Here is a 102898-nt window from a genome sequence, read left to right as displayed (position 1 = left end):
TGCCGCGCGAGGTCTTGCCGTCGATGGCCACCAGCGCTGGCGCGTCCGGATGCATCGCCGTCGCCCAGGACTGGAAGCAGTTCGCAAACAGCCCCGGATCGATCCGGTTCATCAGCAACCGCAGCCAACGCGAACCCGGAACCCCGTGATGATAGGGCAGGAAACGGCGCAGGAAGGCCACATTGTCCTCGCCCCAATCGGCGATGTCCTCGAAGTCATCGCCCGCCGCGATGGTGCCGCAAACCACCAGCAGCAGAACCTCAGACAGAGGATGCGCCACCCGCCACCCCTCCCGGTCATCCTCGATCAGGGCGAAATGGTCCAGCAACAGCCGCAGACGCGGCTTCTCGGCAGTCTCAGGCATGGCGGTGCTCTCCGAATCAACGTCACCAACAGAATCAGAACCGTCGCAATCCCGAAACCGCCGTTAACCCGAGTTCAATGCCGTGCGGCAGCGTGTCGTCAGTTTGATTTCTCTCGAATTAGCCTGGAGAATAAGGAACGGAACTGCGCACCCATCTCGGGCGACAGGCGGAATGAGCGCCCGCCCCTGCCATCTTCGGTCCGATATACGATATCATGTCCCCGTTCGCCGGATCGATGGTCGGTATGATCAGATCAAGGCGCTCGGCGCGCTCCAGATAGACGGCGACATTGTCTTTCATAGGTCGCACCAGCACGTCCTTCATGACGCGCCTCCCACAATCGCCTTGATGTCGGCGACGAGGCTTTTGAGGATGGTGACCTCCAGATCCTCGGCGTCCGTGTAATCGCGCTCGCGAACCCGCGCACCCTGACGGCCAAACCTTCCAGGCTTTTTGCCTGGGTCTGCATGACACGATCGCGGGCCCGGACGAACGCCGCGGCCTTTTTGGCCTCCTTCTTTTCTGCCTTCTCACGGCGGGACCTGAGACGATCGAGCTCTTCCTCGATCTGTGCCGTCCGGGCCGTGGCCTCGTTCCATCGATCGCTCGCGGCGTTCAACTCCGCCTCGAGCCGCAAGAGCTTTGCGTCGGGCTTGCGCTTGGTCTTGCCCATTACGCGGTCACCTTCTTGCCTATGAAAGCTTCAAACGAGGATTCCGATAGCCTCATCCATTTCCGGCGGTCATTCTCATGGACCTGGATGACCGAAAATCGCGTTCGCCGCAAACCTTCGTGTCGAGCAGCTTCACGCTGTAGCGGTCGGCGTGAATACTGATCGCCGCCGGCATAAACGCCATCGCCCTCGTATCGACCGGTTGCCCATTGTCCAAGGACACCGAGGGCGAGAGGACGTTCGGGCTTGTCGAGACACTCGATGTCTTGAGCGAAGCGAACGAGCGGGTTTATCTCGATCGCCGCTTTCTTCATTTCCGCCAGATGGAAATCGAACCGTTCGCGGGCCGTCATTTCCTGCGAAGCTTTGGCGGCCGGCGGCGCCAAGGTGACTGCCGCGGCGGCGGTTGATGCTGCCGCAAGACCAAGCATGAGGCGGCGGCGGTTGAGAGAAAGAAATTCTCTGAATGGCCCCCGAGTGGTTCGTCCCCATTTTGGCGGTTTCGATTGTTGACCCCCGCCCCCTCTATCCAGCCGGAACCAATGCGACCGGGGGCGGTTAACTCTCGAAGGGACTGCAACTGAAGCGGAACAATGTTTGACTTTTTGGACATGGAACTGGCTACGGCCAGGCAGCGCGTTAACCGCGCGGAGCTTGCCCTGAAGCGCGCGGAGCAAATGCTGGACGAGGACTGTGGAGTCGGGATCAATCTCCAGCTCTGCAACAGGATACGGTCCGCGCAACGGCGCGTGAGCGACGCCAGAGAGCGCCTGGTGAAGATCGATCCCGCCAGCAATGAAGGACTTCGCACGGGTTGAACCACATCTGGGCCGTGAAAGCCTTCCGATCCGATCCGATGCGAGCTCGGCGAGCGATGGCTTTGCGATCGGCGTCCGCTCATGGCCGCGCGCGGCTTTGCGACCGCGTAAGGTCGGACATCGGAACGAAAGGCAGATTCGCGAATTCTACTGCTGGATAATTTGCTGGATAATTGGAATCTGGATAATTGGAATCGTCGGCCATGAGGCTCGCGACCCTCCATCTTGAAAGCTTGTCTGGACTACTTGCTACCGCCATTCGCCTTGACGCTGCTGCAGAATTCCGGATGGCTGTTGGCGCGTTGGCAGCCTTCGCCTCGTCGTTGCAGGCCGCCATCATCGCGGTCTGGTCTTCAGGCGACAGCGCCTTCCAGGCCTTTACGAACTGGTCGTTGCTGACCATCGTCTTCATGCTGGAGTCGGTGTAGAAGGGCTGCATTTTGGCCGGATCGTCGAGTGCCGACGTGCCGGTGTTCCCCGCGCCGTTACTGTCGAAGCAAGGCCTCTCCATATTTCGCCCACAACTGCTCGCAATCTCTGGCCCGAAGGCTCGGCGTCCCCGATTTCCCGTACATGACCATCGCGGCTCGGACGTCGTAGCCCAGGATCGAAGCATTAGCGACAAACTGGATGGCTTCACCTAACCGGCGGGAGCCGATCGTAGCATCGGATTCGGTGGTGGTATCGAACACACCAAGGATCTGCGCGTCCTTATTCCTGGCCGCCAAAGCAGCGGCCATAGCGTCTTCGTTCACATCTCTTGCTCCCCAGACTCGATTCGCTCCTCCCAGAAGTCCTGCAGCGAAGCGTGGCGTAGGACTTCCTCGCCTCTTAGGTGCTTCACGCGGATGCCCGGCTTGACCCACTGTGTCGCCGGCCGTTTCTTCATGTCCTTCGGCGCCGGGCCGGCATGTTCCTGGACACGTTTCCAGAGTCGTTCCCGCATCTCGCGATTGACGCTGACAAAGGCACTGCCAACGTACTTGCGGGTGCCCGGCTCTGCCATCAGAGCGAACGCGGGTTTGCCTCTTTCGCGTTCAACACCCAGAAGCTCGAATTCGCTTTCGGTGAAGGTTTTTGACTTCAGCCAGTTGGTGGTCGGGCCGCTGCGATACTTGCTGTCCCGACGCTTCGACACCATGCCTTCTAGGCCGGCGTTGTCGAGCAGGTAATAGATCGCATCGGCCTGGCCGAGAAGCGTCTCGCTGAATTGGATCCGGCTATCTGGCCTGATCAGCCCTGCCAGGATTTCCCGCCGGTCTTCCAAAGCCATGTCGCGCAAGTCATGGCCGTTGAGGTGCAGCAAGTCGAAGGCGATGAAATAGAGGTCATGCTGTCGTCGAGTAATTGCTTTGCGCAGCGCGGCAAAATCCGACAGGCCAGCCTCGTTGAGAACGACGACCTCACCGTCAATAATGGCGTTGTGTACGTTCAGGCCTTTGGCGGCTTCAGCCAGGTCGCGGTACTTGGCCGTCCAGTCCAGCCCGCGGCGGGTGAAGATGCGAACATCGGCGCCGTCGATGATGATCTGCGATCGGTAGCCATCGAACTTGGCCTCATGAATCCAGTCGCTACCTTGGGGCGGTTTGGCGACCAAGGTAGGCATCATCGGAGGAATAAACTCTAGCCGGCCGGTGCCAGCACCCACTCGCCTACGCACGGATTCGAGTCTAGGCCCGGCCCGTCCGGCGGCTAGGGGAACGGAACATGATCATTTTAGTAAATTAGCTACGACTCATGTACAAAACAGCGTAGCCGGCGATCGCCCTCCAAACGCGCCCCGCCGGTCAGGCCCAGCAGCCGCCCCCCAACCCTGACTGCTGGGCCGCCCAAAAGCGCGCGTCCACTACGCAACAAAACGCGTCGACTGGCGTTCCGTTCGTCATGACAAAGCTATCTCAACTCGGGCCTCCGATCACCGGCCGCCGACATAGCGGCGAGCATTTTATCGAGCAGGGACATTTTCATACTTGCCCAACGTGCGGACAGCCCGTCGATAGGCGCGATCTGCGGCAGGTCATCTGGCATGAGCAGCCGGGCCACGAGCCGCTCGAAATGGATGCCTAACACAAAAAGCCCGCCGACGGATGCCAGCGGGCTGCATGTCGGGGAGCCTTCCGCTCTTGGTACCCGAGCAACACCTGGTTGAAGAACGCCATCCGCGCGGTGCAGATCAGCACTTCGCAAGGACGTTAGCAGCGACGGCATCCCTAGGTTGAGTTAACTTGCAGCAACGCGGGAGACGGGCTGGCGCGGGTGGCGACTGGAGCGCCTTCGCGCCAGGCGGACGGTCTTGGGGACCACAGGCCTTCGGGGGATCGATCCTAAGCGGGTTGAACAAGCCGAAGCCGACATGACGGAGGCCCCCATGTCCCGGACCCGTTCGTTGCGCGCCGCGCTTTTTCAGCTTCACCGCATTCATCGCCATCGCCTTGCTTGCCGCGCCGCTGGCGCTGATGGCTCTCACGCTCCAGACGACGCCCATCATCTACACGACTCTAAGCCTGCATATGGCGATGTCCGTCGTCATGGCCGAAGAGAGGCTGGCATGACGACGCGACGTTGGACCCGGCGATCGCGCCCGATCTATTATTTCGACATCATCCACGACTATCCCTCGATCGGCGGGGTCGTCGAATTCTCGCAAATCCTGTTCGAGCAACTGAAACGCCGGTATGGCGCGTGGCTGGTCTCCGCCCGTGCCGCTTCGGCGCGGCTCGGTCTCGCCGACACGGATATGCCCTATCTCGAACGCGAGCGGCGCGTCGCGACAATGCTCGCCGCCGCTGATCCGGATGCGACATTCTTCTTTCCCAATTTTCATTCGCCGATCGCGCGCCGGACTTTCGGGCCACGCCCGAGGATCGTCAACGTCGTCCACGACGTCCAGTTCGCGTTCCTGCCCGAGCTGTTCGATCGAGCGCACGTCGCCTGGCTGCATCAAGCGTTTGCTCAAACCCGAGAGAATGCCGACGAGATCGTCTTTGTCAGCCAAACGAGCAGGGATCAATTCATCGCGTGTTTCGGTCAGCCGAGGCGCTGTCAGGGCATCTACAATCCGATTCGGGCCGTAGCGGCGGGAAGCGAGCGCAACACCGCCGCACCTTTTCTGTTGACAGCCGCCCACAGCGACCATCATCCACATAAGAATGTCGACAGACTCCTGCGCCTGTTCGCAGCCTTGGCCGCACGCTCGGAGGATTTGCAGCTCTATGCCACCGGCCATGGGCGTGAGACGTTCCAACGGGCCCTGGAGCCGTTTCCCGAAAATGTGCGCCAGCGGGTCCACCATCTCGGGCATGTGCCGCGCGCCGAGCTCGATCGACTTTATGGCGGCGCCCAGGCCTATGTGTCGCTCTCGCGCTTCGAAGGCTTCAACATGTCAGCCGCCGAAGCCGCGAGCCATAGCACGCCTCTGATATTGTCCGATCTGTCGGTGCATCGCGAGTTGTTTGGGCCGCAGGCGTGCTTCGTCGATCCGCTGGCGTCGTCAGTCGACGAGGTCTTGTGCTTCCTCAACAGGATGGAGGGCAGGCATGCGGGCGCCTGGCGGTACCGGGCGTGCTGCTCGCCGGAGCATGTTGGCGCGGCCTATGCACGGGTCATCGAATCGCAGGCTCGCGAGAAGGCGCAGCCGGCCGAAAAGGGTCATCGCTGTCAGCTCGCGTTCTCGGCTGCCTCACAGGCGTCGCGAAAGATCTCACCGGTTCTTCGAAGCGCACTGTTTGTGGGCACCATGCTCTCCGGCTCGACGACGGGACTTGCGCTGGCGATTGTGATGGCCGCGTCGACGGCGATGGCGGCGGATGGCGGTCCTGGCGGCCCCGAAGGCCAGGGAGGCGGCAACGGCGGCGACGGCGGCGCCAGCACATGGGAGGGGACCGCAAGCGCCAGCGGCGGCGAGGGCAGCGGCGTCGGAGCCGGCGGCGGGGCCGGCGGCGCCGGCGGCGCTCACGGCTACACGGGCGATGGCGTAAGCCTGCCGGAAGTCGATATCTCTGGTTCTGCAGGCGGGCCGGGCGGAGCCGGCGACGATGGCGACGGTGGTGGTGGTGGCGGGGGCGGCGGTTACGGGGTCGTGATTCACCCTGTTGGACCAGGACTATCGATAGATCAGAACATTTCTGGCGGGGATGGTGGTGCTGGGGGTGACGGCAGCGGCGGCGGCGGCGGCGGCGGCGGCGGGCTTTATTTCGGTGGAAGCACAGGCAATAGCTTGAACCTTTCGGGCATGGTTCAGGGCGGCAATGGCGGCAATGGCGGCAATGGCGACGTTGTTGGCAGTGGCGGCACTGGCGGCGACGGCGCCGAAGGCGTTTGGCTCAACGGCGGCGCACTCACTGTTAATGGGTCCATCCGCGGAGGAAACGGCGGAGCGGGCGGAGCCGGCGGCCTAGGCGGCGGCGGCGGCGGCGACGGCGGCGCCGGTGTACGCGCCGACAATGGCGGTGTCATCACTCTGTCCCCGAGTGGGAGCATTGAAGGCGGCATCGACATCTTCTTCGCCGCCGATGGCGCCGGCATCGTCGGCGCCGATCTCACCGTCATCTCGGCGGGTCAGATTGTTGGAGGCCTGTCGGGCGACGGCCTCACCCGCGCCAATGCCATCGACTTCACGGGAGGGACTAACCGTCTGGAGCTTCAGAATGGGTATGGTTTCGTCGGCAATGTGGCCGCGAACGGCACTCTCGACACCCTCACGCTTGGCGGCGCTCAGAATGCGAGTTTCGACGTTAGCGGCATAGGCGCGCAATACACAGGTTTCGAGGCGTTCGAAAAGGTCGGCGCAAGCACCTGGACCCTGGCAGGAACGACAACCGCCGCCACTCCATGGACCATTTCAGAGGGCACGCTGTCGATTTTCTCTGACGCTCAGCTGGGCGATCCATCCGGCGTGCTCAGCTTCAAGGGCGGCACGCTGCAGACCACGGGCAGCTTCACCACGGCGCGGGGTGTCACGCTCTACGCCGCCGGCGGGACCTTCCAGACCGACCTCAACCTCGGGCTCGCCGGCGCCATCGACGGGTCGGGGGGCCTCACCAAAATCGGCGCCGGTATGCTGATCCTGACCGGCGCCAACACCTTTACCGGCGGCACCGCCATTGCCGAAGGCGCGCTCCAGCTTGGCGATGGCGGTGCGACTGGCTCGATTGTCGGCAATGTCGTGAACAATGCCGTGCTGGCGGTCAATCGTTCGACCGACCTCACTCTCGATGGCGTGATCTCGGGCGCCGGAGAGTTCAGGCAGATCGGAACCGGCACGACGACCCTGACGGGCGTCAACACCTATACAGGCGGCACGACGGTTGAGGCCGGCACGCTCCAGCTCGGCGATGGCGGCGCGACCGGCTCGATCATCGGCAATGTCGTGAACAATGGCGTGCTGGCGGTCAACCGTTCGACCGACCTCACTCTCGATGGCGTGATCTCGGGCGCCGGCGCATTCCAGCAGATCGGAACCGGCACGACGACCCTGACCGGCGCCAACACCTATACCGGAACAACAAGCGTCAACGCCGGCACGCTCAGGGTCGAAGGTTCGCTCGGTTCATCCGCGACGACGGTGGCCAGCGGCGCGACGCTTGGCGGTTCTGGTTCGATTGCCGGCCCTGTCACCGTTGCCGACGGCGGAACACTCGCGCCGGGCTCGAGCCCCGGCACGCTGACCGTCGGCTCGCTTTCGCTCTCTGCCGGCTCGATGCTAGACTATGAGCTCGGCCAGGCGGGCGTGGTCGGCGGCGGCGTCAACGACCTGACCGAGGTGACCGGCAATCTTGTGCTCGATGGCACGTTGAACGTCACCGACATCGGCGGCTTTGGGCCTGGCGTGTACAGGCTGATCAACTATGGCGGGGCGCTGACAGACAACGTGCTCGAACTCGGCGGGCTGCCGGCGGGCGTTGATGCCTCCGACCTGTTTGTGCAGACCCGCATCACCGGCCAGGTGAATCTGATCAATAGCGTCGGCGCCGTTCTGAGCTTCTGGGATGGCGGCAATACCGCGCTGCACGACAACGGAGTCAATGACGGCGGCAATGGTGTGTGGGATGCGGCCAATCGCAACTGGACAGAAGCCGACGGCATGCCGAACGGCCACTGGAACCAGGACTTTGCCATCTTCGGCGGCACGACGGGCACCGTGACGGTCGACAATGCGGCCGGCGCGGTCCTGTTCACCGGCATGCAGTTCATGACCGACGGCTATGTCGTGGATGGTGATGCGCTGACCACCAACACGGCTGAGACCATCATCCGCGTCGATCCCAACATGTCGGCGACGATCGCGGCGTCCATCAACGGAACTGGCGGCCTGGTCAAGACCGATGCCGGCACGCTGGTGCTGAGCGGCACCAACGGCTACACCGGCGGCACGACAGTTTCGCAGGGGAGTCTTGTGGCAGCTGTCACTGGTGCGCTCGGCACCGGCCCGGTGACGGTCGACGAGGAAAGCGGCGGCAATGGGGCCTTCCTTGAGTTTACAGGCTCGGCGAACGCCGGAACGCTCGCCATCGGCCTTACCGACCAGTTCAGTGTGCTGTATTTTCGCCAGAATGCGTCCGCCGGCGCGGCCACGATCGACGATAGCGGCCAAATCATCTTCTTTGACACGACCTCGGCGGGAACCGCGACCATCGACATCAATGCCAATCGTGTGGCCTTTAACGAGAATTCGACTGCAGCCGACGCCGCGATCACCGTCAATGGCGGCGGTATGCTTGGTTTCTCCGACAATGCCACGGCCGGCAATGCCACCATCACAAATTCAAGCCGCTATGTTGTTTTCGCTGGAAACAGCACGGCCGACGGCGCAACGATCGTCAACAATGATGTGGTCTTCGTTTCCGGTCTCACAGCAGACGGCATCGGCATCGGTTCGCTCTCGGGTGCGGGCACCGTCTATCTCGGTTCCAAGAGCCTGACACTCGGCGGGCTCGGGAGAAACGACACGATCAGCGGTGTCTTGCTGGACGGCGACCCCTCCGACGGCACAGGAGGCTCGCTTATCAAGACCGGCGCCGGCACGCTGACCCTGACCGGCGCCAATGGCTACACCGGCGGCACAAACGTCTTGGAGGGGACGCTCGACATCGGCGGCGGCGGCACCGCCGGTTCGATCGCCGGCAATGTCGATGTCGCGGCTGGCGGCACCCTTGCCTTCAACCGCAGCAATGATTTCTCCTTTGCCGGAACCATTGGCGGAGACGGCGCGGTCGAGAAGCTGGGTGCTGGCGCGACGACGCTGACAGGCAATTCCAGTGCTTTTACCGGAACGACAAGCGTCAATGCCGGAACACTTGTGGTGGACGGTTCGCTTGGCGACGTGATCGACGTACTGTCGGGTGCGCGCCTGGAAGGCTCCGGCACGGTCGGCACGACGACGATTGCTTCAGGCGGCACCATCGCGCCCGGCCACTCGCCCGGCACCTTGACGGTTGCCGGCGACATCGCCTTTGCCGCCGGCTCGACCTATGAGGTCGACATCACGCCGGCGCTCGACGGCGACCTGATCGCAGCCAGCGGCACGGCAACGATCGACGGCGGCACGGTCGATGTGGTGAAGGCGGCCGGCACCTATGTGCCCGGCAGCCGCTGGACGATCATCGGCGCCGGTGGCGGCGTGACCGGCACGTTCGCCGCACTGACCCAGAACATGCCGTTCGTCGATCTGGCACTGGCCTACGATCCGAGCCATGTCTATCTCGACGTGGCGCGCAACGATGTCTCCTTCTGCGATGTGGCCCAGACCTCAAACCAGTGCGCGACCGGCGATGCGATTGAAAGCAGCGGCGAAGGCAATGTCGCCTATGATGCCGTCGCGGCCGTTACCGACGAGGACAGCGCCCGCGCCGCACTCGATGCGCTGTCGGGCGAGATCCATGCCAGCCTCAAAGGCACGATGCTGGAGGACAGCCGCTTCGTGCGCGAGGCGGCCCTCGACCGCACGCGGGCAGCCTTCTCAGGTGTGGCTGTGCCGTCGCTGCCGGTGATGGGCTACGGCCCCGAGGGCCTGAGGCCCCAGCAGCAAGAGGCGCTGGCGCGGGAAGGCAAGAGCGCCGAGGTCTTCGCACCAGCCCCGGCCGATACCGACCGCTTCGCCGTGTGGGCGCGCGGCTTCGGCTCGTGGGGGCAATGGGACAGCGACGGCAATGCCGTCGACTTCGAGCGCTCGATCGGCGGCCTCTTCATCGGCGCCGACGCGCTCGTCGCGGAGACCTGGCGGCTTGGCCTTCTCACCGGCTACAGCCGCTCGAGCTTCGATGCCGACGACCGTACCTCCTCGGGTTCAAGCGACAATTATCATCTCGGGCTCTATGGCGGCACTGAGTGGGGCAATCTCGGCCTGCGCCTCGGCGCCGCCCATACCTGGCACGACATCGAGACAGGCCGGTCCATCGCCTTTCCCGGCTTTGCCGACAGCGCGCAAGCCTCCTACGACGCGCGCACGGCGCAGGCCTTCGGCGAGCTTGGCTACCGCATCGCCAGCGGTAACTTCGCCTTAGAGCCGTTCGCCAATCTCGCCTATGTCAACGTCCACACCGACGGCTTCACCGAAGAGGGCGGCGCGGCGGCGCTGACCAGTGCGAGCTCGGACACCGATGCCACCTTCACCACGCTGGGCCTGCGTGCGGCGACCGATTTCCGGCTCGGCGGGGTAACGGCGACGGCACGCGGCATGGTCGGCTGGCGGCATGCCTTCGGCGACACCATCCCGACCTCGACGTACGCCTTTGCCGGCAGCGACGCCTTCACCATCGCCGGAACGCCGATCGCCGAGGACGCTCTGGTCCTCGAGGCCGGGTTCGATGTCGGCCTTTCGGAAAAGACTTCGCTCGGCGTCTCCTATTCCGGCCAGGTCGCCAGCAAGGCCAGCGATCACGGCTTTAGGGCGGAGTTCACGGTGAAGTTCTGATGTCTCGTAGCGAGGATTGCTGCAGAGCAAGGGCCGCTGTCCGCCGTCAGGCAGTCATTCAACTCAATTTTCGCATGGACCGCATCGGGTCGGACTTTAGCCTTCACCGTGCCGGCGAGCGGCGCTTCATTGAGAAGCGCCGCTATTGAGCACTACAACTCCACCTGCTCGGAGATGGCCAAGGCGTCGTCAACTTCGATCCCGAGGTACTGCACGGTGCTCTCCAGCTTCTTGTGGCCGAGCAGAATTTGGACGGCGCGCAGATTGCCCGTCTTTTTGTAGATGTGCGCTGCTTTCGTCCTCCTCATCGAGTGCGTGCCGTAACGTTTGGGATCAAGCCCGATGCTCGACACCCACCGCTCGACGATCCTGCCATATTGCCGCGTCGACAGATGCGGCTTTGCATGCACGCGACTTGGAAACAGGTAGTCCCCTTCGCCCAGTCTACGACCTGCAATCCAGGCAGCGATAGCCTCTCGTGTCTGGTCGGTCAGTTCGAACTGCACCGGTCGGCCGGTCTTCTTCTGAATGATGATCGCCCGGTCGCGAACCCTTCCAGAAATGGAAACATCCCCGACCGAGATCGCGACCAGGTCGCAAGCGCGCAATTTGCTGTCGATCGCGAGATTGAACAGCGCGAGGTCGCGCTTTGCGCCCCATACCTGGAGGCGGGTTCGGACGGCCCAGACCTCTTTCGGCTTCAATGGCGGTTTTTGACCGATAATGCGGCTCTTGTTCCAGATGAGCATGGCCTTTCTCCCGAAAGCCACCCTCCACAGCCGCAGCGCTCAACATTCAAGCCGCCCGATTGTACCTCGTCTTAGAAATGACCTTTCGGGTGGGAGATTGCCGTTCGGCGTGGCTCTGCCGAACGGCCTGTTCGCGGACATTCCGGTCGCTCAGCTTCAGTCGACGGCCAAAGGAGGCTTTTCCCGACGGCGGAATGACAATGCGCGCGGCCATACGGCCGCGCGCTTCAGTTGTCGGGGGTCCGACCGATCAGATCGCCTGACCACCCGAAACCTCGATCCGCTGTGCCGTAACCCAACGGTTATCCTCGCCCAGAAGGCTTGCCACCATCGGCCCGATGTCGTCTGGCAGCCCCACGCGGCCAAGCGCGGTCATCCCTGCGAACTGCGCGTTGACTTCGGCATTGTCGCGCACCAGCCCGCCCCCGAAATCGGTCTCGATCGCTCCGGGCGCGACCGTGTTCACTGTGATCCCGCGTGCACCCAGCTCTTTCGCCATATAGACGGTCAAGATTTCGACCGCCCCCTTGGCGGCCGCATAGGCCGAGAAGCCCGGATAGGACACGCGGGTCAGGCCCGAAGAAAAGTTCACGATCCGCCCGCCATCTGCGATGAGCGGCAGAAGCGCCTGCACAAGGAAGAAGACGCCCTTCACATGGACGTCGAACAGACCGTCGAACTGCGCCTCGGCGGTATCGCCGATCATGGCGAATTCGCCGTGGCCGGCATTGTTGATCAGGTAATCGAAGCTGTCGCGGCCCCAGTTCTCTTTCAGCGCCGCGCGCAGGGTTTCGGCAAAGGCCGCGAAGCTGGCGACCTCGCCGAGATCGAGCTGCAGGGCAACCGCCTTACGGCCCAGGGCTTCGATCTCGGCCACAACCTCGCGAGCCTGAGATGCGTTGCCGCGATAGGTGACGATCACGTCGCGGCCATGCTGCGCGATGCTGACAGCGGTGTTGCGGCCTAGGCCGCGGTTGGCGCCGGTGACAAGTGCGATCTTAGTCATGCGGGAAGTCCTTTCATCCGAAGCGATGGGGACAACATGCGGCAAGAGCGTCTCCAGTTGTTGCCGATTCCTCGCGTAGTCTTGCCTGTTCATGCAAATCTGGATCGGCCTTGCCGCACAGGAGTTGCCAGAATGTCCGGATTTCTTGCCTGATCCTTCTTCAGTTCTTGCCTGAAACGCCACCACCCTTCATCTTGCCCACATGAGCCGAACGCTTCTCGACCTTGTGCGCAGCTTTGCTGACACTCATGCCGACCGTTTCGGGGCGGCGTCGACGCCTATTCCCGGCCTGACCGCGATCCGCGCCACGCAGCCCGGCGAATTACAGGTGGCTGTCAATCGGCCGCTGGTGGCCATGCTGTTACAAGGTGCCAAGCGGGTCACGATAGGGGCCGAGACATTGGAATTCGGTCCGGGCGAGTCGCTGCTGATCTCGGCCGATGTGCCCACGGTCAGCCAGATCACGCAGGCAAGCCTCGGCGCGCCCTACTATTCGCTGGTGCTGGAACTCGATCCCGTCCTTATGCGGGAACTCGCGGTCGAGATGGCGGCGGTCCCGGGCGATCCGCGCGAGCCTGTCCGAGTGGAGCCGACCGACGCAGATGTCGCCGATGTGGCCCTGCGCCTGATGCGGCTTCTGGACCGTCCCTCTGCCCTCCCGGTCCTGCAAGGGCCGTTGCTGCGCGAGATTCATTTCTGGCTTCTGGCGGGACGGCACGGATCGGCCCTCCGCAGCCTAGGCGGGGCCGATGGCCATGCACAACGCATCGCCTGTGCGGTCGCTATGATCCGCGAAAGCTATGCACGGCCGATCCGCATCGAGGAACTGGCCGAGGCCGCGGGGATGAGCACCTCGTCCTTCCACCAGCATTTCCGCCAGACCACCACGCTGTCTCCCTTGCAATTCCAGAAGCAGTTGCGCCTGATCGAGGCTCGGCGCCAGATGCTGGCCGATGGCACGAGCGTGAGTTCGGCGGCTTATGCGGTGGGCTATGAGAGCGTGCCTCAGTTCACCCGCGAATATGGCCGTCTGTTCGGCAAACCACCGGCCCGCGACATACGGCAGGCACAGATGGATGCGTAGTCTGACTCTGCTTCAGAAGAAAGCGAGCGTCCGCTGTGGTGACAATCGAGCCGTTCATGACGGCTGTTGCAGATGACCGCAGAGGGTCGATACCGGCATTCCCGCTCGGGTACCAAACGTCAGATTTTCACCACTAGCAACCTTCAGTCGTCGTCTTCATCTGACCCGGAGCTGCCGACTTTGCATCGGTGTCCTGCTGGCCAGGAGCCGCCTGTTTGGCGCTGCCTGTCTGTTGGCCCGGTGCGCAGTCCTTTGCTGAATTAGGGTTGGTGGCGTTCGTGGTGGTCGAGTCGGTCCCCTGAGTGCTGGGCACCGTCGTTGTGGTCGAAGACGATCCGCTCGTGCTGGTGTTGGCCGATGATTGGGCAAAGGCAAGGCCGGTTGACAGGGCCATCATAACCGATGCGATTAGAAGTCTTTTCATCATCATCTCCTGTTTCAGGAAGCTGCGACGTCCCTTCGTTTTTATAACCCGTGACTTCACCGGCTGTTCCGCGATTAGGGAAAAAGCTCGCCGGCCTAAGCCAGCGGGAAGGATCTGGAGTAGCCAGAGTGTGGTCTGGCAGATTGCAAACGGTCCAATCCGGCTTTTGTTTCGGGATTTTCTAAACTGACCTTGGAGCCCCGCCAGCGCGCGTTTCCGCCGGCCGCTGCATGCTCCTTCGGGCCTCGCTAGCGAAAGAAATCGACCGGTCCTACGCCTACTCGGAATGGGTATTCCAACTCGGAATTGCGCGGAACCGTACAAAGCTGATTTCAAGCAACCAATTCGGTTTGCCAAGCATTAATTTGGGAAAGCATCGGGGAGCAAGACCATGCTGCACTTTAACATGCCTCGGGAATTTGAGGTCGGTGACGAGGTCGCGCTGACAAGTACGATCATCACGATTCTCCCGAGCGGACGCGCCAGAGTGAGCATTCCATCGTATGACCATCCTTATGCGATTGTTCCGCCACCCAAAGCCCGCGCCGGAGACCAGGTTGTTCTTGTTGGAGACGTCACCCGCATCGATCGTGAAGCCAACAAACTGACAGTGCGGATCGACTGCGGCGGCGTGATTACGGTCGACAAGTCGGCGATCACTAGGCTGAGAAAGCACCGCCGGGACGAGCGCGAAGGCGCTCGGTAGCCCTACCGGTGTCGTGATCCAGCAGAGCGATGATATCGTTTCGCTTCAGGGAGGCAGTAAACGCACCGGGAGCAATCTTTTCCCTAAAACTCCCTCCAATGGTCGCAATGTCGTGGAAGCGCACGCAGTAACCGCTGATGACACTTTGCCATCAGGCAAGGTGATTTTGCGGGTGTATGTTGTGCTCTTTGAGCGCGCGGCGTTTACCTTCTCAACCATGATATCCAATCTCCCGCGCTGCGCGCCATGATATCCAATCTCCCGCGCTGCGCGCAGCCAACGCTCCAAGTGTCCGTCGTGTCTGTCGCCGCAGAAGGTTGGTTGCATGGGGGTGAGAGCCGTCCACTCGACGTCCTCGGCGCTGAACTGGTCAAGCAGCGAGTCATATTCGGCGCGCGCCATCTTGAGCGCTTCGATAGCCTTAGCCATCGCCTGGACGAGCCGCGTGTATTCGGGCTTTACAGCCTCTCTGACCTTTGTCGAGGCGGCGCCTTTCGCGGCATTAAGGCGCGCGGAGAGCACTGCCAACGCTGCAGCGATGTCTGCGGTTTCGGTGGTTATTTCCCTGACGCGGCGGCGTGGCGCGTTGTCATGCGATCAGGCAGCAGCCTCGAAATTTTCGACGTTGTCATTGTCTGCCGTCGGCACCTTCGCCTTCGCTTCCGCGGCTGCAGCCCAAACGTGCTGTTTGGCGCCGCGATCGGCATAGTGATTCGAATAGCCAAGCGCCATGCCGATGTCCTTCCAATGAAAGCCGGCCAGGATCATCTCAAGCACGTTGGCTGACGCCTCGGAGAGGTCGGGGCGCTCCGGTTCTTGCGGAAGGCATGCCGGCCGCCTAACGCCTGCTTTGCCGCCAGAGACGCGGCCAGCATCATAGTCTTCACCGCCGCCCCGTTTCGCAGACGCGTCATAGAACGGAGCACGCTCTTTGCCAGACTGGTCGACGTAGGAAACCATCAATCCGCCTGCAGGCGAGCGTTTGGCCTTGCCGTGGTAATTGAAGCGCATATCGCCAAGACCCAGAACGTCGTCTCCTATCTTCCTCACAGGCGTCGACGGACCAGTATGGCGATATTCGATCACTCGAGGGGCGCCTGCCGCAGCTTTGTTGGTGATAACACGCACGCGCAGTAGGTCGCCAAACATCATTTCTATAGTCGGCCGAACCTTGTGCAGACGCTCACCTCGCAACCTGATTTTTTCACCGTCTTCCGCCACCTCAAAGCCGTCTTCCTCGCCGTAAATCTCCCGCGTGGGAGCACGTCCCCCTGCGCGGATAGCAAGCGCAGCGCCCGGTTCAACTTCAGCGATTGCTTTCAACACAGGCAAATTTCCACGCCATCGTGGATCCACATTGTCGTTGGCGGAAGCAGGGCGTGGACGGCAAGCATCCATCCGGCGCTGCTCTTCTTGCTTCTTGGCACCCAGCCTGGCGCGCAGCGCGGCGCGCTGCTCTGTTGTGTTGATTATAGGCGGCTTGCCAGTGCTCTCGTGCCGCAACAAGCGTGGACTGCTGATGAATGATAGATTGGTCATTGTGGGTGGTCATCCGCTTGAGAGAAGCCGGCCAGGCCGGGCAGTCCGTTCCGCAATGCGCGGGGCGGTAGAAAAATCAACAACTAAAAATATCCGCATGACAGGGTACGGCGGGACGGGAGGCTCCAAAGATCGAAGGCGCCCGGTCACTCTTCCTTCAAGTCTTCAGCTTCGTCCTTCAGCCGCTGCCAGTCGGCACCGTGCTTGCGAAGCAGAGCCCGCGCCTGTTTGGGCGTCACGTCGGTCACCTCCGCCAAGTGCTCAACCTCAAGCTCTGCACCCTTCTTAACTCGGCTCGTGTCGCTCGTCTTCTTGACTACCATGTTGCGTCTCCTTGGCCCGCGGTCAGTGGCAACGAGTGTTGAACGTTGAGGTTCCGCCCCTGTGGAACAAACCGCCGCGCGTCGGATTACTGAGCCGGAGGAGACCACTATGCTTAGACTGTTGCTCGTTGCAGGCGCCCTCTACGCGGCATTCCAAATTGGTAGAGAATACGGCCGCGCCGAGGCGGAGGCTATGCAGCAGCCTCCTGTCGATGACGAGCGGCCTCCAACGGCAAGAAACGAGGCAGAATTCGGCGAGCCGACATAGGCGTTTGCTCGTTGTCATTCGCCTGTCGCAGGTCGGGGCGCAACTGGTAGAGTTCTTTCCAGGTGATGCGGCGTATCTGCACCGACTCGGCGCCTACGGCCATGGTTCGGGATATCATGCTGCCTCCTACATGCGCTGGACGTTCTCAGCGACGTCGACGGTCAGCACGCCGTCCTCGCCTTCAATCAGGATGATGAATTTCCCATAGCCTGTGCAGCTGTCAGGCGTCATCACGCCAATCACCTGGCACGGCATCCAATGCTCGCCGCCGCCCATTTGTTTGATTGGGTACACGGCTTCGAAAGGTTGGATTGACAGAGTTTGGGACTGCATTTGATTGCATTCATTGTTTTCTCTCCTCTGGTTTCTTTGTTTTAGAGTGACGAAGTTTGCACGGGTTCGAACCCGTGTGCGAACCTTCGCACTCGCAGGGGGTATAAGGGGGTGTGCGAAGCACATAGTTCGAAGGAGTTCGAAGGAGTTCGAAGGTAGTTCAAAGCCTAGTTCGAAGGCGCCTCCCCGGGCGCGGTAGGCCAAGAAAAAGCCGGCGACGCACCTGAGAATAACCGTCGTCGCCGGCTTGAAATGAACAGGCAGGTGGCTTCAAGTCCGGGAACTCAAACCTGCGGGTTCAGCAACCTCGTCAATATGATCCCAATCATCCAGGCTGACTAGCCGAATCTCGGCTGCACGGGTCCGCCGCCTTCGGTGGTGAACGAAAAAGCCGGCAGACATCGATCGAGGGGATCGACGCCACCGGCTCAAAACTGACCTAAGCAAGCGGGCGGGGGTGCTTGGGGGTATTGCCTGCTCAAGTCACCATCGGACTATGGGCGCAATCGGGCCCCCTGGCCAGATAAATCTTGGCTGCACTACACTCAGGTACGCCAAATTCTTCAATAAAAAATGGTACGTTATGCCATGCCTGCTTTGTTCACGCTCGCAGTTGGATGCAGAATAATGAAGAACATAGCGGCAACTTGCGGCCATTTTCCGTACAAAATCCGTACAAGGAATCTCCGTTCGTTTTTGGCTAACCCTCGGTATATTTGACAGACCCGGGCGGAATATAGGAATATTACAGCATATTGTACTTCGCGGACCCACAGTGCTATGAATGAGCACTAGCCGGGAACCGAAGGCAATTTTTGGTGCCCCGCTCGGGGGTGGCAGCTCTGGTGCGCTTTGTTTATCTCGATGAGGCTGGGACTTCGGCAAAGGAACCGGTGACCGTCGTGGCCGGGATAATCGTTCACGCTGACACCCAGTGGCGTCCTGCCGAAGCTGACGTGAATCGTATCGTGAAAGATATGGTCCCCGAACGTTACAAAGAGAATTTCGTTTTCCACGCCACTGAGATTTGGGGAAGCCGTAAGTTTCGCGATGGCTGGGACCGAAATGACCGCACCGCTTTTTTAAAGGAGATGATGTCAGTTCCTCATCGACCCGAGCACCCGCCACGTTGCGGCGAAGACTAATTGCGGCAGATACAACCGGAAATCTCGACAGACTTCATCGAGCGCCTTGTTCAAATCCAATGGATGCAGGTGCGAGACGTTCCATTTTTCACCGCCAGCGGTCGCCGTGGCCGCTTCGACGGCGGATGCAACAAGGGGAACGTCGGCAGAAAACAGTTGCGGCGACGCACAGCTGCGTAGCCGCTTGAGAAGACGGGTTCGACTCAAGGCCTCAAGGCCCATGCTAAACTGTGCTCCCGGACCGAGCAATGTCCCGACCCGAAGGATACTTCGGCCGACGGTCGGTTGCTGGAATATTCGTTTTGTGATATTCGTATATTCCGAAAGGAATATATCTATGCCGCTCTATGTCCGTGATGATGATGTCGATGCGCTTGCCGTCGAGCTGCAGAAGCTCACCAAGGCTCGCAGCAAGACGGAAGCCGTGCGCTTGGCGCTCGAGCACGAGATCGCGCGCCATCGCGCCAGCGTGCCGCTCCGTGAGCGTATTGCCAAGCTGCAGGAGCGAGCAGCTGCGATCGGCCTTCCGAATCCAAACTTCGACATGAAAAAATTTACTGATGAAATGTGGGGCGACGACTGATGTTCATTGACGCTTCGGTCATCGTCGCCATCCTCAACAAGGAGCCCGGCTGGGAAGAGCTGGAGAAGCAGCTTTCAGCCGCGGCCAAGCCCGTCTATCTCTGTCCCCTTGTCCGCGTCGAGGCTGTACTGGGTCTCGCGCGAGCGGCCGCCGAATCCATCAGGAAGAACACCAAGGCCACGCCAGCCATGCTCGCGCATGCCCGTGGTCTGGTAGACGATTTCGCGACTGAGATTGCCGCCAAAGACATCATGATATCCGTTGACATCGGCAACGGCGCGATCGACGCCAGCATGAAATACGGCAAGGCTGTCGGGCACCAAGCCGACCTCAATTTCGGCGATTGCTTTGCCTATGCATGCGCGAAGGCCCAGCGTCTACCACTTCTTTACAAGGGCAACGATTTTTCACTGACGGATCTGGCTTGAGCCGCCGCCTTCTCTTGATGGAATCGCGTTGAAAGTCCGCCAAACAACGCGGTGGCTTGTGAAAACTGCGGTGGCGAACCGTCCGGGCAATACTCGGGCCGCAGGTTCAGGCAACACGCTGCTGCCTCATATACGTCGGCGCCTACAGATAAGCGGTCGTGTGGGCGCATTTTACGCATTCTGGGGCACCGGACGTTAGGTTGAGGGCTCCAAATTCAAATCAAGAAGGAGACGCAGCGCTTCGTCGTTGGAAATGTCTGCTGGCCAACCATAGGCCGCAGCAACCGAGGCATCGAGCGCGCGGTGTGCCTCACTCAGCTACTCCGGCTGCTCGTTGTAGAGTGCCGTCAGGGTTCGGCGAGCGAGCACGGGAGCGGCCACCTCGTATACGGCAACGTCCTGTTCGACCGCCTCCACGGCGCCACCATCGAGCGCTGCCCGGCCAATCCGGACATGAATGGCGAAATGGAAAAGGTCGCGCAGCAACGAATAGCCGAACGGTGGGCTCAGGAACGCCATCTGCATGTTGACCATGAAAATGACGCCATACCACAGCGGCACGTCTTCAGGAGCCACGCCGGCTAAACCGAACGTGCCGCCGAATTCGAGTGACTTAAGGATGGGCAGAAATATCGGTACGGTGAGGAGGAGAATGCCCACCCAGTCAAGAAACATGCCCAGGACGAACAGGATGATCGTCATCAGAACAAGAACGCCGTAAGGCGCCAAGCCTGTTCCGAGTATGGATTCGGCGACGAAGCTTCTCAGCCCGAACGCTTCAGGCTCGATCCGCTCCAAAAAATGCGGGACTAAACATCTAGCGGTCGGATCGAGTTCTTCCGATCAGTTCCATCCAGTCGGCGATAAAGGTCTTGCGCTGAATCTCGTCCTGCGCGGCGAGCAAGGCAGGGCCGATCCGGATGGGCCGGCCGATGCCGGATTCCACGAGGGCGGCAGGGCCATCGACGCCAGCGGGCAATGCCGCATCTTCCGCGAAGAAGAAGGACTTCTCTTGCGCCACGCGGCGGCCGCGTACTGACAACAGGTAGTTCAGGAACGTCTTGCCGAGATCGGGATGCGGTGCCCGTGACGGAATCAACGCGCCGCGCGACAGGATCAGCGTGTAGTCCCTTGGCAGGACGATGCCGAGAGCGGTGTTGGCGCGCGCGGCTGCATAGGCGTAGGAGCCAAGCACATTATAAGCGAGGCTGATCCTGCCGGCGACGAGTTCGCCGAGCACCTCGTTGTTGCAGCATCGTATGACGGTCTCTGTGCGGCTGAGCGTTTCAAGCAGCCGTCCGTTGGCGGTCGGCGCCTGGCGCGAGTCGTTGAAGGCGAGAAGATAGCCGACACCTGAGGCCGCGATGTCATAGGTGCCGACGCGGCCCCGGTATTTCTCGGGATTGCGCCTGAGGAGATCCGAAAGCGCATCGTGGCTGACTGGAACGTCTTCAGGCGGCACGGTGCGGCGATCATAGACGAAGACGACAGGTTCGAATGTGAAGCCAAAGACCTCGTCGCGCCAGTTCGCCCATGCCGGCACGCCTTTGGTTTCGGAAGAGCTGTGCGGCTGCGCGCAACCGTCATTGGCGAGCCTGACGAGTTGATCGACCGACGAAGACAGAAGGATATCGGCGCCTTCGGCCTCTCCGGCGCAGACCTTTGTCGCCTGCCGGAACAGGTCGTTTGTAACCATGTCGGTGAATTCGATGGCGATGTTGGGATAGATATTCTGGAAATCGTCGATCAGAGGACGCATGGCCGCAAGATCAGTCGCCGCGTGGACGACGAGATGGCCGGCATCCGGACCTTTCGCGGGGAATATCTCACGGTCGCCCTCAAGTGCCTTTGCCTGCATGGGCATCAACAGTGCAAGCACGGTGAGTGCGACGCTGCTAATCCAGCGCATCAACTGCCCCCGTTCGCCAAAGGTAATTCGATGGAGACGCAAAACAATTCGGTTGCGGTGCGCTCGCGGAACCGCAATTGCCCGCCGAGCTTGACCGCGACTTCGGATGCGATGGCGAAGCCGAGCCCTGAAGCTCCTTCGGCGTCCGAACGGGACGAATAGAAGCGGCTGGTGACCTGCGCCCAGTCGGCTGCCTGGATTCCGGGGCCGTCGTCGAGAACATCGACGACACCGAAATTGCCCCTTTGCCGAACATGCACCTCCAGGTGCGCGGCCACTCCGTGGCGCAGCGCATTGTCGATCACGTTGGCGATCGCTTCGCGGAGACTGAGCATGTCGCCGAGAACCGTCAGCTCTTCGTCCGCGGGCTCGAAGGACACTACGATATCCGGGTCGACGGTGATCGGAACGGCATTGCGCAAAGCCTTGCGGGCAACATCGTTGAGAGCAACCGGCTCCAGATGGATAGAGTCGAAGCGATGGATCACCATGGCATGATTGAGCAGCTGGTTGGTGAGGCGCGCGAGTTCGGTCGTGCGGCTCTGGACGCGTTGCAGATGCCGGCGATCGTCGGGCGCCAGCTTCTCCTCGTCGATCAGGCTCACCTGGGCGGAAAGGGCGGTCAGCGGCGTTCGGATCTGGTGAGCGCTGTCGGCAATGTAGCGCTGCAGTAGCTTCACCCGCTCGTCGAGCCGGGTAATAAAATGATTGATCGACGTCACGAAGGGAGAGAGTTCATCGGGCACGGATACCGTCAGCGGGGTGAGATCCTGCGGGTCGCGTCGCCTGAGCGCAGCGCCGAGATCGCCAACAGGCTGTAGTGAGTAACGAACGGCAAGTGCAGTGCCAATGACCGCTACTAGGCTCATGATGGCGACCAGGATGACGGCTCGCGTCGTCAGCTCCGAGGCGAGGGCTTGCCTGGCTTCAGTCGTCTGCGCCACCACGACATACGCCCATCCGGTGCCCTGCGGCATGCTCATGGCACGAGACACGGCCACATTGCGCACCGCAACTCCCAGATAGGACCCGTTGGTGAAGATCGGACCGATCCGGCTGGCGGCGAGGTCGATTTTAGGCGCGAGATCCGGATAACCAGTGAGCGTCGTCCCGGAGGGATCGACGACGCGATAGAAGATACGGTCGCGCTGGGCCAGTCCAAGCAGTTCGAACGCCGACGGGGGCAGCACGAAGTGCAGGCTGCCGTCGGCTACGACAAGGCCCTCGCTCATCTGGAACGCCGCGCCGAGCTGTAGCCGGTCGTAAGCCTCGTTGGCGGCCGTGCGGGCGTAGAACCAGGCAGCCGTGATCAGGGCGGCCGCGCCCAGCGCTAGCACGACGCCCACGCGCCGCATGAGCCGCGCGAACAGCGAAGTGCTATGCGGCATCATCGGAGACAAGCTGATAGCCGGTGCCGCGCAATGTCACGATGCGCGCGCGGGCGCCGTCGAGTTTCTTTCGCAGCCGGCCGACATAGAGCTCGATGGCATTGACACCGGCCGCGTCGTCGAAGCCGAAGAGCTGATCGAGCAGCTCTTCCTTGCTGAAGACCCTGCCGGGCCGGGAAGCGAGGATCTCCAGCAATGCGATCTCGCGGCGCTTCAACTGCACCTCGCGCCTGCCCACCATCACGTTGCGATTGGCGCGATCGAGCCTGATATCGCCGCAGACGATAAAATTGGTCGGGTCGCCCCCACTGCTGCGCCGCAGCAGCACACGCGCACGTGCTTCAAGTTCTCGGAAATCGAACGGTTTGACGAGATAGTCATCAGCACCGAGATCGAGCGCACCCACGCGGTCGTCGATTTCCGACCGCGCGGTCAGCATCAGGACAGGGATGCCGATGCGCGCCTGACGGAGTTTCTTCAAGATGGAGAAGCCGTCGAGGCCCGGAAGCATAACGTCGAGTATGACGAGATCATACGCGGTGTGCGCCAGGATTTCCGATGCCGCGGTCCCGTCCGTTTCCCAGTCCACCGTATGGCCAGTCTGCTGAAAGCGACGACAGATCGCCTCACCCACGTCATCAGTATCTTCGACCAAAAGAATGCGCACGCATGATGATTGCATGCACCCGGATGCCGGACAAGATGCGGCAATGTCCATCCTTTCCGCGATCCATACCGGCAAAGCGATCCTCGCCGCTGATCGGAGGCAGAAGGTTCTGGCGTGACAGGATGGTGACAGGAATCGCGGCTACTGTGACTGCGCCGGTCCCGGTCGAGGGAGCAAGGGTCCGGTCCGGGGAGGAAGCCGTGTTCATACGGTCCCTGCGCGATGCCGAGGCATCCGCAACGCCGTTGCGCTGGCATTCCACGAAACCGGACGCTCCGGATTCGACGGGAGGACCCATGTCAAAAATTCTCATGAACACCTTGTTTGGCGCGGCCGTGGTCATGTTCGCCTTCGTGGCGTCGGCCGGCGCGGAACCGGCGAAGCCCGAATGCCTTGCCGGCGCAAAGCCGGGCGGCGGCTTTGACCTGACCTGTCGGCTCGCCGCCGACGCGTTGCTCAAGACCAAGCAGATCTCCGCGCCCATGGCCGTCACCTACATGGAAGGCGGCGTCGGCGCGGTGGCATACAACCATGTTGCCAGCAAGCGCTCCAAGGATGCAAACCTCATTACCGCGGCGTCCTCCGGCTCCGCCCTGCTTCTGGCACAGGGCAAGTTCGGCCACTACGACGAGGGTGCTGTCCGCTGGCTCGGCGCTATCGGTGCCGACTACGGCGTCCTAGTGGTTGCCGCCGATTCCCCGTACAAGACGCTCGGCGAACTGGTTGAGGCCTATAAGGCCAATCCCGCTGATTTCGCGATCGCAGGCGGCGGCGCTGTCGGATCGCAGGACTGGATGAAAGGGTCGCTGCTGGCCAAGGCGGCGGGTCAGGACCCGAAGCAGATGCGCTATGTCGCGCTTGAAGGCGGTGGCGCCGTCCTGACCGCGCTCGAAGGCGGTCACGTCAAGGTGGGTTCGGGCGATGCCGCCGAAATGGTCAAGCATCATCTCGCCGGCAAGATCCGTATCCTTGCCGTCATGGCGCCGGCACGACTTCCCGGCGATCTCGCCGACGTTCCGACGGCCCGCGAGCAGGGCTTCAACATCGATTGGCCGGTCTGGCGCGGCTTCTATGTCGGCAAGGAGGTCTCCGACGCCGACTACGACTGGTGGGTTCAGGCGTTCAAGAAGGCCATGGACACCCCGGAATTCGCCAGGGAGCGCGAAGCGCGCGGTCTGTTCGAGTTCAAGTTGTTCGGGAAGGATTTCGACGAACGCGTCAGAGCGGACGTCGCGCAGTTCAAGATCCTCGCCAAGGAAGCCGGGATGTAAGCCCGACTCCTACAAGCCCGTTCACGAAACCAGAAGACGACGCCCTCCCGCATTCGGCCGGCTGGCCGATCGCGGGGCGGTGGCGACGCATGACGCACTTTTGGAGGAATCGATGTCCGACCATGCTGAACTTTCGGCGAGGGCGGTGCGGATGATCGGCCGCGGCGCGGCCATCTGCCTGCTCGTCTTGGCGATCGCCTACGGCATCGGCGGCGGCGAGATCGAGTATTCCTTCTCTTCCGATCCGTTGGGACCGAAGGTTTTCCCGGTCGCCCTGGCGGTCGTGCTTGGCCTGCTGAGCGTCTGGTACTTCTTCTCGTGTGGTTCGGCCGAGGGCTTCCCGGCGGGGCGGCTGCTTCTTCGGGTGCTCGGAATCCCGCTGGTGATGATCGTCGCGGTGGCCATGTTCGAGCCGGCCGGCTTCATGGCGTCGATCTTCGTTCTCACTTTCGGCACGGCTCTGCTGTTTGGCGCCCCATGGCTCAAGGCTCTCGCCGGCGCCATCGGCCACGCCGTGCTCTGGTGGTTCGTCTTTTCCTACCTCCTGGAAGTCTATCTGCCGGCAGGAAGCGTTTTCGGCGGCTAGACCGAGCTCCGACGCAAGGCGAATAGTGAAATCGGAAAGGTCCTATCCATGAACCTCGATTATCTGTGGCAGGGTTTTGCCGTTGCGCTTACGGGCCAGAACCTGCTTGTGGGTTTTGTCGGCTGCTTCATCGGCACGCTCGTCGGCGCCCTGCCGGCCATCGGCCCCATCAACGGCATCGCGCTGCTGTTGCCGATCGCCTATACGATGGGCCTGCCGGCGGAGAGCACCATGATCCTGCTCGCCGCGATCTATTGTGGCGCCGAGTATGGCGGCCGCATTTCGTCGATCCTTCTCAACGTGCCCGGCGATGCCGGCGCCGTGATGACCGCGATGGACGGCTATCCCATGGCCAAGCAGGGGAGGGCCGGCGAAGCGCTCGCGCTTTCCGGCCTTTCCTCGTTCGTCGGCGGCATGCTGGGTTCTCTCGGCTTGGCGCTGTTCGCGCCGCTGCTTTCCAGACTTGCGGTGGGCTTCGGGCCAGCGGAGTATTTCGTGCTGATGATCTTCGCCTTCGCCACACTGGGTTCCATGGTCGGCAGCCAGCCGGTGAAGACCCTGATCGGCTGCGCGCTCGGCCTCATGCTTGCAACGATCGGCCTCGACGCCACATCTGGCGCCTATCGCTTCACCTTCGACCAACCGGAACTGAGCGACGGCATCGAGTTCGTCGTGCTCGTCATCGGGCTGTTCTCGATCTCGGAGGCGCTGATTATCTTGGAGAACCAGGGGCGCGGCATGACCGTGATCCGCGAACTCGGCCGGATGACCGCGCGCATGAGCGATATCGTAAGATGCACCGGCGCCACTATTCGCAGCTCGGTGATCGGTTTCGTGGTGGGCGTGCTCCCCGGCACCGGCGCGTCGGTTTCGAGCGCGATCTCCTATACGACGGAAAAGCGCCTTTCCGACACGGAAGGGACCTTTGGCAAGGGAGACGTGCGGGGCCTTGCGGCGCCGGAAGCCGCCAACAACGCGACCGCCTGCGGTGCCTTCGTGCCGATGCTGACGCTCGGGGTCCCGGGTTCTGGCACCACCGCGGTGATGCTGGGTGCGCTGATGCTCTACAACATCCAACCCGGCCCGATGCTGTTAACAGAGCATCCTGAGATCGTCGGCGGACTCGTCGCCTCGCTCTTCGTGGGCAATGTCATACTTTTGGCCTTGAACCTGCCGCTGGTTCAGATATTCGCCCGAGTGTTGACGGTGCCGAACTGGCTCCTGGTGCCAGGCATCCTGGTGCTGTCAGTCGTCGGCGTTTACTCCAGCCACTCTTCGGTCTTCGCGGTCTTCCTGATGATGGGGATCGGCATGGCGGGATGGCTGCTGCGCAAGGCCGGGTTCGACATGGCACCGATCATCCTGGGTTTCGTGCTGGGGCGCGTCATGGAGGTCAACCTGCGCAATGCGCTTGCCATCAGCGGCGGCGAAATTTCCATCCTGTTCAGCAGCACCATCTGCATCGTGTTGTGGATTATGGCCGCGGCCGTCACCATTCTGCCGGCCTACCTCTCGAGACGCGCGAGAGTGCGGACGCTCCAGCCGACGTGAACGCACGACCAGCGGCTCCGCCACCGTCGACCTTGAAACAGCTGACCTCCTAGCTAACGGCCGACCCTCCAGGCCGTAACGGCTGGCAGTCGACCTCGCCCATCGCGCTGACGATGGCCTTTCGCTTGCCCCGACGAGCAGCTGACGGCGTCGTCCTGCTCGCCGGCGAGGTGGTTGCGGTCCATCCGGTGTTCGGCCTTGATATGGCCGATCACGGGCTCGATCGCGGAGCGGCGGCGCATCTGGCGCTTGATGGCTGGGGTGACGCGGCCGGCGGTGAAGACCCTGAACTTGTGGCTGTCGGGTGCATGTGGCCCGATATCCGGCGTCGGCGAGAATGCGGCCGATCTCATTGCCGATGGTCTCTTCCATGTCCGGGATCACGGTGGCCAGCGGAAGGCAAAAAACGTGACCCATTCAAGCGAAAAGCTATCAAATTCGATTGAACCGCGGCGTCGGATGACGAAAGCCGCAAGTGTGGTCAATTGCCTCCATACATGACCTTCGGCAGCCAGACGACGATTGAGGGGAACACGATGCACAGTCCCACTCCGATCGCCTGCAGGCACAAGAAGGGGACCGCGGATCGGAAGATCGTCGCCATCGAGATCTCCGGCGGCGCAACACTCTTCAGATAAAACAGCGAATAGCCGAACGGTGGGCTCAGGAACGCCATCTGCATGTTGACCATGAAAATGACGCCATACCACAGCGGCACGTCTTCAGGAGCCACACCGGCCAACCCGAACGCACCGCCGAACTGAAGCGATTTAAGGATGGGCAGAAATATCGGTACGGTGAGGAGGAGAATGCCCACCCAGTCAAGAAACATGCCCAGGACGAACAGGATGATCATCATCAGAACAAGAACGCCATAAGGCGCCAAGCCTGTTCCGAGTATGGATTCGGAAACGAAGTTCTGCCCACCCTTTAGGATGAAGAAGCCGACGAACATGGTGGCGCCGAAGAATATCCACATGACCATCGCCGTGGCCTTGAGCGTCGCGACACTGGCTTCCCGGATCGTGTCCCAGGTCAGGCGCCGATGTGCGGCGCAGACGATGAAAGCACCGAACGTACCGATGCCGGCGGCCTCGACCGGCGTGGCAATGCCCATGAAGATGACCCCGAGTACCAGCAGGATCAGCAGTATCGGCATGAACGTGCGGCGCAAAAGCTTGAGTTTTTGGGCGAATGCGATGCGCTCGTTCGGCGGCAACGCCGGGCCGAGCCTGGGGTTGATGTAACAGCGCGCCGTCACGTACGCGACGTACATCCCGGACAGCAGCAGCCCGGGAAACACCGACCCGATCAAAAGCTCGCCCAGCGACTGCTGCGCCACGACGGCATAGACGATCGCCATGACGGAAGGGGGTATGAGAATGCCAAGGGTCCCGCCTGCAAGGAGCGAGCCGCAGGCGAGCTTGGCGTCATAGTTGCGGCGCAGCATGGCGGGCAGCGCGATCATGCCCATCGTCACTTCCGTCGCCCCGACCACGCCGACCATCGCGGCCAGCAGCGTGCAGGAGATCACCGTGGCCGAAGCGAGACCGCCTTTCAGTCCGCCCAGCCATTTGTAGACGACGTCGAACAACTCCTCGATGATGCCGGCCTTCTCGAGAATCGCGGCCATGAAGATGAAAAGCGGCACCGCCGAGAGCTGATAATCCGTCATGAACGGGAAGACCCGAGACGGCAGCATGTTCAGCATGGCCGAATTGCCGAACAGAAAGAGGAAAAGCACGGCAAGGCTGCCGGTGCAAAAGGCCATCGGCAATCCGAGCAGCAAAAGGACGCCCAGCCCCCCGAACATCAATATGCTGAGCCACAGGATCGGAAGCTCGAGACCCATCGCTCAGCCAATCCTTCCGAATGCAGTGGCGATGTCTCGCATCAGCCGGGACAGACCCTGAAGCAACAGGAGCGCCGCCCCGATGGGGATCGCGAGCTTTACCGGCCAGTATTGAATGCCCCATTCGGTGAACGAGCGTTCGCCAACCGCCATGGCATCACTCGCAAATCGCCACCCTGTGACCAGCATGGTGCCGGTGAACAGGAAGAAGAAGGCCGAGGTGATGATGTCGCAGATAGCCCGACCGCGTTCGGAGAGGTGGCTGTAGACGATGTCGACCCTGACATGGGTTTCGTCGCGATAGGCATAGGCTCCTGCCAGCATGTACTGGATGCCGAACATAAGAAACATGCTCTCATGCACCCAGTTCGTCGGCGAATTGAAGACGTAACGGGCCACGACCTCGTAATAATAGGCGATGACCGCGAGGACTGACCAGTAGGCGACCAACTCGCCCGTCACTCTTACCAGCCGATCAACGGGCCGAAAAACAGCGAGCGGAGCTTTGACCGGCGTGGCGGGGACGTCAGTCACCAGCGGATGGTTGTCGGTTGGGGCCGGTTGAACCTCACGTTCGCGTGCGCGGCGAACCAGGCCCGGGATCAGAAAGACGTCACCCGCGAGAACGAGGCCGAGGAGAATTCCGGCAATTCGGGCAAGGGTGTTCGAGCGGGCGAGTCCAGCAATGGCAGCAGCGTCATTGCCGTGAGCCGTCACCGCATCCGCCTCGGCCTTCGCAAGGCGACCGGCGGCACCGCTCTTGCCGGATGTGACATCCGCCCTGGTTTGCCTCAGGACCCTTTCGGCATGCTCCGCTTGGGATCGAGCCAGCGACAATGCTTCGCGCCCATCCCGCACCTGAGCACTGGTCCAGAGAACAGCGGCGAAGAATGGGATGAACAAGAACCCCCAGCGGCTCTTCAGGTAGAAACGGTGCATGCCGAGAAAACCGGCAGTGACCAAGAAGAAATAGGCGAGGAACAGGTTGGCTTGGCCGGCATCGCGTCGAGCCCGCTCGCGGTAGACGAGCACGACCGCAACAAGTGGAAACAGCACCAGGCTCGACCAGTAGAGCCAGTGCGGCAGCACAAATGTGAGTGAGGGCATCGGCGACTGCCTCTTGAAGGAGAGTGCGCCCGCCCGGAAGGACGGGCGCGGAGGGCCTCAGAGGTTGATCGACAACCCCTGATACATGTCCGGCGTTACGTAGCCGACCGTCGGATTCTCCATCACCTCGAGCTGCAGTTTGAAGATGCGCGCAGCGTCCTTGTCCTTGTTTGCCCACTCGAACCAGATCGGCACAGCGATCTCCTGGAACTTCTGAAGATCTTCCGCCCCAAGCCGGTTGATTTCAATGCCCGCGTCGGTGAATTTGTGCCAAGCCTCCATATCGGCCTTCTGGATCGCGCCGAAATGGGTGTTGGAATAGACTTGGATCTCGTCTTCCACGAACTTCTTGAGGTTGTCCGGGAGTTGGTTCCAGACATTCATGTTGACGGCAAAGTCCATCAGATCGACGGGCTGGTATACGGACATCAGACCGGCTGGACCCATGGAAATGTACTTGGTCACCTGCTGGAAACCGAGCGCCCAGTTTACCGCTGGGCCCGTATAATCGGCCGCATCGATAGTGCCTTTCTCCAGCGCGGAGAACACCTCGCCGCCTGGCAGCAGCGTCGTCTTGGCGCCGGCTTTCGCGAATGTCTCGGCGATCATGCCGCCCGGCACGCGCAGCTTCAGATCCCTGAAATCCTCGATCGAGCGGATCGGTGTCTTTGAGTGGATGATGTTCGGGCCGTGATGAATGCGGTTGACGTAGTAGAGACCTTGTTTCGCATAAAGGTCGCGCGCGGCCTGCAGACCACCTTTTGAATAGAAAAAGATGTCCCATTCGTGCGGATAACGCAGCCCCATCGTATAAGAGGACAGGAACGCTGCAGCGGGAAGCTTGCCGGCCCAGTAAAGTGAAAACGAGTTCATCGCTTCCAGAACGCCATTCTTCACCCCGTCGAGGAGTTCGAAGTCACCAACGATGTCCTTCGCCTTGAACGGCTGAAATTCGAGTTGTCCTCCGGTCTTTTCCTTGATGGTGCCACACCAGTTCTGGAAAGTTTCAAGTCCGACACCCGCCGGCCACGAGGTTTGAATTTTCCAGGTGATTGTGTCAGCGGCTCCGGCCCTTCGAACCCAGGGAGCGGTAACCGACGTCGCCGTTAGCCCAGCGACAAATCCACTCGTCTTCAGAAATCTTCGCCTTGATTGGGAACGCGATTCTCCGTCCATTGTCTTCCTCCCTGTTCGGCAAGCGGACAAATAATAGGCTCCGCCGGCCTCAAAACCGTAAAATCAATGACACAAGGGATGCCCCTTTGTTGTGGGACCAGATCTGCCCCTTGTCCGCAATCGTTTTTCGCCGAATTGCCAACGCCACAAACGAGCGAAAGGAAATGGCGCAGCTTGCAAATAACATAGCGCGGCACGGTCATTTTCAACCACTGCGCGCCCTACCCACAGTATGCTCGTACGGTTTCAATAAATCCATCCTTTTGAGTGGGTTATCGTTGGGTCGACGCAGCGTTTCTCCTGCTGATCCGACGCTCGGTGCGGCTCGCGCTCCGCTGGAGGCGGTCGAAGAAGCCAGCGGCCTGAAGGCCTGCAAGGAAATGGTGGCGATGATTACGGCCAGGCGGTGGTCGCGCGTCGGCGCCTGCGCCTGCAATCCGTGGCTGGTGCAGAGGATGCCGGCGACCTTCCGGCCGCCGAGATCGCGGGTAAACGCGATCGTATTGTTGAGGATTTCTATGCCGCGCGCAGCAATCGTCTTGTCGGCGCTCGAAATGTCGCCATCGGCCGGCAGTCCGATGCTGATCGCCACGCCGAGATCGAGGTCGGCGATGCGCTTGGCCAGCCTGCCGATGTCGACATTAGCAGGGTCGAGATAAGAGAATTCGATCAGGTCGAAACCGGCCTCTTTGGTGTTGGCCAGCGTCCGTTCGAGGTCACCTTGCGCCGAGCTCGACGACCAGACGAAAGAATGAATTCCAATGCGCGACATGGTCGTCTCCGTCTGCTGCGGAGCATCGGACCCGAAAGTGGACCGTTTTTGGCACAGTCCGATGCTTGGACAAAGAGTGCGGCCGGGTCTCCCGGCCGCACTGCCCGGGGAGGGATTTAGCGGACCGCGGTCCAGCCCTTGTAGTCCTTCAGGTTCTCGGCCGTGATCAGCTTGGGATCGAGCAACACGACCGGCTCGGCCGGCTTCTTGCCGGCGAGCACCTCAGCCGCCATCTGCAGGGACTGGCCAGCCATCACATAGGGATCTTGCGAGGCGGAGGCCTTGATCATCGACGCGCCGGACGCGAATTCCTTCTCGATATCGGGGGCGCCGTCGACCGCGGTGAAGATGAATTCCGAGCGGTTAAGCTGCTTGGCCGCAAGCTGGGCGCCGATCGCCGTCGGATCGTTGATGGCGAACACCGCATCGATCTTGTCGAAACGGGTCAGCAGCGACTGGAATATCTTCAGGCCGCCGTCACGTGAGCCCTCGGCATTCTGGTCGTCGGAGAGAATCTTGATGTCGGGATGCTGTGCGAGCACGTTCTTGCAGCCCTTCACCCGCTCCAGGATCGACGACGATGCCGGGCCGTTCAAGATGACGTAGTCGCCCTTGCCGCCGGTATGGTCGACCAGGTATTGGCAGGCCTCTTCCCCGGCCTTGACGTTGTTGGTCATCACGGTGACGTCGGCTCCCGGTGCCGAAACGTCGAAGGCGGCAACCACGATCCCCGCTGCTTGCGCCTTCTTCACCGCCGGCGCGATCGCCTTGGCATCGACGGCATTGAGCATGATCACATCGACGCCGGCGGCGATGAACGAATCGACCTGAGAGACCTGCTTGTTGAGGTCGTAGTCGGCCGACACCGATGTCACCTCGACATTCGGGTTGATCTTCTTGGCGGCGTCCTCGATGCCCTTGATGGTGGCGACGAAGAATGGATTGCCGAGCAGGCCGACCGAGATTCCGACCTTGGTCAGATCCTTGGCCGAAGCCGGCGCGATGGCGGCGGCCGCGAGTGCGACGCCGCAGAGCAGTTTAGCGATGGTCTTCATTGCTTTCCTCCGATTGCCCCGCGCCGCTCACGGTGCGTTACACATGAAACCGGGTTGTTGACGCCGGCGACTAAGGTCAATCACGTTCTTGCTCCTGTCTGGAGCCTGTAGCGGTCGAGGGCGACCGCCACGATGATGACCAATCCCTTGATGATGTACTGCCAGATGTCCGAAACACCGGCGAGGATGAGCCCGTTGGACAGCACCGCTATGATCAGGCCGCCAATCAGCGTGCCCCAGATCGAGCCGACGCCGCCGACGAAGCTGGTGCCGCCGAGAATGACCGCGGCAATGGCGTCGAGCTCGTAGGACTGCCCGAGCTGCAGCCCATTGGCGGCGTAGAGCCGAGCCGCCGACATGGCGCCGCCAAGGCCGGCCAGCAGGCCGGAAACGCCATAGACGAAGAGCAGCACCAGCGGCACCTTGATGCCGGTGAGCCGCGCGGCCTCGGCGTTGCCGCCGACGGCGTAGATCCAGGTACCGAGCACGGTGCGCTTGAGCACCAGCCAGGACAGCACTACAACCGACAAGGCGATGATGGCCAGCCAGGGGATGCCGAAAAGCGAACCGTTGCCGATGAAGTCGAACGGCAGGTCCGAGTTGAACACAGTCGTGTCCTGGCCGAGCAGGCGGGCGACGCCGCGCACGGCCGTAAGCGAACCCAGCGTGACAATGAAGGGCGGCAGCTTGATGTAAGCGACGAGCAGCCCATTAATGATGAGGCCGAAACCGAGACCGACAAGAATGGCCGCTGGCACGCCGAGCATTCCCCACTCCGGCACCAGCGACACGATCACCGCCACCATCGCCGAGGCGGCAAGGATCGAGCCGACGGACAGGTCGATGCCGCCGGTCAGGATGACGAAGGTCATGCCAGCCGCCAGCACGATGTTGATCGACGACTGCTGCGTGACGATCAAAAGGTTGGTCTGGGTGAGAAAGCGCGGATTGATGAACTGGAAGCCGGCCGCCAGCAGGACCAGGACCGGCAGCATGCCGAGGGCGGCGAAGGCGGTGCGCAGCCGCCGGCTCCTGACGACTGCCTGGTCACCTCCGCTGGTTATCCCGGTCGCCCTGTCGGTCATGGCTGAGCCGCTCCCGTTGCAAATTCCATGATCTTCTCCTGACTGAGCGGCGCGCCCTCGGACGCCGTCACCTCGCCGGCGATGGTGCCATCGCGCATCACCAGCACGCGGTCGGCGACGCCGATCACCTCCGGCAGTTCGCTGGAGATCATCAGGATGGCGATACCCTTGTTGGCGAGGTTATCGATCAGCCGGTAGATTTCCGACTTCGCTCCGACGTCGACGCCGCGGGTCGGTTCGTCGAGGATAAGGACCTTCGGCTCGGTTTCGAGCAGGCGCGCGAGCAGCACCTTCTGCTGGTTGCCGCCCGATAGCGAGCCGGCGTTGGCCTGTACCGATCTGGTGCGAATTGCCAGGTCGGAAACGGCCTTGGCGGCGCGCCTTTCGGCCGTCGCGAAGTCGCGCAAGCCCCCGGCCTTCGCGTCCTTTGCGAGCACGCCGAAGTTGACATTGTCGGCAATCGACATGTCGAGAAACAGGCCGAGCTCTTTGCGGTCCTCGGTGAGATAGGCGATGCCGGCATCAAGCGCCTCGCGCGGCGAGCCGATGGATATCGGCTTGCCGTCGAGTTCCAGTGTGCCGGCGGTGCGTTTGTCGGCGCCGAAGATCAGCCGTGCCAGCTCGGTGCGGCCCGAACCGACCAGGCCTGCCAGCGCCAACACTTCGCCCTTGTGCAAATCGAAGGAGCAGTCCTTCAGGAGATTGCCGTCCGACATGCCGCGCACCGACAGCGCAACTGCGCGCTTGCTGTCCGGTGGGCGGTGATCCTTCTTGTAGAAGGCAGACAAGTCACGGCCGACCATCATCGAGACGAGGCGCGAGGCGTTGAGGTCGGCGCGATCGAGCGTACCGACATAGCCGCTGTCGCGCAGCACGCTAACGCGGTCTGCGAGCTGGTAGACCTCTTCCATGCGGTGGCTGATGTAGATGATGGCGATGCCTTGCGACTTCAGCGTCGCGATGACCTCGAACAACCTGTCGGTCTCGCGCGAGGTCAGCGAGGTGGTCGGCTCGTCCATAACGATGATGCGCGCGCTGGTCGAAAGCGCGCGTGCGATCTCGACCAATTGGCGTTCGCCGAGCGAAAGGCTGGAGACCAGCGCACGTGCCGAGAAGGAGACGCTGAGCCGCGCGATGATTTCCTTGGCGCGCCGGTTGCACTGATCACGGTCGACGACGCCGAACCGCCTCGGCTCATTGCCGAGGAAGATATTTTGCGCGACCGTCAGGTTAGGCGCCAGCGACAGTTCCTGATAGATGACGGCAATGCCGTGGGCGCGTGCCTTGATCGGGTCGCCGGTGGCGGCCGCTATGCCGTCGATCAGGATCTCGCCTCCGGCATCTGGCCGATAGGCGCCGGACAGCACCTTCATCAGCGTCGACTTGCCGGCGCCGTTTTCGCCCATCAGCGCGTGCAGTTCACCGGCGTGGACGGTCAGCGACACATCCTGCAAGGCGCGGATTGCACCGAACGTCTTCGAGATGTGCCGCATTTCCAGTACCGGCTGGCGCGCCATGTCCGTCTGGACAGCGGCAGTCATCGCGAACCTCCTGCTGCTGCAATGATGCCGCGGTCGGCGGCGAGGCCGCGCCAGTCGTCACGGTAGGAGGAAAGCCCGGTGAAGTTCGAGGCACGCACAGGTTCCGGCGCCTCGGCGGCAAACGCGCGTCCGACGCTCTCGAAGGCAAGAGCCGCCGCTCCCGTTGCGCTGCCCTCCAGCGTGGCGCCCTGCATGAAGGCTTGGCCGGGGCGCAGCTGCGCCAGCAGACTGGCGAGCAGGCCGCCACTGTTCAGCCCGCCATCAAGGATTACGGTGTCGTTCGATTGGATCAGGTCGAGACACAGATCGATCATCAGCGCGACATAGAGCAGCGCCACGGCCGCGCGCTCCTCCGCATTGGGTGCGCGCCCGACCAATTCGCCGGGATGGCCAGGCATCGGCCCGCCCGGCGCGAAGCTCGGCAGCGCCATGATGCCGGCGCCGATCACCCGCTGCACAGAGGAGCGGGCGATTGCGCCTTGCCAACCGGCGCTGATCGTCGCGAATTCGCGCCCGCCCATGAAGCGGATGGTCGGCACCGGGCCACCGTCGACATCGACATTGACCAGCATGTCGCGGTCGGGGTCGAGTGCCTCGAGCGGGCACTCCGGATTGAGTACGACGACCCAGGTGCCGGTCGAGACGACGGTGACCGGCCCGAGCCCCTGCCGGCGATAGGCATGCAAGGCGGCATTGCTGTCGTGGACGCCGTTGTGGATGGTGATCGGGAGCGTCGCCTTGCCGAAGCGCCGCTCGCCAATGACGGCGCCGGCGCGCTCGAACGCAGGCATCTGGCCGCGCCAGCCCTCGGCGTCGACCAGCGAACTGAAATCACGTCTGCGCGGCGCCCACAGGTGCGAATGGCAGCCGAGATAGGACATTTCCGACACCGCCCGGCCGCCGAAGCGCCAGCTCCAGTATTGCGGATAGCCAAGAATTGATTTCGCTGCAGCGAACGCACCCGGCTCCACCGCCTTCAGCCACAGCATATGACGACCGTAGTTGAAGCCGAGCGGCAGCCTCGGCGAAAAGGTCTCGGCAAAGTCCGGAATGCGGCGATCGATCTGCGCGGCAATCTCGGCTGGCGGCTCCTGCTCGTAGTCGAGTATCGGATGCGTCAGCGCCGCATCGTCCACCAAGGCAAAGGTGCAGCCATGGCCCGACACCATCAGCCCTTCCACGCCATGGATGTCGACCGCATCGCTTAACGTGCGAACTGCCCAATCGTGAAGCGCCGCCTCGTCGAGCACGCTGAAGCCGTCCTTCCGCACCCAGTTCGGCTGAGTCCGGCGCTCCTCGAGGATCCGCCCGTCCTGACCGAAGACGAACAGCTTCGAATTGGTCTTGCCGAAGTCGAGGACGGCAACCTTCACTGAATGGCTCCCGAGGATGAAGCTATCCGCACCATGACGCCGGCGTCTTCCAGCATCTGCGCGTCGGCATCGGACAGGCCGTCATCGGTCACCAGAGTGCCGATACGCGACAGGGGCAGTGCCACATTGCGCGCGTGGATCGACAGTTTGCGGCTGTCGGCCAGCACCACGATCTGGTCGGCGCAGAGACTGAGATCGGCAATCGAGCGGACCAGCAACGGGTGCGACTCCAGCACGCCTTCCTGGCTAAGGCCTTGCGCGCCAAGAAAGAATTTCGACGCGTAGAAGGGGACGGCCTGGGTGAGCGAATGGATGATGCCCGGTTCACGATGCAGCTCGCCGCCGGCAACGGTCAGGCTGCAGTGGCCGTGATCGCTCAGATAGGCCGCGAGCGGCATTGAGTTGGTATAGAGCCGGATGTTGCGGTCGGCGAGTTTGACCCCGAGGTGAAAGCAGGTCGAACCGCCATGGATGATCACCGCGTCGCCGTCGCGCACCATGGTCGCCGCGAGAGCGGCGATCTGCCGCTTCGCCTCGACAGCGAGGTCACGGTTTTCGTCATAGGGCCTGGCATAGGCGACGCCAGCCTGTGAAGCGCCATCGAGCGCGGAGATGCCGCCATAGACCTTCCGTGCTTCGCCGGCCTCGTCGATCTTGTCGATATCGCGCCGCACCGTCGCAGCCGACACGCCAAGCCGCTCCTGCAGCTCCCGCACCGAGGCGAAGGGGCGATCCCGCAATAGCTCGACGATTTGACGCTGACGGCCGGAGTCGCTCAATCGTTTTCCCTCCCGGAAGCCGTCTTTGCCACGGCATTTGGTGCAACTTACTCAGTGACGGCCGGATTGCAAGCGAGATTTGATGATACTAGATCACTATTGACGTAGATCACTCGCATCTGCGATATAAACGCCGACATTCGACCCGGTGACGGGACATCCAAAGCCGAGAGAGGGAGGGTGCCATGGCGACCGATGCGGATACGCAGGAACTGGCTGCCTTGCGCTCGCTTTCGGCCGACATCGGGCGCAACCCACATCTGACGCAGGCTGCAGGCGGCAACACCTCGCTGAAGGCCGCCGACACGCTCTGGATCAAGGCCTCCGGCACCTGGCTGAAGGACGCCCTTGCCGAGGACATCATGGTGCCGGTGGCCATACCCCCGCTGCTTAGGGCCGTCGAACGGCGCGACCCAGCCGCCGATCAGCCGCAGGCCTTCGCCATCGAAGCCCTCAACAGCCGTGGGCTGCGCCCGTCGATCGAGACCACGGTTCATGCACTGATGCCGCAGCGCGTCGTTCTGCATGTCCACTGCGTCGACACCATCTCGCTCGCAGTACAGGCCGATTGCGAGGCTCAGGTCGCCAAGCGCCTCGATGGCCTCGAATGGGCCTATGTTCCCTATCGGCGGCCGGGCCTGCCGCTTGCGCAGGGCATTGCGGAGCGTCTTCGCCCCGGGGTCGACGTCCTGATCCTTGCCAATCACGGCCTGGTCGTTGCAGCCGAGACTGTCGCCGAAGCCGAGCTGCTTTTGCGCCGCGTAACACAGCTTCTGGCGCGACCGGCGCGCAAGGTGACCGGGCCGGATTTTGTGGCACTGACGGCCCTCGCCGGCGACACTTGTTACAGGTTGCCGGCGGACGTCGAAGCGCATGCGGTCGCAATCGATCCGGAAAGCTGCCGCATCGCGTCCGGGGGCAGCCTCTATCCCGATCACGTCATCTTTCTCGGCAAGGGTTCGCTCGTGGCGCGACCGGGTGAGGACGTCAAGCGCGTCGTCGAGCGGTGCGGCACGCGCCCCGTGGCGATCTTGTTTCCCGGGCTCGGCGTGTTGATGCGCGGCGACGCCAGCGCCGGCGCCGACGCCATGCAGCGCTGCCTCGCCGACGTGACGGCTCGGATAGACGTCGCGGCGAGGCTGAACTATCTCACCGCCGCCGAGAACGACGAATTGATCAACTGGGACGCCGAGCAATATCGCCAGAAACTCAATGCCGCCGGCAACTGACATGCCGCTTGCCATAGGCATCGACATCGGCACATCAGGCGCGCGCACTGTCGCCATGCGTGCGGACTTTTCCATTGCCGCGCGTTCTGCCGTTTCCCTCGACAGATTTGGCAACAACGCCCGAGACCCCGCAACATGGTGGTCGGCGGTCGGCGCGGCGCTGACCGAACTGCTTTCAGGCATCGACCGCGCGGCAGTGCGGTCGATCGCCGTTGACGGCACTTCGGGCACGCTACTGTCCGTCAACGCCGCTGGGCGGCCGCTGGCCGAACCGCTGATGTACAACGACAAGGTCGCCGACGACACCATTCTGGCAGCGATCGCCAACAAGGCGCCGGCGGTGAGCGCCGCGCATGGGCCAACGTCGGGCCTCGCCAAGGCGCTGTGGTTCCAACGCCTGCCCGGCGTCGCCTCAGTGCTGCACCAGGCCGACTGGATCGCAGGAAACTTCTCCGGCCGCTTTGATATCAGCGACGAGAACAACGCCCTGAAGACCGGTTACGACGTCAAGGCCCGCTGCTGGCCGGACTGGATCGCGGCGACCGGCATGCGCATGGAAGTCCTGCCTCGTGTTGTCAGGCCGGGCGATGTGGTCGGCACGATCACCAAAGCTGCCGCGGGTCTGTTCGGCCTGGCACACGATGTCGTCATTGTCGCTGGCACGACCGATGGCTGCGCGTCGTTCCTGGCGACAGGTGCTACGGCAGCCGGCGACGGTGTCACCGCGCTAGGGTCTTCGCTGACCATCAAGATCCTGTCCGACCGGCCGATCTCGGCACCGCAGTTCGGCATCTACAGCCACCGGCTAGGGGATGATTATCTGGCGGGCGGCGCATCGAATTCCGGGGGCAAGGTGCTGGCGCAGCATTTCCCTCTTGCGCGCATCATCGAGCTCAGCGCCTTGATCGACCCTGCGACAGAAACCGGCCTGGACTATTATCCCCTTCCTGCGGCTGGCGAACGCTTCCCGATCGCCGATCCTGCACTACCGCCGCGTCTTACACCACGGCCGACGGATGACGCCGACTTTCTGAAAGCGATGTTCGAGGGAATTGCTGCGATCGAAGCGCTCGGCTATCGCCGGCTCGCTGAACTCGGTGCACCTCGGCTGACATCGGTCAGAAGTGTCGGTGGCGGCGCTGCAAATCCCGCCTGGAGCGCGATCCGGCAACACAAACTGGGTGTCGATTTCCTGCCAGTGCTTTCAGACGAGGCCGCCGCCGGCACGGCGCGGCTGGCGCTGATGGGTGCAAGCGCTGCGGGGCTTTTATGATCGCGAAACCATTTGAGCACCTCGAAGGTATCGGGCCGCTGGCCGAGCGGTACGAGGTTTTCCTGCTCGACCAGTTCGGCGTGCTGCACGACGGCACGAGCCCCTATCCAGGCGCAGTGGAGGCATTGTCGGCGCTGAGGCGCGCAGGTAAGACGATTGTGCTGGTCTCGAACTCCGGCAGGCGGGCAAAGCCCAACGAGAACCGCCTGTTGAAGCTCGGCTTCGAAGCGGGAAGCTGGGATCACTTTGTCACTTCCGGCGAGGTGGCGTGGCAGTCCTTTCACGAAATGGCAGCATCTGGAAGCCTGCGCCCAAACACAAGGTGCCTGCTGATCAGCCGCGACGACGACCGTTCGGCGATCGAAGATCTGCCTTTGGCGTTGACCAGGGACGGCAACGATGCCGAGCTGGTGCTGATCTCCGCCAGCGAGGGCGATCGCTACGACCTCGACTATTATCGAAGGCTGCTTGGTCCTGCAGCGGCGCGACAGGTGCCATGCTTCTGCACCAACCCCGACAAGATCATGCTGACGGCCGTGGGGCCTCGCTTCGGCGCCGGCCGGCTGGCGGATCTCTACGAGAGCCTCGGCGGCAGCGTCACCCGTATCGGCAAACCAGACCGCAGGATATTCGACACCGCGCTGGCGTTGGCGGGCAACCCGGACCGCGGCACCGTGGTCTGCGTCGGTGACAGCGTGGAACACGACATCGCCGGCGGGCTTGGTGCCGGCGTGGCGACTGCGCTGGTCCTGTCGGGGATATTGGCGGGCACGCCTAATCTGGCCGGCCTTTTCGACAGTCTGGACGCCTACCCCGATTACACCACGGATCTTTTCAGGTCTTGCTGAAAGCACCTCTCGCGTGCCTTGATCGGCGCTCCGCTTTTGAGTTCGCGGCCCCCGAACGAGCGTTCATCGCGCCACAATCGCAGACACTCAAATCTTAGGACTGACAGAAGTGCGTCCCGACGCAAACGGCCATCTATGCAACGGCGCCGGACGCATATCAGCACATCGCCTTAAATAACGGCGGCGCCGGTCCGGAAGAAATGCTTGTAGCAAAAGGTCACAGGCGTGCGCCGCTTCGTCTGTCAAAGATGTGGACCCGGCGGGGGTCGATCCTCAGTCTGACCTCCTCACCAGGCCGGACTGTGAGCCTGTCCTTGACGATGGCGTCAATAGCGTCCCCGCCGAGCTTAGCGAAAACCTGCGTCTCAGAACCGGTAGGCTCCAGCACCGAAACCGTTGCCGGCAAGCCGTCGGGCGTGATGTCGATATGCTCGGGACGTATGCCGTAGATGACCTGCTGGCCGCCCTGCGCCTTAACCCCGCCGGCCGGCAGCACGGTTCCAGTATCCGAAACGAAAATCTGTTCGCCGTCTTTGGAGTCGATGCTGCCCTTGATGAAATTCATTGCCGGCGAGCCGATGAAGCCAGCTACGAAGACATTACCCGGATTGTCGTAGAGATTGAGCGGTGCGCCGATCTGTTCCACCTTGCCGTCCCTCATCACCACGATCTTGTCGGCCATAGTCATCGCCTCGATCTGATCATGGGTAACATAGACGATCGTTGTGCCGAGGCGTTGATGCAGTTCCTTGATCTCGACCCGCATCGCAACACGCAGTTTGGCGTCGAGATTCGACAGCGGCTCATCGAACAGAAAGACCTGCGGGTCGCGCACGATGGCGCGTCCCATGGCCACACGCTGGCGCTGTCCGCCCGACAGCTGCTTCGGAAACCGGTCCAGCAACTTGCCCAGATCAAGAATTTCGGCCGCTTTCTTCACCTTGGCATCGATCTCGGCCTTCGGCCTGCCCTTGATCTTGAGCGAAAAGCCCATGTTGTCGGCGACGTTCTTGTGCGGATAGAGCGCATAGTTCTGGAATACCATCGCTATGTCGCGGTCTTTTGGCAGAACGTCGTTCACCACCCGGCCGCCGATGCTGATCTCACCGTCGGATATTGGTTCGAGACCGGCGATCATGCGCAACAAGGTGGATTTGCCGCACCCCGACGGGCCGACGAGGATGACGAACTCGCCATCGGCGATGTCCACATTCACACCATGAATGACCTGGACGCTCCCATAACGCTTGACGATGTTCCTGACGGTGACCTGAGCCAACTCGCATCTCCTCTACTGCGGCAAAGCAATCTGCATCTTGACTTCGCCCTTTGGGGCAGATGCGGCAATTTCAAACGCTCGAACGCTGTCTTCGAATTCGAACGTGCGCGTGATTAGCGGCTTCACGTTGATCGCCCCTGACGACATCATGGAAACGCAGCGCGGGAAGACGTGGGCATAGCGGAACACGTGTTCGACGCGCGCTTCGCGCACCATCGCCTTGCCGACGTCGTAGTTGATGTCATGCATCTGCATGCCGATGAACACGACCCGGCCGGCCGGACAGAGCGGATCGAAGACCACTTCCGCCGCGCGAGGGCTACCTGAGCATTCGAATACGATCTCGACGCCCCAGCCTTCGGTGGCGGCGAGAATCTCATTGCCGAGATCTTGCCTAGCGACATTGATGGGCGTGATGGGGCCTAGCTTCGCTGCGAGCTCTAGCTTGGTGTCGTCGACGTCCGATATGAAGACTCGGGCGCAGCCCGCCGCCAGCGCAGACAGTGCCGTGACCAGGCCGATCGGGCCAGCGCCCATGACCAGAGCGATGTCGCCCGGCTTCACCTGCGCCTTGGTGGCAGCATGGACGCCGACGGCGAGCGGCTCGACCATTGCCGCCTCCGCGAAGGAAACATTGTCGGGGAGCTTGAAGGTGAAATTCTCCGGATGGACGACGGTTGGTCGCAGGACACCGTGGATCGGCGGCGTCGCCCAGAAACGGACGGCTGGATCGACGTTGTACAGCCCTAGGCGCGTCGCCCGGCTGTTCGGGTCAGGAATGCCCGGCTCCATGCAGACGCGATCGCCGACCTTCAGCGAGGTGACCTCGGCTCCTGTCTCCACGACAATGCCCGAGGCCTCATGTCCGAGGATCATGGGCGCCTTCACCTGGAAAATGCCTGCGCCGCCATGCGTATAGTAGTGCACGTCCGAGCCGCAGATGCCGACGGTATGCAGTTTGATGCGCACGTCGCGCGGACCCATCACTTCCTCGCGTTCGATCGGGAAATCCCGTAGCGAGAGCTTCATCTTTTCTTCGAGCACGAGCGCTTTCATGTGTTCCGTCTCCCGTTACGCGTTTCCAGCCGCAGGCCCTAGCCCTTCCAGACGATTAGCACCCCCAAGGCGACTGCCAGGACATGGCAGGCCACCAACGGAATCGACTGTTCGAGGAACCTCATCCAGAGCAATTCGAGCGCAACAAACAAATAGATGCCTACAAAGATCCGGTCGAACCAGTTGGTCACGATCGGCAGGAAACCGGTGCGTTCGGGGCTTGCGACAATGGTGTTGGCCTCTTCATCCACCTCATCAAGATCGACCGTATGCTCCATGGCATTACTCCTTGACCGCGCCAAAGGTGAGACCAGCCACGATGTGGCGCTGAACAACTGAGAAGATTAACAGGGCTGGCAGAAGCGTGATGATCGCAATGGACGCCATTGCCCCCCATTCGGTTCCGGTCGTCGTCACGTATTCCGACAGGCCGGTGGTGATCGTGCGCGCGTTGAAGCTTGTGAGCGTCGCGGCGAGCAGGAATTCGTTCCAGGCGAATACCCAAGTCAGTATCAGGGTGACGGCGAGGCCGGGTCGGGCAAGGGGAAAGATCACTTCACGGATCACCTGCCACGTTGTGGCACCGTCGACGGTTGCTGCCTCGTCCAACTCCTTGGGAATACCATCGATCGTCGGCCTAAGCGTCCAGATGGCAAAAGGAAGGTTGAAAGTGCAGTAGAGGAGGATCATGCCCGTCCGCGTGTCATAGAGCTTCCACTCCCCTATGACGAAGACCTGGGTGAAGAGCAGGAAGAAGGGCAGCAGGAATACAGCGGCTGGCGCCATACGGTTGGTGATCGTCCAGAAGAAGATGTTCTCTTTGCCTGCGAGATCGAAGCGCGACAGCGCGTAGCAGGCCATGAACGCCAGAATGGTCACCAGCGTCGCGTTGCCGGTCGAGATCACGATGGAGTTGAACATGTAGCGGCGCAGCGTATCGTCGCCGAGGACCTTGACATAGTTCTTCCAGTAAACCGTTTCGAGCAGAACGCTCGGCGTGGTGAACAGTTCGACGGCCGGCTTTACGGAAATCACGAACAGCCAGTAGATCGGGAACAGCGTCAGCAGGCTGAGAAAGGTCCACAGGAGAATGGAATACACAGGGCGGTTGGCACGCATCAGGGCGTTCTCCTCTGGCCGCGGCGGGCGACAAGGGCGACATAAAGCAGCCAGCACATCACCAGAGTGAGGTACAGGACGATGATCGAAGTGGCCGAGCCGTATCCGTAGTCGGTCTTGGGAAACACGATCTTCCAGATGTGCAGGCCAAGATACCGCGTCGCTGCTCCAGGGCCACCACCGGTCAGCATCCACACCTCGTCGACGGTGCGCAGCGCATCCATAAGGCGAATGAAGACTGTCGCCAGAATTGCCGGGCGGATCATCGGCAAGGTGACGTGCCAAAAGATCTGCCACCTGTTGGCTCCGTCGATCTGGGCTTGCTCGAACGGCTCTTTGGGAAGCGAAACCAGCGCCGCAAGCAGCGTCAGCGTCACCAGTGGCGTCCAGTGCCAGATATCCATGATGACGGTCAGCGCAAAGGCCATGGTCGCGTCACGACCGATATTGAGGTCGTAGCCGAACCAGGATTTCAACAGATACGGGATGATGCCGATGCTGGGCGTTGTCATCAGGCGCCAAACCGATCCGACGACGATCGGTGCCACGATCAGAGGCAGCGTGTGGATCGTGCGGAAGAAAGCGCGGCCCGGAAACTCCCGCATGAACAGCTGAGCCAGAAGGTAGCCAAGGATGACTTCGCTAAAAACGGCGAAAAAGGCGAACTTCAGCGTGAACGCGATGGAGGTCAGAAACTCGCTGTCGAACACGAGGCGGCGGAAATTGCCGGCGCCGTTGTAGATCATATAGGGATTTGCGCCGAACGGATTCCATTGATGGAAAGCCACATAGAGTACGTAGAGAAATGGGACGATGCCGAAGATCCCGAGGATCGCAATCGTCGGGGCGAGCATCAGCCATCCAACTCTGTTGGATCGCAAGCCAACTCTGTTTGATCGCATGCCGGCTCTGTTTGATCGCATGAACCACTCCCCTGGAAGGCGCATCATCCGCGACATTCTTACGAACCTCGCGAGGCGGCAAGCTTATCTGGCCCGCCGCTTCGCAGCAGGCCAGATACTAAGCTCGCTTTGCTATTTGCGGTAACCGAGGTTCTTCAGTTCCGCCTCGGCAGCGGCAGCCATCTGGTCGAGCCCGTCGTCGGACGACACCTCACCCAGCAAGATTTTGTAGAAGATGGGCGCCGTTGCTTCACGCACCTGCGCATGGAACGGATAGGGAGGGGCGCCGGCAAACAGCTTTCCATCGTTCTTGAGCATTGTGTAGTAGCCATTGAGCTTCTTATCCATCTCTATGACTTTAGGATCGTCGTAGGTTGCCGTGTTGGTGATGCGCGGCGCGGCGACCGCCCAATCGCCCTGGACCGAGTCCTGGCCAATATACTGGAGGAAGAGCAGTGCAGCTTCCTTGTTCTTCGACGTAACTGGAAGGCCGAAGGCGCCGCCGTCGTAATAGCCGATATAGCCTTTGCCGGACTCGGCGTCCTCCATGACGCCCGGTTCGACCGGCGGAAGGGCGACACCGACATTGCCAACCACCTTCGATTTCTCCGCATCGGAGGCGATCCAGGCAGCGTTCTCACCGTAGACGAGGCCCTGTGCCGCACGGCCCGCCGCGAAGGTCGTGGCGACTTCGGTCCAGGTGCTGGCCTGAGATTCCGGCGGGGCGATGTCGCGCAGATGCAGCCAGTATTTGAGTGCCGCCTTTGCCTTGTCGCTGTTCATTGCCCCGCCATTGGCGACGGACGCGGCATAGTTCTTCGATGCGTCGATGCCCCAATTATACACGCCGAACGTCGGCGCGACCGATTCGAAGAACTCGTACCATGAAGCCGGATGGCCGGTGTGGGCCTGGGCGGTCGTGCCCCATAATTCCTTGCTGTTGTCCTTGCCCCATTTGGTGAAGAATTCCGCGATCTGCGTGTATTCCTCGTGGGTTTTAGCCGGAACCAGATCCTTGCCGGTCTCCTTCTTGAAGGCTTCCTTTACGGCAGCATCATTGAAGAGATCAGTCCGGTAGAGATAGAGCTTGATGAACGCTTCCATCGGAATGCCGAACAGATCGCCGTCGCCGTTCTTGAAATAGTTCGCGAACGTCGTGAAGTGCGTTTCGTCGTAGACCGGCGCTTTCAGCGACGGATCGTCCTTCAGGGACTTCGTGATGTCGACGAGGAAGTCACGGGCGAGATAGGCGTAGATAATGTCCTGCTCGATATAGACCATGTCATAGATGCCGGTCTTGGCTTCCATGTCCTTGATCGCCTTGTCATACATCTGGTCCCAGGACGTGGTTTCGATCTCCACCTTGATGCCGGTCGACTTCTCGAACGCGGGGGCAAGAACGTCCTTGATATAGTTCGAAGGCGGGGTGCTTTCGGTCACGCCGTGTAGCGTCACACCCTTGTACTTTGCGCCGGCGTCCGACCAGAAGTCAGCCTTCGCGGGGATCACGCTGGTCATTAGGCCCACCGCCAATGCGGCAAGGCTCATTCCGAGTTCATGTTTCATTTTCACTCCTCCAACAGATATTAAATTTCAGTTATTCATTCAGCGATCTGCCGTGTTCCTGCCCTTCAGGAATGGCGCCTCCTGGCCATCCGGACATAACCGAAACCCGTTTCAGGCCGATGCGTTTCGAATCGTCCTGCCTGAAAAGTGGCACCCGGAAAGAGAACTCCCCGGGTGCCGGCCCTGGGAGGCAAATCCAAGTCCATGCGCTCGAATGCAGTGGCTCCGTCGCATATCCAACGACCGATCGCGGCGTCATTGGCCAATCCCTGACGGCGGCACGGCGGCAGCGGTGAGATTAAAGCTCAGCGACATGGATCCTCCCGCTTTCGAGAATTTTGTGTTCTGCCTTCGCATGATCACTACTTCAGGTGTTGTCTGCAGCCTCGCTCCCATGGGTATTCCGATGAATTTAGTGCAGGCCCCTCCCCCCTGCCACGCGTGGTTAGCAGGCGATCTATACTTTTTCGCCGACTATGCGCGCGCTGCCTGACCAGTCCCGGATCTCCCTGAACGGATCGGCACGCGCCTCGGTCCCGATCTTGTGAGCATTGCGCCGGTAGTCCGACGGCGTGCGCCCGCAGATCTTGAAGAACTGCCTGTTGAAATTGGCGATGTTGTTGAACCCGACATCGAAGCAGATGTCGGTAATCGGCCGATACGTCTGCGTGAGCAGTGAGCAGGCTGCGTATATACGCGCAAGGATGACGTAGCGGGCAAAGGTATGACCCGTCTGCCGCTTGAAGAAACGTGAAAATGCCTGCGGTTCCAGCCCGCAGAGCCTTGCAACGAATGGCAAGTCGATATCGTCGCTGTAGTGGTCCAGAATATAGCGCATTGCGACGTCGAGTTCGGGCGGCAATTCCGCCTGCGCGGAGGTGGGCGCCAGCCGCGAGAGCCTGCGGCGGTCGCCGGGATTGCGGGCTAGTGTCATCATCAATTGCAGAAAGAGCACCACACGCTCAGCACCATGGGCGGCACCGATCTGTGCGAGCAGCCGCTGCCCAGCGAGGGCGGTGGCACCGCGAAACTCTACTCCGTAGACGGCGTCGTCGTAGAGCGGCCGGATGGTTCCGAGTTCGGGACAGAAACTGGTGACACGATCGGCCCATTCGCGGCTGAACTGGATCAGCATATCGCGATTGCGAACCAGCTTCCCGGGTTCAATATCGCTGACCCAATTGTGCGGAACGTTCGGCCCGGTTAGGACCAGGCAGCCCGGTGCGAATTTGCCGATATGATCTCCCACCATCATGACGCCCGAAGTCGTTCGCGTCAGGTGCAACTCGTATTCCGGGTGATAATGCCACTTGGCTTTGAAGTACGGATAGTCATGCATGCTCCAGCGGAACGATTCCGACGGCGGACATATGATCATTTCGAAGTCCGGAACGATCTTCAGAGCGGGCTTCATTGAGTGGCTCCTTCCCGGTAACGCAGCGACCGCTTCGATCTCTTTGATCTGCAGTCTCCCGTAGCCTGCGGCAAGAGGCTTCTCCCCTCGGCGGCAGGCCAACGCCTCCCTGCCCACTTGCCTGGAGCTCTCGAAAACCGTCGATTACCGGACGGTGGTCACAAGCCTTGTGGGTCAGTCAGCGCGCACAGTTCACCGAACAAAATACATCGAACGGTGCCATCAGGCGAAATATGAAGTGCCGCGCGCCCGAGGCGCCGGCTCGATGGATCCTCCTCCTGTCTAGTCTTTTTTGTCTGGTCTTTTTGCCAGACTTATATGTTGTTTAATGAGACAAATTAACGCTTTCCTTTGAGCTGTCAATCTTTTTTGCGCGGGTAGAGGGACGGGCGACCCATTTCGCAACCTCATATGGCCTTGACATGAGGTGAATTTCGATATTTTGTTGTGCTGTGCAACATAAATTATGTCTTGGAGGAGGTGCACATGCGCAGATTGGGCATTCATTCGTTCGTATGGACCGGGGGTGGCACTCAGGCCATGCTCGAAGAAGCGATGGAAAATTCAGCCGCGTGCGGTTACCGGTTGATCGAATTTGCCTATCTTCGACCCGAGAAGTTCGACCTCCATCGCCTCGCCAAGAAGGCTGAATCGTTAGATCTCGAAATTGCCGTCACCATGGGCCTGCCCTTGAGCGCCGATGTGTCGAACGAGGACGACGCTGTCGTCAAGGCCGGTGAGGAATTGCTCGCGAATGCAGTCGCGGCGGTGCGGGACATCGGCGGCACCACACTCGGGGGCATTCTGTATTCCGCGCATACGAAATACTCGACAATGCCGAGTGATCGCGGCCGCAAGAACAGCATTGCCGCCATCGCAAAAACAGCTGATGCGGCAAACAAGGCTGGCGTCGATCTGGTCCTTGAAGTTGTCAACCGGTTCGAGACGAACCTCCTGAATACCACCGCCCAAGGTCTCGACTTCATCAAGGCGACCGGCTCAGATCACGTCACGCTCCATCTCGACACGTTTCATATGAATATCGAGGAAGCGAATCCAGCGGCGGCTATTCGTCTGGCCGGCGATAAGATCGGCTATTTTCACATCGGAGAAAGCAATCGCGGCTACCTCGGCGACGGTGTGATCGATTTCGATCGCATCTTCGATGCCTTGCTCGATATCGGTTACGATCGCGACATCACCTTTGAATCGTTCTCCAGCGCCGTGGTCGATGAAGGTCTTTCCCTCGCATGCGCCATATGGCGCGACACCTGGACCGAAAACATGCCGTTGGCAAGACACGCCAAGGCCTTCATCGACCTGAGAATGCAAGAGGCGGTCCGTCGGCGAGCGACGAACGCCCGCCCATAGTCGAGGGCGGGCTCGCCGCAGCTTCGGTCCGACAAAACAGAGGCTGTGTGGGGTGCACATTCGATGAGATCGCGCCAGTTGCTGCGCACCTGCTCGGCGTGTACCAAGTGGGCGCCTTGTGGTTGCATTCGGCTTGCGGACCGCAGGTAACCTGGAGAGACCTCCGTGAATGACCCGGCGCTGACCGCCAGTTCAAATCGCAGAATTCGACAAAACAATGAAGTGGCGGCTCTCAGAGCCCTTCATCAGTTTGGACGTCTCAGTCGAGCCGAACTTGCGCGTAAGTTACGGCTTAACCGCTCTTCATCGGGGCATATCATCGCCAGCCTGACAGCTGACGGCCTAGTGCGCGAAGCAATTGAGGATCCGCCTGAACAATCGGGCCATGCCCGAGCCGGTCGCCCCGGCATTAAGCTAGAACTTGTGCCGGATGCTATTTTCTTCCTTGGGGTCGAGATCGGTGTCGAGCATATCAGTACGGTCGAGATTGACCTTGGAACCAATATCGTTTCAACGAATGTGGAACCGTTTGATGGCCGATCGATCAACGTAGAGGCCGCGGTCGATCGCGCCGTGAGGCTAGCTCTCCAATCTATTCCCGCGTCAAAACTGGAGCGATGTGAAGGCCTTGGCGTTTCAACTCCGGCGCAGATGGACAAGAATGGCTTCGTCCGCCTGGCGCCTCTTCTCGGCTGGCGAAATGTTCATCTCGCAGAGTTGGTGAGAGACGCCCTGCCGATTCGCGTTCCGGTCCTTGCCGAGAACGATGCCAACGCATTCGCCATCGGCGCGACCTACGGGCGCAGCGAGGTGCATTCCGGCGTGACGCTTTTTCTCGTTATGGAAAGCGGTGTTGGCGGCGGCATCATCATTGACGGCAACCTTTTTCGCGGCGCCAGTGGGCTAGCGGGGGAGATTGGCCATTTGATTGTCAGCGACGCGCCAGGGTCGCGCCGCAATCTCGAACAATTGATCGGCCTTGAAAACATTATGGCCGAGTACCGCAAGACCTCTGCCCTCAGTGATCCGACATTCGGCAACTTCCTTGCCGATGTCCAACACCGCTTGCCTAGCGCCGTCTCAATTGCCGAGGAGTGGGCAAAGGCTTTGGCAACAGGCCTGGTACAGACTTGCCGAATCATCGACGCCGACAAGATCGTGCTGGGCGGTTCGGTCGCCGCACTCTATCCTTTGATGGCTGCCAGGGTCGCTGCACACATCCACGCGACACAGGAACCCAGTTTCCCGTTTCCATTGATCACAATGAATGACGAAGGAACAGTCGGTTCCGCTTTTGGTGCGGCCTGCATGTTACATCAGCGGTATTTGTCTTTGGAGAGCCCGCGTTTCGCCGATGGTACGGCGGAACTCGAAAAGGCAGAGGAAGGCTAATCTGAAATTGGGCGCTGCCGAGACCAAATCCATGATGCTCGTCAGATACCTCCCATTAATATGTTGCATAAAGATACAAACGCCGATAATGTGCGTTTCAGAGGGGAGCATCGCGTATTCTTGTCGTGGCCATCTCGGCCCGTTGTCGAGCAGGATTCAGCCAGCTGTGGCTGCGTGTCCTTCGACAGGCGCGTGCTGCAACGCCAAGAGATGTGCACTAGCCGAGTTGTGCGATGCCCGCAGATGCGATTTCAAGTCAGACCAAGCTCGCACCCGACGCACTAGGCCCGACAGTCGCCGTCGGCGAGATCCTGGTGGAGATAATGGCCAAAAGCCGCGGCGACGGCTTTCTCGAGCCGATCGAGCTCGTTGGTCCCTACCCGAGCGGCGCGCCAGCGATTTTTACCGACCAGTGCGCCAAGATCGGCGGCTCGGCAGCAATTGTTGCCTCGGTTGGCGATGACGATTTCGGCCGCATCAACATTGAACGGCTGCTGTCTGACGGCGCGGACGTATCGGCCATCTCAGTCAGCCGGGATTATCCAACCGGAAGCGCGTTTGTGCGCTATCGCAACGACGGCTCGCGCGACTTTGTCTTCAACATCGGAAAATCGGCGGCCGCCATGGTGAGCCTGACGGCTGAAGCGAAGGCGCTCTTCGCGCGGGCTGGACACCTGCACGTCATGGGTAGTGCTTTTGCCATCCCGTCTGTCTGGGAGACGATGGATTATGCCATCGGCGTCATCAAGCGGCGCGGCGGCTCCGTTTCACTTGATCCGAACTTGCGCAAGGAATTGCTCGGGCTCGGGCAGACGCAAGAGCGCTTCGCCAGGCTCGTCGATGTCGCCGATCTTATTCTGCCCTCTGGCGACGAATTGTTCATGGCAGCCGGAGTTGATGGTGAATCCGCCGCGATCACCGCGCTCTTTGCCCGCGGTGTGACAGAAATAGCCCTTAAACGCGGCCAACACGGATCAACATTCTTCGGCGCTGACGGCTCGCGGGTCGATTGTCCGGCATTCAGGGTAGCGGAGGTCGACCCGACGGGCGCTGGCGACTGCTTCGGCGGCGCTTACGTCGCTTGCCGCCGCCTCGGCATGTCTGTGTTCAAAGCCCTGGAGTATGCCAATGCCGCAGGCGCTCGCAACGTCACCATGCAGGGTCCGATGGAAGGTGCCGGATCACGCCAGCAACTGGACGAATTCATCGCTGTGACCCCGAGGAACGCCCAATGACCGATCTCCTCAGCAGCCTCGCGACGGCACGGCGCGATGGTTCGCCGATAGGCGTCACGTCTGTCTGCTCAGCACATCCATTGGTGATCCGCGCTGCAGCGCGCAACGCTGCACGCTTCTCCGATACGCTTGTCATTGAAGCAACTTGCAACCAGGTCAACCAGTTCGGTGGCTACACCGGAATGCTGCCCAACGATTTTGTTCGGCTTGTCCAACACATATCGGCAGAAGAACAGCTTCCGGCAGAAAGGATCATCTTCGGGGGCGATCACCTTGGGCCAAACCCCTGGCGCCGGGAACATGCCGGCGCAGCGATGGCAAAGGCCGAAGAGATGGTCGCGGCGTACGTGTCTGCAGGCTTCCGAAAGATCCACCTTGATGCTTCGATGGGATGCGCCGGCGAGCCTGCCGCGCTTGACGATGCCACAACGGCGGAGCGTGCAGCGCGGCTGGCCACTGCGGCAGAGCGCGCGGCACACGCCGCAGGAGGTGAGCCACCGGTCTACATCATCGGCACCGAGGTGCCGACGCCCGGCGGCGCCAACCATGCAATCAGCGACATCGAGCCGACCAGCATAGCGGCGGCGGCGCGCACGATCGACGTTCATCGCGACCTGTTCCTGAAGCAAGGCTTGGCCGATGCGTTCTCACGCGTCATCGCGTTGGTGGTCCAGCCCGGCGTCGAGTTCGGTAATGAGAATGTGGTTCCTTACGAATCCGCCAGGGCACGTGGGCTGACGCGACTGCTCGAGCAGGAGCCTGGCCTGGTCTACGAGGCGCATTCAACCGACTACCAGGACCGAATGTCCTTGCGCCGGCTGGTCGAGGACGGCTTTCCGATTCTGAAAGTGGGGCCAGAACTGACCTTTGTCCTGCGCGAGGCGCTTTACGGACTGGACCTTGTCGCGACCGATCTGCTGCCGGACTACGGATCCCGTCCGCTCTACCAAGTCATGGAGCGGCTGATGCTGGCCAAACCCGGCAATTGGCAGGGCCACTATCACGGCTCGAAAGCCGAACAGCGCCTACAATGCCATTATTCGTTCTCGGACCGCATTCGATATTACTGGAACCAGCCGGAGGCGGAAGCTGCGGTTGCTGGTCTGATCGCCGCCCTTCAGGGCAAGACGGTGCCACTTACCCTGTTCCGCCAGCATCTGCCTTCATTCGAGGCTTTTGCAGGCAGTCCGCTCGACCCGGTATCCTTACTGCTCGCCTCGATTCAGCGCAGCCTGGACGAGTACCGCTTTGCGTGTACGGGCGAGGTATTCAACACCAAAACCAATCCGACAGATGGAGGACGAAGATGAGCGAACAACTTGCTGGAAAGGTCATTGCGATCACAGGCGCGGCATCGGGTATCGGCCTTGCTTGTGCGCGTGGTTGTCTCGATGCGGGTGCACGGGTGGTCCTGATCGACTATGCGGATGACAAGCTGCGCAGCCTGGCTGCTGATCTCGGCAAGAATGCAATTCCTTTGAGGGTGGATCTCACCAATCCCGAAAGCGTGGCAGGCATGATGCCTGACATTTTGGACAAGGCAGGCCACCTCGATGCGTTCCATGCCAATGCCGGCGCCTATATCGGCGGCGAGTTCACTGACGGCGATCCGGACGCCTTCGATCGAATGCTGAACCTCAACGTCAACGCCGTATTCCGAACGATTCATGCGGTCCTGCCGCACATGATCGAGCGGGGCACGGGAGATATCGTGGTCACCAGTTCCGTCGCCGGCCACACGGCGATCCCGTGGGAGCCGATCTACAGCGCTTCCAAACACGCAGTTCAGGCGTTCGTCCATGCGTTGAGGCGGCAGGTGGCGAAACATGGCGTCCGTGTCGGCGCGATCGCCCCCGGGCCGGTGCTGACGCCCCTCGTCGCCGACTGGCCGAAGGAGAATCTCGATCGGGCGATGGCGGCCGGAAATCTGTTCGAGCCGAAGGAAATTGCCGAAGTCCTGCTGTTCATGCTGACCCGGCCGAGGACGGTGACAATTCGCGACATCGTCATTCTGCCGACCAACTTCGACATCTGATACATAGCACCTCGACATCGAATTTCGGGAGGTAGACCATGTACCAAGCGCGTTTCAGGGTGGACAACGAGGTCGCCGTGGTGACCGGCGGAGGCCGAGGTATCGGCCTCGCATGCGCCGAAGCGTTGGGCGAGTCCGGAGCGCGTGTGGTCATCATTGAGCCCGACGAGCAGATCGGCAGTGCTGGCAGGGATGCATTGACTGCGAAAGGTTACGCGGCCGAACTGATGCTCGGTGACGTCACTTCGTCGGCACAGATGACCGAGATTGCTGATACGCTTGCCGCTCGGGGCATGCCCGCCTCCATCCTCGTCAACAATGCCGGTGTAGGCAGCAGCGGTATTTCGTCGGAAGATGTCGACGATGAACTCTGGCTATGGATGATGAATGTCAACGTCAACGGCGTCTTCTGGTGCTCGCGCGCTTTCGGTCGGCACATGATCGCGGCCCGCCGCGGCTCAATCGTCAATCTGGGTTCCATGTCGGGCACGATCTGCAACCGGCCACAGCCGCAAACGCCCTACAATGTCTCCAAGGCGGCCGTGCATCACATGACCCGCTCGATTGCCGCCGAATGGGCGCCCCATGGCGTGCGGGTCAATGCGGTGGCCCCAACCTATATCGAAACGCCGATGGTCCTGGCGATTCCGGAAAACGGCCCGCGCATCGAAGCGTGGTTGCGAGACACACCAATGGGCCGCATGGGCCAGGCGCATGAAGTCGCTAGCGCCGTCCTGTTCCTCGCTTCCGACGCAGCCAGCTTGATGACTGGGGCCGTCGTGCCGGTCGATGGCGGGTTCACTTGCTGGTAGCAGCCTAGAGTTTCCTCGCGGTCGCCACTCTCACCGAGGCTCATGCTCGAGATGGTTGGCTGCAACTTTTGGGATATCGCCGAAATTTGCGCCGATCGCAGCAAGCTTTCGGCCACCGGCATGGTCGAACTCACGCGCTCCTATGAGACGGCGGCTCGCGTCCAGCGGACCATCGAACGGGATCTTCCCGATGAAACCCTGCGTCGCTACGATCAGTTCCGGCAGCATGTCGACGCTTTCATCGACATGCCAGAACTCCTGACCGATCTGCTCTTCCGCTTCCTTCACCAGAACGGCTGCCGACTTTCGAACCGCGCCCGCGAAAAGGAATTCGCCGCGCTGACGGATGGCGAAGCAGAACGGACCGAGGCGATCTACCAGCAGACCTTCGGCTCCGACTAGAGGCACAATATCTATTACTCGCACCTTTCGCGTGGGACGGGCCATGCCATCCTTGTGTAGGCAGCGGCGGGCGGCGTCGACCTTATGCAATGAGCGAAGCACCTTGGCGTGACCGTAGCGATCCTGCTGCCGTAGCTTTTTTGAGAAGCGTCTGCGGCCGACCCCCTGCAGGGCCAGCGACGCGATGATCGTCAGGTTGGCCTGGCCACTTTGCCGCTGGCGATGAAATGCGGATTGGCGAAATCCGCGTCGTCGCGCTGCTTGCGCTTGCCATAGGCCAGCGGCTTGCCGTCAAGCGTGCGCGTCATGCCGCCGGCGGCGCGCAATACCGCGTCACCTGCCGCGGTGTCCCACTCCATGGTACGGCCGAAGCGCGGATAGACGTCGGCCTCGGCGCTGGCGACAAGACAGAATTTGAGCGACGAGCCGACCGAGACGAGCTCGGCAGCACCCGCCGAGCGGATATAGGCTTCGGTCTCCGGCGTGTTATGCGACCGGCTGGCGACGATGGTCAGCGGCGCCGTGCCTGCCCTGACTGAAATCGGCCGGCGGCCGACGATCTGATAGTCATCATTGACCTCGATCGATTCCGCTTTGCCCGGCCGGCCGGAAAAGAAGCGTCCGGTGCATGGCGCGAAGACGACGCCGATTTCCGGGACGCCGGCGCGAACAAGCGCGATGTTGACGGTGAAATCGGTCCTGCGGTTGACGAATTCCTTGGTCCCGTCGAGCGGATCGCCCAGGAAGAAGGCGTCGCCAAGATAAGGAACGGCTCGCTTTTTATCGAGATCATCGACTGCGTGGCGCCTCCGTCTGCAATTTCGGGGATGCGCTCGCATAGCGCGCCCTGACGTCACTTTTCATAGAGTGAGCATTGCAGAATCATTTTTCACATGATAGTATCATTTTTCAGCAGACACAGTCCCTCTGATCAAATTTCGGATCCCAAACACGAATTTCATGAACACTCAGGATCAGCATCAATTTTCAGACGCTATTACCGTTTTTCAGGAAGCCCGCCTTCCTGAGAAGGCGACACCGGCCGGCTATAGTGCCCTGATTGATGCATACAAGCTCGCCGTGCCGTTGCCCCGCACGCTCTGTGCTACTGGCGAACATCACCGTATCATCGAGCGGGACGGCTGGCGCATCATGACGCCGCGGCACGCGCCGCATCCAACGCTTGAAGGGCACCTGACCTTCGCGCTCAAGTACGAAGGGCTCGATCTTGCCGTCTTAAAGCGGCTGTTCCACGCGACGGGCCCGGCGCCGATCGAAGCGCTCGTCCGTGAAAGCCCGACCGGCAGCTACGCCCGCCGCATCTGGTTTCTGTATGAATGGCTGGCTAAGTCGCGACTTGATTTGCCTGACGCGAGCGCTGGACGCTACGCTCGGGTTGTCGATCCAGACTTGCAATGGGCAGCGCAGGAGCAAACTGCTCCGCGCTACCGCGTGAAGGACAATCTCCCCGGCACGCCGGATTTCTGTCCGCTGGTGTTCCGCACCAAGGCCCTCGAGGAATTCATCGACCTCGACCTTCCGCAGCGCGCGCAGGCGATCGTCGCGGACGTGCCGCGCGACCTCCTTGCGCGTACCGCCGCCTTCCTTTTGCTCAAGGACTCGCGATCTAGCTACGCGATCGAGGGTGAGCGTCCGCCGCAGGACCGCATCCAGCGCTGGGGCCGCGCCATCGGTGAGGCCGGCCGCCGGCCGATCGATCGCGATGAGCTGCTGCGCCTGCAAAGGATCGTGCTCGGCGATGCCCGCTTCGTGAAGCTCGGCTTCCGGCAAGAGGGCGGGTTCGTCGGCGAGCATGAACGCGACAACCGCATGCCCCTGCCCGATCATATCAGCGCCCGTCCCGAGGACTTGGTGTCGCTGATCGACGGAATGGTTGCTTTCGACCGCGGCCGCGCGCAGGGCCTCGATGCGGTCATCGCCGCAGCGATCCTCGCCTTCGGCTTTGTCTATATGCATCCGTTCGAAGACGGAAACGGCCGCATTCACCGCTACCTGATCCATCACGTGCTTGCAGCGCGCGGCTTCAACCCGCCCGGGGTCGTGTTCCCCGTTTCGGCCGCGATACTGGAGCAAATCGATGAGTACCGGAGGGTGCTCGAGAACTATTCGCAGCGCCTGCTGCCGCTGATCGAGTGGGAGCCGACGCCGCAATTCAACGTTCGCGTCCTGAATGACACCGGCGATTTCTATCGTTTCTTCGATGCAACGCCGCACGCGGAGTTCCTCTACGCCTGCGTCCAGCGGACCATCGAACGGGATCTTCCCGATGAAACCGCTTTCCTGCGCCGCTACGATCAGTTCCGGCAGCAGGTCGACGCTTTCGTCGACATGCCAGAACTCCTGACCGATCTGCTCTTCCGCTTTCTTCACCAGAACGGCGGCCGCCTTTCGAGCCGCGCCCGCGAAAAGGAATTTGCCGCGCTGACGGATGGCGAAGCAGAACGGATCGAGGCGATCTATCAGCAGACCTTCGGCTCCGGCTAGAGGCACATATCTGTTACGTCGCACCTTTCGCGCAGAGGCGGGCCATACCATCCTTGTGCAGGCAGCAGTGGCGGCGTCGGCCTCGTCCTTATGCAATGGGCGCAGCACCGTGGCATGACCGCCATCTGCACGGCCGGCTCGCCCGAAACGCCGAACTGGTATGCAAGAAGGCCCCGGTCCATGTTCGCATGCCGCTGGTCCAGGCGCACCGCCGGCTCGAAGCGCGGCAGACGACCTGCGCAGCGATCCTGCTGCCGTAGCTTTTTGAGGAGCGGCCGGCGGCCCCCTAGGGCCAGCGACGCTATAATCGTCAGGTTGGCCTGGCTGCCGTGCCGCAGGCGATGAAATGCGGATTGGCGAAATCCGCGTCGTCGCGCTGCTTGCGCTTGCCATAGGCCAGCGGCTTGCCGTCAAGCGTGCGCGTCATGCCGCCGGCGGCGCGCAGCACCGCGTCACCTGCCGCGGTGTCCCACTCCATGGTACGGCCGAAGCGCGGATAGACGTCGGCCTCGGCGCTGGCGACAAGACAGAATTTCAGCGACGAACCGACCGAGACGAGCTCGGCGGCACCGACCGAGCGGATATAGGCTTCGGTCTCCGGCGTGTTATGCGACCGGCTGGCGACGATGGTCAGCGGCGCCGTGCCTGCCCTGACTGAAATCGGCCGGCGGCCGACGATCTGGTAGTCGTCATTGACCTCGATCGATTCCGCTTTGCCCGGCCGGCCGGAAAAGAAGCGTCCGGTGCATGGCGCAAAGACGACGCCGATTTCCGGGACGCCGGCGCGAACGAGCGCAATGTTGACGGTGAAATCGGTCCTGCGGTTGACGAATTCCTTGGTGCCGTCGAGCGGATCGACCAGGAAGAAGGTGTCGCCAAGATCGGTCGCCACCACCCCGCCCGAGGCTTCTTCCTCGGCTACGCAGGGAATGCCTGGGAATGCGGCGCGCAGCCCGGCAAGGATGATCTTTTCGCTTTCGCGATCGGCTTCGGTGACCGGCGAACTGTCGGATTTCTGGTCGACCGCGCAGCCTGTGCGGTAGACGCGCATCACCTCGCGCCCGGCCTCCAGGGCAAGGCGTTCGAATATACCGAGCATCGCTTCGTCGTCAGATGCCGCCGCCGCTGTCGTATTGGTCTTCGGCAATGTCGCGCTCGTTCAGCCAGAGTTCCAGGGCCTCTACCATCTCCTCGGCCGACTTGCCGAGTGTCTTGAGATGGATTTCGGGGTTTTCCGGAGCTTCATACGGTGAATCGACGCCGGTGAAATTCTTGATCTCGCCATTGAGTGCCCGCGCATAGAGGCCCTTCGGGTCGCGCCTGGCGCATTCCTCGAAAGGCGTGTCGACAAACACCTCGACGAATTCACCATCGGCCATCAATTCGCGCGCCATGCGCCGCTCGGCACTGAACGGCGAAATGAAGGAGACGATGACGATCAGCCCGGCGTCGGCCATCAGGCGCGCCACTTCGGCGACGCGGCGAATGTTCTCGACGCGATCGGCGTCGGTGAAGCCGAGATCGCGGTTGAGGCCGTGACGGACATTGTCGCCATCGAGGATATAGGTATGGCGGCCGGTGGCGAAGAGCTTCTTTTCGAAAAGGTTGGCGATGGTCGACTTGCCGGAGCCCGAGAGCCCGGTGAACCAGAACACGGCCGGCCGCTGGTTCTTCATGTCGGCGCGGCCATGCTTGCCGACATCAAGCGATTGCCAATGGATGTTTTCGGCGCGGCGCAGCGAATGCAGGATCATGCCGGCGCCGACCGTGGCATTGGTGATGCGGTCGATCAGGATGAAGGCGCCAGTGGTGCGGTTGTCGGCGAAATTATCGAAGGCGATCGGCGACCGCGTCGAGATGTTGCAGATACCGACTTCGTTCATCTCGAGCGACTTGGCCGCCTCATGGGCAAAGTCGTTGACGTTGACGCGGTACTTCAGCTCGGTGACGGTGGCGCTGGTCTGGTCGGTCTCGGTGCGCAGGATGTAGGAGCGGCCCGGCAGCAGGGCATGCTCATCGAACCAGACGATGTTGGCGGCGAACTGGTCGGCGACCTGCGGACGTGCCGCCGGCGACACCAGCATGTTGCCGCGCGAGACCTCGACCTCGTCGTCGAGGACAAGGGTGATGGCCTGGCCGGCCACCGCCTGCTGAAGATCGCCGCCATGCGCGACGATGCGCCTGACATGCGAGGACTTGCCGGATTTGGCGACAACGATTTCGTCGCCCGGCGCAACGGAACCCGACGCGATCGTGCCGGCGAAACCGCGGAAGTCGAGGTTGGGACGGTTCACATACTGCACCGGAAACCGGAACGGCAGTTCGATCGCGGCTTCATCGACCGACACGGTTTCCAGATGTTCGATCAGCGTCGGGCCGGAATACCATTGTGTATTGGCCGAGCGGCTGGTCACGTTGTCGCCGTAGCGGGCAGACATCGGGATCGGCACGATCGTCTGGAAGCCGAGTGCGCGCGAGAACTGCCGGTAGTCTTCGATGATCTGTTCGAAGGTTGCCTTGTCGAAACCGACGAGATCGAACTTGTTGACGGCCAGCACGATATGGCGGATGCCCAGCAGCGAGGCGATGATCGAATGCCGCCTTGTCTGGCGCAACACGCCCTGGCGGGCATCGATCAGCACGATGGCGAGATCGGCGGTCGATGCGCCCGTCGCCATGTTGCGGGTGTACTGTTCATGGCCGGGCGTGTCGGCAACGATGAACTTGCGCGTCGGCGTGGCAAAGAAGCGATAGGCGACATCGATGGTGATGCCCTGCTCGCGCTCGGCCTCGAGGCCGTCGACCAGCAGCGCGAAATCGATGTCGTCACCGGTCGTGCCATGCTTGCGCGAATCGCGCTCGAGGGCGGCGAGCTGGTCCTCGAATATCTGCTTGGTGTCCGAAAGCAGGCGCCCGATCAGGGTCGACTTGCCGTCGTCGACGGAACCGCAGGTCAGGAAGCGCAGCAGCGACTTTTTCTCCTGCGCCGCCATGTAGTCGCGAATGCCGTCGGTGCGGGCGAGGCTCTCGGCCATGATGTGGCGCATGCTCAGAAGTACCCCTCGCGCTTCTTCTTTTCCATCGAGCCGGCTTCATCGCGGTCAATGAGGCGGCCCTGGCGCTCCGAGGTGCGCGCGGTGAGCATCTCGCCGACTATGGCCTCCAGCGTATCGGCATCCGATTCGATCGCGCCGGTCAGCGGATAGCAGCCAAGCGTGCGAAACCGCACCAGCCGGTTCTCCACCGTCTCGCCGGGGCGCAGTTCCATGCGGTCGTCGTCCTTGAGTATGAGCATGCCGTCACGTTCGACGACCGGTCGCTGCTTGGCGAAATAGAGCGGCACGATCGGGATGTCTTCCTGGAGAATGTACTGCCAGATGTCGAGCTCGGTCCAGTTCGACAACGGAAAGACGCGGATCGATTCGCCTGATGCGATGCGGGTGTTGAATATCTTCCACATCTCCGGCCGCTGGTTCTTCGGATCCCAGGCGTGCTGGGCGTTGCGGAAGGAAAAGATCCGCTCCTTGGCGCGCGACTTCTCTTCATCGCGCCGCGCCCCGCCGAAGGCTGCGTCGAAGCCGTATTTGTCGAGCGCCTGCCGCAGCGCCACTGTCTTCATCACATGGGTGTGGGTGTTCGAGCCATGGTCGAAGGGATTGATATTGTCGCGCACGCCATCTTCGTTGACATGGACCAGCAGATCGAAGCCGAGCTTTTGCGCCATCTGGTCGCGAAAGGTGATCATCTCGCGGAACTTCCAGGTCGTGTCGACGTGAAGAAAGGGAAAGGGCGGCTTGGCGGGATAAAATGCCTTCACCGCCAGATGCATCAGCACGGACGAATCCTTGCCAACCGAATAGAGCATGACCGGCTTGGCGAAGGTCGCCGCAACCTCGCGAAAGATGTGGATGGATTCGGCTTCAAGCCGCTGCAGATGCGTAAGCGCGATATTCATGGACTGTGAGCGTTCTCTCGTGCCGTCCAGACCTTGCATCTGCATCAGGCGCAGGTTCAGCCGCCCGGTTCAAGCTTCACTTCTGGACATTATGATTTCGTGCCGGCGTTCTAGCAGATCGCACTTGTCCAGAACAATGCAAGACAAGCTTGCCGCAGCATGGTTCGGGAATGAATTTTCCATGCGATGGCAAAAATCCGCAAATTCCTGCTCAGCGGTCGGTGAGCTTCAGAAAGGCGGGAAAAATATTGCCTGGGACGAGCAAGGATAGATGTCAGCAGCAGCACTGCCGATTTTTGATGGCAGCGCCGCCTTGCCGCACTATCGAAAATCGTGCTCAGCCGCTATACCGGCCATTGAAACAACTGCCATTCGTGATGCAGCTTGCGCCCCGAAGACCATCGCGCCAGGCACGGTCGAAAAGGCCATCCCCAAAGACCCCGAAGAAGGCGAGCAACAGCATTGAACCGGTTTTCCTCGATAAGAGATCAATTCACGCCTTCCCGAGTTAACAACTACTTCTCCATTCTTTGCTTCTTTTCCCCGCCGGTCCTGGGATCGGCCGTCAGTTTTGTGTTCAATGGCGGCGGCCTGGGGTCCGTCCTTCTGATTGCGCTGAAGAGAAGGCGCTTCAATATCGACCAGCCCATGGTTGCGATGACTGTCGCAATCTATGCCTATTGCGCTGCCAATATCCTCGCGTCCATCGTCAACAACTCGATTGCCAGGGACGCGTCGCATCTCGTGCCGCTGATTACCTTCCTGTTTTTCCCGTTTTCGTATTCGACCTGGAGCATTACCCAGAAAACCACGCTTGCGCGCATCGTCATGCTGAGCAGCACGGCGGCATGCTTCGGCGCCCTGCTACTGGCAATTATGCAATACCACTGGCTGGGCATGAGGGCCGAGGGTGGGGCCGGAAACGCCATCGTATTCGCGACGGTCACCTGCCTCAGCGCCACGATCTGCCTGGCCGGCGCCCTGTCGGGCATCGAAAAGACCAAGAGCCTGCTCATCTGCGCGGCGCTGGCCGGGACGATCGCCATCATCTATTCGGGTTCGCGGATCATCTGGCTGGCGATGCTGATCGCTGGCATCGCCGTTCTCCTGATCAACTGGCGGGGGCTCACCGGCCGGAATTTCCTTCGCCTGCTGCTGATGGTCGCCGCAATCGGTATCGTGATCGCCGTCTTCGGCTTGCCCATCATATCCGAGCGCGGGGATTTGCTCGTCACCGACTGGGATGCGCTCGAGGCGAAGGGCGACTATACGACGGCCCTGGGATTGCGCGTCGCCCTTTGGCATATCGGCCTCGCAGCATTTCGTGACATGCCGTTGTTCGGACACGGGGTAGGCGCGACCCCGCTGCTGATAAAACAGGGATTCCACGAGCAGTTCGGCCTGGCCCACGGTTTCAGCCATTTCCACAATGGTTTTCTGACCGCACTGGTGGAAGCCGGAATCCTGGGAGCGATCACCCTGGCGGCGATATTCGTCGTTGCCGCCACAAATGCGGCCAGGGTGTTGCGCACCAGCGCAGATCCGCTCGAAAGGCTCGGCGCCACGATGATCGTCGTCACCGTCATCACCTATCTCACGGGCGGCATGACCGGCATTCTGGTCGGCCACGACATTCTGGATTCGGTACTGATGGTCTTCCTGGTTTCGGGGACATATCTTGCATCGGGGCACCACCTGCCGCTGGCGCAGCAACAGGCACGTCCAGTGACATCGGCTGCCAGATAGCGGCTTCGGGCAAGGCAATGAAGGTGTTGGTCACGGGCGCTACAGGGTTCATCGGACGCCTTGTCGTCCGGGAGCTTCGCCGGGCGCGCATCGAGGTCCGCACCGCCTCCCGCCTTAAGACGCTCGATCCGGCGAACGACGCCGTGCTGCTGCCTGATATCGACGCGCCGGCTGAAGCCTTCCTGGCAATCATGCAAGACGTGACGGACGTCGTTCACTGTGCCGCGCTGAACAACGATGCGGGCAACGCAAGCGAAGCCGACTACCGCGCCGTCAATGTTGGGTTGACCGCGCAGCTGGCGCGTGCCGCGGCCGCGCGGGCAAGCGGACGTTTCATCTATCTGTCTTCGATCCGGGCAGTCGCCGGACCCGGGTTCAGCGGAACGATTGACGAAGCCACGGCCCCTGCCCCGCAATGCGACTATGGCCGCTCGAAACGCGAAGGCGAGATCAAGGCGCTGGATGCCTATGCGTCATCAGGCCGTTCCGATGCCGCTGTGCTGAGGCTGCCGCCGATCTACGGGGACGGCATGAAGGGAAACCTGGCGACGCTGATGCGGCTGGCCGACACCGCGCTGCCCCTGCCGGCAGCGGCCCTGACAGGTGTGCGCTCGCTGATGTCACGCGAGGCAGCGGCACGCACGATCCTGCACCTGTTGACTCATTCGAAGCCGCTTCGTCCTGTCTATGTCGGTGGCAACGAGCCTGCCACCTCGATGGCGGCAATCATAGCTGCCTTTCGGCAAGGTTTTGGACGGCCCGCGCGGCTGTTTGCGATGCCGGCCGGCCCGATGCGGGCGGCTGCAACCCTGCTGGGTAAAGGCAAATCTTGGGACACTATTACCGCAACGCAGATCTGCGATCCGTCGCTGCTTATCTCGGAGGGCTGGGCGCCGGAAACCGATACGATCGCGCGGCTCACCGAAATGGCGCGGCTTGCTAAATCTGGACCTGCTCAGGCCCGATAATTGTTCCAAGCAGAATCCGAAGATCGAAGCCGATCGAGGCGATTTGCAGGTAGGCGGCATCGGTTTCGGCGCAGAGCTTCGGGTCCGACATGTCGATATCACGGATCTGGGCCAGGCCGGTTATGCCCGGAAGCGCCGACAACACACCCAAACGCCTGCGGAGCTCGATCAACTCGGTTTGCGTCGGCAGGCATGGCCGGGGCCCGACCAGGCTCATCTCGCCCTTCAGGACGTTCCAGAGCTGCGGCAACTCGTCGATCTTGAACTTGCGCAACGCTTTTCCGATGACGGTTACGGAATTTTCCGGTGCCTCGTGCGAGGGCAATGACGGCGTTCCCTGATACATCGTCCTCACCTTATGGCAGCGAAACAGCACGCCATTCTGCCCGACCCGAATCTGGGAAAAGAGTGCCGGCCCGGGCGACGATGCCCTGATAACCAGCATGGCAAGCAACAGCACGGGCGAGGTCACCACCAGCAACAAGGCTGCCATGACAAGATCGAAGGCTCGCTTGGCTCCTTTCATGGCCATCGGGGCAATGCCTTGTTCAAACAACGGAAGTCCTTTCATGGTGTAAAACCGGCCGCCGATGAATGCCGGGCCGCGCCATCCTTCGTGGCCAGCAGAACGGCCACGCGCTGATCTTGTCTGCTCACTGGTCTATAATCACATGTACGGCTGTCGGGCTGGCTTCAATGTCCAATCGCAGCCACTCGGGACACGCTAACCTGCTTGTTCGACTGTTTTCGGGGTTGTTTCCTGGCGCGGCGCGGCCGGAAGCTTTTCTGCCTGGTTGAGCCCCGCCAGCATGGCAAGTGCTGACGCCTTGTCCTGATCCCGCATTGCCGCCTGCAGCGCCGTCAGCGCGGCCTGGATCCTGGGCCATGCCACGACATCGGTCCTCAGGCCGAAGATCTTGGCGATGTCGAGCGTGACGATCTCTTCATTCTCGCCCTGCAGCGTTTCGTGCAGCTTCTCGCCGGGCCTGATGCCGGTGAAGCGGATCGGAATGTCGGTGTAGGGGCTCTTGCCGGCCATGCGGATCATGGTTTCGGCGACTTCAAGGATCGGCACCGGCTTGCCCATGTCGAGCATGTAGATGGCATAGTCGTCCTTGCCGTGGCGCGAGTGGGCGTCCGTCGCCGCCATGATGACCAGGTCGACGGCCTCGGCCACCGTCATGAAATAGCGCGTCATGCGCCGATCGGTGATGGTGACGGGGCCACCGGCCTCGATCTGCGCCTGGAAGATGGTCGCCACCGAGCCGTTGGAGCCGAACACATTGCCGAACCGCACGGCGATGAACTTGGTGCCGGAACGGCGACCGTTTGGCGCAATGCCATGCGTTTCGTGCAAGGAGCTGACAATCTGCTCGGCGGCCCTTTTGGTGACGCCGAGCACGGAGGTCGGGTCCACCGCCTTGTCGCTCGAAATAAGCAGGAACTGCGGCACGCCGCATTTGGCGGCAACCTCGGCGCAGACGAGCGTTCCGAAAATGTTGGTCTGGATGGCTGCTTCCCAGTTTTCCTCGAGCAGCGGCACATGCTTGAGCGCGGCGGCGTGGAAGATGATATCCGGCCTGAATTCGCTGACGGCGCGCGTCATCTGGCGCCGGTCGGTGACATCGATGATGCGGCTTTTGAGCCGCTCATGGTCCTTTTCGTTGATGGACTGGTCGAGCTGGAAAATTCCGAACTCGGAGATATCGGCGACCAGGACAGCCCCGGCGCCGAGCTCCAGCGAGCGTTTGACCAATATGCGGCCGATGGAGCCGGCGCCCCCGGTGACCAGGACGCGCTTGCCACTGACAAAGGCGCCGATGCGTTCGATGTCGGAAGGCACCGTTGAGCGGCGCAGGATCGTTTCCATCTCGACGGCGTCGAGAACCAGCTTGCCCGCCTGCCCCAGTTCCGAAAAGCCGGAGAACTGCACAACGGCTATGCCGCTGTGCCGGGCGACGCGAACCAGTTCCGCATAGTCGTCGATCTCGCGCTCGACGCCATTGCCGAAGATCAGCAGGTCGAGATTTTCGGTGCCCTTGGCGTACTCCTCCAGGATCTCAACCAGATGCGGCCGGATGCCCACCACCGGCACGCCCTGGATCTGCGTGCCCAGCGGCGCTCCGTCCTCGATGGCCATGATGCCGGCGATGGAATATTCCGCCGGCTCCGCGGTGCGGGTGAAGCGGATGATCACGTCGGCCTCGCTAAGCCTGCCGACGAACAGCGCCTGCCTGGTCAGCGCCTTGTCGGCGCCGCGGCTCAGAATCCGCCAGCTCGCGCCTTCGCGAAGAAACCGGTAGTAGAGCCTGGGCGCCGAGATGATGGTGAACGAGACCAGGAAGAAGACGATGAACTGGCGCTCATTGAGGCCTGTCGTAGGTTGAAAGGAACGAACCAGGAGCGAGGCGCCATAGAGAGTGACAGTCAGGATCGCACAGCTCTTCAGGATGTTGAAGAAGTCCGGCGTCGAGGCGAACCGCCACACGGTGTTGTAGAGGCCGCAATATCTGAACAGCGCATGGCTGAGAACGATGACGCTCGCCCAGAATGCCAGCCCGGTAAAGGAAAGCGCCTCGAACGAAAGCTTCGACTGCGACAAAGCCAGGCTGAGCGCCACCGCGACCAGGACCATGACGATGTCCTGGATCATGATGATGGCGCGCCGCATCTTCGGCCGAAGTCCGGAAACGACTCCTACATATGATGTCATCGGGTAGTACTGTACTCCAGGCGCAAGGAGACGGACACTAAAGTGGCGCCGGATCGAATCTGTCACCGACACCTGTTTTAGAGTGCCAACCCTCTGCCCCGCCGCTTTGTATCGCATAGCGCGGAGTTGGGGGCATCGCCAGATATTTTTTGGAAACGGGTTTTTTATGGCATTGCGCACTTTTCCAACCGGGTTTCGTTCGCAAAACCCGCATGATGGCTGCAGGTGAGACGAAACGGACCGAAAAGCAGGCGAATCGCTGGCGTGATCTGCGATCGCTTCACCGGCAGGTGCTTTGCTAACATTCTGCATATCCCTGATTATAAGAAATGCCGGCAGGTAAGGCGTCTGCCGCTATGTTTTTCAATCAGAAATCAGGGGCGTTTCGGCAGCAGCGACCAGACGGCCGGCACCGGGCGTGCGGCGAGCGGCCAGCTTGATTAGGTCGCCGTTGAGAAAGGGCATGACGCCGACTGCCATGACTTTTCCGGGCCGATCAGCAGTGCCAGCCCGGGCGAAGCCATTGCGGAATGAAAAGATGCTAGCAGGAACTCGGAATCCAGAAAGGCCATCACCGAGTGTTCCGACCAGCAAGTTCACGATGACGACGGAAGCCTCAGTCGCTATAGCGATTTCCTCGGCCTCCCGGCGCGGAGGCAGCCTTGCCAGTGTGGGGATCAGCCGATATAGACCGCCGGAATTCGCAGTCTGGAGGGATCGGCCGCTCCGTTAGAATTGCAGAGGGACGCGAGGATGGCAAGAGCGGTAATTCTGGCGGGGGGACGTGGAACTCGACTGTGGCCTTACACTGTATCACTACCCAAGCCTTTAATGCCGATCGTCGATACTCCGATCCTGGAGATTATCGTCCGACAGCTTGCCCGAAGCGGTTTTGATCGCCTGACTTTCGCCGTCAATCATCAGGCCGACATTCTGCGTGCTTATTTCGCAGATGGCTCGAAATGGGGCGTCGAGATTGATTACTCGCTGGAAACCCGCCCCCTGGGGACGATGGCCCCGTTGAGGCTCATCCCTGACCTGCCCGAGAACTTTCTTGTGATGAATGGGGACATCCTGACCGACATGGACTATGGCGCATTCTATCGACGGCATGTTGAGGATCGCTGCCAGTTCATGATATCGGCCGCGAAGCGGGAGCAGAGAATTGATTACGGCGTCTTGCACGTGCAAGAGTCCGGAGAGCTCCGTGGCTTCGAGGAGAAGCCCAGCATTCCCTATCTGGTAAGCATGGGCATCTATTGCCTGAACCGTTCCGTGGTTGCCACAATTCCCGAGGACCAACCGTACGGTTTTGATAATCTCGTCCTCCGGTTCTTGGCAGCCAACTTGCCGGTAACTGTCCGACAACATAAGGGTTACTGGTTGGATATCGGCCGGCCGGAAGACTATCAAAAGGCTACCGACGACTGGCCCAATCTGTCAAAGGTGCTCAACTTGTGATCATAGACATTCCCCAGTCCGGCGCCGAGCCGGCGCGAGGATGGAAGCGCGTCGCCGTCACGGGCGCCAGCGGCTTTATCGGGCATCACCTCGTCCAGCGGCTGCACGCGGCAGGCGTGGAGGTGCTCGAACTCTCGCGCAGTCGGGGTTTTGATGTCTGCCACGACGAAATCCCGTTGGAGGGAGTGGACCGGGTATTCCACTTGGCTGGATTGACTGGCGTGCCAAGGGCTTGGGAACAGCCGCTCGACTTCTTCGAGACGAATGCATTCGGCACGATGCGCGTGCTGGACCAGTGCCGGCGATCCGGCTGCGCCATCACGTTTCTCAGCGCTTACGTTTATGGCCTGCCTCAGCACCTGCCCATTGCCGAGGATCACCCTGTCACAGCCAACAATCCCTATGCTTTTTCGAAACGAGTCGCCGAGGAGGTTTGCGGCTTCTTCGTTCAGTACTACGATGTGTCCTGTGTCACGCTCCGGCTCTTTAATACGTATGGCCCCGGACAAAGTTCTGATTTTCTCGTGCCGTTCATAGTGACGCAAATACTCGATCGCGGGCGACCGGCTGTCGAGGTAAAAGACTTGGCGCCAAAGCGGGACTACATCTATATCGACGATGTGATCGACGCGATTTTGGCGGCCTCAAGCGCACCGTCAGGCTCCGTTTTCAACATCGGCAGCGGTCTTGCTTATTCGGTCGAACAAATCATCCAGGCGGCCATGGCGGCTGCCGGGGTGGAGAAGCCGTACCGATCCACCGAGCAGCGGCGGAGAAACGAAATTGACTCGGTCGTAGCGGATATTACCGCGTTGCGAGCTGCTGTCGGCTGGGAACCGCGTATATCTCTTGAAACTGGTCTGCAAAGGCTCATCGGGAGCATGGGTCAGCCATGAAAACAATCGACATAATCTGTCCGGTCTTCCGGGAAGAAGAGGCGATCCGCTTATTCCATGAGCGGCTGATGGGCGTGCTGAATAGCCACCGAGACGACCACCGGTTTCGCGTTCGCTACGTGCTCGACCCTTCGGGCGATCAGACAGAGGCTATCTTGAAGGCGATCGCACGGGCCGACGAGCGCGTTGAGCTTCTCGTTATGTCGCGGAGATTTGGACACCAGGCTGCGTTGGTGGCAGGCATGGACCGAAGTGACGCCGAGGCAGTGATCATGCTGGACAGCGATCTCCAGCATCCGCCCGAGCTGATCCCAGACCTTATTCGGCGATGGGCTGACGGAGCCGATATTGTTCAGACCGTGCGTCAAGACCCCGGCGAAATACATGTGCTGAAACGGATGACGTCGCGCTGGTTCTATCGGTTGTTCCGCAAGCTGGGTGGCGTCGGATTGCAAGTAGGCGCAGCGGACTACCGATTGCTGTCACGCCGTGTTGTCGAGATCTTCCGAAACGAGGTTCGCGAACATAATCCTTTCCTGCGCGGACTGGTCGGATGGGTCGGATTCCGGGTTGACTATGTTCCGTTTGTGCCAGCTGCTCGCACCCTTGGCCGATCAAAATACCGTCTCTCCACGCTACTCAATTTCGCGTTAAATGGCATCTGTTCCTTCTCGAAGGTACCACTGCGCTTTTGTGTTGGCGTCGGCTTGGCGTTGTCGATATTGAGCCTGATCGTGGGAATGGCGCAAATCGCTTTGTACTTCACGGATACCGTAGATGTTCCTGGGTGGAGTTCTTTGTTTGCCGCTGTCATTTTTATCGGAGGGATTCAACTTTTTTTCCTTGGAGTTCTTGGGGAGTATATTAGCTTGATCTTTGACGAAGTGAAGAATCGTCCTCGTTATGTTGTCTCACGGCATATTAGTAGGGAAGCGGGCTTCGATTTTAGCAACGAAGCTGGCTTCGATTCGGCTGCCATCGGCGACCAGCGGAGCTAACATGACATCGAAGGCTCTCATCGGCATGCCCACCCACCTTCCTATTCGCGTTCCCCGCCACTCAGCCGATGCCGACCTTAATGCGCTGGTCACGGGTCGCACCGAGTCGCTTTTTGCTGGCGATATCTCCGCGAACTCCTCGAAATTGCTCGATCAGATCTCAGGCCGGCGCATTCTGGTGGTTGGCGGCGGCGGTTCGATCGGATCGGCCACGACTGCCTTGCTTACCCGCTTCCAACCTGCAGCAATCCACGTAATCGATCATAGCGAAAATTATCTCGCCGAGCTGGTCCGCAATCTCCGCGGAAGGCGAGAAGGCATACCTGACGGCCTGGATTTTCGCACTTTCCCGCTAGACTATGGGAGCCCAATTACCGCGCGTTTGTTGGCGGATGTGCGTGCCTACGATGCGGTTCTTAACTTCGCAGCGCTGAAGCATGTTAGGTCCGAGAAGGATATTTTCTCCCTTCTCCAAATGATAGATACGAACTTGGTCCGCCATGCCCGTTTCAAGGAAACGCTGAAGCGCCACGGACACGCCTCGATATACTTTGCGGTATCAACAGATAAGGCGGCCAACCCAACCAGCCTGATGGGGGCCAGCAAGCGGTTGATGGAAGACTTGATCTTTGCCATCGGCGCACCTGAGAATGGCCGAACCACTTCGGCTCGATTCGCAAATGTCGCCTTCTCGAACGGCAGCCTGCTCCAGAACTTCGGGGTTCGGTTGGCTGCTCGCCAGCCAATTGCCGTCCCCAGGGATACCCGTCGCTACTTTGTCACGCAGGCCGAGGCCGCAGAAATCTGTTTGCTCACGGCTTTTCTTGCCCCTGACAGGCACATCGTGTTTCCTCACATGGAGGCGGAGGTCCATCTCCAACCCCTGGAGGATATTGCGACAAGGTTTCTTGCACAATTCGGGTTTGAACCCGAGTTCTACGATCACGAAGAGCAAGCGCGAAACGCGGTCGATTCCGCCGCCGCGCAGGATCGTTGGCCGGTTTTGCTGACACCGCTGGATACGAGCGGAGAGAAGCCCTACGAGGAATTTCTCGGCCACGGGGAAAAGGCAGTTGAGATCGGCCTCGCGTCGATTGCTGCCCTCCGTCACGTACCGACGCCCGCAGTGGATCGTCACTTGTTCGAAAGACTTGACGAACTGGTCAACAACCCCAGTTCCGCGACCGGGAAAGAAGAGGTCGTTCGCATCTTTGCGGACGTGCTGGCTAACTTTCGACATATAGAGACGGGCCGCAACTTGGATCAGCGGTTATGATCAGGCGTACGGGATGACGAATCCTTCTCTGGACAGGCAACATCCTGCGCAGCGTGCAGCAGCGGGAACGCTGGTGCCAAAAACGTGCGTGGTTTGCGGCAGTGATTACAAGGAGTGCCGGCTTCCCGGCCTGGTTCGTTGCCAAGCGTGCGGTTTTGTGGCGGCGAATCTCAACATATCAGACGAAGAACTGGCGGCTATTTACGGTGAGGACTATTTCCACGGCAATGAGTATTTGGACTATATCGCCGAGGAAGAAAGCCTACGACTTAACTTTCGGAATCGAATTTCCACGTTGCGTTCGCTTGTACCCGATTTGGCCGACAAGGAGCTTTTTGAGATAGGCTGCGCCTATGGTTTCTTTTTACAGGAAGTCGCACCCGTTGTGAGGCGGGCATCCGGGATCGACATCTCGGTCGATGCAGTTCGTTCTGCGCAGGGCAAAAGAGGAGTTGACGCGGTTTGTGGCGACTACCTCAAATTCGACCTCCCCCGGCCCGTCGATATCATCGCCATGTGGGACACGATAGAGCATCTGAAACGTCCGGATCTCTTTGTTTCCAAGGCTGCAAGAGACCTGAGCACCGGCGGTATCCTCGCCTTGACCACTGGTGACATCGAAAGCCTGAACGCAAGATTGCGAGGCAAGAAGTGGCGGATGATCCATCCCCCGACGCATCTTCACTACTTTTCGGTAGCGACCATCAGCAAGCTCCTGGATCGTAATGGCTTCGACGTCATCCATGTGAGCCATCCAGGTAACTCGCGGAAGCTTCGTTCAGTATTGTATTATATTTTCGTTCTGCGCATGAAGCGCCCCGCGATCTACGCGGCCTTGCAGAAGATACAATTGTTCGAGCTGCCGCTCACAATCAACCTGTTCGACATAATGTATGTCATAGCGCGGCGGCGCTGAACGCAAGAACCTAAACAGAATAAGGGGAAATGCTTGCGAGTTCCATCGGAAGATGTTCTTTTATTCATGGCCTACACGGTTGCAAGCGTGATGAGCTTGCTTGTGATAAAAATGTGGCTGCCAATCGCAAAGTCCAACTGGGGTGAAGGACTCGTTCTAGGGCTACCAGCGATCTTGGTAATTGGGGGAGCCGCGCTATACGTGATCAGCTTTCTGATATGGATGGTTATTTTAGCGCGTCACGATCTGACCTTGGCATACCCGACGGCTATCGGCCTGACGCTGGTCTTCTCCAGCTTGGCAGCGTCATTTCTGCTAGGGGAAACGCTGTCGTTAGCGAGGCTCGGTGGGATTGCCCTGATTTTTATCGGCATCGTCTTGGTTGTTCGGACCTGAATCGTGATGTCAATGCGTCAAAGATCGCCGGAGAACCAATTGCAGAAGCTTGAAGCCGCGCGCATCGGAACAATGCCTCCTTGCATGCACACCAAGCCGGGTTTCGCCACGTACTTACCTTTTCTATCCGCGGCGCTCTTCTTTACACTCTTCTATATCTTGTTTTTCTCGCCAGCCCTTCTGGAGGGAAGAGTGCTTGCCCCAGGCGACGGGTATGTCTTTTATTATCCGGCTGTTTCGATCCCCTGGCGCCTGTGGGAAGCAAACATCCTCGCAGGCTATCCGGTCTTCGCCGATCCACAGTTCTTTCTTTGGTACCCACCGCGTTGGTTCTTTCGTGATTACAACGCGTTCATCATCTTTGCGTATGTGGTCGCAAGTTCGTTCACCTTTGGCTACGTTCACTGGAAGTCCGGATCGGTTATCGCAGCTTTCACAGCGGGTATAGTCTACGGAACCGGCAGCTTTATGGTGGGGCATCTTGGCCATACATCCATCATACATGCGGGAGCTTGGTTGCCGCTTATCGTATGGTCGATAGACGCGCTGGCCGAGCGCAGGACGGCGGCCCGATTCGTGACTGGCGCCTTTGCAGTCGCGCTGTGCCTTCTGAGCGGCCATCCTCAGATTTTTGTTTACGCCATGCTGCTGGCCGGCGGCTTGGCCCTGCGTAATCTGTGGGTCACCTACACCAACGATTCCACCACCGCAATCACGCTGGCCGCCACCTATGCAGGCATGGTTGTATTGGGCGTGGCTGCATGTGCTGTTCAGCTCTTGCCGTTCGTGGAATTCAGCGAACTCAGCGCCCGTTCTGACGCGTGGAGGTATGGGGATTTCGTTTCGTATTCATTGCCGCTTCGGCAGATCGCCACGCTCTTTTTCCCGTATCTTTATGGCGGTGGAATAAACGGCTCCACAGCCTACTTCGGAGCACTCAATCAGACCGAACTCGCGACCTATGCTGGCCTCGGAACCCTGTTCCTAGCCGCTTGCGGGATTTTGGCGCGGAAACGCAATGATGATGCTCTGTTTTGGCTTGCGGCAGCAATCGCGTCAATTTTGCTGGCCACAGTCGGTGAAAATCACCTTGGCCATCTCTTTTATCAGATTCCCATCATTAACAGCTTTCGCGCCAGCGCCCGAAGCGCAATGGTTTTCACTTTTGCGGTCTCTGTTCTGGCCGGTATGGCAACAGCTCATTTGCAGCGTGGCGAACTCAAAACCCGCGATATTGCGTTGGCCGGCGGGATCACTCTCGGGCTTGCAATCGGGGCCGGGCTGTTGACGCTTTCGTCAGCGCTTTGGGCGCAGGCGCTTCGCGATTCCGGTGTGGGGTCCTGGACAATAATTGATGCGGCGATTTTCCCGCCGTTTGCCGTCCTCGTCGCAATGATCTGCCTCCTCTTGTTTTGGAACAAGCTGGGCGGCCGCTATTTCCGGGCGATCTTGCTGATTGCCGCGGTAGCGGTCGATGTCGGTCTCTTCGGCTGGTATTACGAATGGCGGCTCTCGCCAGTTCAAAAGCCGCTTTCGACGGATTGGAGCGCCCTGCAAAACGACCTGGCAAATTCAAAAGGTCGCCTCCTGGCGATGCTCGATCCGACCGTCTCTGATGCGCTGCGTCCGAATATGAGCCTTCTCTATGGCTTCCGATCGGTCAGCGGCTATGGTCCTATGGAGCCGAAAGCCTATCAAGAGGCGACGGGAATCGATACGAAGGGTTTCATTCAGGAGCTTCCAAGTCCCATTCTGCAGCGCGTGCTTGGGATAACTCATATCGTCTTCAGCCGCGATATGTCAGGCAGTCTCGAGTTTGGCTCGTGTTCTACGGAAGCAGCCGACAAAGTCCTGGAATTTGATCTTCCTGTCCCCGTAGAAGCAACGGGAATCCGAGTTATCTCGAACATGTCTTGCTCGGTAACCCGTCCCGATGGCGACCCGGTCCTCACCTTTGACGCCACCCCGGAAAAAAAGAGCGACGAAGCCGCTCTCCTCGCGGGACGCGACACGTCGGAATGGGCATATGACCGCTCCGATGTACGAGACGCAATCCAGCATGCGCGGGCGCCGATCGAGAGTTCATTCGACGCGGGCGGCTTTAGCGGCCATGTGTACAAAGCGGATTTGCCGCTCGCGACATCCGGCCCGATCCAAGTCCGGCGGCTCGCGCTGCACTTTCTGGGAAACCACGGCGGAGCTCTGAGTGTCAAGAAACTCGAATTGACTAATGCAGAGAACGGGGCGGTGTATCCGCTGAACCCCGACGTCCTGAAGCTGGGAAATTCCGCGACTGTTCGCAAGATAAACGAGAACCTGTCGGTCGCAAAACTCCGAACGAAACCCGGTGGGCTCGCATGGCTTGTCAGGGAGGTACGATCGGCTCCGACGGACATTGCCGCGCAGATCGTACGCACCGGTATGTTCCCCAATGGGCAGCCATTTGACCCGGACACTGTAGCGCTGGTTGGCGGGATCGCGCCAAAGCTGGATTCAGTTCCAGCTCCGGTCGGACAAACAGGGAAGGTCACGCCGCTTTCGGAGGATGGCGCGCGTCTTTCCCTGCGCGTCGATGCATCCTCCCGTTCATTCCTTTTTCTGAGTCGCTCATACCACCCCGGCTGGGTGGCCTACGTAAACGGGGAAAAGGTGCCACTCTACCGCGCTAACGCCGCATTTCAGGGCGTCGTCGTACCGGCGGGTACGAGCGAAGTAACCCTTATATTAGATCCTTTAAGTCTGAAGCTGGGAGGCCTGATCAGTCTCATTGCCCTGCTGATTCTCGGAGGCTGCTTTTTTGTTAGAGGCAAGCAGCTTGGTTGGGGCTAGACGCCGCCGAAAATGCCGGCGGCACGATCGTTAAGCCGATCTTCCCATTCCCCGGCGGCAGGCGCTTCCATTTCGTCGACCCGGCCGGCAACGAGCTTGCGGTCTGGGGAGAGTAGGAAGGAAAGATAGAGAGGATTCTGCGATTTTGGTGTTGACAGCATAGCCCACTGCAATATTACGAGCCTTCCTTTCCACCAGCAAAAGCAGAATGATGAAATTCGGGTCAAGCGGCGTTCGAGGTTTGGCTTCGGAATTGGCTGGAAGGCCTAGCGGACTTTATACTGAAGCTTTCGCCCGACGTTTGGTTTCCAGCGGGGTTCAGTCGAATAGTCCGGTCTTCGTAGGTCGCGATTTGCGCGACAGCAGTCAGGCCATAGCCAAAAACTGCATGGTAGCGTTGGCCGCAAGTGGATTTCAGCCGGTCGATTGCGGTGCCATCCCTACGCCTGCGCTGGCCCTATACGCCCGCAACCACGATGCAGCGGCTCTCATGGTAACCGGGTCGCATATCCCTGCTGATCGCAACGGCATCAAGTTCTATAGCCCGCACGGTGAAATCGACAAGGCGGACGAGGCCGCGATAACGCACTATGTAGCCGAAAGATCAAATGTGTATTGCTTGCCACCGGCCCCTCTGGGAACGGCTTGGCCTATGCGCCATAACGAAGCGATCGCCGCCTATCGAGAGCGCGCCAATGACATGCTGGAGCCGGACTCCCTTTCCGGCATGAGACTTGGTGTCTACCAGCACAGTTCGGTCGCGGCGGAACTGTTGGTGCAGGTTCTTCAATCGTTTGGCGCCAGCGTGGTCGCCGTCGGGCAAACCGAAACCTTCGTGCCTGTCGATACCGAAGCCGTGGATGCAGCCACGATTGCAAAATTGAAAGAATGGGTCCGCGAATTCGATCTCGATGCCATCGTGTCGACCGACGCGGACGCTGATCGGCCACTTGTCGCCGATGAGAATGGCGATCTGTTTCGCGGCGACTTGGTTGGGCTCGCCACGGCTCTCTTCTTGAAGGCAGATACGATTGTGACGCCAGTGACCTCCAATTCGGGCATTTCGAAAGCTTTCGGTTTCGACGTCCTGAGGACAAAGGTCGGGTCACCATTTGTCATCGAAGCCATGGAGGCGTCACACCGTGCCGGCAGCATCGTTGTCGGCTTTGAGGCCAATGGCGGCGTTCTCCTGGGGTCGGATTGCACACTGAACGGAAAGACCTTGACTGCGCTGCCGACACGAGACTCACTCCTCCCGATCTTGGCTGTCCTCAGCACCATGGCATCGACAAAAAAGAAGCTGTCGCGACTGCGCGGGCTTTGGAACCTTCCGGTGTGCGCGAGTGAACGCCTTCAAGACTTCCCTGCGGAAAGTTCGCGCAGATTGATGGATCGCCTCGCAAACCGGGACGCGTTACAGCAATTTCTTGCCCCCTTCGGGACTGTTGCCGAAGTCGACGAAACCGACGGCCTGAGAGCGCGGATGCTTACGGGCGAGATCATACATCTGCGGCCTTCCGGCAATGCCCCGGAACTGCGCTGCTACTCGGAGGGTCCGAATGAAAGCCGGGCGACAGCGGTCGTCGCCCTGACGCTGGAAAGGGCGCAGGCATTCGCGATTACAGACGAAATAGAGGGCATTTGATGAAAGTGGTTCCGGTCATCATCAGCGGTGGAGCCGGTTCGCGGCTATGGCCCGCCTCAAGGCAAGCGCATCCCAAACCTTTCCTCAAGGTAGCCGATGGACATTCGCTCATCCAGCACACCGTGTTGCGCGCAGCCTCGATACAGGACGTCGTCGAGCTTGTTACCGTGACGTCCACGGGGCACCTCTTCCTTACGAAAGACGATTTCGACGAACTCGATTCTATTGTTCTGCCGCGCACCTTTCTGCTTGAGCCAGAGGGCCGGGATACCGCCGCCGCCGTCGCTGCGGCGACTGTCCATGCCAAGGCAGCACAGGGTCCTGACGCGATTTTATGCATTTTTCCCGCCGACCATATGATTGGCGATCTGCCGGCATTTCAAGCCGCTATGAGCCGGGCAATCGAACATGCCCAGCAGGGGCGCATCGCAACCCTGGGCATAACTCCGGACAGGCCAGACACGGCATTCGGCTACATCGAGGCCGACGGTGAGAAAGTTGTCCGGTTCGTCGAGAAACCGGACATCGAGACTGCCAAATCCTACCTCGCGTCCAAACGTTTCTTCTGGAACGCCGGCATCTTCTGCTTCAAGGCGCAGGTCATGCTCGACGAAATGGCGTTACATTGCCCTGCGGTGATTGAGGCCGTCCTCGATAGCTACGAGAACGCTCGCGTCAGCCATGGCGAGCACTTTGCCAATATCGAACTTTCATCCGAGCACTTCGCCCAGGCCCCTCGTATTTCACTCGACCGTGCGGTGATGGAAAAGACCCACAATCTTGCTGTCGTTCCCTGCGAAATGGGGTGGAATGACATTGGATCGTGGAACGCAATGGCCGAACTGATCGCCGCTGACGGGAGCGGCAACAGGATTCGCGGCGATGTCCACGTAGTCGACACCGTGGGCAGTTATATAAGCTCGGACAAACGAGTCATCGGCACAGTCGGCATCAGCGACCTGGTCATCGTGGACTCCCCGGATGCATTGCTTGTTGCATCACGCGATCGGGTCCAGGACGTCAAGAAGCTCTTCGAGGGGCTCAAGGCTGCGGGACATGAAGCGCACTTACTTCACAACACGGTGCACCGGCCCTGGGGCACCTACACGGTTCTGGAGGAAGGCGATCGCTTCAAGATCAAGCGCATCGAGGTGAAGCCGGGCGGGCGCTTGAGTCTGCAGATGCACTACCATCGCTCCGAGCACTGGGTCGTGGTCAGCGGCACTGCGAAGATAGTCAACGGCGACCAGGAATTGTTCCTGACCACCAATCAATCGAGCTATATCCCGTGCGGCCACAAACACCGGCTCGAGAACCCCGGCAGCATCGGCCTGGTGATGATCGAGGTTCAAAGCGGCGAGTATCTCGGCGAAGATGACATCGTGCGCTTCGAAGATATATACGGCCGTAGCTGACAGCCCGACGACCGCGGCCTGTGACGCGCGGACCTAACCCATCAAATTCAATCGAGAGTGTCATGACGAAGACAGCTTTGATAACCGGCATCACCGGGCAGGACGGCGCCTACCTGGCACAGCTCCTGCTCTCCAAAGGATATGAGGTGCATGGGCTTGCCCGGCGATCGAGCACCGCCGACGTGAACACCACGCGCCTGAAATGGCTCGGTATCGAGAAAGATGTCAGGATCGTCGACGGAAATCTGACGGACTTATCCGGCCTGGCTCGAACGATTCGCGACGTGAAGCCGGACGAGGTCTACAATCTCGCCGCCCAGTCCTTTGTCAAATCATCGTGGCAGCAGCCGATCCTGACGGGGAACGTTACCGGCATAGGCGTGACCAATGTTCTTGAGGCACTGCGCCTGGAATCGCCCGGGGCCCGTTTTTACCAAGCCTCGTCGTCGGAAATGTACGGTCTTATCCAGGAACCCATGCAATCGGAGACTACCCCCTTTCATCCCCGCTCCCCCTACGCGGTGGCGAAGCTCTATGGTCACTGGATAACAATCAATTATCGTGAGAGCTTCGGCATGCATGCCTCAAGCGGCATTTTGTTCAATCACGAATCACCACTTCGAGGCATTGAATTCGTGACCCGCAAAGTCACGGATGCGGTCGCGCGCATCAAGAAGGGCACGGCTAGGGAATTGCGGCTCGGAAATATCGATGCCAAGCGCGATTGGGGTCATTCGAAGGACTATGTTCGCGCCATGTGGCTGATGCTGCAGCAGGACCAGCCGGATGATTACGTCGTCGCGACCGGCAGGACGACGACGGTGCGCGACATGTGTCGAATTGCATTCGAACACGTCGGGCTCAAAATTGATGACCATCTTGTCATAGATCCGGAATTGTTCAGGCCGGCCGAAGTCGAAATTCTGCTCGGAAATCCCGCAAAGGCGAAGCAGAAGCTAGGCTGGGAAGCGACAACCTCGCTGGAAGACATGATCCGTGAAATGGTGGATGCCGACCTCGAACGTCATAGCAACCTGGTCAGACACTGAATTGAGCAGAAAGCGCTTTTTGCGTTATGGCCGATAGATTGACGCATCGCATCCTGATAACCGGCGCAAGCGGGTTTGTCGGCTCGGCATTGTTGCACCTGCTGGAGCGGGACCACAGTGAATGCAAGGTGTTTGCGTTCGGTCACGGCGAAGGACAACAAAACGCCATCGACCTGCTGGACCGGGAAGCGGTCGACGCAGCCGTCCGTAAGGTACAGCCCACCGCGCTTATTCATTTGGCGGCGGTCGCGGTGCCTTCCGATGCACGCAGCGCGCCACGACATGCCTGGAACGTCAATGTTACGGGAACGATGAACCTTGCGGAATCCGTGACGCGCCATGCGCCGAAGGCCCGGTTCGTTTATGTCGGAAGTTCGGAAGCCTATGGCGCTTCGTTCCTGAGTGCGGCCGGTCCGGTGACGGAAACAGCACCGCTTCGGCCGATGACCGTCTACGGCGCCACCAAGGCGGCTGCAGATCTGATGATCGGGCAAATGGCCTATGACGGTCTGCATGCCGTTCGCTTTCGCCCATTCAATCACACCGGCCCCGGTCAGTCCGATGCCTACGTGGTCTCAGCCTTCGCGCGCCAGGTTGCCGAGATCGTATCCGGCAAAAACGAGCCGGTCATTCATGTGGGAAACCTCGAACCCGAGCGCGACTTCCTCGATGTTCGCGACGTCGTGCGCGCATACGCGCGCTCCGCGATTGACGACCTGGATGCCGAACCGGACCATGTTTACAATATTGCATCCGGACAACCTCGGAAAATCCGGGATATCCTGGATACGCTTATCGCGCAGTCGGGCATCGATATCGAAGTGCGCGTCGACCCGGAAAAACTCCGCCCGAACGACATTCCCTTCGCGTCGGGTGATGCGTCAAAAGCACGCGATCGGCTGAATTGGAAGCCTCTGGTGCCATTCGAGCAGACAATAGCCGATGTTTTCGGATATTGGCTCGAGGTATGTAACGCCCGCTGACACCACCACCGCAGCGTGCAAAAGGTCGAGCACATGTTCCGAAGCCTGTGGCAGTATCGCCATTTCATCATTTCCTCCATCAGAGGCGATCTGAAGGGACGTTTCGTGCGGTCGCGTCTTGGCGGCCTATGGTTCATTCTTCACCCGCTTGCGCAGGCGCTCATCTTCTCGATCGTACTTTCAGAAGTTCTCAAGGCGCGGCTTCCAGACACAGACAGCCCCGCAGCTTATCCGATCTATCTTCTGTCCGGCATGGCGGCGTGGACGCTGTTCAGCGAGATTCTCACCCGCAGCATGACCGTCTTCATCGAACAGGCGCCGGTGATGAAGAAGATCGTTTTTCCGCGTTTATGCCTGCCCATCATCGTCGGCGGCACGGCGCTGATCAATCACCTGCTGCTGTTGTGCGCCCTTTTCATCATCTTTTTCTTCCTCGGGCATCTGCCAGGCCGCACATTGATCCTGTTGCCGATTGGGATCGTCCTGATCGCGGCGATTGGTTTTGGCCTTGGCGTAATCCTCGGTGTGATGAACGTATTCATCCGCGATATCGCGCAGGTCATGACAATCGTGCTGCAGCTCTGGTACTGGCTGACGCCGATTGTCTATCCGGCCAACGTTTTGCCGGAAAAGTACGCCTTTGTGCTTAATCTCAACCCGATCGTACCGTTGGTGGCACTGTATCAGGACGCACTATTGTTCAACCGCTGGCCAAGTCCGGAAAGCCTGATCGTGCCAGCGGCAATGGGACTCGTGAGCATGGCCTTTGCGATCGTGTTCTTTCGGCGCGCAAGCCCTGAACTCATCGACGTGCTGTAATTATGACCGTGCTTTCCGTCAGTCACCTGTCGAAACGCTATGCGAATTATGCAAGCAACTTGGAAAGGTTCGCGGGCTGGTTCGGGGCGCCGGTCCAACCTACCGAGGAGTTCTGGCCGGTCAGGGACATCTCTTTTTCGCTCTCGGCCGGAGAGGCGCTCGGGCTCATTGGGCAGAACGGCGCCGGCAAGAGCACGCTTCTGAAGTTGATCACCGGTACCGTGCGACCGACCGAAGGGACCGCGCATGTCGGTGGCCGCATTAGCGCCATTCTGGAACTCGGGCTCGGCTTCAATCCCGAATTCACCGGGCGGCAAAACGCCTACCATGCCGGCGGGCTGATGGGCTTTTCACAGGCGCGGCTGAGCGAACTCATGCCGCATATCGAGGACTTCGCCGAGATCGGCGAGTTCTTCGATCAGCCGCTTCGAACCTATTCAAGCGGCATGCATGCGCGTTTGGCCTTTGCCCTTGCCACCGCCGAACGGCCGGAGGTGCTGATCGTCGACGAGGTGCTTTCGGTTGGCGACAGCTATTTCCAGCACAAGAGCTTCGACCGGATACGCAGTTTCAGGGCCGCGGGTACCTCGATCATCCTCGTCACCCATAGTGTGGGCGATGTGAGAGCACTCTGTGACAGGGTGATCCTGCTGGACAAGGGACATGTCCTGAAGGACGGGCCGCCCGATGAGGTCGTCGACTATTACAATGCACTGATCGCGACCAAGGAGAACGAGAAGCTGACCGTGGAGCAGCGGCGAGAAAAGGACCAATGGCTCTATAGCCGGAGCGGGAGCAAGGTGGCAGCGGTCGAATCGGTGGCGCTGACCGACAGCGATAGCGGTGCCCAGATCAAGACTGCCCTTTCCGGACAGAGCATGACAATTCGAACCAGGATTGTTGCGAAGGAAGACATTGCGGAGCTCGTCATAGGCTTCATGCTGAGGGACCGCGCCGGCCATGTTGTTTGGGGAACCAACACTTGGCATACGGATCAGGTCCTTTCGAACCTCAAGGCCGGAGACGAGGTCGAATGTCGCCTGCGCCTCACTTGCGCGCTTGGCCAGGGTTCGTATGGCCTTTCAGTCGCACTCCACACCGGAGACGTTCACATCGACAGCAATTTCGACTGGATAGAAAACGTCGAGGTTTTTGACGTCATCAACTCAGGCCAGCCTTTCTTTATTGGGACGAGCCGTCTCGAGCACGCGTTCGAAATCGTCCGATGAAAAAGAACTTTGACGACTTGTACAAGGCCTTTGAAGACCGTTTCCGGGGTTCGCGGGAGCTCGTCAAGGAACGGCTGAGAATCTACCTGCCCTTGTTGGCACAAATACCCAAGCAAGGGGATAAGCCAGGCCTGGCTATCGATCTCGGCTGCGGGCGCGGCGAATGGCTGGAAATACTCGCTGAAGCCGGACTGGAAGCGGTAGGCGTGGATCTGAACGAAGGCATGGCGCAGGAAGCCGTCGACAATGGACTCAGAATCGAACTGCAGGACGCAATCCAGTATCTGCGCCAACAACCGAACAACAGCGTGGCAGTCATTTCGGCCTTCCATATGGTCGAGCATATACCGACTGATTACCTGATCGAGCTGCTTGACGAATGCCACAGGGTCCTTGCCGATAACGGCCTGCTCATTCTGGAAACGCCCAATCCAGAAAACATCTCGGTCGGGACACATACTTTCCACCTCGATCCAACTCACAAGAGCCCCCTGCCCCCGGACTTGCTTGAATTTCTGGTGGGGCAGGCCGGCTTCGCGGAAACCGCGATCCTGAGGCTAAACGGCGCGCCGATGATCGAGGCAGGGCCGATCGAGCGCAGCATTCACCTCATGTTCGAAGTGGCGCGCGATTATGGCTGCCTGGCAAAAAAACGCGACAAACGGCCTGCAAGAGGGCGCAAATCACTTGCCGCGTTTGTCCAAACCGCATCACAACAAATGCCCACCGATATGGGGAAAATAAAAGAGTGGCTCCGTTCCGCCGATGACGAGATCGCCGGCATTTCGGAAGAGGTCAAGACAATCATGTCCTCCACTGCGGATCAGCTTCAACAGTTGACCGTCAACCTTACCGCCCAGTCGGAGTTGATGCGAACGCAAAATATTGCGCTTCAAGACACGATGGCTTCACTCGCCAGACAACTGGAGCAGTTGGCTCGTAAAGAAGCTGCTATCGAGGAGCGCGATGCCGAAATTGCTCGGCTGAGCGGAAACGTCACGACGCTAGTTGAACAGGTAGACGCCTTTCAAAGTTCAACCTCATGGAGGCTCACGAGCCCGATACGCTCAATCAAGACCGGGACAGCAAGGTTCGCACAGGGAATGTCGGCTTCGCTGAAGTTTAAACCTGGATCGCGACTTTGGCGCGTGACCCGGCGCGGAGCCATTTCACTCGCCGGCTCTATTCTCGCTCGGCCGTTTCTTGCGAACCATGCAAGGCATCTACTACGCCGATTCCCCGGAATTGATGTCCGTGTGCGAGCAATTTTGACCCCGAATAGGATTTCTCTCCCGACACCAATGATGGGCGATTTTTCGACGTCGACGCAGCATGCAAGCCACATTTATTTCAAACTTAAAGCAGCTGTGGCAAGGACTCAGAAAGCGGCTGACTGATGCGTATAGTTATTGACATGCAGGGCGCTCAATCGGCCAGTCGGATGCGCGGTATAGGTCGATATACGCTGTCCTTTGTTGAGGCACTGGTACGCAATAGAGGCGGGCATGAAATCGTGCTCGCGTTAAATGGGCTGTTTTCCGATACGGTCGAGCCCATTCGATTGATGTTCCGCGATCTGCTGCCTCAAGAAAACATCCGCGTCTGGTCCGCCCCAGGGCCCGTATCTTTCCACATGAACGATAACGATGAGAGACGGCAAAGAGCACAGCTGATTCGAGAGGCATTTTTGGCTAGCCTCCAGCCCGATATCATCCATATTACGAGCCTATTCGAAGGCTTTGATGATGCCGCGGTTACCAGTGTTAGCTCGCTATTTGGTACAATTCCAATTTCTGTAACCCTATATGATTTGATCCCTCTTCTTGACGAGAACCAGTTCTTAAAGCGAGATCAACGCCTCGAAGAATGGTACCGTTGTAAATTGGACTATTTACAATCGGCCGACATTCTACTGGCTATTTCAGAAAGCTCTAGGGGTGATGCTATAACGCATCTGAGTACTTCCCCAGGCAGCATTATCAATGTTGGATCTGCTTGCTCTGATATATTTCAAAAAAAGCCGATTCCCAACTATGATGTAGAGCAATTATATTCCAAATTTAACATTAGATCTAATTTTATTGTTTGCTCATCTACGCTTGAATCTCATAAGAACCTCCACCGATTTCTCCGATGCTTCTCCTCTCTCCCGAATGACCTCTTAGAAAAATACATGGTTGTCCTCGTCGGACGAATATCAGATTTTCAAAATGAACTTTTGAATGACTTTATTTCATCAATAAAATTGCCTAGAAATCAAGTTATATCGACAGGTTATGTTACCGATGACGAACTGGTTTCGCTATACAATCTATGTGATCTGACGGTTGTACCATCCTATTTGGAAGGATTTGGCCTGCCCGCCTTAGAAGCTATGGCCTGCGGAGCGGCGGTCATCGGATCTAGTACCCCCAGCATTTCGGAAGTTGTCGGGCTAAAGGAAGCTCTTTTCGATCCATACGACGATGCGGATCTAACAGCAAAATTAGGGCAAGCTTTGTCGGATGAGGATTTTAGAACCTCTCTTAGATCACACGGCCTTGAACGAGCGCAAAGATTCTCATGGAACGAAACTGCACAATCCGCTCTTTCTTTTCTCGAACAAGCGGTGAAAAGGTTTGGCGGAGGCGAATCCACAAGCATGAAACAAGGCTTGCCGAAGCTTGCATATGTTTCGCCACTTCCACCGAGCCAGACCGGCATTGCTGAATACAGCGCTGAGCTCATCGCGTCCCTTTCGGAGTACTATGAAATAACCTGCATAATAGATCAAGTTATAGTAGGCAGTCAACCTGGTGAGCTCCTTCAGGTCCGGAACGCTGAGTGGTTTAGAAAAAACTATAACGACTTCGACAGGGTTTTGTATCATGTCGGGAATTCTCCGTTTCATGAATATATGCGTGAACTTATGGAAGATGTTCCTGGAGTAATGGTTCTTCATGATTTTTTTCTAAGTAGCTACTTGTATCATATCCAATCAGAGACGAGGGCTGGCGTCTGGACCAGTGCCCTATATGAATCTCACGGGTATAATTCTGTCAAAGACAGCTTACTCGATGACATGCAAGCGGTGACTGACTATCCGGCCAATCTGAACTTTATTAGAAATTCGCAGGGTGTCATTGTTCATTCGGCGCATTCGAAGCAACTTGCAGACCAATGGTACGGAGGGGGATTTTCGGACGATTGGCATGTCATTCCCATGTTGCGCCAGCCGCCACCAACGTCAGATCGTGAAAACGCACGTGCGTTGTTAGGCATAGGCAAAGACTCGTTTGTTATTTGTAGTTTCGGGCTTCTTGCAGCTACCAAGCTTAACCACCAGCTATTAGATGCATTTCTTAGCTCTGCGCTGGCGCGAGACAGCGCTTCTCAGCTTGTTTTTGTTGGGCAGCACGGAGGTGAATACGGCGCCTCGCTTGACCGAACAATCAGGAAAAGCGGCATCGGCGAACGCATTCGAATTACAGGCTGGGCTGATATGGCTACCTACCGCAATTATCTGGCAGCGGCAGATATAGCGGTACAACTTCGCACCCAATCCCGGGGGGAGACCTCCGCCGCGACGCTGGATTGCTTGAATTATGGCTTAGCAACCGTGGTCAATGCGCATGGTAGCTTGGCCGAGCTTCCGGATGAGTCGGTGTGGAAATTGCCGGATGATTTCCATGACGATAGCCTGATAGAAGCCCTTGAGGAACTTTGGAAAGACGCAGAAGTGCGCCGGTCTCTCGGCGAACGTGGCCGGGACATGATAAGCGTTCGCCACGCTCCGGCGAAATGTGCTCGATCCTACAGAGATGCAATAGAGCACTTTCACTCGAAGTCTGCTGTCGTCCTGCCCAAACTTATCGATGAAATCGCCACCAAACAGCCTCCCCGCGACGAAGACGAATATGTTCAGCTAGCTGCTGCAATCTCGTTAACGCTTCCGCGGAAACGGCCCCTAAAATGTATCTATCTTGATATCTCCGAGACGTGCAGAACGGAGCTGAAAAGTGGAATCGAACGCGCGGCGGTATCGCTCACACTCGCCCTTCTCGCAGCGCCACCGAAGGGCTGGCGGATAGAACCCGTCTATCTGGATACCGTATCAGAGAAGTGGGTCTATCGGCAGGCTAGTGATTTCACGCTGAGGACCATGGGCTACCCTCAGGCTCCGATTCGTGACGATGTTGTTGAACCTCAGGCTGGCGATATTCTCTTAGGACTGGATTTTTCGGGGCAAACACTAATCAACGCCGAAGCATCCGGGCTACATGCCGACTATCGAAAGCTTGGCGTGTCGGTCCATTTTGTAGTCTTTGATATCCTCCCTTTGACGATGTCGAAATTTTTCCCGCCCCAGGCGGATGAATCATTCCGGGAATGGTTGTCGGCAACGCTAAGGCAGCAAGGTGTTCTGTGTATATCGAAGGCCGTCGCCGATGATCTCTCAGCCTGGATTCGACAAGAAAATGTTAGCTTAGCACCATCTACCCGTATTGATTGGTTCCATCTGGGTGCCGATATTGACGAGGCCGCTCCTTCAAAAGGTTTACCGGATACTGCTCATAGGGTGCTGGGTGAGCTTCGCTCACGTACGACGTTTCTTATGGTTGGGACTGTTGAACCTCGGAAAGGGCATCTTCAGGTACTAGATGCCTTTGATAAACTTTGGGAACATGGAGTTGACATCAATTTGGTCGTCGTAGGAGCAGAAGGCTGGAAGCCATTATCTCACGAATATAGGCGTTCTATACCACAAATCGTGGAGAGACTTCGAACTTCACCAGAGAGAGGCAAGCGTCTATTCTGGTTGGAGGGTATCAGCGACGAGTATCTCGAAAGCATCTACGAAACCTCGGATTGCCTGATCGCAGCGTCAAAGGGCGAAGGGTTCGGGCTGCCTCTAATCGAGGCCGCACGTCACAAACTCCCGATCCTCGCGCGCGACATTCCTGTCTTTCGTGAGGTCGCAAGCAATCACGCCTTTTACTTCGATGGTTCCAAGCCCGAAGACCTGACAGGAGCCATCGATGAATGGCTCGCTCTTTACAAACGCGGCGAGCATCCAGTTTCCGACAACATGCCTTGGCTGACATGGAGAGAAAGCGCAGCGATGCTCATTGAGCGAACTATAGAAAAGCATCAGAAAAAGCTGGACAGAAAAGCGGAGGCGCCAGCAGATGAGCAGAGCAGCACGGCGGCCTAATTGTACCAGGTCAGGCTTGGCTTCGCTCACCTATATGATCGGATCGGTTTCCCTACTTAGTGCGACACTGGACGCCATCAACGGCCGTAGTGATTCAAGCGTTCACGGGGAAGAGACGCTATTCGCCTCGGCTGCTGTGTCCAAACAGGTATACCGGCGTCGCATCACAGTCGCCGGCGGCGCGACGCAAACCGTCTACGCCGTGGCGCAAGCATCTTTTGGCGCTAGCACGTGTGGAGTATTTGGCACGCTGTCGGCGCGTCGGGCGCGGTGAGAAAAGATCGATCCTACAGGGATGGATTTCGCCATCCCTGGACACCATCGACGGCGATCTGAGGATGCCCGCTTTCCATCTTAAAGATGGCCGGGCGCTCCATCTCAAGGGTCCAGTCTTCGCGCAACAGGGCAGCCAGAATTCGCCCCTCGATTTGGCGGGAATGTGTGCCGATGACGATGTACCGAACGAATTTGGCGAGGTCGGCCAAGGATGCCTCTATGTAGTCGGCCTCGCCGCCTTGGATATCAATGTGAAGGAGGTCCACCGGCTCGCCTTTGACGATCTCCGACAGGGGAAACGCGTCAAGGCGCTGATACTGCCCGGAGGCTGAAGCTTCCTTCATCTGTTTCGCCGTCGCTTTGAGGATCGGTTCTGATCCCCAAGATGCGCCAGCGTCTTCGACGATGGGAAACAGCGCCACCCCCTTCTTGGGAGCCGCCACACCGTGGATGATGCGATATTCTTTGGCCGAGAAGCCATTGGCCTCCATCGCCTCATGAGCATAGGCAACGTGCTCGTTGTCACCTTCGACGCCGATCAGTTCGACCGAAAGTCCTTTGCTGCGCGCGGCAGCGCCAGTGTTGTTCAACCAACATGCCCAGCCGCACCCGAGCTCCACCGCTCGGAAGTGGCTGGACGCAAGGTCGACAGCCCTCAGTGTCGCCGCCCATTCCGCGATGTCGGCATGCCAATTGTGAGGGATCGGTATCGGCTCGACGGTTCCCGCCTTGCCGGCGAGTAGTTGCGGGAAGAACCGAGGCGAAATCCTGACGCCGAGGAAATTCGTCAAGTAGGCGGGGTGAGGTTTCAGGTCGCCTCTCGCGTGGCTGTTGATCGTCGCGAGAGCGTCGAAACTGCAATTGTAGTGAAAGAATGGACTTTCGGGTTTTTGCCCGCGGAGACGCTCGTTCTCTATCTGCAATGCGTCGCGCTCTGCCAGAAGGTCCGTACGATCCTGCCACAGCCGCTTAATCTGCGGTATTTTGAGCGCTGCACTCTTAAACATTCCACCGCCTCCTGAAGTAGAGCGAAATGCACTACCACAACCAACCCCCGGTAACCGCCGAGCGGCATTTTCTTTACCCACAACCCAAAAGGCAACATTGGACCGCAACTTTACCCGGGCAACGCTGAGTGCTCGTCTGAATCCGAAGGTGGATGGTACTCTCGAAACCTGATCCTAACAGGCGCTCGGCTCCTTCCGAGTTGGCAGGGCGTATGGTAGGGCTACTTTGCAATGCTCCGTCGACTTCGAAGCCCTGACTCTGTTCCCAACAGTACAAATGTCCGGAAGCCTCTGCTTAATTCATTTCCGGAGAGACGATTGAAAATCGGGATCGACAGCAGGAATCTCGGATCAGCCACCGATGGAATCGGCAGGTTCGTGCACAATTCGGTCAAAGCGCTGACGGCGCTCGGCGCTGATCTGTTTGTCTATGCACCGAGCAAGATCAGTGCGAATTATGATATTCAGCCTGGCGTCTCCGTCCGGACCGCCAACTTCAAGGGCCCCTACGCGCGGGCGTTCTGGGGACAGGCAGTCCTGCCCTCCTGGGCCTTGCGCGATCGGGTCGAGATCTTGTGGGGGCCCTCCCATCGCCTGCCCTTCACCCTGGAAGGCCGGATCGGACGGGTGGTCACCATCCACGACCTTGTCTGGCTGCACGCCGCGGAGACCATGCGAACCCGGACCTGGCTGGGCGACCGGCTGATGATGAAGCCCGCACTGAAGACCGCCGATGTGGTGGTTACGGATTCGACAGCCACGGCAACCGCCTTGACCGCCGAATTCCCCTGGCTGAAATCGCCGATCAAGACGGTCGCGCCCGGCACAACCGCGCTGCCGGCTCCGGGCGATTTTTCTAGTTTGGAGCGTCTCGGCATCACCAGGCCCTACGCGCTTTTTGTCGGCACGCTCGAGCCCAGAAAGAACCTTCGCAATCTGATAAAGGCCTATAGTCTCCTGCCCGCGAGCAGCCGGTCGCGCTGCGACCTGGTTATCGTCGGCGGCAAGGGCTGGAAGCAGACGGGCCTGGCCGACGACGTGCGCGACGGTGCACTTGATACCAATATCAGGTTTACCGGTTTCGTCGATGACAGGACGCTCGCCACGCTCTATTCGAATTGCCTTTTTCTGGCGATGCCGTCGCTCTACGAGGGTTTCGGCTTTCCGATCGTCGAGGCACAGTCCTTCGGCAAACCGGCCCTGACCTCTAACACCTCATCGATGCCGGAAGTCGCGGGGGGCAGTTCCGTTCTTGTCGACCCGACGGACGCCGTGGCAATCGCCAGCGCATTCGATCGTTTGTCCATCGATGCGGCGTTCCGGGAGCGGATCGCGCTCGGCGCGCGGAAAAATGCAGAACGCTTCACCTGGGAGAACCACGCCAAGGGCATGGTTCAGATTTTTGAACAGGCCATCGCGCAAAGACGAAAGACCCACGCTTGAAAGTCCTGCACTTCTTCAAAACATACTGGCCGGATTCCTTTGGCGGGGTGGAGCGGACAATACACGCCATCGCTCAAAGCACCGCCCACCATGGCATCAAAACCGAAGTGCTCTCGCTAAGCCGTGCTCCGGACGAAAATACTCAAGGCTTCGACGGACATATGGCTCGGAAAGCCAAACTGGATTTCGAGCTGGCATCGACTGGTTTTTCGCGCGAGGTCTTTCGGGAATTCGGAGCTCTCGCCAGGAAAGCTGACCTGATACACTACCATTTTCCATGGCCGTTCATGGACATAGTGCATTTTCAGTCCCGTCACGGCAAACCGACTGTCCTCACCTATCATTCCGACATCGTCAAACAGAGATCTATCCTGCCCTTTTATCGACCGCTGATGATGCGGTTTCTGAAAGACATGGATGCGATCGTGGCGACATCGCCGGAATATTTGAGGTCGAGCCCTGTTCTCAAAACCTTCGAAGCCAGATCGAAGATCATTCCCATCGGTATCGACGAAACCGTATATCCCACGCCAACTGAAGCCGACAACAGCTGGTGCCGATCAACAGTTACGGGGCCGTTCGTGCTGTTCGTGGGTGTCTTGCGCTACTACAAGGGACTGGACATCCTGATCCAGGCCGCCGACCAGGTTCGATGCAAAATTGTCATAGCCGGGTCCGGGCCTATCGAAGAGCAGCTCAAGCTCCAGGCCAAGGCGTTGCGTCGCGACAATGTGATTTTCCTTGGCGAGGTCGCCGAGCCGCGCAAAATGGCGCTCCTCCACAACTGCCTCGGGTTCGTTTTCCCTTCAAACCAGAGGTCGGAAGCCTACGGGCTTTCACTGGTGGAGGCAGCGATGTGCGGCAAGCCGATGATTTCGTGCGAACTCGGAACCGGAACAAGCTATGTGAACAAAGCCGGCGAGACCGGGCTGGTAATTCCGCCTTCGGATCCGGCACGCCTTGCCGAAGCCATCAACAGGTTCGTCGATTCGCCGGTCGAAGTGGCGAACTGGGGGCGAGTTGCGCGTGATCGGTACGCTCGTCTTTTTGCCGCCGACAAAATGGGAAAGTCCTACGCCGATCTTTATTATCAACTCGACAGCCGCCGACGCTGAACGGCGGCCTCGCGGCTGCAGGAACTGAGATTCAGTCCGCATAGTCGTCATCGCGGCATTGAGCTTCCATTAGCGCGGTGCTCTTTGAACCTTGCGCAACACAGGGGAACGATGCTCGTAGCAACGCGTGCCAACGACTTCATCACTGAGCGCGATAATGCGCCAGTGTGGCAATCGGTTGAACGTCCAACTCTAACTGAGCCTCAAGACCGTCCACCGCGACTATGCCGCGTCTGGCAACCTCACGCGGCCGGAATTTTGTCTGGCAAGCATTTCCAGATGTTCCCTACAGATCGTCTCGACGAGGCCATCCACGACCAAGGTCCGGCGAGCGCGTGAACTCATAAAAGGCCGCGGGCGGGCGCACCGCTTTGTATGGTCGGTCAGAACTTGTAGCTGACACCTAGTCGAACAGCGTGAAATGATGGGTCGATCTTTTCATCATAACCGTTGACGGGGAACGAAATTCGTTTCGCACCAAAATCTGTGTACCGATACTCGACGCGCGCAGTGAGGTTATCTGTAAAAGCGTACTCGGCACCCGTTCCAATGGCCCAACCATGGAATGTGGCAGAGTTGCTTTCTGCCGTTGCTCCGCCGAAGCCTTCAACCGCATATGCAGAGCCTCGCATAAAGGCATAACCGCCCGTGCCGTAGAGGAGAACGCGATCTAATGCATAACCAACTCGCCCGCGTACCGACCCCAGCCACTTGAACTCAAAGCCGTTGATGTGACCGCCGGAGCCGCCATCATCGCCATCGATATTAGAAGCTTCGAAATCTCCCTCAAGGCCAAGTACCCAAGAGTCGAATTGCTTATTGTAACCAACGTGCGCACCGCCAAGCCATCCGTTTCCGTCAGCATCATCTTGCGTGAAGATGAACGGTCCACCGACATTTGCGTACGGCTGGTCGACACGGCTCCACCCATACCCGGCCTGCAAGCCGACATAGAACCCGCTCCAGTCGTACACGGACGCGATAGGTGCAACCACGTCAGCGGCCAAGACAGGCGTAAGCGTCAACGCGGACAACGCGGATGCGAGAAGAAGCCGTTTCATAGCGATCACCCCCAATTGCAATCTGTCGGAAACAGATACATCGAGCGCGTCAGCGTCAACAGAATCTACTGAGAAACGGCCCTGGTTGGGCCAATTTGTTGACAGTTGTGGCCCACAGGCAACAAAGATGGTGTATATTGCCGACCTACTTCCGCGCCGGTCTGGCGGGTTTAATCCCAATTGCCGTCTGAAATGGTGCCGAAGGTGGCAGGCTGCCGAAGCCGCTACGACGCTCGACCTCCTCAATCGAAAGATGGTCAGCTCGAGCAGACCGCAAGCATTATCAACTCTCACTGTGACGAGCTGAGCTAGGCCCAGGTCGTTGCGCCGGTCGCTTCAAGGAAGCGGCGGTTAAAGGTCCGCCCTTGAAGGAGCGGCCGGCGACGTAATGGTCAACCCGGGACCAAAGCGAGCTGAAGCACCTGAAGGCGAGGAAAACCTGCGTCCAGGCCTCACTGCAGGACTTCTGGGACGAGAACTGCGATGAAGCGGGCCAAGCGCCTACAAGAGTGGGCACGCATACCGTTGCTCCCGCCGCATTGATCGCCGCCTGCAGCCAGGTCTCCAAGGTGTCGACGTCGATCTCCTCTGCGGCGGTGATGCCTCCATCGCGGGCGCCAGTGAACGTGTTGCCCCTGCGCGCATTGCTGGCCTCAGGTGGCTGTGCGGACCCCAACGCCGCCTGGCCGGCGCCGCAGGGGCGGGTTGGGGACCAAAAATGGGCGCCGGCCAGGCGGCGTTGGGGTCCGCCGCGAGCAGGATAATAGCAACGCTCGCAAAACAGGTAATTGCGTGATCACGGAAGGCCGCGTTTATGCGGTCCCATCCGTTTCGCTACCTTCGCCAATTGCACGTACAGGCAGATAGACGTTCGTTTCCAGCCACTCGTGCAGCACAATCTGAATGAGGTCCAACCCGGCCAATGTTCATCTTGGTCGCAATAGAGTTGAGCGCGCCTTCGATCGGCGGCTCCAGCGGGACCGCGGCGACGTTTCTCGGTACCAAGGCAGCGCGACGAAGCATGATCTGAAGATCGGCGCGAGACATATCGCCTATGACGTCGGCGGCGCTTTCCAGTGTTTCTGCAACAGATATCGTCTCGGATCGCCTTCATTCAGAGCTATTTTTCTCCTCCTTACCCGGAATCAAATCGGCTCTCTGTTCAAGTTCCCACTCTCACGCAGCAGGAATCTGTCGGGTAAGCATTTCCAGATGTTCCCTGCAGATCGTCTCGACGAGGCCATGCAGGACCGAGGTCCGTTCACCAAGCCATTCCAACGCCTCGACGCTGATCTGATAGTGCTCGGAATATCGTGCCTTCACATAGGCCTCGTTCAGCGTGTTGAACCAGGCGCGAAAGCGCTGCTGGTCGCGCGGCCAGGCTTCGGTAAGCCGCCGGTCATGCTCCTCGGCCAACGTACGAAGAAAGTTCAGGTTGTGCGATGGCGGGCTGTAGCTCGTAAGCGTAAGGAGAAGGGCCGAGTAGGAGTGCTCGATAGCTTGATGTAGCAAAAAGGCAGATCGAGCCCTCCAATCATTTTGCAGAGCAAATTTGTAAGTCTCAAAAAACTCATATGCGGCTGGCATCCGGTTGTCGAAATGCTCACGCGCCAACCTTAGCGCATCCGCCGCCCCCTGCGGTTTGGGTTCCGCCAACGGCTCGTCATCGAGTTCGTAAAGCACGATGCCCTGGCGCCGTATCTCGGAGAAGAAATACTGCCCCTGCCGCAACGCGGTATTCACTTCCCGGCGAGAGTGCACGATCAAGCCGACCTGGGTGGAAACACCGGGATCGCGCAACAGCCGATCGCTGGCCTTGTACCAGTAGGTGGCAAAATCCGTCAGCTTGCGATTGTTGACGACGACCAGGACATCGAAATCCGACCGGTAGCCTTTCATGGTGTGGGGCTCGTCGACCCAGTCGCCGCGCGCGTAGGAACCAAACAGGATTATTTTGAGGATCCTGCCCTTTTTCTTGAACTCGGCCGAACTGCCTTTGAGCGCATCCTCGAGCTCTTCGTGCAGGATCTCGACGACGCGAGCGAGTTCGCGCTGCTTGTTCGGTGGCAGGTGATCCAGGCTGGTTTTCATCATCCGATATTGCGTGGTCCGCGATCTGCGCGAAAGGGATAGATGACGCCGGTGGCGAAATCCATGCCCGCTGGCCAAACCGTCTGCATTCTATTTTCGACCGAGTGCCAGAGCTCCTGCTTGTCGCCCATCTACCCAAAGGAGATGATATTTCAACTTAAGCCCAAGATCAAACAGACTTTTGGCACAAGACATATACAAAATAAATCGCTATGTGACGACCATCCTGACAACTGTAGTAGAATCATCTAATATTGAAAAAATCTTCACCTTGATCGTGTTGCGACATCATTGCGGCGCTCGAGAGCGCAAATTCCTTATCTCTTATCAACCATGAGTCTGATCGGGATGAGACCTTGGACTCTCGTTTCTCCTCCGACGCCAGCCATTATCCGCTTATCAGCCATATCCTCGAAATCGAGGGATTTGCCTGCCTGCCGGCCAGCGACTGCGCAAAGGCGCTGGAACTGTTGCCGCAACGGCCCTTCACGGCCGTCCTGCTCGATTGCACGATTGCAGCGATTCATCTTGTAAGCCCGACGCCATTGACCGGCTCTGCCAAGCGAGCAAGGAACGGTCAATTCCACTCGCTGCCGTGCTCGGCGCGATTTCTCTGTCGCGGCTCATGGGACCTCCTCATATGATCTGATCCGGTGACCAGCGAGAATCAGGGCTTTCTGGGCGCCGAGGCTTTGCGAGCATGCGCAAGGGAGCCGCCTTCATCGCCGACACGCTATGAGCTGGAAAACGTTGAGAAGTCCTCGGCCTCGTCGGAGGCAAGATGCCTTGATCGATCACTGAAATGCACAAAAATATCCTGCCAGATGATCCAATATAACTGCCAAAATCGTGACGGGATCTCGATTTAAGTGCCCATTCTCAATTTAAGTGCACGGCTAGGTCATTGAATTCACAGTCACAGAGCTCCCATGCAAGTGCCACGCGACAATTCCGGTTCTTCTCAGCAGCGCCACGCGGGCTAACGCTGATTATCGTATGGCCGGGCTGTAACCTGTTCTCGCCTCACGGGGCTCGCAATGCTTCCAGGAAATCGCGGCACCATTTTGAGATGTCATGCTTCAGCAGGTGCTGCATCATCTGGTTCCAGCGTTGGCGACGCGCTTCCATCGACATGGACAGCGCCTGGGCAATCGCGTTGGCGACGGCTTCTATGTCGTAAGGGTTGACAAGGATTGCCCCGTCGAGTTCGCGAGCCGCGCCGGCAAAGCGCGACAGCACGAGCACGCCCGGATCCTCAGAGCGCTGCGCAGAGACGTATTCCTTTGCGACGAGGTTCATGCCGTCGCGGATCGGTGTGACAAGGCCGACCCGGGCCACGCGGTAGATCCCGGCAAGCGTCGCCTGGCCGATCGACCGGTTCACGTAGCGGATTGGCACCCAGTCTGGAGTTCCGTGTCGCCCGTTGACCCGGCCAGCGAACTCGGCCACCTGCCGCTGCAAGGTAGCATATTGAAGGACTTCCGAGCGCGACTTCGGCGTGATCTGCAGGAGTGTCGCGCGTCCCTGCGAGGCGGGATTGGCGGCGATGAACTTATCGAAGGCTTCGATCTTATGCGTCAGGCCCTTCGAGTAGTCGAGCCGGTCCACACCCACGATCAGGTCGCGATCGCGAAAGCTCTCCTCGATTTTGCGGACCGAACCGCTTCTTACCGCGTTCTGGGCAAGCTGCGCGAAACCCGCCGTGTCGATTCCGATGGGGAATACGCCCACGCGAAAGCGGTGGCCATAGGCCTCGAACCAGCCATCCTCAAGTGCCCGGCCGATGCCCTCACGCTCGAGGCAGCTTGCGAAATTGTCTGCATCGAACTGCGTCTGGAAGCCGACCAGATCATAGGCGGTCAGACGGCGCACGATCGTCTCGTGGACCGGTAGCGCGAAAAATAGGTCCGGCGGTGGCCATGGAATGTGGAGGAAGAAGCCGAGGCGGTTCTTCACGCCCATGTGGCGCAGTTCGGACCCCATTGGGATCAGGTGATAGTCCTGGACCCAGACGACATCGTCGGGCCTGAGGTGAGGTGCGAGCTGCTGGGCGAAGAAGCGGTTCACCCGGAAGTAGCCGGCCATGTCCTTGCGCGCATAGTCGGTCAGGTCCAACCGGTAATGGCAGAGCGGCCAGAGCACGCTGTTGGCAAACCCGGTATAATATTCGTCGATATCGGGTCGGCTAAGGTCGGTCAGGGCATAGGTGATGCGGCCTTCCTCGCGAAAGACGGGTTTGCCGGGCTCGCGCGCGCCGCTCGACTTGCCAGACCATCCCATCCAGAGGCCGCCATGCTCCGAAAGCGCGGCCTGCATGGCAATGGCGAGCCCACCGGCCTGGACTGCGCGCTTGCCTGGAGAGGACACGCGATTCGAAATAACCACGAGGCGGCTCACAGCAAGTCATCCCAGCGGCGCGACAGATGCATCGCCGCTTTAGTCTGGGGGAAGTTGCCCCGGAATTTGCCGGTCTCGACACGCCATCGGGTGGTGCGGGCGTTGAACGCGGTTTCCGGTTCGTCGAAATCGTCCGGCACCCGATCGGGGTAAAGATGATGGAGGAACATGCCTCCGCCTCTCCAGACATTAAGGTACCGAATTAGCGGTCTCCTCCGCCCTGCGACACGCATTTCGTATTGGTGGTAGCGGGCGCGCTGTTATTTCTCAGGGCGATAATCGTATGCGAATACATCGAGCAGAGTTACCTATCATACAAACTCCCAATCGCGCCAAAAAACGCTCAAAAGTTCGGCCAGTTCGGCTGTTGAACTTGGTGGAAGTGCGAAGTGGCATTTTTCCGTTCCTCATCGAGTGGGCACGCAGACCGGCTTGAACAGGCTCTTGAGGTGAACATGACAAAAATGGTTCGAGCCGACCGGTGACAGCTATTTCTCGCATATGAACCGCCAAAGCATCAGGCATCGTCGTGAGGCGAAGGGCGATCAGGCAGCGCTTGCCGTCAAGACAGCGAGCAAGAAGTCAGAAGCGCCGAGAGGATGGTTGCGGATGGCGGCTGGCTCCGGAGCCTGCGCGTATTTCCGCTCCTGCCGCCGAAACGGAACGCGACGACGCCGGTTTCAAAGATGCACCGCATCCCGTAACGGCTGAATAATCGTCAGCCGCAATGACTGGCAGGTCGATCGAAAACCTTCTGCAGAATTCTCAGATGCTCGGGTCGAAAATGCCGCCCGTCAATGAGCTTGATCGTCGCCTCATCATCGACCATCAGCGGGACGCGGATGAAGATCCCCCTCGCCCGTCACCTCATCCCCGGTCTGACCGACGGCACACTCTTTTCAGTTGGCAGACGTGACCATTTCGGCTGGATGATCATTCGTCACTGGGCGATGGGCGGCAGATTTGAGAGTGTCGTCGGAGAAGACCTCAGAGCCAGGCCGATAGACCGAACCGAAGCCATGTCGGGCTTGCCCACTTCAGCGCCGGCATAGAGCTGCAAGCTAGTGCGCGCGATACGGGCGTCGGCAACAAGATAGCCGTCATCGCGCCGCCGCGTTCCCGCGATGATACAGCGTCTGTGAATTGCATGGCAGCGCTTCGGCAGTTAACTTGCCGCCCTCATGGAGTAAAATATGGATTATCGAACAGCCACCATCGCCGATCTTGCCGCCATCTTCCGAGATTTAGCTCTTCGGATGGCTGACCAGTACGCGACCGCCGGTTTGAATATCGATGAGGTGAAGGACGAATTCTTGATGTGCCTGAAAGAGGGGCGAGGCCATACCTTGCTGAAGGATGGGAGACCGGTCGCTCTAATCGCCTGGCGGGAAGCTGAGCACGCCGCGCAGACGGCTTTCGCAGCCCATGAAAGCTTCTTTTCCCGGTCGACAGTTCGGTTCTGCAAGAAGCACATCAGGCATATCCAAGCTCTATGCGGAAACCTTCAAATCCATTCATACAGCTGGTCAGATCGGCCGGAAGTCGTGAAGTGGTTCAGCGTTTTGGGTTTTAAAGAACGGGAACGCGGAAAAGGCTTCATTGTCTTCGAACTTGACCCAGCATAAACGATCCACGTCTCGGCGAGCTTTCGCTATCCAATCCTCGTCGGCTTCGTGAAATATTTCCGGTCCAAGCACGATCTCACCTTGGTAGGGCTCGATCTTGGAAAGATCGTCCGGCCATCGTAGCTGATGATGATATGGGCATTCGGGGTGATCCAGGAGGTTGGGTGTGGCAGGCGTAGAACTTGCTACTGCCTATGCTTGATCCTTGCGAACGCGCGCGGCTGCGCGTGAGCACGATCCTGCCCCGCTGACGCCGGGCGAAGCTAGCGTTGACGCAGCTGAGCAAACACTGCGAGCCAGAAGCGATAGTCCGCTTCACGCCCATCACAACGGGCCGAGACCGCGCACCAAGCCGCAGCTGTGGCGGCGGAGGACCCATAAAGGGCGATCGCTGCCTCTGTTGCGGCCTGCGGATTGCTCAGCTCCCACAGCGCCAGGCCCACGTTGCCGACGCCAGTGTCGAACTCCTCGATGTCGATTTTTGTCACGCCAAAACCTCCCGCGGGCCGTCCGGCGCGGGCAGCGGGATTGCCGCGAGGCCGGACGTTGAAACCCACGCAGAAGTGAGCCACGGTCTTCAGGCTTGCGCCCTCGACATTGTCGTGTCGTCCCTGGCCATTGGGCGGCTGGTAGGGTTGAGGCGTGAACGCCTCGCGACGCGAACTTGCGCGTCGAACCTCAATATTGCAGATGCTCGCATCGAGAGCAATCGCCTCCCCACCCTGGCCTTCACTTGGTCTTCACTTGACCCCACTTGGCCAGCCGAGAGGATGGCCTTGGCACCTTCAAGATATAAGCGGTGACATTCGCCGCTGTCGCCTGCACCTTGCGGCCAATGCTTGAAATCACATCGTGCCCAATCTTGCGGCCGCCCGACAATCGCTACTTCTCCTCCATGGCGCAGACGTTTGAGGGGCATGTGCGCAGCCGCGGTCAATGCCCCGTCGTGGTTAGCGCCAGCCGGGCACCTCATGTAGCGAAGTCGGTGTGGACCGTCGCAGGTTCAGCCCTCTTTTGACCCGCCAATGTGCACGCCGTAGTGCGCCATGCCCCTGCGAGGGCGAACGTTTCGGATTATGCAAACAGCCAGGAAGGTGCACAGGACGATCGAAGGCATCTGAAACAAACACGACGACGGAGGGCGACAGGCTCGCCGAAACGGAGGTTTTGCACCGAATGGGTTCGGGCAGAGCGCCGAGTTGCGGGCTTTGATCCCATCAAACGTGCTGGGAAAACTGCCAATACACTGGTTTGGGCAAGGTTCGGCGTCCAGCAGCATCTGCTTCATCCGAAAGGGGACTATATAAATTTTACAATTAATACAGTAACATCAACAGTGTCGATTGAATTTTTGGGGAACTGTTGCAAAGGGTCGCTCCACCGGTTATGGCTTGCAACAGTTGTGAGCTAATCGTTGGATCGCTGTTGAGGTGGCTGATTTTATTGAATTAAATAACGACCAGCGTCGCGAGAAAGTCAATTCCGACCAACGCTTCACTGCGCTTAGGGAGGCCCAAAGAAAGGCGAAGAGCTTTCGCGGATCCCTCGTCTGGCACACCGTGAACGGCATCGACCACCTGATGCGAAGCTACTACGACTCCACCGGTGCACGACGCCAGAAGGTGGAAGGTCGGCGCTCGCCGGCGACCGAAGCTCAGAAAGCGGATTGGGAAGTAGCTCGCGCGTCCGCCCAAGAGACGCTCTCCGCGCGACAGGAGCAGATTGTGCGCCAATCTGCTGTCAATCGAGCGCTCAGGCTCGGACGTGTTCCCTTCCTCGCCGCAAGAATTATCAGGGCAATCGATGACGCCGGTCTTCTCGGCGAAGGCATTCGTATTGCTGGAACGAATGCGATCTATGCCTATGAGGCGGCGGCCGGAGTGCTCGTGGATCCAGGGATCACGTCGACGGAAGACATTGACCTCCTCATGGATGCGCGCCAATCCCTCAGAATCATGGCTGGCACCAACGTCGAAGATGGAGCGCTCATCAACCTTTTGCGCAAGGTCGATCGGTCCTTCGAGCGTTCATCCGCGACGTTCCGCGCGGTGAACCGCGACGGATATCTCGTCGATCTGATCAAGCCGCTTGCGAACCCGGCGTGGAAGCAGAGTCGGGAAACTGTTGGGAAGGCCGACGACGAATTGGTGGCCGCGGAGATCGCCGGCTTGGCATGGCTGGAAAATGCCCCTGCTTTCGAAGCAATCGCGATCGATGAAAAAGGTGGACCGTTACGCCTCATCGTTCCCGATCCCCGGATTTTTGCCGCTCACAAATTCTGGGTCTCGAAACGGGCTGATCGCGAGCCAATCAAGCGCCGTCGCGACTTGGCCCAGGCGCAAGCTGTTGCCCGGCTCACGACGCAATATCTCGAGCATCTCCCGTACGAAGCAAGCGAGCTTCGGGTCCTTCCCCGGGCGGTTTTCGACGAGGCCCATCATTTGTTCGCGCGACCAGCGTCGACGCCGTGAATGCGGGAGGTACAGGTTGGGCCCTGGTGGTGCCGGCGAATGAAGTAGGCCCGCAGCCATAAACAGATGCCAGCCATCGCGTGCAGACACTGTTCAAAATGTTGCCCAATGAAAGGCATCGACATGCCAGATCACATTCTTCCCCAGCAGAAGGCCCCTAAGCTGATCGTCGTCACCGCCTTTGATCGCGATGAGTGCGGCGACCTCCAGCCTATCTACGGGCCAGCCGAGCAGCAGACCGAGGACCGGGCGATAAGGACTGCGAAGGGCTTGGCGGGGAAACACGCTGGCGTCATTGCGTGGTCGCGTGATGCTAATCCGGCGCTGGGCGAATACGGCGAGCCGACGACGCTCTTTGTTGGGGGCGACGTGCCCGACATGGAGTGACGTATCAGCGACGTCTTTCTCAAACCTTCGCCTTGCGCCAGCCGGCCCACCACGCTTCCCATTGAGAACAGAACCATCGCTCCCCGCGCGCCGGGTTGATCCGCGTAGCCAGATAGTATTCCTGGCCCGGCATGTGATAGATGTGTTCGCCCCACTCGTTGATGTTGCCCTTGATGTTGCAGCCCGCTCTGTGGACTGCCACCGTCCTAGATGATGAAGTTCCGGGGTAGTGAACGCGCGGGAGTTGAGGCTGATCGTTGGTCGCAACGTAGGCGACCGAGGTAATCCCCAGTAGCGCTTCTGTAATGGGCCCTCGTTCGTCAAGTCCCCTCTGAACGATATCTCATCGCCAGGATCATGCTTCTGTCCGTGGTCAGCGCGAGGGCCGCCACACTATGCCATCAGATCCAGAGCTGACAGGTCAATCTAGGAAGCGTGATCTGCCGAAGCATTTGAGGTCCCGTCGCCGGGACGAGGGCTTGGCAAGGTCGTGTGTAGCGCTGTGAGAGTCCTCTCTGATTGGGGTCGTCGTGGTCAAGGTGCTCCTGCACTTTTTCTCGGACCGTTCCGCGGGTCACTCGCTTCTCTTCGCGGTCGGCGCTTGGGCCGCCGCATGATGGGATCAGGAGAGC

Annotated in this window: 89 protein-coding genes and 5 pseudogenes; 44 read left to right on the top strand and 50 right to left on the bottom strand. The window is 59.8% G+C overall.

The annotated features are described in order from the left end of the window. The 3 genes from EN859_RS27995 to EN859_RS27985 all read right to left on the bottom strand — a co-directional run. Positions 1-364 (bottom strand): ISAs1 family transposase (locus EN859_RS27995; RefSeq protein ID WP_135913554.1); only part of this gene is annotated, 364 nt, incomplete at its 3' end. Positions 365-618: 254 nt separating this feature from the next. Beyond that, positions 619-1038 carry a hypothetical protein gene (locus EN859_RS27990; RefSeq protein WP_127855944.1) on the bottom strand — a complete coding sequence of 140 codons (420 nt, stop codon included), beginning with the start codon at positions 1036-1038 and terminating at the stop codon, positions 619-621. Continuing rightward, a complete protein-coding gene (locus EN859_RS27985; RefSeq protein ID WP_127855943.1) occupies positions 1038-1424 on the bottom strand; it encodes a hypothetical protein in 387 nt (128 codons plus the stop codon). The genes EN859_RS27990 and EN859_RS27985 overlap by 1 nt, the downstream gene beginning before the upstream one ends. 207 nt (positions 1425-1631) lie before the next feature. On the opposite strand from EN859_RS27985, the gene EN859_RS27980 reads away from it, so the two are divergent. Continuing rightward, complete coding sequence (locus EN859_RS27980) at positions 1632-1856, top strand: hypothetical protein (protein ID WP_127855942.1); 225 nt, start codon at positions 1632-1634, stop codon at positions 1854-1856. Between the two features lie 242 nt (positions 1857-2098). On the opposite strand, the pseudogene EN859_RS39650 reads toward EN859_RS27980, so the two are convergent. The 3 genes and pseudogenes from EN859_RS39650 to EN859_RS27965 all read right to left on the bottom strand — a co-directional run bounded on the left by EN859_RS39650 (position 2099) and on the right by EN859_RS27965 (position 3462). Then, positions 2099-2367: pseudogene (locus tag EN859_RS39650) on the bottom strand (hypothetical protein). Further along, the gene (locus EN859_RS27970; RefSeq protein WP_245525727.1) at positions 2342-2611 is read right to left on the bottom strand and encodes a hypothetical protein; all 270 of its coding nucleotides are present in this window, start codon (positions 2609-2611) and stop codon (positions 2342-2344) included. Before EN859_RS27970 ends, EN859_RS39650 begins: the two are co-directional and overlap by 26 nt. Beyond that, entirely contained in the window at positions 2608-3462 is an 855-nt protein-coding gene (locus EN859_RS27965) for an ATP-dependent DNA ligase (protein ID WP_127855958.1), read from the bottom strand. The genes EN859_RS27970 and EN859_RS27965 overlap by 4 nt, the downstream gene beginning before the upstream one ends. Before the next feature lie 942 nt (positions 3463-4404). Between EN859_RS27965 and EN859_RS39640 the strand changes: the two genes are divergently transcribed. Then, entirely contained in the window at positions 4405-10767 is a 6363-nt protein-coding gene (locus tag EN859_RS39640) for an autotransporter domain-containing protein (protein WP_189502270.1), read from the top strand. Between the two features lie 152 nt (positions 10768-10919). On the opposite strand, the gene EN859_RS27920 is transcribed toward EN859_RS39640, so the two are convergent. Beyond that, positions 10920-11516 (bottom strand): tyrosine-type recombinase/integrase, encoded by a 597-nt coding sequence (locus EN859_RS27920; protein ID WP_189502268.1) that lies wholly within the window; start codon positions 11514-11516, stop codon positions 10920-10922. A gap of 250 nt (positions 11517-11766) precedes the next feature. Further along, complete coding sequence (locus EN859_RS27915; protein WP_127855940.1) at positions 11767-12522, bottom strand: SDR family oxidoreductase; 756 nt, start codon at positions 12520-12522, stop codon at positions 11767-11769. Positions 12523-12724: 202 nt separating this feature from the next. Between EN859_RS27915 and EN859_RS27910 the strand changes: the two genes are divergently transcribed. Further along, positions 12725-13606: an AraC family transcriptional regulator gene (locus EN859_RS27910; protein ID WP_127855939.1), complete on the top strand. Its 882-nt coding sequence runs from the start codon at positions 12725-12727 to the stop codon at positions 13604-13606. Positions 13607-13739: 133 nt separating this feature from the next. Here the strand turns inward: EN859_RS27910 and EN859_RS27905 are convergent, their stop codons facing one another. Further along, positions 13740-14090 (bottom strand): hypothetical protein, encoded by a 351-nt coding sequence (locus EN859_RS27905; protein WP_127855938.1) that lies wholly within the window; start codon positions 14088-14090, stop codon positions 13740-13742. A gap of 331 nt (positions 14091-14421) precedes the next feature. Between EN859_RS27905 and EN859_RS27900 the strand changes: the two genes are divergently transcribed. Further along, positions 14422-14736, top strand: coding sequence for a hypothetical protein (locus tag EN859_RS27900; RefSeq protein WP_127855937.1), 315 nt, complete (start codon positions 14422-14424; stop codon positions 14734-14736). On the opposite strand, the gene EN859_RS27895 is transcribed toward EN859_RS27900, so the two are convergent. From EN859_RS27895 to EN859_RS27880, 5 genes are all read right to left on the bottom strand, one after another. Then, positions 14690-14860 (bottom strand): HK97 family phage prohead protease, encoded by a 171-nt coding sequence (locus EN859_RS27895; RefSeq protein WP_245525726.1) that lies wholly within the window; start codon positions 14858-14860, stop codon positions 14690-14692. The genes EN859_RS27900 and EN859_RS27895 overlap by 47 nt on opposite strands. Next, entirely contained in the window at positions 14782-15264 is a 483-nt protein-coding gene (locus EN859_RS39635; protein ID WP_245525732.1) for a hypothetical protein, read from the bottom strand. Before EN859_RS39635 ends, EN859_RS27895 begins: the two co-directional genes overlap by 79 nt. Before the next feature lie 69 nt (positions 15265-15333). After that, positions 15334-16275 carry a hypothetical protein gene (locus EN859_RS27890; RefSeq protein WP_127855936.1) on the bottom strand — a complete coding sequence of 314 codons (942 nt, stop codon included), beginning with the start codon at positions 16273-16275 and terminating at the stop codon, positions 15334-15336. A 146-nt stretch (positions 16276-16421) separates the two neighbouring features. Then, positions 16422-16598 (bottom strand): DUF3606 domain-containing protein, encoded by a 177-nt coding sequence (locus EN859_RS27885; RefSeq protein WP_127855935.1) that lies wholly within the window; start codon positions 16596-16598, stop codon positions 16422-16424. Between the two features lie 1698 nt (positions 16599-18296). Next, complete coding sequence (locus tag EN859_RS27880; protein WP_127855934.1) at positions 18297-18566, bottom strand: hypothetical protein; 270 nt, start codon at positions 18564-18566, stop codon at positions 18297-18299. 115 nt (positions 18567-18681) lie between these two features. On the opposite strand from EN859_RS27880, the gene EN859_RS27875 reads away from it, so the two are divergent. After that, positions 18682-18927 carry a type II toxin-antitoxin system VapB family antitoxin gene (locus tag EN859_RS27875; RefSeq protein WP_127855933.1) on the top strand — a complete coding sequence of 82 codons (246 nt, stop codon included), beginning with the start codon at positions 18682-18684 and terminating at the stop codon, positions 18925-18927. Beyond that, the gene (locus EN859_RS27870; RefSeq protein ID WP_127855932.1) at positions 18927-19355 is read left to right on the top strand and encodes a type II toxin-antitoxin system VapC family toxin; all 429 of its coding nucleotides are present in this window, start codon (positions 18927-18929) and stop codon (positions 19353-19355) included. The genes EN859_RS27875 and EN859_RS27870 overlap by 1 nt, the downstream gene beginning before the upstream one ends. A gap of 318 nt (positions 19356-19673) precedes the next feature. Here the strand turns inward: EN859_RS27870 and EN859_RS27865 are convergent, their stop codons facing one another. The 4 genes from EN859_RS27865 to EN859_RS27850 all read right to left on the bottom strand — a co-directional run bounded on the left by EN859_RS27865 (position 19674) and on the right by EN859_RS27850 (position 23319). Further along, positions 19674-20084 carry a TRAP transporter large permease subunit gene (locus EN859_RS27865; protein ID WP_245525725.1) on the bottom strand — a complete coding sequence of 137 codons (411 nt, stop codon included), beginning with the start codon at positions 20082-20084 and terminating at the stop codon, positions 19674-19676. Positions 20085-20172: 88 nt separating this feature from the next. Continuing rightward, entirely contained in the window at positions 20173-21264 is a 1092-nt protein-coding gene (locus EN859_RS27860) for an ABC transporter substrate-binding protein (protein ID WP_127855931.1), read from the bottom strand. Beyond that, positions 21264-22655, bottom strand: coding sequence for a sensor histidine kinase (locus EN859_RS27855; protein WP_127855930.1), 1392 nt, complete (start codon positions 22653-22655; stop codon positions 21264-21266). Before EN859_RS27855 ends, EN859_RS27860 begins: the two co-directional genes overlap by 1 nt. Continuing rightward, positions 22642-23319: a response regulator transcription factor gene (locus tag EN859_RS27850; RefSeq protein ID WP_127855953.1), complete on the bottom strand. Its 678-nt coding sequence runs from the start codon at positions 23317-23319 to the stop codon at positions 22642-22644. Before EN859_RS27850 ends, EN859_RS27855 begins: the two co-directional genes overlap by 14 nt. A gap of 296 nt (positions 23320-23615) precedes the next feature. On the opposite strand from EN859_RS27850, the gene EN859_RS27845 reads away from it, so the two are divergent. The 3 genes from EN859_RS27845 (at position 23616) to EN859_RS27835 (ending at position 26727) form a co-directional block, all read left to right on the top strand. Further along, the gene (locus EN859_RS27845) at positions 23616-24590 is read left to right on the top strand and encodes a tripartite tricarboxylate transporter substrate-binding protein (protein WP_245525724.1); all 975 of its coding nucleotides are present in this window, start codon (positions 23616-23618) and stop codon (positions 24588-24590) included. Between the two features lie 112 nt (positions 24591-24702). Then, complete coding sequence (locus EN859_RS27840; protein WP_127855929.1) at positions 24703-25176, top strand: tripartite tricarboxylate transporter TctB family protein; 474 nt, start codon at positions 24703-24705, stop codon at positions 25174-25176. A gap of 48 nt (positions 25177-25224) precedes the next feature. Then, positions 25225-26727 (top strand): tripartite tricarboxylate transporter permease, encoded by a 1503-nt coding sequence (locus tag EN859_RS27835; RefSeq protein ID WP_127855928.1) that lies wholly within the window; start codon positions 25225-25227, stop codon positions 26725-26727. Between the two features lie 140 nt (positions 26728-26867). On the opposite strand, the pseudogene EN859_RS27830 reads toward EN859_RS27835, so the two are convergent. The 10 genes and pseudogenes from EN859_RS27830 to EN859_RS27785 all read right to left on the bottom strand — a co-directional run. Continuing rightward, a pseudogene (locus EN859_RS27830) lies at positions 26868-27120 on the bottom strand (IS5/IS1182 family transposase); the annotation flags it as partial. Between the two features lie 88 nt (positions 27121-27208). Further along, positions 27209-28579, bottom strand: coding sequence for a TRAP transporter large permease subunit (locus EN859_RS27825; protein WP_127855927.1), 1371 nt, complete (start codon positions 28577-28579; stop codon positions 27209-27211). Positions 28580-28582: 3 nt separating this feature from the next. Further along, a complete protein-coding gene (locus EN859_RS27820) occupies positions 28583-29686 on the bottom strand; it encodes a TRAP transporter small permease subunit (RefSeq protein WP_127855926.1) in 1104 nt (367 codons plus the stop codon). A 57-nt stretch (positions 29687-29743) separates the two neighbouring features. After that, positions 29744-30862: a TRAP transporter substrate-binding protein DctP gene (gene dctP / locus EN859_RS27815; protein WP_127855925.1), complete on the bottom strand. Its 1119-nt coding sequence runs from the start codon at positions 30860-30862 to the stop codon at positions 29744-29746. A 205-nt stretch (positions 30863-31067) separates the two neighbouring features. Then, the gene (locus tag EN859_RS27810) at positions 31068-31634 is read right to left on the bottom strand and encodes a hypothetical protein (RefSeq protein ID WP_245525723.1); all 567 of its coding nucleotides are present in this window, start codon (positions 31632-31634) and stop codon (positions 31068-31070) included. Between the two features lie 116 nt (positions 31635-31750). Continuing rightward, positions 31751-32689 carry an ABC transporter substrate-binding protein gene (locus EN859_RS27805; protein WP_127855924.1) on the bottom strand — a complete coding sequence of 313 codons (939 nt, stop codon included), beginning with the start codon at positions 32687-32689 and terminating at the stop codon, positions 31751-31753. A gap of 80 nt (positions 32690-32769) precedes the next feature. Continuing rightward, on the bottom strand, positions 32770-33774 hold the full coding sequence (locus EN859_RS27800) for a ribose ABC transporter permease (RefSeq protein ID WP_127855923.1): 1005 nt from the start codon (positions 33772-33774) through the stop codon (positions 32770-32772). Then, positions 33771-35315 (bottom strand): sugar ABC transporter ATP-binding protein, encoded by a 1545-nt coding sequence (locus tag EN859_RS27795; RefSeq protein ID WP_127855922.1) that lies wholly within the window; start codon positions 35313-35315, stop codon positions 33771-33773. Before EN859_RS27795 ends, EN859_RS27800 begins: the two co-directional genes overlap by 4 nt. After that, positions 35312-36688: a carbohydrate kinase gene (locus EN859_RS27790; protein WP_127855921.1), complete on the bottom strand. Its 1377-nt coding sequence runs from the start codon at positions 36686-36688 to the stop codon at positions 35312-35314. The genes EN859_RS27795 and EN859_RS27790 overlap by 4 nt, the downstream gene beginning before the upstream one ends. Beyond that, positions 36685-37467 (bottom strand): DeoR/GlpR family DNA-binding transcription regulator, encoded by a 783-nt coding sequence (locus tag EN859_RS27785; RefSeq protein ID WP_127855920.1) that lies wholly within the window; start codon positions 37465-37467, stop codon positions 36685-36687. Before EN859_RS27785 ends, EN859_RS27790 begins: the two co-directional genes overlap by 4 nt. Before the next feature lie 185 nt (positions 37468-37652). Between EN859_RS27785 and EN859_RS27780 the strand changes: the two genes are divergently transcribed. Genes EN859_RS27780 through EN859_RS27770 form a run of 3 tightly spaced genes read left to right on the top strand, consistent with a single transcriptional unit; the run spans position 37653 to position 40817 of the window. Further along, the gene (locus EN859_RS27780; protein ID WP_127855919.1) at positions 37653-38696 is read left to right on the top strand and encodes a class II aldolase/adducin family protein; all 1044 of its coding nucleotides are present in this window, start codon (positions 37653-37655) and stop codon (positions 38694-38696) included. A 1-nt stretch (position 38697) separates the two neighbouring features. Further along, the gene (locus EN859_RS27775) at positions 38698-39969 is read left to right on the top strand and encodes an FGGY-family carbohydrate kinase (protein WP_127855918.1); all 1272 of its coding nucleotides are present in this window, start codon (positions 38698-38700) and stop codon (positions 39967-39969) included. Next, on the top strand, positions 39966-40817 hold the full coding sequence (locus tag EN859_RS27770; protein ID WP_127855917.1) for a TIGR01459 family HAD-type hydrolase: 852 nt from the start codon (positions 39966-39968) through the stop codon (positions 40815-40817). The genes EN859_RS27775 and EN859_RS27770 overlap by 4 nt, the downstream gene beginning before the upstream one ends. Before the next feature lie 217 nt (positions 40818-41034). On the opposite strand, the gene ugpC is transcribed toward EN859_RS27770, so the two are convergent. The 7 genes from ugpC to EN859_RS27735 form a co-directional block, all read right to left on the bottom strand. After that, on the bottom strand, positions 41035-42096 hold the full coding sequence (gene ugpC / locus EN859_RS27765) for a sn-glycerol-3-phosphate ABC transporter ATP-binding protein UgpC (protein ID WP_127855916.1): 1062 nt from the start codon (positions 42094-42096) through the stop codon (positions 41035-41037). Between the two features lie 12 nt (positions 42097-42108). Then, positions 42109-43152 (bottom strand): NAD(P)-dependent alcohol dehydrogenase, encoded by a 1044-nt coding sequence (locus tag EN859_RS27760; protein ID WP_127855915.1) that lies wholly within the window; start codon positions 43150-43152, stop codon positions 42109-42111. Between the two features lie 38 nt (positions 43153-43190). Next, positions 43191-43430, bottom strand: a complete 240-nt coding sequence (locus EN859_RS27755; RefSeq protein ID WP_127855914.1) for a DUF2160 family membrane protein — start codon at positions 43428-43430, stop codon at positions 43191-43193. 4 nt (positions 43431-43434) lie between these two features. Continuing rightward, the gene (locus tag EN859_RS27750; RefSeq protein ID WP_127855913.1) at positions 43435-44271 is read right to left on the bottom strand and encodes a carbohydrate ABC transporter permease; all 837 of its coding nucleotides are present in this window, start codon (positions 44269-44271) and stop codon (positions 43435-43437) included. Further along, on the bottom strand, positions 44271-45152 hold the full coding sequence (locus EN859_RS27745) for a sugar ABC transporter permease (RefSeq protein ID WP_127855912.1): 882 nt from the start codon (positions 45150-45152) through the stop codon (positions 44271-44273). Before EN859_RS27745 ends, EN859_RS27750 begins: the two co-directional genes overlap by 1 nt. A 153-nt stretch (positions 45153-45305) precedes the next feature. Further along, positions 45306-46721, bottom strand: coding sequence for an extracellular solute-binding protein (locus EN859_RS27740; protein WP_245525729.1), 1416 nt, complete (start codon positions 46719-46721; stop codon positions 45306-45308). Between the two features lie 475 nt (positions 46722-47196). Then, positions 47197-48270, bottom strand: a complete 1074-nt coding sequence (locus EN859_RS27735; protein WP_245525722.1) for an AraC family transcriptional regulator — start codon at positions 48268-48270, stop codon at positions 47197-47199. A gap of 369 nt (positions 48271-48639) precedes the next feature. Here EN859_RS27735 and EN859_RS27730 point away from each other — a divergent pair, with 369 nt between their 5' ends. From EN859_RS27730 to EN859_RS27700, 7 genes are all read left to right on the top strand, one after another. Then, positions 48640-49524 carry a sugar phosphate isomerase/epimerase gene (locus EN859_RS27730; protein WP_127855910.1) on the top strand — a complete coding sequence of 295 codons (885 nt, stop codon included), beginning with the start codon at positions 48640-48642 and terminating at the stop codon, positions 49522-49524. A 165-nt stretch (positions 49525-49689) separates the two neighbouring features. Beyond that, positions 49690-50916, top strand: coding sequence for an ROK family transcriptional regulator (locus tag EN859_RS27725; RefSeq protein ID WP_127855909.1), 1227 nt, complete (start codon positions 49690-49692; stop codon positions 50914-50916). Positions 50917-51149: 233 nt separating this feature from the next. After that, positions 51150-52151 (top strand): sugar kinase, encoded by a 1002-nt coding sequence (locus tag EN859_RS27720; protein ID WP_127855908.1) that lies wholly within the window; start codon positions 51150-51152, stop codon positions 52149-52151. Continuing rightward, positions 52148-53461, top strand: a complete 1314-nt coding sequence (locus tag EN859_RS27715) for a D-tagatose-bisphosphate aldolase, class II, non-catalytic subunit (protein ID WP_127855907.1) — start codon at positions 52148-52150, stop codon at positions 53459-53461. The genes EN859_RS27720 and EN859_RS27715 overlap by 4 nt, the downstream gene beginning before the upstream one ends. Continuing rightward, complete coding sequence (locus tag EN859_RS27710) at positions 53458-54186, top strand: SDR family oxidoreductase (protein ID WP_127855906.1); 729 nt, start codon at positions 53458-53460, stop codon at positions 54184-54186. Before EN859_RS27715 ends, EN859_RS27710 begins: the two co-directional genes overlap by 4 nt. Before the next feature lie 38 nt (positions 54187-54224). Then, positions 54225-54998: an SDR family oxidoreductase gene (locus tag EN859_RS27705; protein WP_127855905.1), complete on the top strand. Its 774-nt coding sequence runs from the start codon at positions 54225-54227 to the stop codon at positions 54996-54998. A 42-nt stretch (positions 54999-55040) separates the two neighbouring features. Further along, complete coding sequence (locus EN859_RS27700) at positions 55041-55400, top strand: hypothetical protein (RefSeq protein WP_127855904.1); 360 nt, start codon at positions 55041-55043, stop codon at positions 55398-55400. Positions 55401-55591: 191 nt separating this feature from the next. Here EN859_RS27700 and cysQ (EN859_RS27695) read toward each other — a convergent pair whose 3' ends face one another. Continuing rightward, positions 55592-56239, bottom strand: a complete 648-nt coding sequence (gene cysQ / locus EN859_RS27695) for a 3'(2'),5'-bisphosphate nucleotidase CysQ (RefSeq protein ID WP_245525721.1) — start codon at positions 56237-56239, stop codon at positions 55592-55594. A gap of 121 nt (positions 56240-56360) precedes the next feature. Here cysQ (EN859_RS27695) and EN859_RS27690 point away from each other — a divergent pair, with 121 nt between their 5' ends. Next, positions 56361-57905, top strand: coding sequence for a Fic family protein (locus tag EN859_RS27690; protein ID WP_127855903.1), 1545 nt, complete (start codon positions 56361-56363; stop codon positions 57903-57905). Positions 57906-58215: 310 nt separating this feature from the next. Here EN859_RS27690 and cysQ (EN859_RS27680) read toward each other — a convergent pair whose 3' ends face one another. From cysQ (EN859_RS27680) to cysD, 3 genes are read right to left on the bottom strand one after another with little or no spacing between them, the layout of a single operon-like run. Continuing rightward, positions 58216-59004 carry a 3'(2'),5'-bisphosphate nucleotidase CysQ gene (gene cysQ / locus EN859_RS27680; RefSeq protein WP_189502277.1) on the bottom strand — a complete coding sequence of 263 codons (789 nt, stop codon included), beginning with the start codon at positions 59002-59004 and terminating at the stop codon, positions 58216-58218. Positions 59005-59014: 10 nt separating this feature from the next. Continuing rightward, the gene (gene cysN, locus EN859_RS27675) at positions 59015-60952 is read right to left on the bottom strand and encodes a sulfate adenylyltransferase subunit CysN (protein ID WP_189502266.1); all 1938 of its coding nucleotides are present in this window, start codon (positions 60950-60952) and stop codon (positions 59015-59017) included. A 2-nt stretch (positions 60953-60954) separates the two neighbouring features. Continuing rightward, positions 60955-61860, bottom strand: a complete 906-nt coding sequence (gene cysD, locus EN859_RS27670; RefSeq protein WP_127855900.1) for a sulfate adenylyltransferase subunit CysD — start codon at positions 61858-61860, stop codon at positions 60955-60957. Positions 61861-62131: 271 nt separating this feature from the next. Here cysD and EN859_RS27665 point away from each other — a divergent pair, with 271 nt between their 5' ends. From EN859_RS27665 to EN859_RS27655, 3 genes are read left to right on the top strand one after another with little or no spacing between them, the layout of a single operon-like run. Beyond that, positions 62132-62326, top strand: coding sequence for a hypothetical protein (locus tag EN859_RS27665; protein ID WP_127855899.1), 195 nt, complete (start codon positions 62132-62134; stop codon positions 62324-62326). Further along, complete coding sequence (locus EN859_RS27660; protein ID WP_127855898.1) at positions 62323-63606, top strand: O-antigen ligase; 1284 nt, start codon at positions 62323-62325, stop codon at positions 63604-63606. Before EN859_RS27665 ends, EN859_RS27660 begins: the two co-directional genes overlap by 4 nt. A 17-nt stretch (positions 63607-63623) precedes the next feature. Beyond that, on the top strand, positions 63624-64574 hold the full coding sequence (locus tag EN859_RS27655; protein WP_127855897.1) for an NAD-dependent epimerase/dehydratase family protein: 951 nt from the start codon (positions 63624-63626) through the stop codon (positions 64572-64574). Here the strand turns inward: EN859_RS27655 and EN859_RS27650 are convergent. Then, the gene (locus EN859_RS27650; RefSeq protein WP_127855950.1) at positions 64546-65100 is read right to left on the bottom strand and encodes a sugar transferase; all 555 of its coding nucleotides are present in this window, start codon (positions 65098-65100) and stop codon (positions 64546-64548) included. The two genes, EN859_RS27655 and EN859_RS27650, sit on opposite strands and share 29 nt — an antisense overlap. 198 nt (positions 65101-65298) lie before the next feature. Next, positions 65299-67287, bottom strand: coding sequence for a nucleoside-diphosphate sugar epimerase/dehydratase (locus EN859_RS27645; protein ID WP_189502264.1), 1989 nt, complete (start codon positions 67285-67287; stop codon positions 65299-65301). 753 nt (positions 67288-68040) lie between these two features. On the opposite strand from EN859_RS27645, the gene EN859_RS27640 reads away from it, so the two are divergent. The 16 genes and pseudogenes from EN859_RS27640 to EN859_RS27565 all read left to right on the top strand — a co-directional run bounded on the left by EN859_RS27640 (position 68041) and on the right by EN859_RS27565 (position 88393). Then, on the top strand, positions 68041-68748 hold the full coding sequence (locus EN859_RS27640; RefSeq protein ID WP_127855896.1) for a nucleotidyltransferase family protein: 708 nt from the start codon (positions 68041-68043) through the stop codon (positions 68746-68748). Next, a complete protein-coding gene (locus tag EN859_RS27635; RefSeq protein WP_189502262.1) occupies positions 68745-69644 on the top strand; it encodes an NAD(P)-dependent oxidoreductase in 900 nt (299 codons plus the stop codon). The genes EN859_RS27640 and EN859_RS27635 overlap by 4 nt, the downstream gene beginning before the upstream one ends. Continuing rightward, the gene (locus tag EN859_RS27630) at positions 69641-70642 is read left to right on the top strand and encodes a glycosyltransferase family 2 protein (protein ID WP_127855894.1); all 1002 of its coding nucleotides are present in this window, start codon (positions 69641-69643) and stop codon (positions 70640-70642) included. The genes EN859_RS27635 and EN859_RS27630 overlap by 4 nt, the downstream gene beginning before the upstream one ends. A 1-nt stretch (position 70643) precedes the next feature. Further along, the gene (locus EN859_RS27625; RefSeq protein WP_210237728.1) at positions 70644-71918 is read left to right on the top strand and encodes a polysaccharide biosynthesis protein; all 1275 of its coding nucleotides are present in this window, start codon (positions 70644-70646) and stop codon (positions 71916-71918) included. Positions 71919-71931: 13 nt separating this feature from the next. Beyond that, entirely contained in the window at positions 71932-72834 is a 903-nt protein-coding gene (locus EN859_RS27620; protein ID WP_127855893.1) for a methyltransferase domain-containing protein, read from the top strand. Positions 72835-72900: 66 nt separating this feature from the next. Beyond that, positions 72901-73230: a hypothetical protein gene (locus EN859_RS27615; RefSeq protein WP_127855892.1), complete on the top strand. Its 330-nt coding sequence runs from the start codon at positions 72901-72903 to the stop codon at positions 73228-73230. A 6-nt stretch (positions 73231-73236) separates the two neighbouring features. Next, on the top strand, positions 73237-76059 hold the full coding sequence (locus EN859_RS40560; RefSeq protein WP_348632948.1) for a YfhO family protein: 2823 nt from the start codon (positions 73237-73239) through the stop codon (positions 76057-76059). Beyond that, positions 76056-76175: pseudogene (locus EN859_RS27605) on the top strand (VOC family protein); the annotation flags it as partial. The gene EN859_RS40560 and the pseudogene EN859_RS27605, both read left to right, overlap by 4 nt. 95 nt (positions 76176-76270) lie before the next feature. Continuing rightward, entirely contained in the window at positions 76271-77704 is a 1434-nt protein-coding gene (locus tag EN859_RS27600) for a phosphomannomutase (RefSeq protein ID WP_127855947.1), read from the top strand. Next, a complete protein-coding gene (locus tag EN859_RS27595; RefSeq protein WP_127855889.1) occupies positions 77704-79119 on the top strand; it encodes a mannose-1-phosphate guanylyltransferase/mannose-6-phosphate isomerase in 1416 nt (471 codons plus the stop codon). Before EN859_RS27600 ends, EN859_RS27595 begins: the two co-directional genes overlap by 1 nt. 62 nt (positions 79120-79181) lie before the next feature. Continuing rightward, entirely contained in the window at positions 79182-80168 is a 987-nt protein-coding gene (gmd, locus tag EN859_RS27590) for a GDP-mannose 4,6-dehydratase (RefSeq protein WP_127855888.1), read from the top strand. A 38-nt stretch (positions 80169-80206) separates the two neighbouring features. Then, positions 80207-81151 carry a GDP-mannose 4,6-dehydratase gene (locus tag EN859_RS27585; protein ID WP_245525720.1) on the top strand — a complete coding sequence of 315 codons (945 nt, stop codon included), beginning with the start codon at positions 80207-80209 and terminating at the stop codon, positions 81149-81151. 33 nt (positions 81152-81184) lie between these two features. Next, the gene (locus tag EN859_RS27580) at positions 81185-81970 is read left to right on the top strand and encodes an ABC transporter permease (protein WP_127855886.1); all 786 of its coding nucleotides are present in this window, start codon (positions 81185-81187) and stop codon (positions 81968-81970) included. A 59-nt stretch (positions 81971-82029) separates the two neighbouring features. Beyond that, complete coding sequence (locus EN859_RS27575) at positions 82030-83199, top strand: ABC transporter ATP-binding protein (protein ID WP_245525719.1); 1170 nt, start codon at positions 82030-82032, stop codon at positions 83197-83199. After that, entirely contained in the window at positions 83196-84596 is a 1401-nt protein-coding gene (locus EN859_RS27570; protein ID WP_127855884.1) for a class I SAM-dependent methyltransferase, read from the top strand. Before EN859_RS27575 ends, EN859_RS27570 begins: the two co-directional genes overlap by 4 nt. Then, positions 84596-88393: a glycosyltransferase gene (locus EN859_RS27565; protein ID WP_127855883.1), complete on the top strand. Its 3798-nt coding sequence runs from the start codon at positions 84596-84598 to the stop codon at positions 88391-88393. Before EN859_RS27570 ends, EN859_RS27565 begins: the two co-directional genes overlap by 1 nt. Before the next feature lie 287 nt (positions 88394-88680). Here the strand turns inward: EN859_RS27565 and EN859_RS27560 are convergent, their stop codons facing one another. After that, positions 88681-89676: an FkbM family methyltransferase gene (locus EN859_RS27560; RefSeq protein WP_127855882.1), complete on the bottom strand. Its 996-nt coding sequence runs from the start codon at positions 89674-89676 to the stop codon at positions 88681-88683. A gap of 231 nt (positions 89677-89907) precedes the next feature. Between EN859_RS27560 and EN859_RS27555 the strand changes: the two genes are divergently transcribed. After that, positions 89908-91119, top strand: coding sequence for a glycosyltransferase family 1 protein (locus EN859_RS27555; RefSeq protein WP_245525718.1), 1212 nt, complete (start codon positions 89908-89910; stop codon positions 91117-91119). Next, positions 91116-92234 (top strand): glycosyltransferase, encoded by a 1119-nt coding sequence (locus EN859_RS27550; protein ID WP_127855880.1) that lies wholly within the window; start codon positions 91116-91118, stop codon positions 92232-92234. The genes EN859_RS27555 and EN859_RS27550 overlap by 4 nt, the downstream gene beginning before the upstream one ends. A gap of 383 nt (positions 92235-92617) precedes the next feature. Here EN859_RS27550 and EN859_RS27545 read toward each other — a convergent pair whose 3' ends face one another. The 6 genes and pseudogenes from EN859_RS27545 to EN859_RS27525 form a co-directional block, all read right to left on the bottom strand. Next, a complete protein-coding gene (locus EN859_RS27545; RefSeq protein WP_127855879.1) occupies positions 92618-93295 on the bottom strand; it encodes an outer membrane protein in 678 nt (225 codons plus the stop codon). Positions 93296-94107: 812 nt separating this feature from the next. After that, positions 94108-94342 (bottom strand): annotated as a pseudogene (locus EN859_RS39625) (hypothetical protein). Positions 94343-94471: 129 nt separating this feature from the next. Then, a complete protein-coding gene (locus EN859_RS27535) occupies positions 94472-95386 on the bottom strand; it encodes a nucleotidyltransferase and HEPN domain-containing protein (protein WP_127855946.1) in 915 nt (304 codons plus the stop codon). A gap of 1023 nt (positions 95387-96409) precedes the next feature. Continuing rightward, positions 96410-97783: an alpha,alpha-trehalose-phosphate synthase (UDP-forming) gene (gene otsA / locus EN859_RS27530; RefSeq protein ID WP_127855878.1), complete on the bottom strand. Its 1374-nt coding sequence runs from the start codon at positions 97781-97783 to the stop codon at positions 96410-96412. Then, positions 97780-97953, bottom strand: a complete 174-nt coding sequence (locus EN859_RS38325; protein ID WP_189502258.1) for a hypothetical protein — start codon at positions 97951-97953, stop codon at positions 97780-97782. The genes otsA and EN859_RS38325 overlap by 4 nt, the downstream gene beginning before the upstream one ends. Positions 97954-98573: 620 nt before the next feature. Continuing rightward, positions 98574-98932: pseudogene (locus tag EN859_RS27525) on the bottom strand (DUF2213 domain-containing protein); the annotation flags it as partial. Positions 98933-98976: 44 nt separating this feature from the next. On the opposite strand from EN859_RS27525, the gene EN859_RS27520 reads away from it, so the two are divergent. Then, complete coding sequence (locus EN859_RS27520; protein WP_127855877.1) at positions 98977-99408, top strand: hypothetical protein; 432 nt, start codon at positions 98977-98979, stop codon at positions 99406-99408. A gap of 263 nt (positions 99409-99671) precedes the next feature. On the opposite strand, the gene EN859_RS27515 is transcribed toward EN859_RS27520, so the two are convergent. Beyond that, entirely contained in the window at positions 99672-99896 is a 225-nt protein-coding gene (locus EN859_RS27515; protein WP_245525717.1) for a hypothetical protein, read from the bottom strand. 942 nt (positions 99897-100838) lie between these two features. On the opposite strand from EN859_RS27515, the gene EN859_RS27505 reads away from it, so the two are divergent. Both EN859_RS27505 and EN859_RS27500 read left to right on the top strand, forming a co-directional pair. Further along, entirely contained in the window at positions 100839-101879 is a 1041-nt protein-coding gene (locus tag EN859_RS27505; protein ID WP_127855875.1) for a nucleotidyltransferase domain-containing protein, read from the top strand. A gap of 123 nt (positions 101880-102002) precedes the next feature. After that, a complete protein-coding gene (locus EN859_RS27500; RefSeq protein ID WP_189502274.1) occupies positions 102003-102266 on the top strand; it encodes a hypothetical protein in 264 nt (87 codons plus the stop codon). 19 nt (positions 102267-102285) lie between these two features. Here EN859_RS27500 and EN859_RS27495 read toward each other — a convergent pair whose 3' ends face one another. Beyond that, positions 102286-102606, bottom strand: coding sequence for a hypothetical protein (locus tag EN859_RS27495; protein ID WP_127855873.1), 321 nt, complete (start codon positions 102604-102606; stop codon positions 102286-102288). Positions 102607-102898: the final 292 nt, after the last annotated feature.

The organism is Mesorhizobium sp. M00.F.Ca.ET.216.01.1.1 (assembly GCF_004010325.2).
GTDB lineage: Bacteria > Pseudomonadota > Alphaproteobacteria > Rhizobiales > Rhizobiaceae > Mesorhizobium.
Note: the sequence above shows the minus strand (reverse complement) of the source record. Positions and strands in the feature narration are given on the sequence as shown.

Bases quoted from the DNA above. Each gene is read 5' to 3' on its own strand.
- EN859_RS27880 (WP_127855934.1), bottom strand. From the start codon at position 18,566: ATGGGCCTTGAGGCCTTGAGTCGAACCCGTCTTCTCAAGCGGCTACGC.
- EN859_RS27795 (WP_127855922.1), bottom strand. From the start codon at position 35,315: ATGACTGCCGCTGTCCAGACGGACATGGCGCGCCAGCCGGTACTGGAA.
- EN859_RS27715 (WP_127855907.1), top strand. From the start codon at position 52,148: ATGACCGATCTCCTCAGCAGCCTCGCGACGGCACGGCGCGATGGTTCG.
- EN859_RS27845 (WP_245525724.1), top strand. From the start codon at position 23,616: ATGTCAAAAATTCTCATGAACACCTTGTTTGGCGCGGCCGTGGTCATG.
- EN859_RS27545 (WP_127855879.1), bottom strand. From the start codon at position 93,295: ATGAAACGGCTTCTTCTCGCATCCGCGTTGTCCGCGTTGACGCTTACG.
- EN859_RS27560 (WP_127855882.1), bottom strand. From the start codon at position 89,676: ATGTTTAAGAGTGCAGCGCTCAAAATACCGCAGATTAAGCGGCTGTGG.
- cysD (WP_127855900.1), bottom strand. From the start codon at position 61,860: ATGAATATCGCGCTTACGCATCTGCAGCGGCTTGAAGCCGAATCCATC.
- EN859_RS27965 (WP_127855958.1), bottom strand. From the start codon at position 3,462: ATGCCTACCTTGGTCGCCAAACCGCCCCAAGGTAGCGACTGGATTCAT.
- EN859_RS27555 (WP_245525718.1), top strand. From the start codon at position 89,908: ATGCTCCGTCGACTTCGAAGCCCTGACTCTGTTCCCAACAGTACAAAT.
- gmd (WP_127855888.1), top strand. From the start codon at position 79,182: ATGACGAAGACAGCTTTGATAACCGGCATCACCGGGCAGGACGGCGCC.
- EN859_RS27580 (WP_127855886.1), top strand. From the start codon at position 81,185: ATGTTCCGAAGCCTGTGGCAGTATCGCCATTTCATCATTTCCTCCATC.
- EN859_RS27730 (WP_127855910.1), top strand. From the start codon at position 48,640: ATGCGCAGATTGGGCATTCATTCGTTCGTATGGACCGGGGGTGGCACT.
- EN859_RS27840 (WP_127855929.1), top strand. From the start codon at position 24,703: ATGTCCGACCATGCTGAACTTTCGGCGAGGGCGGTGCGGATGATCGGC.
- EN859_RS27885 (WP_127855935.1), bottom strand. From the start codon at position 16,598: ATGGTAGTCAAGAAGACGAGCGACACGAGCCGAGTTAAGAAGGGTGCA.
- EN859_RS27825 (WP_127855927.1), bottom strand. From the start codon at position 28,579: ATGGGTCTCGAGCTTCCGATCCTGTGGCTCAGCATATTGATGTTCGGG.
- EN859_RS27800 (WP_127855923.1), bottom strand. From the start codon at position 33,774: ATGACCGACAGGGCGACCGGGATAACCAGCGGAGGTGACCAGGCAGTC.
- EN859_RS27870 (WP_127855932.1), top strand. From the start codon at position 18,927: ATGTTCATTGACGCTTCGGTCATCGTCGCCATCCTCAACAAGGAGCCC.
- EN859_RS27740 (WP_245525729.1), bottom strand. From the start codon at position 46,721: ATGAGCCTTGCCGCATTGGCGGTGGGCCTAATGACCAGCGTGATCCCC.
- EN859_RS38325 (WP_189502258.1), bottom strand. From the start codon at position 97,953: ATGTTCCTCCATCATCTTTACCCCGATCGGGTGCCGGACGATTTCGAC.
- EN859_RS27780 (WP_127855919.1), top strand. From the start codon at position 37,653: ATGGCGACCGATGCGGATACGCAGGAACTGGCTGCCTTGCGCTCGCTT.
- EN859_RS27690 (WP_127855903.1), top strand. From the start codon at position 56,361: ATGAACACTCAGGATCAGCATCAATTTTCAGACGCTATTACCGTTTTT.
- EN859_RS27520 (WP_127855877.1), top strand. From the start codon at position 98,977: ATGGATTATCGAACAGCCACCATCGCCGATCTTGCCGCCATCTTCCGA.
- EN859_RS27910 (WP_127855939.1), top strand. From the start codon at position 12,725: ATGAGCCGAACGCTTCTCGACCTTGTGCGCAGCTTTGCTGACACTCAT.
- EN859_RS27645 (WP_189502264.1), bottom strand. From the start codon at position 67,287: ATGACATCATATGTAGGAGTCGTTTCCGGACTTCGGCCGAAGATGCGG.
- EN859_RS27710 (WP_127855906.1), top strand. From the start codon at position 53,458: ATGAGCGAACAACTTGCTGGAAAGGTCATTGCGATCACAGGCGCGGCA.
- EN859_RS27755 (WP_127855914.1), bottom strand. From the start codon at position 43,430: ATGGAGCATACGGTCGATCTTGATGAGGTGGATGAAGAGGCCAACACC.
- cysQ (WP_189502277.1), bottom strand. From the start codon at position 59,004: ATGCTCGGTATATTCGAACGCCTTGCCCTGGAGGCCGGGCGCGAGGTG.
- EN859_RS27805 (WP_127855924.1), bottom strand. From the start codon at position 32,689: ATGAAGACCATCGCTAAACTGCTCTGCGGCGTCGCACTCGCGGCCGCC.
- cysN (WP_189502266.1), bottom strand. From the start codon at position 60,952: ATGCGCCACATCATGGCCGAGAGCCTCGCCCGCACCGACGGCATTCGC.
- EN859_RS27720 (WP_127855908.1), top strand. From the start codon at position 51,150: ATGCCCGCAGATGCGATTTCAAGTCAGACCAAGCTCGCACCCGACGCA.
- EN859_RS27980 (WP_127855942.1), top strand. From the start codon at position 1,632: ATGTTTGACTTTTTGGACATGGAACTGGCTACGGCCAGGCAGCGCGTT.
- EN859_RS40560 (WP_348632948.1), top strand. From the start codon at position 73,237: ATGTCAATGCGTCAAAGATCGCCGGAGAACCAATTGCAGAAGCTTGAA.
- EN859_RS27600 (WP_127855947.1), top strand. From the start codon at position 76,271: ATGAAATTCGGGTCAAGCGGCGTTCGAGGTTTGGCTTCGGAATTGGCT.
- EN859_RS27770 (WP_127855917.1), top strand. From the start codon at position 39,966: ATGATCGCGAAACCATTTGAGCACCTCGAAGGTATCGGGCCGCTGGCC.
- EN859_RS27855 (WP_127855930.1), bottom strand. From the start codon at position 22,655: ATGATGCCGCATAGCACTTCGCTGTTCGCGCGGCTCATGCGGCGCGTG.
- EN859_RS27595 (WP_127855889.1), top strand. From the start codon at position 77,704: ATGAAAGTGGTTCCGGTCATCATCAGCGGTGGAGCCGGTTCGCGGCTA.
- EN859_RS27625 (WP_210237728.1), top strand. From the start codon at position 70,644: ATGACATCGAAGGCTCTCATCGGCATGCCCACCCACCTTCCTATTCGC.
- EN859_RS27500 (WP_189502274.1), top strand. From the start codon at position 102,003: ATGCCAGATCACATTCTTCCCCAGCAGAAGGCCCCTAAGCTGATCGTC.
- EN859_RS27640 (WP_127855896.1), top strand. From the start codon at position 68,041: ATGGCAAGAGCGGTAATTCTGGCGGGGGGACGTGGAACTCGACTGTGG.
- EN859_RS27650 (WP_127855950.1), bottom strand. From the start codon at position 65,100: ATGAAAGGAGCCAAGCGAGCCTTCGATCTTGTCATGGCAGCCTTGTTG.
- EN859_RS27920 (WP_189502268.1), bottom strand. From the start codon at position 11,516: ATGCTCATCTGGAACAAGAGCCGCATTATCGGTCAAAAACCGCCATTG.
- EN859_RS27915 (WP_127855940.1), bottom strand. From the start codon at position 12,522: ATGACTAAGATCGCACTTGTCACCGGCGCCAACCGCGGCCTAGGCCGC.
- cysQ (WP_245525721.1), bottom strand. From the start codon at position 56,239: ATGCGAGCGCATCCCCGAAATTGCAGACGGAGGCGCCACGCAGTCGAT.
- EN859_RS27700 (WP_127855904.1), top strand. From the start codon at position 55,041: ATGCTCGAGATGGTTGGCTGCAACTTTTGGGATATCGCCGAAATTTGC.
- EN859_RS27820 (WP_127855926.1), bottom strand. From the start codon at position 29,686: ATGCCCTCACTCACATTTGTGCTGCCGCACTGGCTCTACTGGTCGAGC.
- EN859_RS27535 (WP_127855946.1), bottom strand. From the start codon at position 95,386: ATGAAAACCAGCCTGGATCACCTGCCACCGAACAAGCAGCGCGAACTC.
- EN859_RS27900 (WP_127855937.1), top strand. From the start codon at position 14,422: ATGCTGCACTTTAACATGCCTCGGGAATTTGAGGTCGGTGACGAGGTC.
- EN859_RS27775 (WP_127855918.1), top strand. From the start codon at position 38,698: ATGCCGCTTGCCATAGGCATCGACATCGGCACATCAGGCGCGCGCACT.
- EN859_RS27875 (WP_127855933.1), top strand. From the start codon at position 18,682: ATGCCGCTCTATGTCCGTGATGATGATGTCGATGCGCTTGCCGTCGAG.
- dctP (WP_127855925.1), bottom strand. From the start codon at position 30,862: ATGGACGGAGAATCGCGTTCCCAATCAAGGCGAAGATTTCTGAAGACG.
- EN859_RS27570 (WP_127855884.1), top strand. From the start codon at position 83,196: ATGAAAAAGAACTTTGACGACTTGTACAAGGCCTTTGAAGACCGTTTC.
- EN859_RS27705 (WP_127855905.1), top strand. From the start codon at position 54,225: ATGTACCAAGCGCGTTTCAGGGTGGACAACGAGGTCGCCGTGGTGACC.
- EN859_RS27665 (WP_127855899.1), top strand. From the start codon at position 62,132: ATGTCAGCAGCAGCACTGCCGATTTTTGATGGCAGCGCCGCCTTGCCG.
- EN859_RS27890 (WP_127855936.1), bottom strand. From the start codon at position 16,275: ATGACCAATCTATCATTCATCAGCAGTCCACGCTTGTTGCGGCACGAG.
- EN859_RS27990 (WP_127855944.1), bottom strand. From the start codon at position 1,038: ATGGGCAAGACCAAGCGCAAGCCCGACGCAAAGCTCTTGCGGCTCGAG.
- EN859_RS27835 (WP_127855928.1), top strand. From the start codon at position 25,225: ATGAACCTCGATTATCTGTGGCAGGGTTTTGCCGTTGCGCTTACGGGC.
- EN859_RS27630 (WP_127855894.1), top strand. From the start codon at position 69,641: ATGAAAACAATCGACATAATCTGTCCGGTCTTCCGGGAAGAAGAGGCG.
- EN859_RS27615 (WP_127855892.1), top strand. From the start codon at position 72,901: ATGGCCTACACGGTTGCAAGCGTGATGAGCTTGCTTGTGATAAAAATG.
- EN859_RS27620 (WP_127855893.1), top strand. From the start codon at position 71,932: ATGACGAATCCTTCTCTGGACAGGCAACATCCTGCGCAGCGTGCAGCA.
- EN859_RS39640 (WP_189502270.1), top strand. From the start codon at position 4,405: ATGACGACGCGACGTTGGACCCGGCGATCGCGCCCGATCTATTATTTC.
- EN859_RS27750 (WP_127855913.1), bottom strand. From the start codon at position 44,271: ATGCGTGCCAACCGCCCTGTGTATTCCATTCTCCTGTGGACCTTTCTC.
- EN859_RS27655 (WP_127855897.1), top strand. From the start codon at position 63,624: ATGAAGGTGTTGGTCACGGGCGCTACAGGGTTCATCGGACGCCTTGTC.
- EN859_RS27860 (WP_127855931.1), bottom strand. From the start codon at position 21,264: ATGCGCTGGATTAGCAGCGTCGCACTCACCGTGCTTGCACTGTTGATG.
- EN859_RS27565 (WP_127855883.1), top strand. From the start codon at position 84,596: ATGCGTATAGTTATTGACATGCAGGGCGCTCAATCGGCCAGTCGGATG.
- EN859_RS27810 (WP_245525723.1), bottom strand. From the start codon at position 31,634: ATGTCGCGCATTGGAATTCATTCTTTCGTCTGGTCGTCGAGCTCGGCG.
- EN859_RS27760 (WP_127855915.1), bottom strand. From the start codon at position 43,152: ATGAAAGCGCTCGTGCTCGAAGAAAAGATGAAGCTCTCGCTACGGGAT.